This window comes from uncultured Oscillibacter sp. (assembly GCF_950073225.1).
Lineage (GTDB): Bacteria > Bacillota > Clostridia > Oscillospirales > Oscillospiraceae > Oscillibacter.
Genome location: NZ_CATMPS010000007.1, coordinates 1 through 114,216, shown reverse-complemented (window position 1 = coordinate 114,216; position 114,216 = coordinate 1). Strand labels below are relative to the sequence as shown.

At 61.2% G+C, this 114,216-nt stretch carries 95 protein-coding genes and 3 pseudogenes (1 of these 98 only partly in view); 32 read left to right on the top strand and 66 right to left on the bottom strand.

Going from position 1 to position 114,216, the window contains the following annotated elements; all coding sequences use genetic code 11:
- From Q1M04_RS06035 to Q1M04_RS06025, 3 genes are all read right to left on the bottom strand, one after another.
- Positions 1 to 909 carry the 5' portion of a recombinase family protein gene (locus tag Q1M04_RS06035; protein ID WP_300347309.1) on the bottom strand. 792 nt of this gene lie to the left of the window's left edge, so the window shows 909 of its 1,701 coding nt (coding positions 1–909); its start codon is at positions 907 to 909; the stop codon falls past the left edge of the window.
- Positions 910 to 936: 27 nt separating this feature from the next.
- Complete coding sequence (locus Q1M04_RS06030; RefSeq protein ID WP_300347311.1) at positions 937 to 1,509, bottom strand: hypothetical protein; 573 nt, start codon at positions 1,507 to 1,509, stop codon at positions 937 to 939.
- Positions 1,510 to 1,666: 157 nt separating this feature from the next.
- On the bottom strand, positions 1,667 to 3,043 hold the full coding sequence (locus Q1M04_RS06025; protein WP_300347313.1) for a recombinase family protein: 1,377 nt from the start codon (positions 3,041 to 3,043) through the stop codon (positions 1,667 to 1,669).
- Here Q1M04_RS06025 and Q1M04_RS06020 point away from each other — a divergent pair.
- Positions 3,006 to 3,464, top strand: a complete 459-nt coding sequence (locus Q1M04_RS06020) for a hypothetical protein (RefSeq protein ID WP_300347316.1) — start codon at positions 3,006 to 3,008, stop codon at positions 3,462 to 3,464. The genes Q1M04_RS06025 and Q1M04_RS06020 overlap by 38 nt on opposite strands.
- On the opposite strand, the gene Q1M04_RS06015 is transcribed toward Q1M04_RS06020, so the two are convergent.
- Entirely contained in the window at positions 3,433 to 3,564 is a 132-nt protein-coding gene (locus Q1M04_RS06015) for a hypothetical protein (protein ID WP_300347320.1), read from the bottom strand. The genes Q1M04_RS06020 and Q1M04_RS06015 overlap by 32 nt on opposite strands.
- Positions 3,565 to 3,689: 125 nt before the next feature.
- Here Q1M04_RS06015 and licT point away from each other — a divergent pair, with 125 nt between their 5' ends.
- Both licT and Q1M04_RS06005 read left to right on the top strand, forming a co-directional pair.
- Positions 3,690 to 4,637: a BglG family transcription antiterminator LicT gene (licT, locus tag Q1M04_RS06010; RefSeq protein WP_366140804.1), complete on the top strand. Its 948-nt coding sequence runs from the start codon at positions 3,690 to 3,692 to the stop codon at positions 4,635 to 4,637.
- Positions 4,619 to 4,957: pseudogene (locus Q1M04_RS06005) on the top strand (family 1 glycosylhydrolase); the annotation flags it as partial. The gene licT and the pseudogene Q1M04_RS06005, both read left to right, overlap by 19 nt.
- A gap of 279 nt (positions 4,958 to 5,236) precedes the next feature.
- Here Q1M04_RS06005 and Q1M04_RS06000 read toward each other — a convergent pair.
- The 5 genes from Q1M04_RS06000 to Q1M04_RS05980 form a co-directional block, all read right to left on the bottom strand.
- The gene (locus tag Q1M04_RS06000) at positions 5,237 to 7,819 is read right to left on the bottom strand and encodes a SpaA isopeptide-forming pilin-related protein (protein ID WP_300446843.1); all 2,583 of its coding nucleotides are present in this window, start codon (positions 7,817 to 7,819) and stop codon (positions 5,237 to 5,239) included.
- 85 nt (positions 7,820 to 7,904) lie between these two features.
- A complete protein-coding gene (locus Q1M04_RS05995; RefSeq protein WP_300345817.1) occupies positions 7,905 to 8,666 on the bottom strand; it encodes a CAP domain-containing protein in 762 nt (253 codons plus the stop codon).
- A gap of 94 nt (positions 8,667 to 8,760) precedes the next feature.
- Positions 8,761 to 9,633: a class D sortase gene (locus tag Q1M04_RS05990; RefSeq protein WP_297997541.1), complete on the bottom strand. Its 873-nt coding sequence runs from the start codon at positions 9,631 to 9,633 to the stop codon at positions 8,761 to 8,763.
- Complete coding sequence (locus Q1M04_RS05985) at positions 9,633 to 10,538, bottom strand: hypothetical protein (protein WP_297997543.1); 906 nt, start codon at positions 10,536 to 10,538, stop codon at positions 9,633 to 9,635. Before Q1M04_RS05985 ends, Q1M04_RS05990 begins: the two co-directional genes overlap by 1 nt.
- Positions 10,539 to 10,566: 28 nt before the next feature.
- Positions 10,567 to 10,932 (bottom strand): hypothetical protein, encoded by a 366-nt coding sequence (locus Q1M04_RS05980; RefSeq protein WP_297997659.1) that lies wholly within the window; start codon positions 10,930 to 10,932, stop codon positions 10,567 to 10,569.
- Positions 10,933 to 11,816: 884 nt separating this feature from the next.
- On the opposite strand from Q1M04_RS05980, the gene Q1M04_RS05970 reads away from it, so the two are divergent.
- Complete coding sequence (locus Q1M04_RS05970) at positions 11,817 to 12,077, top strand: helix-turn-helix domain-containing protein (RefSeq protein WP_297997545.1); 261 nt, start codon at positions 11,817 to 11,819, stop codon at positions 12,075 to 12,077.
- Positions 12,078 to 12,115: 38 nt separating this feature from the next.
- Here the strand turns inward: Q1M04_RS05970 and Q1M04_RS05965 are convergent.
- The 3 genes and pseudogenes from Q1M04_RS05965 to Q1M04_RS05955 form a co-directional block, all read right to left on the bottom strand.
- Positions 12,116 to 12,478, bottom strand: a pseudogene (locus Q1M04_RS05965) (DUF6017 domain-containing protein); the annotation flags it as partial.
- 49 nt (positions 12,479 to 12,527) lie between these two features.
- Positions 12,528 to 12,863, bottom strand: coding sequence for a putative quinol monooxygenase (locus Q1M04_RS05960; RefSeq protein ID WP_297997548.1), 336 nt, complete (start codon positions 12,861 to 12,863; stop codon positions 12,528 to 12,530).
- Complete coding sequence (locus Q1M04_RS05955; protein ID WP_297997550.1) at positions 12,860 to 13,459, bottom strand: flavodoxin family protein; 600 nt, start codon at positions 13,457 to 13,459, stop codon at positions 12,860 to 12,862. Before Q1M04_RS05955 ends, Q1M04_RS05960 begins: the two co-directional genes overlap by 4 nt.
- Before the next feature lie 150 nt (positions 13,460 to 13,609).
- Here Q1M04_RS05955 and Q1M04_RS05950 point away from each other — a divergent pair, with 150 nt between their 5' ends.
- Positions 13,610 to 16,732 (top strand): TIR domain-containing protein, encoded by a 3,123-nt coding sequence (locus Q1M04_RS05950; protein ID WP_297997552.1) that lies wholly within the window; start codon positions 13,610 to 13,612, stop codon positions 16,730 to 16,732.
- 240 nt (positions 16,733 to 16,972) lie between these two features.
- On the opposite strand, the gene Q1M04_RS05945 is transcribed toward Q1M04_RS05950, so the two are convergent.
- From Q1M04_RS05945 to Q1M04_RS05810, 28 genes are all read right to left on the bottom strand, one after another.
- Positions 16,973 to 17,725 carry a CAP domain-containing protein gene (locus tag Q1M04_RS05945; protein WP_300446837.1) on the bottom strand — a complete coding sequence of 251 codons (753 nt, stop codon included), beginning with the start codon at positions 17,723 to 17,725 and terminating at the stop codon, positions 16,973 to 16,975.
- 60 nt (positions 17,726 to 17,785) lie between these two features.
- Positions 17,786 to 18,844, bottom strand: a complete 1,059-nt coding sequence (locus Q1M04_RS05940; RefSeq protein ID WP_293281737.1) for a type IV pilus twitching motility protein PilT — start codon at positions 18,842 to 18,844, stop codon at positions 17,786 to 17,788.
- A gap of 12 nt (positions 18,845 to 18,856) precedes the next feature.
- Positions 18,857 to 19,291, bottom strand: coding sequence for a hypothetical protein (locus Q1M04_RS05935; protein WP_295756428.1), 435 nt, complete (start codon positions 19,289 to 19,291; stop codon positions 18,857 to 18,859).
- Positions 19,284 to 19,715, bottom strand: coding sequence for a hypothetical protein (locus tag Q1M04_RS05930; RefSeq protein WP_293281732.1), 432 nt, complete (start codon positions 19,713 to 19,715; stop codon positions 19,284 to 19,286). The genes Q1M04_RS05935 and Q1M04_RS05930 overlap by 8 nt, the downstream gene beginning before the upstream one ends.
- Positions 19,712 to 20,191 carry a DUF4860 domain-containing protein gene (locus Q1M04_RS05925; RefSeq protein WP_297997558.1) on the bottom strand — a complete coding sequence of 160 codons (480 nt, stop codon included), beginning with the start codon at positions 20,189 to 20,191 and terminating at the stop codon, positions 19,712 to 19,714. Before Q1M04_RS05925 ends, Q1M04_RS05930 begins: the two co-directional genes overlap by 4 nt.
- Positions 20,188 to 20,511: a hypothetical protein gene (locus tag Q1M04_RS05920; RefSeq protein ID WP_297997560.1), complete on the bottom strand. Its 324-nt coding sequence runs from the start codon at positions 20,509 to 20,511 to the stop codon at positions 20,188 to 20,190. The genes Q1M04_RS05925 and Q1M04_RS05920 overlap by 4 nt, the downstream gene beginning before the upstream one ends.
- Before the next feature lie 4 nt (positions 20,512 to 20,515).
- A complete protein-coding gene (locus Q1M04_RS05915; protein WP_297997562.1) occupies positions 20,516 to 21,544 on the bottom strand; it encodes a type II secretion system F family protein in 1,029 nt (342 codons plus the stop codon).
- A gap of 10 nt (positions 21,545 to 21,554) precedes the next feature.
- Complete coding sequence (locus tag Q1M04_RS05910; protein WP_293281725.1) at positions 21,555 to 22,634, bottom strand: transglutaminase family protein; 1,080 nt, start codon at positions 22,632 to 22,634, stop codon at positions 21,555 to 21,557.
- An 18-nt stretch (positions 22,635 to 22,652) separates the two neighbouring features.
- Positions 22,653 to 23,270, bottom strand: coding sequence for a sortase (locus tag Q1M04_RS05905; protein WP_297997564.1), 618 nt, complete (start codon positions 23,268 to 23,270; stop codon positions 22,653 to 22,655).
- Entirely contained in the window at positions 23,260 to 24,384 is a 1,125-nt protein-coding gene (locus tag Q1M04_RS05900) for a Cna B-type domain-containing protein (protein ID WP_297997566.1), read from the bottom strand. The genes Q1M04_RS05905 and Q1M04_RS05900 overlap by 11 nt, the downstream gene beginning before the upstream one ends.
- A gap of 16 nt (positions 24,385 to 24,400) precedes the next feature.
- Positions 24,401 to 25,255, bottom strand: a complete 855-nt coding sequence (locus Q1M04_RS05895) for a class C sortase (protein WP_293279230.1) — start codon at positions 25,253 to 25,255, stop codon at positions 24,401 to 24,403.
- A 56-nt stretch (positions 25,256 to 25,311) separates the two neighbouring features.
- Entirely contained in the window at positions 25,312 to 26,982 is a 1,671-nt protein-coding gene (locus tag Q1M04_RS05890; RefSeq protein ID WP_297997569.1) for an LPXTG cell wall anchor domain-containing protein, read from the bottom strand.
- A gap of 71 nt (positions 26,983 to 27,053) precedes the next feature.
- Positions 27,054 to 31,433, bottom strand: coding sequence for a fibro-slime domain-containing protein (locus tag Q1M04_RS05885; RefSeq protein ID WP_297997570.1), 4,380 nt, complete (start codon positions 31,431 to 31,433; stop codon positions 27,054 to 27,056).
- Between the two features lie 62 nt (positions 31,434 to 31,495).
- Positions 31,496 to 32,080, bottom strand: a complete 585-nt coding sequence (gene lepB, locus Q1M04_RS05880; protein ID WP_293279227.1) for a signal peptidase I — start codon at positions 32,078 to 32,080, stop codon at positions 31,496 to 31,498.
- 15 nt (positions 32,081 to 32,095) lie between these two features.
- Positions 32,096 to 32,680 (bottom strand): hypothetical protein, encoded by a 585-nt coding sequence (locus Q1M04_RS05875; RefSeq protein ID WP_297997572.1) that lies wholly within the window; start codon positions 32,678 to 32,680, stop codon positions 32,096 to 32,098.
- A gap of 784 nt (positions 32,681 to 33,464) precedes the next feature.
- Positions 33,465 to 34,184 carry a Crp/Fnr family transcriptional regulator gene (locus Q1M04_RS05870; RefSeq protein ID WP_297294407.1) on the bottom strand — a complete coding sequence of 240 codons (720 nt, stop codon included), beginning with the start codon at positions 34,182 to 34,184 and terminating at the stop codon, positions 33,465 to 33,467.
- A gap of 87 nt (positions 34,185 to 34,271) precedes the next feature.
- The gene (locus tag Q1M04_RS05865; RefSeq protein ID WP_295756405.1) at positions 34,272 to 35,600 is read right to left on the bottom strand and encodes an amidohydrolase family protein; all 1,329 of its coding nucleotides are present in this window, start codon (positions 35,598 to 35,600) and stop codon (positions 34,272 to 34,274) included.
- Between the two features lie 11 nt (positions 35,601 to 35,611).
- Positions 35,612 to 36,367 carry a sulfite exporter TauE/SafE family protein gene (locus tag Q1M04_RS05860; protein ID WP_204790033.1) on the bottom strand — a complete coding sequence of 252 codons (756 nt, stop codon included), beginning with the start codon at positions 36,365 to 36,367 and terminating at the stop codon, positions 35,612 to 35,614.
- On the bottom strand, positions 36,357 to 36,803 hold the full coding sequence (locus tag Q1M04_RS05855) for a hypothetical protein (RefSeq protein WP_204790034.1): 447 nt from the start codon (positions 36,801 to 36,803) through the stop codon (positions 36,357 to 36,359). The genes Q1M04_RS05860 and Q1M04_RS05855 overlap by 11 nt, the downstream gene beginning before the upstream one ends.
- Positions 36,804 to 36,816: 13 nt before the next feature.
- Positions 36,817 to 37,668, bottom strand: coding sequence for a DUF3100 domain-containing protein (locus tag Q1M04_RS05850; RefSeq protein ID WP_204790035.1), 852 nt, complete (start codon positions 37,666 to 37,668; stop codon positions 36,817 to 36,819).
- Positions 37,669 to 37,814: 146 nt separating this feature from the next.
- Positions 37,815 to 39,806 carry a M15 family metallopeptidase gene (locus Q1M04_RS05845; RefSeq protein ID WP_297997577.1) on the bottom strand — a complete coding sequence of 664 codons (1,992 nt, stop codon included), beginning with the start codon at positions 39,804 to 39,806 and terminating at the stop codon, positions 37,815 to 37,817.
- A 93-nt stretch (positions 39,807 to 39,899) separates the two neighbouring features.
- Positions 39,900 to 41,360 carry an aminoacyl-histidine dipeptidase gene (locus tag Q1M04_RS05840; protein ID WP_297997579.1) on the bottom strand — a complete coding sequence of 487 codons (1,461 nt, stop codon included), beginning with the start codon at positions 41,358 to 41,360 and terminating at the stop codon, positions 39,900 to 39,902.
- 83 nt (positions 41,361 to 41,443) lie between these two features.
- Positions 41,444 to 41,950: a DUF6672 family protein gene (locus tag Q1M04_RS05835; RefSeq protein ID WP_297997581.1), complete on the bottom strand. Its 507-nt coding sequence runs from the start codon at positions 41,948 to 41,950 to the stop codon at positions 41,444 to 41,446.
- Positions 41,950 to 43,077: an ABC transporter permease gene (locus Q1M04_RS05830; RefSeq protein ID WP_295756394.1), complete on the bottom strand. Its 1,128-nt coding sequence runs from the start codon at positions 43,075 to 43,077 to the stop codon at positions 41,950 to 41,952. Before Q1M04_RS05830 ends, Q1M04_RS05835 begins: the two co-directional genes overlap by 1 nt.
- The gene (locus Q1M04_RS05825; protein WP_363323648.1) at positions 43,074 to 44,219 is read right to left on the bottom strand and encodes an ABC transporter permease subunit; all 1,146 of its coding nucleotides are present in this window, start codon (positions 44,217 to 44,219) and stop codon (positions 43,074 to 43,076) included. The genes Q1M04_RS05830 and Q1M04_RS05825 overlap by 4 nt, the downstream gene beginning before the upstream one ends.
- 14 nt (positions 44,220 to 44,233) lie before the next feature.
- Positions 44,234 to 45,823, bottom strand: a complete 1,590-nt coding sequence (locus Q1M04_RS05820; protein ID WP_295756391.1) for a sugar ABC transporter ATP-binding protein — start codon at positions 45,821 to 45,823, stop codon at positions 44,234 to 44,236.
- Positions 45,824 to 45,957: 134 nt separating this feature from the next.
- Positions 45,958 to 47,250 carry a DUF3798 domain-containing protein gene (locus Q1M04_RS05815; protein WP_295756388.1) on the bottom strand — a complete coding sequence of 431 codons (1,293 nt, stop codon included), beginning with the start codon at positions 47,248 to 47,250 and terminating at the stop codon, positions 45,958 to 45,960.
- 263 nt (positions 47,251 to 47,513) lie between these two features.
- The gene (locus Q1M04_RS05810) at positions 47,514 to 49,478 is read right to left on the bottom strand and encodes a methyl-accepting chemotaxis protein (protein ID WP_297997583.1); all 1,965 of its coding nucleotides are present in this window, start codon (positions 49,476 to 49,478) and stop codon (positions 47,514 to 47,516) included.
- 364 nt (positions 49,479 to 49,842) lie between these two features.
- On the opposite strand from Q1M04_RS05810, the gene Q1M04_RS05805 reads away from it, so the two are divergent.
- Positions 49,843 to 51,084, top strand: coding sequence for a CapA family protein (locus tag Q1M04_RS05805; protein ID WP_297997585.1), 1,242 nt, complete (start codon positions 49,843 to 49,845; stop codon positions 51,082 to 51,084).
- Positions 51,085 to 51,131: 47 nt separating this feature from the next.
- Here the strand turns inward: Q1M04_RS05805 and Q1M04_RS05800 are convergent, their stop codons facing one another.
- Complete coding sequence (locus Q1M04_RS05800; protein WP_297294414.1) at positions 51,132 to 52,250, bottom strand: ROK family transcriptional regulator; 1,119 nt, start codon at positions 52,248 to 52,250, stop codon at positions 51,132 to 51,134.
- A gap of 219 nt (positions 52,251 to 52,469) precedes the next feature.
- Here Q1M04_RS05800 and Q1M04_RS05795 point away from each other — a divergent pair, with 219 nt between their 5' ends.
- Both Q1M04_RS05795 and glpK read left to right on the top strand, forming a co-directional pair.
- Entirely contained in the window at positions 52,470 to 53,396 is a 927-nt protein-coding gene (locus Q1M04_RS05795; protein WP_297997587.1) for an alpha/beta fold hydrolase, read from the top strand.
- Between the two features lie 20 nt (positions 53,397 to 53,416).
- Complete coding sequence (gene glpK / locus Q1M04_RS05790; protein ID WP_297997589.1) at positions 53,417 to 54,916, top strand: glycerol kinase GlpK; 1,500 nt, start codon at positions 53,417 to 53,419, stop codon at positions 54,914 to 54,916.
- A 59-nt stretch (positions 54,917 to 54,975) separates the two neighbouring features.
- Here the strand turns inward: glpK and Q1M04_RS05785 are convergent, their stop codons facing one another.
- Together Q1M04_RS05785 and Q1M04_RS05780 are read right to left on the bottom strand one after the other, a co-directional pair.
- Positions 54,976 to 57,201 carry an RND family transporter gene (locus Q1M04_RS05785; RefSeq protein ID WP_297300868.1) on the bottom strand — a complete coding sequence of 742 codons (2,226 nt, stop codon included), beginning with the start codon at positions 57,199 to 57,201 and terminating at the stop codon, positions 54,976 to 54,978.
- A gap of 16 nt (positions 57,202 to 57,217) precedes the next feature.
- Positions 57,218 to 60,283: a hypothetical protein gene (locus tag Q1M04_RS05780; protein WP_297997592.1), complete on the bottom strand. Its 3,066-nt coding sequence runs from the start codon at positions 60,281 to 60,283 to the stop codon at positions 57,218 to 57,220.
- A gap of 142 nt (positions 60,284 to 60,425) precedes the next feature.
- Between Q1M04_RS05780 and Q1M04_RS05775 the strand changes: the two genes are divergently transcribed.
- Positions 60,426 to 61,028 carry a TetR/AcrR family transcriptional regulator gene (locus Q1M04_RS05775; protein WP_297997594.1) on the top strand — a complete coding sequence of 201 codons (603 nt, stop codon included), beginning with the start codon at positions 60,426 to 60,428 and terminating at the stop codon, positions 61,026 to 61,028.
- The gene (locus tag Q1M04_RS05770; protein ID WP_297997596.1) at positions 61,025 to 61,591 is read left to right on the top strand and encodes a TetR/AcrR family transcriptional regulator; all 567 of its coding nucleotides are present in this window, start codon (positions 61,025 to 61,027) and stop codon (positions 61,589 to 61,591) included. Before Q1M04_RS05775 ends, Q1M04_RS05770 begins: the two co-directional genes overlap by 4 nt.
- A gap of 44 nt (positions 61,592 to 61,635) precedes the next feature.
- On the opposite strand, the gene Q1M04_RS05765 is transcribed toward Q1M04_RS05770, so the two are convergent.
- From Q1M04_RS05765 to pyrH, 9 genes are read right to left on the bottom strand one after another with little or no spacing between them, the layout of a single operon-like run.
- Positions 61,636 to 61,818: a hypothetical protein gene (locus Q1M04_RS05765; protein WP_295756364.1), complete on the bottom strand. Its 183-nt coding sequence runs from the start codon at positions 61,816 to 61,818 to the stop codon at positions 61,636 to 61,638.
- A gap of 29 nt (positions 61,819 to 61,847) precedes the next feature.
- On the bottom strand, positions 61,848 to 65,837 hold the full coding sequence (locus Q1M04_RS05760; RefSeq protein WP_297997599.1) for a PolC-type DNA polymerase III: 3,990 nt from the start codon (positions 65,835 to 65,837) through the stop codon (positions 61,848 to 61,850).
- Positions 65,838 to 65,870: 33 nt separating this feature from the next.
- A complete protein-coding gene (ispG, locus tag Q1M04_RS05755) occupies positions 65,871 to 66,908 on the bottom strand; it encodes a flavodoxin-dependent (E)-4-hydroxy-3-methylbut-2-enyl-diphosphate synthase (protein WP_297997601.1) in 1,038 nt (345 codons plus the stop codon).
- A 1-nt stretch (position 66,909) separates the two neighbouring features.
- Positions 66,910 to 67,983: an RIP metalloprotease gene (locus Q1M04_RS05750; protein ID WP_297997603.1), complete on the bottom strand. Its 1,074-nt coding sequence runs from the start codon at positions 67,981 to 67,983 to the stop codon at positions 66,910 to 66,912.
- Between the two features lie 14 nt (positions 67,984 to 67,997).
- Positions 67,998 to 69,149, bottom strand: a complete 1,152-nt coding sequence (locus tag Q1M04_RS05745) for a 1-deoxy-D-xylulose-5-phosphate reductoisomerase (RefSeq protein WP_293279949.1) — start codon at positions 69,147 to 69,149, stop codon at positions 67,998 to 68,000.
- An 18-nt stretch (positions 69,150 to 69,167) separates the two neighbouring features.
- Positions 69,168 to 69,965, bottom strand: a complete 798-nt coding sequence (locus Q1M04_RS05740; RefSeq protein ID WP_297997605.1) for a phosphatidate cytidylyltransferase — start codon at positions 69,963 to 69,965, stop codon at positions 69,168 to 69,170.
- Between the two features lie 19 nt (positions 69,966 to 69,984).
- Positions 69,985 to 70,776: a polyprenyl diphosphate synthase gene (gene uppS / locus Q1M04_RS05735; protein ID WP_297997607.1), complete on the bottom strand. Its 792-nt coding sequence runs from the start codon at positions 70,774 to 70,776 to the stop codon at positions 69,985 to 69,987.
- A complete protein-coding gene (gene frr, locus Q1M04_RS05730; RefSeq protein WP_297294426.1) occupies positions 70,776 to 71,333 on the bottom strand; it encodes a ribosome recycling factor in 558 nt (185 codons plus the stop codon). Before frr ends, uppS begins: the two co-directional genes overlap by 1 nt.
- Positions 71,334 to 71,380: 47 nt before the next feature.
- Positions 71,381 to 72,097 (bottom strand): UMP kinase, encoded by a 717-nt coding sequence (pyrH, locus tag Q1M04_RS05725; RefSeq protein ID WP_293279953.1) that lies wholly within the window; start codon positions 72,095 to 72,097, stop codon positions 71,381 to 71,383.
- Between the two features lie 322 nt (positions 72,098 to 72,419).
- Between pyrH and Q1M04_RS05720 the strand changes: the two genes are divergently transcribed.
- The 5 genes from Q1M04_RS05720 to Q1M04_RS05700 all read left to right on the top strand — a co-directional run bounded on the left by Q1M04_RS05720 (position 72,420) and on the right by Q1M04_RS05700 (position 78,714).
- Positions 72,420 to 73,394: a dipeptidase gene (locus tag Q1M04_RS05720; protein WP_297997609.1), complete on the top strand. Its 975-nt coding sequence runs from the start codon at positions 72,420 to 72,422 to the stop codon at positions 73,392 to 73,394.
- A gap of 63 nt (positions 73,395 to 73,457) precedes the next feature.
- Positions 73,458 to 74,747 (top strand): galactokinase family protein, encoded by a 1,290-nt coding sequence (locus Q1M04_RS05715; RefSeq protein ID WP_293279955.1) that lies wholly within the window; start codon positions 73,458 to 73,460, stop codon positions 74,745 to 74,747.
- 44 nt (positions 74,748 to 74,791) lie between these two features.
- A complete protein-coding gene (gene galT, locus Q1M04_RS05710; RefSeq protein WP_297997612.1) occupies positions 74,792 to 76,288 on the top strand; it encodes a UDP-glucose--hexose-1-phosphate uridylyltransferase in 1,497 nt (498 codons plus the stop codon).
- Positions 76,289 to 76,439: 151 nt separating this feature from the next.
- Complete coding sequence (gene ilvD / locus Q1M04_RS05705) at positions 76,440 to 78,107, top strand: dihydroxy-acid dehydratase (protein WP_297997614.1); 1,668 nt, start codon at positions 76,440 to 76,442, stop codon at positions 78,105 to 78,107.
- A 76-nt stretch (positions 78,108 to 78,183) separates the two neighbouring features.
- A complete protein-coding gene (locus Q1M04_RS05700; RefSeq protein ID WP_297997617.1) occupies positions 78,184 to 78,714 on the top strand; it encodes a phosphatase PAP2 family protein in 531 nt (176 codons plus the stop codon).
- 163 nt (positions 78,715 to 78,877) lie between these two features.
- Here Q1M04_RS05700 and Q1M04_RS05695 read toward each other — a convergent pair whose 3' ends face one another.
- From Q1M04_RS05695 to Q1M04_RS05685, 3 genes are all read right to left on the bottom strand, one after another.
- Positions 78,878 to 79,096 (bottom strand): hypothetical protein, encoded by a 219-nt coding sequence (locus Q1M04_RS05695; RefSeq protein WP_293279470.1) that lies wholly within the window; start codon positions 79,094 to 79,096, stop codon positions 78,878 to 78,880.
- 133 nt (positions 79,097 to 79,229) lie between these two features.
- A complete protein-coding gene (locus Q1M04_RS05690; protein ID WP_297997621.1) occupies positions 79,230 to 80,312 on the bottom strand; it encodes an S-layer homology domain-containing protein in 1,083 nt (360 codons plus the stop codon).
- Between the two features lie 20 nt (positions 80,313 to 80,332).
- Entirely contained in the window at positions 80,333 to 80,971 is a 639-nt protein-coding gene (locus Q1M04_RS05685) for a redox-sensing transcriptional repressor Rex (RefSeq protein ID WP_363323652.1), read from the bottom strand.
- A 230-nt stretch (positions 80,972 to 81,201) separates the two neighbouring features.
- Here Q1M04_RS05685 and Q1M04_RS05680 point away from each other — a divergent pair, with 230 nt between their 5' ends.
- Genes Q1M04_RS05680 through Q1M04_RS05670 form a run of 3 tightly spaced genes read left to right on the top strand, consistent with a single transcriptional unit; the run spans position 81,202 to position 85,225 of the window.
- Positions 81,202 to 82,824, top strand: coding sequence for a response regulator (locus tag Q1M04_RS05680; protein ID WP_293279475.1), 1,623 nt, complete (start codon positions 81,202 to 81,204; stop codon positions 82,822 to 82,824).
- On the top strand, positions 82,821 to 84,233 hold the full coding sequence (locus Q1M04_RS05675) for a sensor histidine kinase (protein ID WP_297997624.1): 1,413 nt from the start codon (positions 82,821 to 82,823) through the stop codon (positions 84,231 to 84,233). Before Q1M04_RS05680 ends, Q1M04_RS05675 begins: the two co-directional genes overlap by 4 nt.
- Positions 84,230 to 85,225 (top strand): ABC transporter substrate-binding protein, encoded by a 996-nt coding sequence (locus tag Q1M04_RS05670; protein ID WP_295756324.1) that lies wholly within the window; start codon positions 84,230 to 84,232, stop codon positions 85,223 to 85,225. Before Q1M04_RS05675 ends, Q1M04_RS05670 begins: the two co-directional genes overlap by 4 nt.
- A 50-nt stretch (positions 85,226 to 85,275) precedes the next feature.
- Here the strand turns inward: Q1M04_RS05670 and Q1M04_RS05665 are convergent, their stop codons facing one another.
- Entirely contained in the window at positions 85,276 to 86,343 is a 1,068-nt protein-coding gene (locus tag Q1M04_RS05665) for a GntR family transcriptional regulator (RefSeq protein WP_297997627.1), read from the bottom strand.
- Between the two features lie 503 nt (positions 86,344 to 86,846).
- On the opposite strand from Q1M04_RS05665, the gene Q1M04_RS05660 reads away from it, so the two are divergent.
- The 7 genes from Q1M04_RS05660 to araD all read left to right on the top strand — a co-directional run bounded on the left by Q1M04_RS05660 (position 86,847) and on the right by araD (position 95,515).
- Entirely contained in the window at positions 86,847 to 87,890 is a 1,044-nt protein-coding gene (locus Q1M04_RS05660; protein WP_204790393.1) for a substrate-binding domain-containing protein, read from the top strand.
- Positions 87,891 to 87,994: 104 nt separating this feature from the next.
- Positions 87,995 to 89,509 carry a sugar ABC transporter ATP-binding protein gene (locus Q1M04_RS05655; protein WP_293279484.1) on the top strand — a complete coding sequence of 505 codons (1,515 nt, stop codon included), beginning with the start codon at positions 87,995 to 87,997 and terminating at the stop codon, positions 89,507 to 89,509.
- Positions 89,506 to 90,615 carry an ABC transporter permease gene (locus Q1M04_RS05650; RefSeq protein ID WP_297997631.1) on the top strand — a complete coding sequence of 370 codons (1,110 nt, stop codon included), beginning with the start codon at positions 89,506 to 89,508 and terminating at the stop codon, positions 90,613 to 90,615. The genes Q1M04_RS05655 and Q1M04_RS05650 overlap by 4 nt, the downstream gene beginning before the upstream one ends.
- A 1-nt stretch (position 90,616) precedes the next feature.
- Positions 90,617 to 91,669: an ABC transporter permease gene (locus Q1M04_RS05645; RefSeq protein WP_293279488.1), complete on the top strand. Its 1,053-nt coding sequence runs from the start codon at positions 90,617 to 90,619 to the stop codon at positions 91,667 to 91,669.
- 12 nt (positions 91,670 to 91,681) lie between these two features.
- Positions 91,682 to 93,208 carry a xylulokinase gene (locus Q1M04_RS05640; protein WP_293279489.1) on the top strand — a complete coding sequence of 509 codons (1,527 nt, stop codon included), beginning with the start codon at positions 91,682 to 91,684 and terminating at the stop codon, positions 93,206 to 93,208.
- A gap of 12 nt (positions 93,209 to 93,220) precedes the next feature.
- Positions 93,221 to 94,684, top strand: coding sequence for an L-arabinose isomerase (araA, locus tag Q1M04_RS05635; protein WP_293279491.1), 1,464 nt, complete (start codon positions 93,221 to 93,223; stop codon positions 94,682 to 94,684).
- A 132-nt stretch (positions 94,685 to 94,816) separates the two neighbouring features.
- Positions 94,817 to 95,515 carry an L-ribulose-5-phosphate 4-epimerase gene (gene araD, locus Q1M04_RS05630; protein WP_293279492.1) on the top strand — a complete coding sequence of 233 codons (699 nt, stop codon included), beginning with the start codon at positions 94,817 to 94,819 and terminating at the stop codon, positions 95,513 to 95,515.
- Positions 95,516 to 95,955: 440 nt separating this feature from the next.
- Here araD and Q1M04_RS05625 read toward each other — a convergent pair whose 3' ends face one another.
- The 7 genes from Q1M04_RS05625 to Q1M04_RS05595 form a co-directional block, all read right to left on the bottom strand.
- A complete protein-coding gene (locus Q1M04_RS05625) occupies positions 95,956 to 96,222 on the bottom strand; it encodes an RNA polymerase sigma factor (RefSeq protein ID WP_297997635.1) in 267 nt (88 codons plus the stop codon).
- 141 nt (positions 96,223 to 96,363) lie between these two features.
- A complete protein-coding gene (locus Q1M04_RS05620) occupies positions 96,364 to 97,902 on the bottom strand; it encodes a bifunctional UDP-sugar hydrolase/5'-nucleotidase (protein ID WP_297997637.1) in 1,539 nt (512 codons plus the stop codon).
- A 4-nt stretch (positions 97,903 to 97,906) separates the two neighbouring features.
- Positions 97,907 to 98,716, bottom strand: a complete 810-nt coding sequence (gene phnE / locus Q1M04_RS05615; RefSeq protein ID WP_297997639.1) for a phosphonate ABC transporter, permease protein PhnE — start codon at positions 98,714 to 98,716, stop codon at positions 97,907 to 97,909.
- 14 nt (positions 98,717 to 98,730) lie between these two features.
- Entirely contained in the window at positions 98,731 to 99,552 is an 822-nt protein-coding gene (gene phnE, locus Q1M04_RS05610; protein WP_297997641.1) for a phosphonate ABC transporter, permease protein PhnE, read from the bottom strand.
- Entirely contained in the window at positions 99,549 to 100,307 is a 759-nt protein-coding gene (gene phnC / locus Q1M04_RS05605) for a phosphonate ABC transporter ATP-binding protein (protein WP_297997643.1), read from the bottom strand. Before phnC ends, phnE (Q1M04_RS05610) begins: the two co-directional genes overlap by 4 nt.
- Positions 100,308 to 100,411: 104 nt before the next feature.
- A complete protein-coding gene (locus Q1M04_RS05600; protein ID WP_297997645.1) occupies positions 100,412 to 101,485 on the bottom strand; it encodes a phosphate/phosphite/phosphonate ABC transporter substrate-binding protein in 1,074 nt (357 codons plus the stop codon).
- Between the two features lie 182 nt (positions 101,486 to 101,667).
- Positions 101,668 to 102,420 carry a MurR/RpiR family transcriptional regulator gene (locus Q1M04_RS05595; protein ID WP_297997647.1) on the bottom strand — a complete coding sequence of 251 codons (753 nt, stop codon included), beginning with the start codon at positions 102,418 to 102,420 and terminating at the stop codon, positions 101,668 to 101,670.
- 789 nt (positions 102,421 to 103,209) lie between these two features.
- Here Q1M04_RS05595 and Q1M04_RS05590 point away from each other — a divergent pair.
- The 7 genes from Q1M04_RS05590 (at position 103,210) to Q1M04_RS05560 (ending at position 110,833) form a co-directional block, all read left to right on the top strand.
- Positions 103,210 to 104,172 (top strand): tripartite tricarboxylate transporter substrate-binding protein, encoded by a 963-nt coding sequence (locus tag Q1M04_RS05590; protein ID WP_297997649.1) that lies wholly within the window; start codon positions 103,210 to 103,212, stop codon positions 104,170 to 104,172.
- Between the two features lie 89 nt (positions 104,173 to 104,261).
- Positions 104,262 to 104,777, top strand: coding sequence for a tripartite tricarboxylate transporter TctB family protein (locus tag Q1M04_RS05585; RefSeq protein WP_297997651.1), 516 nt, complete (start codon positions 104,262 to 104,264; stop codon positions 104,775 to 104,777).
- A gap of 12 nt (positions 104,778 to 104,789) precedes the next feature.
- Positions 104,790 to 106,286: a tripartite tricarboxylate transporter permease gene (locus tag Q1M04_RS05580; RefSeq protein WP_297997653.1), complete on the top strand. Its 1,497-nt coding sequence runs from the start codon at positions 104,790 to 104,792 to the stop codon at positions 106,284 to 106,286.
- A 2-nt stretch (positions 106,287 to 106,288) separates the two neighbouring features.
- Entirely contained in the window at positions 106,289 to 107,641 is a 1,353-nt protein-coding gene (locus Q1M04_RS05575; protein WP_297997655.1) for a sulfatase-like hydrolase/transferase, read from the top strand.
- A gap of 30 nt (positions 107,642 to 107,671) precedes the next feature.
- Positions 107,672 to 108,778 carry a GntR family transcriptional regulator gene (locus Q1M04_RS05570; RefSeq protein ID WP_204791407.1) on the top strand — a complete coding sequence of 369 codons (1,107 nt, stop codon included), beginning with the start codon at positions 107,672 to 107,674 and terminating at the stop codon, positions 108,776 to 108,778.
- A gap of 36 nt (positions 108,779 to 108,814) precedes the next feature.
- Positions 108,815 to 109,939, top strand: coding sequence for an anaerobic sulfatase maturase (locus tag Q1M04_RS05565; RefSeq protein WP_300345790.1), 1,125 nt, complete (start codon positions 108,815 to 108,817; stop codon positions 109,937 to 109,939).
- Positions 109,940 to 110,047: 108 nt separating this feature from the next.
- Positions 110,048 to 110,833: a sulfite exporter TauE/SafE family protein gene (locus Q1M04_RS05560; protein ID WP_300345788.1), complete on the top strand. Its 786-nt coding sequence runs from the start codon at positions 110,048 to 110,050 to the stop codon at positions 110,831 to 110,833.
- Between the two features lie 426 nt (positions 110,834 to 111,259).
- Here the strand turns inward: Q1M04_RS05560 and Q1M04_RS05555 are convergent, their stop codons facing one another.
- From Q1M04_RS05555 to Q1M04_RS05545, 3 genes and pseudogenes are all read right to left on the bottom strand, one after another.
- A complete protein-coding gene (locus tag Q1M04_RS05555) occupies positions 111,260 to 112,333 on the bottom strand; it encodes a glycosyltransferase family 2 protein (protein ID WP_300446796.1) in 1,074 nt (357 codons plus the stop codon).
- Positions 112,334 to 112,424: 91 nt separating this feature from the next.
- Complete coding sequence (locus Q1M04_RS05550) at positions 112,425 to 113,606, bottom strand: BclA C-terminal domain-containing protein (protein WP_300345784.1); 1,182 nt, start codon at positions 113,604 to 113,606, stop codon at positions 112,425 to 112,427.
- A gap of 13 nt (positions 113,607 to 113,619) precedes the next feature.
- Positions 113,620 to 114,216 (bottom strand): annotated as a pseudogene (locus Q1M04_RS05545) (collagen-like protein); the annotation flags it as partial.

Below are 114,216 nucleotides of genomic sequence, written 5' to 3'. Positions count from 1 at the left end.
CTGATAAAACATATCCCTGGAGATAATCGCCGGATGATTATTTTCCACATAAACCATGGGAAACTCGCCGGTGTTTCGCACAATCTTTTTGCTGATGCAGTCGGTGGTGTAGGTCTTTTGCAGCAGAGCGTCTCCGATGTAGCGCTCGTTGATGAGGATATTGCGGATCGTCTGCCAGGACCACTGCTTCACCCCGGTGGCGGTGGGAACGTGCTCCTGCTCCAGCTCCCTCTGAATCCCGAAGATGCTGGCCCCGTCCAGGTACCGGCGGTAAATGCGACGCACCACCTCCGCCTCCTCCGGGTCAATCTCCGGCTCACCGTCCGCCCCGCGGCGGTACCCCAGCAGACGTGTATACTGGAAGGGCACGTTGCCCGCCTCCCGGCTTTTGAGGATACCCCAGATCACATTGTTTCGAATGGACTCGCTCTCCGCCTGGGCGAAGCCGCTGAACAAGGTGATCATAAACTCACCGGCCTCCGTGAGCGTATTGATGTTCTCCTTTTCGAAGTGGACCCCAATGCCCCGGCCTCTTAGCATACGGACGGTGGCCAGACAGTCCACCGTATTTCGAGCGAAGCGGGAGAGGGACTTGGTCAGGATCAGGTCAATGCGTCCCCGTTTGCAGGCGGCGATCATGCGGTTGAACTCCGCCCGCTTTTTCATGCTGGTGCCCGTGATGCCCCTGTCGGCGAAAATTCCGGCAAATTCCCAATCGGGATTCTCACCGATTTTCTGGGTGTAATACTCCTTCTGAGAGGTGTAGCTGGTGAGCTGCTCCTCGCTGTCGGTGGAGACCCGGCAGTAGGCGGCCACCCGCAGCTTCCTCCCAGAGGGGCCCCCGGTGGGTGTTTTCTCCTTGGTTGCGGGGATGAGACGTATTCGTTTTTCTCGTACAGCATGTTCCATAATTTGTCCTTTCCCGGTAGGTTTACGCTATCCCTTGAAGGTCACCGTCACCGCGTTGTCCGCGGAGATGGTGATATATTGAATGGCTCTTTCGCCATGGATATCAATTAAATTGGCCTCCTGTGAGAAGCAGTCGTACCGGGCGGAAACGCCTTGGAGAATCAATTTCACGATTTCTTCCGGCTGGTCCGGTCGCTCCAGCCCCCGGTTGATGGTGTTGGTCAGACGGACCGCGTCGGCGGACGGCTCATAGACCACAGCGGACTGTTCCGAAGGCGTATACGCTGCTGTCTGCCGCTCCACTTCTGCCAGAAAATCAGAATCTTTGATTTCCGTCCTGATTCCACAGCCCTCGCATTGAAGGTACAGTGTATCATTTCGCTTCTGCCCGCTGTGCCGCCTCTTTAAAGGACTGCCGCACTCGGCGCAGCGCAGTTTCTCCCGATATCGAAGGGCTGGGCGGTCTGATCTGCGAACGGTCTTTTTCCGTTTTTGAATGATTTCCTGCGCCGTTTGGAAGATCCCGGCGTCAATGATGACGGGGTAGCCGTCGGCGCCCGTATAGCGGGGATTTTTCAGAATGAAGCCCACCCGGTGCATGGTCCACTGAGGGCGTTCCTGGCTGTAGAGAATGCCGTCATCGTTCAGAATGTCCGCTCCAGGTAGATGGAAAATATTCGTTTTACCACCTCGGCCTCCTGGGGCTGAAGGACCAGTTTTCCGTCCTGAATCTGGTAGCCGTACAAAATTTTACGAATCATGCTTCATCCTCCTGAACCCGCTCCGCCAGTTCCATGCCGCCCCGAAGGTGGAAGCGGATACGGGAGCGGGACTCCGCCGTGACCTTCTCCACCAACTCAGCGAACAAGGCTTCATCAAAGCTGTTCAGCCGTTCCGGCCCACTGCGAATCTTACTGACTGTCTGACGGAAGGTGTCCAGCGCTTCCTCCGGGTCATCCTCCTTCAGCAGGCGGCGGCGTTCCTTCCGAAGCTCCGCCAGACGGCCATCGAGTTCCCGCAGCTTGGCGGCCCCGGCGGAGGCGTCCAGAACGCCCTTGCTCTGGAGAGCGCTGACCTTATAGCTCTGGTCGGACGCCTCGGCGATAGCCTTGTTCACCGCCAGCATAGCGGGATTGTTCCGCTGGCGGGCCTCGTTCAGGGCATCCAGCTGGCTCAGGGCGGGCTTGAGGATGACGCCGTCGTGGAGCCGGAGCTTGTTGTACATCCGTGCGAAGGCGGCGTGGATGTCTTCCTCCGGGATAGGCCCCACGGAGCAGGATTCCGCATTTCTCAGGTGATTCCTGCAGCTCCATATGGCGGTGCCCTTCCGGGTAGTTCTCCGGTAGAGGGCCTCCCCGCAAGCTACGCAGTACATTTTCCGGGACAGCGGGTAGACGCCGTCGGGACGGTCCCGGCGATGCTTTTTTCTCTGCCGGAGAGCTTGGACCTTCTCAAAGGTCTCCCGGCTGATGAGATCGTTCACGATCCAGCCCACGCTGTGGCCGCTGAGGTAGGCGTCGAATACCCAGCGCACCAGTTCCGCCTCCGACCGGATGATCTCCATGCTTCCGCTGCCCTTGAGGCGGTAGCCGTAGGGCGGCTTGGTGGTGATGAACTGGCCCAGCTCCATTCTTCTCCGGAAGCCCTGGCGTCCGTTTTCGGAGATGGACACGGACTCCTGCTGGGCCAGAGCGCCAAAAACGCTCACCAGGAATTCCGTGGTGAGCGTTTCCGTGTCGATATTCTCTTTTTCGAATTGGACGGCAACGCCAAGGGACATCAGCTCCCGCAGAGAGGCGAGGCAGTCTTTCGTGTTCCGGGAGAAGCGAGAGAGGGACTTCACCAGGACCTTGTCGATCTTACCCTTCCGGCAGTCGGAGAGCATCCGGTTAAAGTCCTCCCGCTTGTCCGTTTTCGTGCCGCTGACCGCTTCGTCGGCGTAGACATCCACCAACTCCCAGCCCTCATGGCCATTGATGAGGTCGGTGTAATTGCGGATTTGGGAGGCGTAAGAGAGCGCCTGCTCGGCGTGGTCCGTGCTGACCCGGCAGTAAGCGGCAACCCGCAGAACGGAGGATTCCTTCTCCCTGGGTGGGATGATTTTTACATTCGCTGAAGCGGAGAGCTTCTCCACCTACAGTGTACAGTGTGTTCAGGAGGCGCTGGAGGAGTTTGGCTGCAAGATCAGGAAAATCGAATGTAAAGCTGAGGAAACCCGCCTTTTTCGATTTTTGCAAGATACCCAGTCCTCACAGATGGGTAAGCTGGGTGTGTTTCAGTCCGAGCAGAAAAAGCGTCAATTTCTGAACCGCCTCCAGAGTGAGTTGGTCAAACGCGGTATTGTAGATGTTCTGCGCAATGGCATTAAAGTGTACCCGGTTGATCTCATCATGTTCTATCTCACACCGACCGAAAACAACGAAAAAGCAAGGGAAATGTTCCAGAAAAATATTTTCAGCGTGACGCGCCAGCTCTGTTATTCTCAGGACGCAGGCAAGCTGGCCCTTGACTTGTGCTTATTCATCAATGGATTTCGTGGGTGTCGAACCCGCTGATCTTGCCGCTGTCCAGCACCAGGATTCGATCCGCGTCCTGTACGCTGGAAATGCGCTGGGCAATGATGATCTTATATGATATAAAAAACTTTGATTTCACAAATGGGCAGACTGCGGTTATAATGGCAATCAATCCAAGAATCTTTGCCAGTTCCGCAGAGCGGTTTGCTTTTACAACGAAATAGATTGGCTTGTTACTATTCAATTAGGCAATACCAAACATCAATGCCGGCGCGCTTATGGCGGGTCTTGGCTGGTGTTTGGTATTTTTACTTTTCATTTTCTGTGGGATTGGGAAAGAAGGGGGATGCGATGGTCGTTGATAAGATTTTGAACAACAATATCGTCAGTTCTTTCGATGAAAACGGCCGGGAAATCCTTCTGGCAGGCCGGGGAATTGGGTGGCAGGCAAAACCAGGGCAGGCCGTAGACCGTTCCAAGATCGAAAAGACATTCCGCATGGATTCCCCGGACTCCACGAGCCGCCTGAAACAGCTGCTGCTGGAGGTGGACCTGGAAGCGGTCCGCGCAGCCACAAAAATTATCGAATACGCCCGGGAAACCCTGAAGAAAAAGCTCAATAAGAATCTTTATATCACTTTGACAGACCATATCAGCTTTGCTGCCGAGCGGATGAAGAGCGGGCTCACATTTCACAATATGCTTTCCCTGGAAACCAGAAAGCTCTATCCGCAGGAGTATGCCATTGGCATTCACAGCCTGCAAATCATTCAGGAGCTCATGGGAGTTTCCCTGCCCGAAGCCGAGGCCACCTCCATTGCCCTGCATATCATCAACGCTGAATATGACTGCGATATGGAGAAAACCCAGGGAACCCTCAAAATCGTGCAGAACTCTCTCAATATTGTGCGTTATAGATTGTGCGTCAGCTTCGACGAAGAATCGCTGGACTACCAGAGATTTCTGACCCACCTGCTCTTTTTTGCCCAGCGGGTCATGGAAAACAAGATGCTGCCGGACGAAGAGGATTTTCTCTATCAAAACATCAAACGGCAGCAGCCCCAGGCATTTGACTGTACGCTCCGCATCCGGGATTTCATCAAAAAAGACTTCGCGGATTGCTTCTTTATGTTTCTCCCCGTTTTTATGGGAATTACCATCGCGAAAAAGATGGGCGGCAATCCCATGCTGTTTACCGGGTTCCTATCATGATTGTGGAGAACGGTCTGGGCGCCAAGGATACGCGGGCCGAGGACGGCGGGTTCCACGACAGCTGCCGCATTGACTACCTACGCCAACACATTGAGCAGATGAAGCTGGCTGTGGAGGAGGACGGCGTGGACCTCATCGGCTATACCCCCTGGGGCTGCATTGATTTGGTCAGCGCCTCTACCGGAGAAATGGCCAAGCGGTATGGCTTTATCTACGTCAACAAATTTGACGACGGCACCGGCGATCTGAGCCGGGAGCGAAAGGATTCCTTCTATTGGTACAAGAAAGTGATCGCCACCAACGGCGAAGATCTGAGCTGACAGCAAAGCGGGGCGGACTCCAAGACGGGTCCGCCCCGTTTCAAGCCCACAGAAAAGAAATGGAGATCCTTAACTCTGAATCCGTCTAAATATGCGACGCTGGGATTTTATTTCAGCGCCGTTCTATTTATAAATGCAATTTATAAGTTATAAAATATATTTCACAATAAATTAGCACTCTTTCGTTGACAGTGCTAACGCACCGGCCTATAATATAAGCGTAAACCAATTCCGGCAAGAGGCCGAAATAATGAAAGGAGTAATTTTTATGCTGACCCCTTAGAGACGCTTGCCCTGTTCGTGCAACTTGATCTCGCCCCTGGCGTCCGTGAAGATGTAGCCAAAATCAATGGCAGCCGGAGCCTCGGCGGCTTCGCCGTTGCTGGTGTAAGTCACATGGAACTTGGCCCCCTCAATGGGAGCGTCTGCCACGCTGTCCTCCTTGAAGATGGTCAGCTCGGGGGCCTTGCGGTTCTTGAACGTCAGCTTCTTCACATCTCCGGCGTTCAGGGAAACCGTTTGCACCCGGTCAGCGTCCTTATCCGGGAGGAAGTAGGGTGCGGGGACGGAAATCTCCGTGACCCGGTAGGTGCCGGGTTCCACCCGCTTCATCACCATACCGTCCGGGCCGGTCTTCCAATCGTCCTGGAAATCACCGTTGATGGCCTCCACCCGGAACACGGTGTCGGGAACCGGCTCCTGGCTGTCCGCGTCGATCTTATAAAGGGTCAGCTCCGGCTTCTTCAGGTTTTCAAAAATGACTTCCTTCTCGTCGCCGCCGTTAAGGGAGATCGTCTTGGTCCGCTCCTCGCCAATCACATAGGGCTCGGGAACGGACTGCTCGGTGATGCGGTAGCTACCGGGGGCGACCCGCAGCTCCACGGAGCCGTTGGCCTCGGTGGTCAGGTTCTGACGGTAGTCGCCGTCAATGGCCTCCAGGAGAAAGACAGTGCCGGGGATGGGCTGGTTGGTCCCCTTCTCAATTTTTGTGATCTTCAAAAGGGGTTGCTTCTGGTTATCGAAAATGAGCTGCTTGCTGTTTCCGGCCTCCAGCCAAATGGTTTGGGTGGGTTCATCGCTGACAACATAGGGGTCCGGGACGGAAATCTCTGTTACCTCGTAGGAATCCACGGGGATGCCCGTCAGAGTTGCGGTGCCGTCCGGCCCGGTGGTCACGTCATGGTGAAACCCGTAATGGATGCCCTTGATCTCAAAGTGGGTGTCGGGGATCACGTCTCCCGTCTTGGCGTCCCGCTTCAAGATGGTGAGGTTCGGCAGCTTCTTGTCGGAGGCTGTGACAGTGACGGTGCCGCCCCCATTGACGGCGGCCTGATCCACATGGGCAATGACCGGCTCCGTCAGCTTGGCATAAGGCGAGGGCGCAGACACTTCCACAAAAGCGTACATTCCCTCGGTCACATCCGTCACTGTGATGGAGCCGTCCGCCTTGGTAGCTTCAGTCCCAATGATCTGCCCGTCCTTCAGGATATTAAAAACAGCGCCAGGGAGAGGATTGTTGGAATCATCCAGCTTGATGAGCTGAATTTTTACCTTGCTGTCGTTTTCAAAAACCAGGGAAACGTCGGATTTTCCATCCCAATGGAAGCTCTGCTTCACCTTGTTCTGATCCGGACTCTTGGTGTATCCCTCCGGGGGAGTCATTTCCTCCGCGACATAACTGCCAATGGGCATGGAATCCCAGGGCACGTCTGTGAGCCAGCCGCCCTCAGCCGTGGTATAGGCCCCCACAAAGCTGTTGTCCACGCCGGTGATTTTGATCACCGCCCCGGCGAGGCCCTTGGAGGGATTGTCCGCGTCTACTTTCCGGATGCTGCCCTCGCTGGTGATGGTGGTGCTGTCCCGGAAGGTGACGGTCACGGTATTGTTCCCATTGCTGGGCAGGGTGACATACTGCGGGGCGGCGCTGTCGATTTCATAGCCCTCCGGGGCGGAGGTCTCTGTCACGGCATAAGTTCCGGCGCTGAGGCCGCTGATCCGGTAGGTGCCGTTCTGGCCCGTGACCACGTCCTTGGAATAGGAGCCGTTGGTGGATTCAATGTGGAACCCGGCTCCCGGCAGGCCCTTGCTGGGATTGGTGGCGTCCACCTTCTTAACAATGAGGACGTATTCCTCCTGCTCGATGTGTTCCACCGTCAGGTCGCCCAGGATGATCTTCTGCACAGATCCGGCAGGGTGGGCGGAGCTGCCGGCGCCGGTGAAGGTGTATTCATACACGGCGCATTTGCCCCAGACCCCCTGGCTGCCCAGGTCCAGGATGAACTGCGTCCGGTCCCGGAAGGAGCTTTCCCCCTGCTTCTGGTCGATGCTGGTGTAGTGGGTGCCCTCCAGGGTGTTGTACACGGCCATGAGCTCCTCGGCGCAGGCCACGACGGGGTCGCTCATGCTGCCCTGCTGATACCGCCAGATGCATGCCTGGACCCAGGCGTTCATATACCAGCGGTAGCCGCCGCTCCACACATCCGCCACGCCCAGGGCCTCCGCCTCGTCGGTGAAGACGCCGGTGGAGTGAGCGTAGTAGTAGGCCATCATGATTTCCACGGTGGGGTCGGAGATCGACCGCTTGTTCCCCCAGGTCTGGCCCTGGAGGGAGGAGCCCATGCCTCCGCCTTTCGTGCCGCAGAAGCCGGTGGTGTCCTTATTTCCGTTTTTAAAGGTCATTTCATGAAGAGTACAGCGCCCCAGGACCGCGGACTCATAGGCCACGCCGGAGTGACCGAACTCCTTCAGCGTGATGGTATCCCCGGCGGCGAAGGCCGTGGTGGGGAACAGGCTCAGGACGCAGACCAGCGCCAGCAGCAGGGCCGTCAGGCGCGTTCGCAGGGAATGATGTTTTTCGTTCATAAAGGGTTCCTTTCCATTTTGAATTTGGCAACAAAAAAGGCCCCTTGGCGTGATGCCAAGGGGCCTCCGTGTGGTGTGTGATTCCTTATTCGTAGGGGTTATGTCCGGTGGGATCGCCTACGACCATGTAGCAGTAGGCTTTTCCGTTTTTGAAGGTGACGCCGGTGCCGACATGGGACGCCTCCTCCAGCAGCATGGTTTTATAGTGCCCAGGAGACTCGATCCAATAATCGATGGCCTGCCGGGCAATGTCCGGGCAGCCGTAGGCGGTAAACACGGTCAGGTTGTACAGCCCAGCATAAGGCCAGCCGTAGCGGATGAGTGCCATGTGGTCATAGGGCCGGTGCTCCGTGACACCTTGACCGGAGACATCCTGAGCGGCATTCATGAGGGATTCGTCCATGGGAAGCTCCTCGAGGCCGTTCTCCCGGCGCACCTCGTTGATGAGCCGGACCATCTCCAGACGGATGTCCATGTTGACAGACAGGTCCAGGGCTTCGCTGGGGGCCGGGGACGGCTCCGCCGCTTCTACGGTCAGCGTCAGACTGCCGGTGCTTCCGGCCTTATCGGTGACGGTGATCTCAGCCGTTCCCTCCGCCCTGGCCACCGCTACCCAATAGGTCAGGACCCGTTCGAGGGTGATAGCCTCCGGGTTGCTGGATTCGGCGGTGTACTCCGGTCCGACAGGTCCGATGATGAGGCAGCTCCTTTCGCCTGCCTCCAGGGTATTGCCCTTGTAGCTGCCTACCCGGATCTCCGGGTCCGCTGCCAGAGCCGGGCCCGCCAGCAGCGCCGCGGACAGTATGCCAGCCGCCAACATCCCAAACACTTTACTGTTCCTTTTCATAGCTTTTCCTCCATTTCCGTGATTTTGTCAGGGCTTTCGCAACCGCAACACTACCACAGATTTGGGGGATTGTCGAATGGAATCGCTGAACAGCTTAATCCGTCAGCTCAACCGCTCTCACACACCAACGGAGGTCCCGCTCATCCCGGACGCAGGTGTACAGCGTCAGGCAATTGTCGGAGGTATTCTCCAGGCTGCTCAGGTCCGTTTCCGTCACCTTGGCAACGGAGGTCACCTCATAGGTCCGGGTCCCCTCCTTGGTGGTCAGGGTGATTTCGTCCCCGGCCTCCAGGGTATGGATTTTGCCGAAATAGCTGTTGGTCCCCCGGTTGTGGGCGGCCAATCCGACGTTGCCGTTCCAGATGGAGGTCTCCTCAAAGTGGCCCACACCCTTCTTCAGCGCGGCGCTGTCGGTGCCCTGCACGATCTTGACATTCAGGCCGATGGCGGGGATTTTCAGCGTTCCAAGGGAGCCGTTGCTGTAGTAGCTGTCCTCGGTGACGCTGGTAAAGCCGACAGAGGCCGTGTCATTGGGCCGGGTGGTGACAGTGAAGTGTTCCGGGGGAGTGGAAGAGCCGGAGGAACTACTGTCCAGGATGGACGTGCTGGGCAGGAACCCGCCCATGCCGCTGGACACACCATTTTCCGAAACAGAGTAATTTGCGCCGCCCACCTGATTCACCAGCCCGCCGGATAGCGCACCGGGAACAAGGTTAGGCGTCAGGTGTTCGCCGCTGCCGGGGAGGTAGCTGGTGGGGGTACCGAAGCCGGGGGCCACCAGGGCCACGTTTTTGCTCCGGTCCACGTTGGGGTTTTCCTCCTCGTAGATCGTATCATTGCTGGTAGGCCGGGCGAACAGGAAATCGTCCGCCCCGTCATAGCTGTACTCGAGGGCGCTGGCCTGGACGGCGCACAGGGCGCAAATCATGCAGGCCAGCAGGAACATTCTGAGTTTTTTCAATCGCATTATCTCCTTCCTCTGATCTTTTTGAATACAAATACACCGCCCAGGACCAGCGCCAGGACCAAGCCGCCGATCATGAGCGGACGCCCGATGCCGGAGATGTCGACGGGCTTGCCGTCCTGGACGCCGGAGTCCTTCGGGGCATCGCTGCTGCCGAACACGGCGGTATAGGTAACCACATTACAGCCGGTTTTGGAAACCTCTCCGGAGTAGTCCGCCGTCACCGTGTACCCGGTGGCGTACTTACTGGAGGTGCTGCCGATGTACCGGGCCGTGGCGGTGTAGCGGGTGACCACGCCCTCGCCGGACTCCTGAGTGGAATTGCTCCACTGCACGTCCGCCAGGGTCAAGCTCCGTCCGCCGTCCGAGATGGTCTTGGGCACCAGGGACAGGTCCGCGTCCGACAAATTCGGATAGGTACGAGTCGCAGACACTGTGCCGGTCTTGGTGGCGTAGCCGTCCGTGGTCACCTTGACCGTGGTGTGGTCCAGGTGCAGCTTCCCGGTGTAGCCGTCCTCCGTGACGGTTTCGATCTCGGCGTCCAGAGTCTGGAGGATTTTCTCCATGTTATTGGTGTCGCTGGGCATGGTCACGGTCTGGACATGGGGCTTGGTGTCCACGCCCACCTCGTCCTTCCGGGTCATGTCCAGCAGGTAGTACAGCCGCCCGTTTCGCTCGAAGTCCTCCGTGGGAATGAGGCCGGGGTCATCGTCCAGGGACAGCTGGTACACCTTCTGGATGCGCAGCTCATCGAAGTCGCCAGCCGTGTACTCCTCCACGGAAATGGGATAGTAGGCGCTGTCTCTGACCGGCTTGGTGGCGTCAGCCGCCTCGGCAGCCTGGACGGGAACGGACAGAAGCGTGGAAAGCAGGAATGCAGCCAGGAGCAAAGGAATCGTTCTTTTCATGTTGTTCTCCTATCTCAAAATAGTGGGACTATCTCTCGTCCCCGCTCCGAGCCGGAGCCTTCCGCTGGGGCGGAGCGATGGTTTTCTCAATGGAACCGCCAATCTGACGGCTCATGCCTTGAATCTCTTTCAGGAAGGCTATCCGGTCCTCAATCTCCCAGCCCTGGCATCGCTTCGCCATGCCCGTCAGGTCCGGCAGCTCCCGCTGGACGCCGAAGCGGCGGCAAAGGATGTACGAAACGCTCTGGGCGCTCAGTTCACAGCCCTCCCGGCTGTAGGCGGGATTGCGGCCCCGGTCATGGAACCGGGCCTGGGCAATCTCGGCGGCGATGGCCGCGAACGCCTGGCCGTCCGGGCAGGCAGTGTCAATAGACGAGTATGCCATCAAGTACATGGTTGGCCACAAGATTTCGGACATTACTGAAAAAGTCTATACTCAGCGAGAATTTGAGTGGCTGAAACAGGAAATCGAAAAAATAAAATAGGGTGTACATTGGGCGTAAATCTGTAACAACGCCTCCATGCGTATCGGATTGACTTTGAGCGTGAACCGGAGTATAGTGTCCAGGAAAGGAGAAAATACTCTGAAGGTCTTGGGGGGATACTTAGGAGAAACACTATTCAATCGGAAAGGAGGGTGTTTTATGGCCAGGTTGTCTAATGAGGAAATCAGACGCATGTTCCTTGATGAAGCCGATGCATATACCGATGCGCATCCTGCTGAAGCATGGCTTAAAGGCCGGGATTCTCGCTCCCGAGCCTGAGATGGTCGAAGTGGTCTGATAACAACACAAAGCCGCCCCTGACTGCTACCAACGGTCAAGGGCGGTTTCCTTTCCGACTAAATACTATTTCTCCTCGGGTTCAGTCTCCCAAAGGTTTCCTGCTTCGTCAGGAACAAACCTGCGACTGCCCTCCGGGTTTATCGCATGAGCGACATCTGTGGTATGCCGGCATTCCCGGCCTCTCTTGTAGCAGCCGGTTTTCGAGCAAGTTTCCACGTTACCGTCGCATAAATATAAGACTTCTTGCATAGCAAATCCCCTTCTCAGAAGCGTAGGAATGACTATATAGGAATAACGTAGGAATAAAATAATGAGTTGTCTACATTTCCACGCTTTTATCCACTTCTTACTACTGCTCAAACCGTTGGAATAACAGCATTTAGCAGTAGACGTGCCTTAAAGATGTTTCTATTAATTGCTCAATAATAAGAGCGGATAACACAGAACTAAAATTTTATAATAGAGGCATCCTAATCACAGGGGGATGCCTTAGATGAGCAAGAAGGAAGTGGAATTCAGCAATCGGGACAGGTTCATCGAACTTGGCCTGATGATCGCCAGCCTGCGAAAAATGCAGGGGATGTCCCAGGAGAAACTGGCGGAGAAGGCAAAGATCAGCCGTTCCCATCTGAGTTCCATCGAGGCCCCCAACATCGTGCGGCCCTTTTCCCTGGAAGTGCTATGCAACATTGCGGATGCCCTGGGAGTCCGAGCGGGGGATCTGCTGAACGCCACCCTGCCCCCAACGAAATGAGAACAGCGCCTTGCCAGTGGCAGGGCGTTGTTTTGTCTCTATGCCGCTTCTCCGCCATAGAGGTCATGGTTGACCTGGGCGGCATAGTGGTTCTCAATCGTGGCCGGTGCGTTGTAGAGCACCGTCAACAAATACTGCTTCATGTTCCGTACCTGGGTGGTGTTTTCCCGGAGGCAGTCAAACACGAACCGGATGTGTTCAGAGTCCAGCTTCAGCAGGCGGGACTTCACCACCGCCTGGGGGAAGTCATTCCCTGCCACCCGGATATTTTTCTTTTTGGAGCAGACCGCCTCCACTATCAGCTCCACCATCTCGTCCAACTGGCCCGTGTCATAGGGGCGCTCCCGCACAAAGCCCTCATAGTCGATGTTCTCCCGAATCAGCCCCCTATAGGCGTCCATCTAGCCCTGACTCACTCCGCTGCTCCTGCTCCGCTTCCTTCCCTTCGCTTCAGGCGTGCCTGATGAATTTTTCATCACGGGTGGGAATCCCGCTTTCATCAAGAACATATCTTTCCACGCTCATGTGCAGGTCATATTTTTCCCGCAGTAGTGCGATGGTTCCCATCATCGGAGACGCATGATGCCGGTCTATGGACGCCTGGTCTCTCCATCTGTCAATGAGCAGAACGGTTTCAGATTCGCTGAAAGGAAAGAAATATTCATACCGCTCATTTCCATCCTCTCCGCGAATCAACGCCGCCGTTCCGCCTCTCTCCATTTCCTCGGCAAACTTGCGGGCACTGCCGTCCTTCCCCGTGTAGGTCAGAAGTACCAGGATGCTCATACGGCAGGTTCCTCCCTCTGATAGATGTTCTTTCCAAATTGATATGCTTTTTCCAAGTAATCTGTCTTGTCGATTTGAGGTTTTCCGTTCGTATCTCCGCAGCCGCCTGCCAGCAGCATCCCCTTGTCGTGGAAGCCGATGTAGTTGACGAGGGCAAACTGATAATAGGACACCGCCTGCTCAAAGGTCCAGAAGAAGTCATCCGCCGCCGTCATCAGCAGGGCGCAGTCCTTTACCGGATACTTTTCATACCGGCCCAGGGGTGGGTTGGGGTCCTCCTCCGCGATACAGTAGAACCGCTCAATAAACGCCTTGATCCGGGAGGACACTGTCCAAAAATACAGCGGCGAGGCGAGGACCAGTAGGTCCGCTTCCTTGATCTTGGGGACAAGATCATTGAAGCTGTCTTTCTGTACACAGGGCTTGCCGTAGCGGCAGGCGTTACAGCCCAAACATCCCTTTACCTCATGCCGCAGCAGGGAGATCACCTCCACGCTGTGTCCGGCCTCCTCAACGCCCCGTTTGAAGCTGTCCGCCAGCTGCGCGGTGTTGCCTTTGGGCCGTCCGCCGTCCTGCACGATCAGAATCTTTTTCATATTGCCCTCCAAATCCGCGTTTAAAATCATTATATATTGACAGACAGACGGTTGCAAGAGATTTCGGCAAGTTGTATATTGAAAATGGACAGTCGGACAAACCCAATGGATACCACCCCCCAGTCGTGTCCGAGCGAGGAAGTGTGGCTTATGCGAAATCAGGCTTTTGAGTACTATGCGTTCATCAGCTATAACCACAAAGATGCCAAACAGGCTAAGCAGCTCCAGCGGCAGCTGGAACACTACCACCTGCCCTCCGCGCTACGCAGGGAGCGACCGGACCTGCCCAAGCGGATCACCCCTGTTTTTCTGGACTCCTCCGACTTGGTGGCTAGGAGCAGCCTGTTCGACTCGCTACAGGACAAATTGGATGCCTCCGCCTATCTCATCGTACTGTGCTCCCCCAACAGCGCCACGTCCTCCTGGGTTAACGACGAGGTGAAGTACTTCATCAGCAGCGGTCGGAAGGACCAAATCATCCCCCTCATTATCAGCGGGGAGCCCCACGCCGGCAACCCCGCCCAGGAGTGCTATCCCCCAGCCCTGGCTAGCCTGCCCAACCGGAAGGCGCTGTTAGGCATCAGCGTCCGGGCTTACGGCAGGCGCGGGGCATTCCTGCGGGTGATTGCCACCCTTCTGGACCTGAAGCTGGACCAGGTCATCGCTCGGGACGCGGCGGTGCGGCGCAGGCGTTTCACCTTGTATGTCTTTGTCCTGCTGCTGGTAGCAGCGGCAGCCCTTTCCCTCATCTGGTACAATGTCCCCCACACGGCTCACTACATGGATTACACCTACAGATGGGAGAAGCCGGTGGGGCTTCAAGCGGTGTCCTCCTACCAGCGGCGTCAGATGGACTACACCTACCGTTTCACCACCCTGCGGGGAGACGTGGTGCAGGTGGAGCGGGTCAATTCGGCAGGCGCTTTGACTACCAGTTTGCTGCCGGCCTGGGAGGACCCACCCTCCATGCGGTTTTACTACGGCATGAGCGATGGCTTTGACGGCCGCTCCGTCACACAGGTAGCCTGTTATGACGCCTGCGGCCAGCAGCTGTATGCAAAGCATTATTCCGCTGACCTGAGTGCGGTGGACTTCGTCCAGTTTGGCAACAGCAGCGCATCTTTTTCCTTGGGCACCGACCTGCTGGCTTCCCAGGCCGAAGTGGGCGCGGACGACGTCAGCGAGAATCGGAGCGATGTGATCCGTTACATCCAGACTTACGCCGATGACGGCTATCTGATCCGGCGGATGTTCAAGCGGGACAACCGGGGCAGCTCCGGCGGCACGCCCACCCGGGATGAAAACGGAGTGTGGGGCACCGCTTTTCTCCGGGACGGCCTTGGCCGCGTTATTGGGATACGCTCCCTGGACCAGAATGAGGCCTTCATGGCGGACAGCGCGGGCATCGCGGGCTTTGACTACACCTACGGGAAGCTTTGCCGGATTACCAGCAGGGTCTGCGTGGACCTGTCGGGCAGGCCCATGGCGGGCAGGGACAATGTCACACGCTTGGAAATCAGCTATGACGACCTGGGCCGCATGGTGGAAACAGCCTATTTTGATGCAAACGGTGAACGGGTTATCAACAGCTCCATCGGCGTGTCCGCGATCCGTTACGGCCGCGACAGCCGGGGATTCCAGATATCCCAGGCGTTCTATGACCACATGCTGGAGCCGTGCTGCGACCCATCGGGGATCTGCCTCATCGTAGGCGATGTAGACGACAATGGCAGGCCCATCCGGCAAGACCTGTATAGGCCCGATGGCGAGCTGCAGTGCTGTGCCAGCGGGTTTTCAAGCATGACCTATGAATATAACTCCAGCGGACAGAGTATCCGTGTGCGCTACTTTGGGTTGGACGGCAGTCCGACGCCGGAGCTTTCCCTGAATGTATATGGGATGGATTACATTTACACGGACGGCCTTCTCACCCGCATAAATTATGTTGACGGGCAGGGCCGGCCTATGCGGAATAAGCATGGAGCTGCCGCCCTGAGCCGGGACTATAACAGTGAGCGGCAACTGTCCCGGGAACTGTGCCTTGATGAGAACGGCAGGCCAGTGCGCTGTACCGACGGCTACGCAGAAACCCGCTTCAGCTACACGGACGGCAACTGCACAAGGGCGGATTACTACGACGAGGCGGGCGCCCTTTGCCGGAACGGCAACGGCGTGGCCAGCTATGTCAGAACCTTCCAGTCCGGCCAATTGACCTCCCAGTCCTGCTTTGGACCGGAAGGAGAGCCGGTGTTCCACAGCGATGGATGGCACAGCCTCATCAGGAGCTTCGATGAGGAGGGGCTGTTCCAGCAGGAAAGCTACTACGGCACACAGGGAGAGCGGGTGATTGCCAGCGTCGGCTATTCCGCCGTCTCCCTGCGCTATGACAGTGCCGGGCACGTGACCAGCGTGACTTACTTCGATACGGAGGATCGGGAAATCACCCCCGCAGGCAAAAGCGACATCTATTATGGAGCGGTCCAGATTCAACTTGAGTATGACCAGCGGGGAAACGTGATCCGCAGGGTGTTCCTGCCGCAGTCAGGCATCCCGGACCCGGGGAAAATTTATGAGGCCCGCTATGACTATGATGACTATGGGAACACGGTGGCAGAGCATTGGCGGGACAGCCAGGGTATGCCCGCCCTGAACAGCGCCGGGTACGCGGATGCCCAGTTCAGCTATGACCGCTTCCGCCGGGCGGTGGAAAAGCGTTGGTTTGACACGCAGGGCATGCCGGTCAATTGGGTGGGCCTCGTATATGACAGGCAGGGATGGAATACCCAGATCACCGTCTATGGGGCGGACGGCTCCATTCAGCTGGTGGAGAACAATATGTATGATGAGTTTGGCAGCTGGGTCCAGCGGTTCTACACCGACGGGAAGGGGCAGCCTTGCATGACGGAGTTCGGATTTGCCACAGCCCGCGCCGTCCGTGACGCGCTGGGCAACGTAACGGACCTTTGGCTATATGACGAAACCGGGAATCCCTGTGATAGTATTTATCACCAAGTATACACATACAGCGTCACCGGGAAAACTGTGACAGAAGAATCCTATGACGGGAATGGGCAGTTTATCCAGCGCGAGGGGCACACATACGACAGCTATGACCGGCTGGTTGAGACGCGGTATTATGATGAGGACGGCTCCTGTACCGGCTGGCGTGTTTACACCTATAGCCCTTGGGGGGACCGGATCGAGAGCTTCTATTACGATACGGATGAGGTCCAGGCGGGTTTTGTGTACGAAGGCTTCAGCACCAAATCCTGATAGAGCGCCGCTGGGGAAGAATGATCAGGCCAAGCCGGAGGAATCCGCAATGCAGCGGACCTCTGATTTGGCCTGATTCTTTTTGTTACATGACAGGTATAGCCGTGTAAGGGTATGGTGGAATCCACACAATAAAATCAGATCCCCCGCGCGGAACCAGCGCCCTCGTCCCCAAACGGGCAAACGGAAGACAGAATCAAACCGCCGCGGAGCCTTTGCTCCGCGGCGGTTACTTTCTGCCTATCGCTGTATGAGGGGCTCGTCCACCCAGGTTATCTCATAACCGTCCCTGAGGAACCACTGGACGCAGTACCAACAGGGCTCACCGTTCACAGGACTGACCCCCTTGGCCACGCCGACGCCGATACTGGACCGGGTCTTGTCCAGCATCCCGCTCCGGTGGTTCTGCGAGGACTCCCACTCTTCCACCGCAATCTGCCCCAGGTCCCTCTCCGGGTCCTCCACCCTGCCGGAAGCGATGCAGTGGATATTCTCGGTGGTATACGGGCAGTCCGTCACCGTCGTACGCCGGGTGCCGTCCGGGCGGATATGGGAGTAGATGGAAGTCGCCGCCATCTCGTCCGCCCGCACCTGGGCCGCCGCCATCAGCAAGGGGTCCGTCTCCAGGGCGGGAAGGCCGTTGCCCTTTCGAAGGGCGTTGGTGCGGTCGATGATATCCTGCCGGATCATATCCGTCTCCCCGGCGGGAGAGGCCGCACCGGGAACCGGCACGTCATCCAGGATCGTGGGCGGATTGCCGGTGTAGGGGGCTGTACTGTCAATCTGCACCCCGTTTTGCCAATAGACGTTCACGTCCAGCGCCTTGCCGATATCCCGAAGCTTGACATAGTTGTTCCCCGCAATTCTATAGGCCGCCATCGGCACTTGGCGGCCGTCCACATAGATCGCGTGCTTAGAGGGTTCCGCCGCAACACCGGCGGCAACCGCCGTAATCCCTCCAAAAAGCAGGGCTCCGGTCAAAAGGCCCAGCAAAAACGGCGTCAACTTCCTGTTTATTCCCGCTCCCCCCCCTTCTCATGCTTTGCCTGTGGTTCAGCCTAAACGGCGGCGCAGCTGCTCGGGATTATCCGCATAGCTGAGCGCCGTCTCCGGTGTGATGGCCCCTGCCTTGCAAAGGGCCAATATTGACTGGTCCATGGTAACCATTCCCTCGCCGCCCCCCGCGGCGATCGCATTGTCGATTTGATGGGTCTTGCTGTCCCGAATCAAGCTTCGAATGGCACTGTTCATGTGCATAATCTCAAAGGCGGGCACCAGCTCGCCGCGGGTCCCCGGCAGCAGCTGCTGCGAGACTACGGTATGCAGCACCATGCTCAGCTGCACCCGAATCTGATCCTGCTGTCCGCTGGGGAAGGTGTCGACAATGCGGTCTATGGTATTTACCGTGCCCTTGGTGTGCAGGGTGGCGATGAGGAGGTGCCCGGTCTCCGCCGCCGTCATGGCAGTGTGGATGGTCGCCTGGTCCCGCATCTCACCCAGGAGGATAACGTCCGGCGCCTGCCGCAGGCAGGCCCGCAGGGCCGAGGGATAGTCCTCCGTGTCGATGGAAATCTCCCGCTGGCTCACGATGCTTTTGCGGTCCCGGTGAAGGTATTCGATGGGGTCCTCCAGCGTGATGATGTGGCACTCCCGGGTACGGTTGATCCGGTCAATGACACAGGCCTGGGTGGTAGATTTTCCGCTGCCCGCCGTGCCGGTGACCAGCACCATGCCGTGGTCCACGGCGGCCAGGTTCATCACCTGCTCAGGAATGCCCAGACTCTTCCAGTTCGGAATCTCAAACGACACCACCCGCACCACTGCCGCCATGGACCCTCTCTGCCGGTACGCGTTGACCCGGAAGCGGGCCAGCTCGGCCACGGAGAAGGAAAAGTCGTCGTCCCCCTGCTGGAGATAGCGGTCTATGGACCGTCCCGCCAATTGGTAAATCTCCCGAATCAGGTTCTCCGTATCCCGCGGGTAAGCCCGGTCCTCGCTGATGGGCTGGAGACGCTTTTCCAGCTTCTCACAGATCGGCCCGCCCGCCACCAGAAAGAGGTCCGACGCCTTGTCGGTCACCACCCGCTGCAAGTATTCCAACAGCTTTGACATAGAAAGCCTCCTTTAAAACAGTACGCCGTCCCACAGGTCCAGGGAATCGTCGCTCTCCCACTCGGCCGCGGGACACGCCTGCCAGCGCAAGATAGTATAGCCGCCGTCCTCCTCCACGATGACCTCCACCTCCAGGTTCTGCGTGCCGGAGATGGGGCAGGTGTAGGAAAAAAGCGTTCCCTTGTGGTCGGGGCCGTGCGTGGCCCGCACCGTGCGTCCCTCCGGCAGGGGTGCGCCGCTCCGCAGGCAGGCCAAAATTTCCTGGGCGGCGTGATCGGCCTTATAATACCCCGCCACCGTCTGAACGGAAGCGTCCGACAGCCGCGCGTCCGCCTGAACCGTCGCCAGGGACAGCAGGGCAAACACCGTCAGGCACAGCACGGCAAAGACCGTTAAAAGGGAGCTGCCGCCCACAGCGGGCGGAAGCGCGCGTTTCTCGTTACCCATTGCCGCGCACCTCCCCCTGCCACGCAATCTGAATGGAGAAAATAGGCTTGCCCCGGGCGTCCACCATCTGCACGGCGGCCTCACGCAAAGCGGGATTTTCCGACAAAATGCCCTGGGCCTCCAGCCGGTAGGCGTCTCCGCCCAGGTTCCAGTCCTCGTCGTAATCCACCCACAAAAGGCCCTGCTCATATTGTCCGCCCAGCAGCTCCGCCGCGCCGGCAAAGGCGTCGCAGGCGTCTCCGCCATAGGACTGAATGGCTTCTGCGGCGGACTGGACCAGCATGGCCGCCCGATCCCGCGCCTCGCTCTGCCGGGAGATGTTGTCCGATCTTACAAAGGCCTGAAGGCACAGCGCCGCCGCCAGGGCAAACACCAGCAGCATCACCATCTGTTCCATCAGGGCCAGGGGCGCGCGGCTCTTCATGAGACCGACCCCCTTCCGCTTCTAAGAAGCAGAAACAGACGGTCGGGCTGACCGGAGTCTCCGGCAACGTCCACCGTCAGCAGTCCCCGCCGCAGCGACAGGGATAGGGATTCCGCTTCCATGATCCGCTCCCCGTCCTCCGGGGAAAGCTCCGCGTCCTCTCCCGCGTAGAGCTCCATCAGATAACCGTCATGCCAATAGACCCTGGTGGTAAAGCCGTCCTCCGTAAAGGCCAGCGCGGCGGCGCCTCCAAAAGGCTCCACCGTCACACCGCCCAGGCAGTCCGCCTGGCGCACCCGGGTTGCGATGTACTGGGCGCAGGTCCTGCGGCTGTAGGAGGCCTGATCCCGGACCGTCAGGCGGCGGTAGGCCCGCGCCCCCGTCAGCAGCACCGACAGCACGCACACCGTAAAAACGCCAAACAGCAGCAGCGCCAAAAGCCCGTCCAGATGATGTTGTATTCCCCGTCTTTTCATGGCGTGTTCTCCAGAACCGTGATATCCGGCATCAGATTCTCCGCAAAGGCGGAGTAATGCACGGTGTAGCGCTCCTCGTCAATCTGCAGGCCATAGTGCTCCTCCAGATAGGACAGCGTGGGAGGATAAACGCCCTCGGCGGCGTAGCAGGCCACGCAACCCCGGCGCAGCGACTCCTCCAGCTGCCGCCGGTCCTCCTCCGTCCGCCCGCCGTCAAGGTTGTTGACGGCCATGGCAAAGAACAGCAAAGCCGCCGCCGCAATGACCGGCAGCAGCAAACCCCTCAGCAGGGAGGGCAGAAGGGAATGTTTTCTCCTCATACGCTCACCCAATCGCCGACATGATGTGCATCAGGGGCAGCATAACCGACAGCAAAATCAGCCCCACCAGCACGGAACAAAGCAGCACCAGCGCAGGTTCCACCCGGCTCACCGCGGCGTCCAGGGCGGCCTCGCCCTCCTCGCTCAGGTCCCGGGCGATCTTCTCCATGGAGGCGTCCCCCGCGCCGCCGCGCTGGCCCAGCTCCAAAAGGCGGCTCTGGCTTGCGGGCAGCAAACCGCTGGCCTTCAGCGCGGCGCTGAGCACCTCGCCGTTGTCCAACCGCTTCCGGCAGTCCTCGCACCGCCGCCTCGCGCCGCCCTCCACCAATCCGGCGGACAGGCCCAGCGCCTCTTCCAGGGGGAGTCCGCTGGCCATGCCCATGGCCATGGCCTGGGCCAGGCGGGCGTTGTTCAGCTTCCGGCTGACGCCCCGGTCCCCATGGCCGCGCTGCCAGAAGGAGACTAGGCTCCGCCGCAGCGGCCCTACCGCCGTAAAGAGGAACCCTATCAGCACCAGCGCCGCCAGCACGGCCCAAAAAACAGGCAGCGCGCCCTCCAGCCACCGGCCCACGGTCAAAAGGCCCGCGGCCACGCCGGTAAGCCGGGTGCCCAGGGAGGCGTACACATCGTCAAAAATCGGCAGGACCTTCACCAGGAGCACGCCGATTACCACCAGCATCAGCGCCAGCATCACCGCCGGGTACAGCAGCGCGCTGCGCACCCGCCGGTCCATCCGCACCCGGTCCTCATAGTACCGGGAAAGGGCCGCCAGCGCCTCCTCGGTCCTTCCAGTCCGCTCGCCCACCTCTACCAAGCCGCAGGCATAGGTGGGAAACGCCGCGCTGCTGCGCATAGCGGACGCCAACGCGGCCCCGCCGTCCACCTCGTCCGCCATGGCGGACAGCAGCTTCTTGTGGGGCGAATCCTCCCCCAGCAGGTACAGCGCGTCCCCCGTCCCCACACCGGCATGGAGAAGCAGAGACAGCTCCAGGCTCACTTCGGCGATTTCTCCGTAACTCAACGTTCGTTTCATGTGATGCTCCTCAATAGAGATATTTGACGGTGTAGTTTTTTCCGTCGCCGATGTACTGCATGATGGACGCGCTGCTCTTTCCGGAGGAGGCGAAGGTGGGGTCCATCCGCTGCCAGGTGCTGCCGTCAAAGTAGATAATATTGTCTACCCAGCCGGTTTTCTCCGTCCAGACGCTGACCCAGGCGTGGTACTGTTTACCGGCGTAGCCCACGACCAGCTTGCAGGGGACCCCCTGGGAGCGCAGCATCCCCGTCATCAGGGCCGCGTAGTCAAAGCAAATGCCCGTCTTGGTGGAAAGCACCGTGTCCAGCACCGGCAGATAGCCGCTCTTTACCGTCGCGGCCTTCTTCTCGTCATAGGTCAGATTCCCAACCACAAAGTCATAGACCTTGGCCACTTTGTCCAATCCGTCGCTGCTGCCCGCGGTCAGCTCCGCCGCCTTTCCCACAGTGTTGGGGGCGGCGCCGTAATCCACGTATTGGTTGGGCCGCAGGAACGGGGCGAACTCATCCGTCAGCGCCACCTGGAACGTGACGGACGCCAGCTTCGCGTACTTTTTCCCCTCGGTGTTCTGAAGGGCCATCACCTTATAGCTCCCGTTGCCGTCCGACAGGGGGAAGGTGGACCAGCCGCCGGTGGGAAGGTCGTAGGTATAGGTGGTATTGGGTCCCACCACCTGCACGCGCAGCCGCTTGCTGTTGGCCCCGGCGTGGCGGACCATGACGTAGCCGTCCGAAATGTTGGAGTAGTCGATTTCCGCCCCGCCGCCGCTCTCCACGGCAGTGCCGCCCGCCACGGGCAGCAGCATGGGCGAAGCCGCCAGGGGCACCGCCTCTTCGTCCTCCAGCGTCACCGTTTCCTCTTCCAAAGGCGTTTGGTCCTGGGAATCCTCCTGGGGAATGGTTTCGGCGCTTTCACCCGCCCTCTCCTTTGCAAGCCCGAAGGCCTCCTCATCCGTGGCGGTTCTGGCATACAGGGTCTCGCCGCTGAAATCTCCAAAGGCGGCTTCGTCTGTCGCCGTTTCGGCGCAGCCCGGCAGCAGCAGGCACAACAGTGCCAGCAGCACGGGAATTTGTTTGCCGTTACGCATCATGCGTGGCCTCCTTTCTCAGCCGGCCATATCCTCTATCCGGTCGCAGCGCACCGTGACGCGCTGCCGTCCGCCTAGGGTACAGGTAAAAAGCGTTAGATCCCACTCACCGGAGAGCATTTCCTCCGTCTGCTCGGGCCAGAGCAGCTCCAGCTCCGTCACAGAAAAATCAAAGACGTTCCCGTCCACATCCGTAAAGCGAACCAGCTCGCCGCCCTCCAGATTTTTCAGGCGGCCGAAATGCCGGTCGTAATTGTGGGCGGCGAGTATCATATCGTCCAAATAAACCGACCCGGCGTAGCGGCAGGGGGCAATCTTCAGCTGGGGATAGCTCCACTCGCTCATAACCGGCAGGCTCAGCTCCAGGGACGGAATATCCAAATAGCCGATATAGTCATAGCCGTCGATCTCCACCGTCGGCATCTCAAACCGGGGGTCCACCAGATAATCGGGCAGGATATATTCCGGCAGCTCCTCCCGGCCCTCTTCGGTCTGGAATTTCAGCGCCTGGAAGGTCGCGTCGGCGGCGTCGCCGGCGCGGCCCTCGTCCCACACGTTATACCCGGTCAGCAGCAGGGCCGCCAGCACCAGCAGAAATCCCGCCGCCATGCAGAACGCGCCCTTCTTATTCTCCATCCGTCTCCCCCCTTCTGTGCCGGCCCCAGCCAAAGAAGAACAGGCCCATGCCGGTCAGCGCCAGCAGGGGTACGGGCCACCAGAGCTGCCCGGTCTGGGGCAGCCTCGCCAGAGGAACGTCCTCGTCGTCTATCTCAATCTCGTCGGAATCGTAGTCCGGGTCCAGGTAGGGCGTTTGATCCAGGGGCACCTCCGTGTCCTCCAGGGGAATGTCCGGCGAAGGCGGCGTGGTGGTAGTCGTTGTGCCGGGAGGGTCGTCGTCCCGGTCCGTCTGGGGCGGGAGCGGGTTGGAGTTGACAATCCGGTAGGTCCCGCCGGTCTGGGAAATGCTGACCTGGTAGGACCCGGGCCGTTCCAGAACCTCCCAGCGGTAGCCCGGCTCCAGATCCGTCCACTCATAGCGCCAGTTGTTGCGGGAAGACAGCTCCACCGTATCCACTACCTGGCCGTTACGCAGCAGATCCACGATCACCGGCTCTTTGCGGGTACCGGCGGACCAGATCTTGATGACCCGCCGCGAGACGGCCTCGTGGGGAATCTCGTCCTTCTTGGCCCCGTTCACAACCAGGTCGTAGACCCATTCCTCCCCCCCGCCGCTCTGGTCCGTCCAGTAGGGCAGGCACACGAAGTAGGAGGAGGGCTGATAGTCCCGGATCTCGCCATTGGCTTTCGTAACAGAGTAGGGGTCCCCGGAAACCAGATAGAGCCCCACGGGGAGATCGTCAAACACGGCCACGCCGTTTCGGTTCGTCGTGACGGTCCTCATGGGGGAGTAATACCGCTCTAAATAAGGGCGAAGCGTGGTGGCCAGGTCCGCCCACTGGCTGGCCTTGGTGATGTTGTTGAAATCCATGACCTGGGGAAAATACGGGTCATTGGAGAACATGGGCAGCAGCGTGTAGCGCACGCCGGCGCTGACGCTGGCGACGCGGTAAAGGTGAAACGTGACGCCGGGGTCCTTAAAGTCCAGTGTCAGACTACAGGGCTCCCCGGAAATCACGGGAATATTCCTGTTTATGACGGCTCCGGCGGGCCGTGTGAGGCAGACGGCGCACAGGAGCAGGCCCAGCGCAGCCGCCGCGGCCCGTTTAAATCCTTGTCTCAGCTTCATCATGGTACGCCTGCCTTTCCTACGATTGCTTCTTGACGCGCTTGCCGGAAGATTTCTTCTTTCCCCCGCCGGGGGCCGCGATGGCCCAAATGAACAGGGCCAGCAGCATGGGAGCCGCCGCCACCGGAGCCACCAGAATGGGGTCGATGCGCACGGCGTCCGCCGTGATGCGGGCGGAGGAGGCCGCCTCCGGGGTCTCGATCCGCTTTCCGCGGACCAGGAGGCGATGGGTATTGATGCCGTAAGGGGTACAGGTGACGAGGGTGCAGTGATCCTGCCCCTCCTGAACCACCAGATCCCCCATCTCGTCCGGGAGGACGATGTGAATCTGGTCCACCTCATAGGTGAGGGTCTCGTTGAGGATGCGGAGCATGAAGATGTCGCCCTCGGCCAGCTGGTCGAGGTTCGTAAAGAGCTTCGCGCTGGGCAGCCCCCGGTGTCCCGAAAGGACACAGTGGGTGGAGGGCCCGCCCACCGGCAGCGAACTGCCCTGCAAGTGGCCCACGGCCACCTGGAGCACGCCGTCGCTGGTGCCGTGGTAAATAGGCAGGCTCACCTCGATACCGGGAATCTCGATGTAGCCCATGATCCCGTTGTTTCCCACATTCAGTTCGCCGTTATAGTCCGCCTCGTCCTCCTCCAGGACCCGGAAGGGGTTCGCCCGCTCCAGCAGCCGGGCATTGTACTCCCTGGCGCTGCGCCAGATATGCTCGTAGTCCACGGCGTTCAGCCCGGAAACGCTCTCGGCGTAACCGGCGATTGCCCGGGACTGGTGGAAGGAATTCCAATAGTCGCTGGCGGTGGGGTAAAGCAAAAGGGCAACCCCGGCCAGAAGGACCAGGAGGAGAAGCGCGGTGGACAGATGTTTTTTCATGTTCGTTCACTCCCTCCGCCGCGCCGCGGTCTTCCCGCGGCGCGGCGGAAAGGGGCTTACTCTTCTTCGACGCTCATGCGCCGCTTGGTAATCAGCAGAATCACCGCGCCCGCGGCCAGGACGCCGCCCACAATGTAGAAAATGGTGGTGCCGATGCCGCCGGTCTCGGGCATTACCAGGCCGGTGTTATTTTCAATTGTGGCCGTCATATTCGCGGTGCCGCTCTCCAGGTTTACCGTGATCCCCAGGGTCTCGCCGCCCTTTTCAGGCTGGGGGGTAATCTTAAGTCCGGACAGCACTTTGTCAATGCCGTTTTCGGTATCATAAGTGGGCTCGACCTTGAAATAGAAGGGACCCACCGGATTGTACTTCGTGCCGGAGGCGGTTACGGGGGCCTCGATCTCCGTCAGCACATACTCGCCCTCGGCCAGGGAGGGGAAGGTGAACTGGGTCATCGCCTGGTCGGCGCCGCCAATGATATCGCTTCCGTCTTCATTTTTACCAACAATATACTGGAGATTTCCGTTGGCGTCAAGGATAGGAGCGCCCTGGGCGTCCTTATAAACGGGAGTACCCAGCTGGACCGTGGTGCCGTCGGGCATGGTCAGCTCGAACACGGCGCCGGGCAGAGGCGCTTTGTCCGCCGTACTGCCGTCTACCTTGTCGGCCACCAAATTGAAGGTGTAGACCGTAACGTCGTTTCCGGGAGTCTCGCCGCCGGGGTATTCCAGCTTGACGCCGTTCTTGTTGCCGGCGGAGCCAAGGGCGGCGCCTTCTTTCAGGGAGGACTCGTATTCAACGAAGATCAGGTCTCCATCCTTCACACCCTGGTCCTTGAACGCGGCCACGTTGAAGGAAACATGGAACGCGCAGTTTTCCTCGCACTTCTCATTCCTAAGTCCGGAAGTAAACTCAAACGCGGTAACATCGAGCTTGGTCCCGTCGGCTTTCTGAATGTAGACCTTGACTTGAGACTTTTCAGGGACCGTCATCTGGTCGGCGTCCATCATATCGTGGAAAATCACATTGTAATCGGACTCGGGGTCAAAGCCCTTGATGGGGGCGCTCAGCTGGAAGTTGAAGGGCTTTCCAATCTCGTAGTCCGCTCCGAGGACCCATTCGCCGTCCGCGTTCTGGACGCGCTTGGTTACGCTCGTGGTTTCCTTGGAGGACTTATCCTTGATGGAAATGGTGCCCTCGTCTTTCAGGACATTGTACAGAGAGTACGCGGGACTTCCACCACCGGCGGGAGGCGTGTCAATAATCATGTAATAGCCGGGGCCCACCGGAGTGTTCAGGGAGATCGCGGGGGCGGAGTTCTGCACGCCCTGGGCGTTCAGGGCGGCGGCGACCACCCGGCCGGAAATCGCCTCACTCACACGCCTCGCGGCGTCCAGAGCCGCTGCCAGCTCATCGTCCGTGGGATTCGTCAGGTTCTGGAACAGAGCTCCGATCTTTTGCTCGTCCGCGTTCTCACTGGAGGCCAGCTTCGCCATCTCGGAAATAAAGGGCCCCTTGTTGAAGTGGTCGGCGTTCCATTTGAAGTTCTTCAGAGAACCGCCGTCAAGCTCGGCGTCAAAAATCTTATACAGGGTATAGGTGTGCGTGCTGTCCGGGGGATTCACAAACTTCACCCCGTCTCCGGGGGCCGCCAGCGCCGGCACGGCCAGGGCCAGCGCCAGAACCAGGACGAGCAGCAGGCTGCTCAGCTTCTTCATGTGTTTCATCTTATGATCTCCTTCCTTATGCTTGGGATTCTCTCTTTGAATTTTGCGTGGGGAGAAGGGGCATTCCGCCCTTATGCCTTGTCTGCCCCCCTCCCTTCTGCGGTTTTCTTTCTATACCACAGCCAAAGCGCCGCCGTCGCCAGCAGTCCTCCGGCCAAAGTATACGGGATGGTCCCGGACCCTCCGGTCTCGGGCAGCTCATACGCAAACATGTTTGTAAAGGTAACCGTCGTTTTGTCCATACCCATGGACTCGTCGTGGCCGTTGGTTCCACTCGCCGCCGGGTTTTCGACGGACCCCTTGGTCACCTGCACAGTGGTGGTGCATCCCTCCGGCGGCTCGCCTTCCGGGAAAATCTCGTTCACGTCATAGCCCGCGTAGGGCGAGAGGTCCGCAATCCGCAGATACCACCCGTCCCGCAGCGTGAAGACCAGCTTCTCGCCGCCGGATATCGAGAAAGAGCGCGTTTTGGTCTGGTCGCCGTCGTTTTCCTCGTCGTACACCAGCACGCCGTCCGCCTCTTTCATAAGCACCGGGCGGCCTTGTCCGTCGTACACCGTCGCCTGATAGATTTCCATGGTATTGATCAGCGTCAGATCGAAGGTGTAGAAGGTCTCCCGCAGCTCGTCGGTCACCAGATTTCCGTCCACTGCCTTTTGAATGGTGAGGGGCGTGTTCTCCTGGTTCGGAGCCTTAATGACCGGCACCGCCATGGCGTTGGGCAGGGTATACTGCATCCAGCAGGTGGAGCCGGAGGCGCCCCGCTCGGTGAAAAAGACGCTGAGGGTGTAGGTATTCGCCTCGTGGTCCTCCCGTCCTCCGGGGATGTAGTCCCAGAGGTCCACATACTCGCCCACGGATCTGTGGACGCCGCCAATGTCGCACACCAGCTCGTTGCCCAGGAAGACCCACATGTCGTCGTCGCCGTAGAAATAGTACTCCAGGGGCCCCACGTACTCCTCGGACAGTTCGAACTGCACGGAGTAGTTCATGCCGAAGAAGGCGTTGTGGTCCTGGCCGTTGTCGCTTACGGGCAGGCGGTGCCATGTGTTGTCATCGTATTTTATATTTGTTACAGGCTTGTTATCTGCCCCCAGCGTGGCCTTCGGAGCACCAAACGCCGGGTCTTCGCCCTTCAGTCCGTCCAGCGGCCAGAAGCCCACGGCGCCGTCGCGTATGCCGTTGGTCCAGATGCTCGTGTAGTTCCCCGGATGTCCGAAATTCTGCAGATTACCCAGGACAACGCGGTCGCCCTCCTTCACGGCGCTCAGCGTGTGGGTGTCGCCCTCCTGCAAGAACTCCAGAGAGTACTGGTCGTAGCAGGTCTTACCCGTGGCCGGCGAACCGCCGAAGAGGTTCGGTCCCGCCACTCCGTTGCTGTACACCACGCTGCCGCCGGCAAAGCTCTGCACCAATCCAAAGGTGCATCCCTCATATCCACGGTCCCCGTTGATCCTGTTCAGCGTGTGCCCGTGCCAGGTCTCATCTTCCAGGCCGGAACCTGTGTTGGCGTTGCCGAAGCCGAATTTCGCGTCCGTTGTGCCTTCCGGGTAGTTGCCGGGGTTGTTGATGCCCTGCCGCTTGGTATTTACCGTAACCGGATTGCTTCCGCTCTGGACTCCGTCGGTGATGTCGTAGTCGTAGAAGACGGATTTGTCGTTTACCATCGTATCCTGGCGCTGGGTATACACCAGCCGGAAGCGGGTTTCGGATGTAATGGGGATAACCGTCTCGCTGGCCGCCTTGGGGTTGTTCGTGAAGCGCAGCCCATCCAGGTTCTCGCTGTAGACGTCCCAGTACTGCGCCGCTTCCTCGTCGGTCTGGACCGCCTCGGCCGCTTCAAATTCCACGCCGTCCTTCAGCACCCAGAGCTCGCTGATGTCATAATGGGTGTTTTCCATCATGCCGAACATTTTCGCGATGGTCAGCTCATCCTTGTTGGGGTTGAACTGGAATTTTTTGTCCTTATAGACCCGCGTGATCTTCGGCTGGGCAAACAGGACGGTTCCGTCCGCGTTCAGCTGCAGATTCATGGTGTTCGGCGTCGTGCCGTTTTGCGGCAGCCTTGCCGTTCCGCCGTTGTTTTCCGCGCTGGTGTCGATGAAGGACAGCGAGGCGGCACCGCCGCTCTTGGCGGGCTCCTTAATCCACGCGTAGTACTCCACCGTGAACACCGGGTACACGTTCATCAGCAGGGACAATCCCGTCGGATCGCCGCCCCGGGTGGTGAAGGTCATCCTGGGCTGAGCCTCGGGCTCCGCCGCGCTTCCCAGATCGTTCACCGTCACGCTCCCCAGCTCGTTTACCGCTCCGCCGGTCTCCTCGCTGTAGGCCACCAGGGTCAGGCTCGGCGCCGCCGCCTCGGCTTCGTCGCCGTCCACAGCGCCCTCGCCGTCCGCGCTGATGCCCAGAGGCTGGTTTTCGCTGAAAGCCTCCAGCTGTTCCAGCATCTGCGCAGACAGGGTCACCTCCACCTCCACCGTACAGGCGGAGAGGTCCAGAGGCCGCCCGTCAATCGTGGCGGTCAGGGTCAGGACCCGGAGCAAAAGCACCTCGTCCTCACTCAGCTCTTCGGCCCGGGCGGCCAGGCTCTCATAGGCCTCGCCGTCCTCCTGGAACTCCACGGAGAACACCACGTCCGCCGGGTCCAGCTCCGCCCGCCCGTCTATGCCGTCCAAAGCGGGAGTATCCGGATACGTCCAGTCCCCGGAGAAATCCCCATCGGATTCCACGGAAGGCCTATCTTCCGGAAGTTCCATGTCAGGCTCCGCGGGAGGCGGATACTCCCCGCCCTCCGGCTCGGAAGGAGGCGGCGCCAAGCCGCTGTCCTCAATGCCATAGTTCTCGCCGGAATCCTCCATGTCCGGCAGAGCGTAGAAGGTGCGGATGCTCGCAGCCTCAGCCAGCCCTTGATCCGGCTCCGCCGGCGGAAGAACCTCTTCACTATTTAAATCCGGTTCCTCCAAAGCGCCCGAATCTTCCGGAATATCAGGCAAGCCGGAGGGACGGTGCTCGGGTTCTCCGGGGAGAACGCCGTCCGCTCCCTCCCCGTCATCCTCCGCCAGGGAAGCGTAGCCGTTGATGTGGAAGGTCAGGAGGAACTCCTCGTTTTCATACGCATAGTCCTCCGCCAGCCACAGTCCCGCGGGCTCTTCCGGCTCCGGGTCCTGCGGCAGGGGCTCCTGCATGCAGGCCAGCGTATGGACGTGCTCCTCCATGGTGCAGCAAAGCGTCCCATCCTCGAAGTAGCACTCGGATTTGTGGAGATGCGCCGGCTTGCCGCACAGGCACCCGTCGTCCTCCTTGGGAACCAGCTCCACATAGCAGCCCTCGGTGTGCTCATGCTCCTCCATCCCGCAGGTCAGGGCGCGGATTTCCTCCATCTCTCCCTCGGGAACATGGACGCAGTCCGCGTCATGGTCATGGACTATGGCCTCGGGCCGGGCGCACAGCAGGCCGCCCTCCTCGCCATAGCAGCTCTCATCGTGGGCGTGGGGCGTCAGCTCCTGCCGGCGGCAGGCCAGAAGCTCGGTAATCTGGTAGCACTCGTCCGTGTGGACGTGTCCGGTTTCCCGCTCCTCCTCCTGGCACACCAGCCGCTGGACCCACTCGTAGCACTCCTCGCCGTGCACATGGCCCTGGGCCACGGCGAGGCCGCAGGCCAGCGTCCGCTCCTCCTCCGTGGTATAGCAGCCTTCGTCGTGGCGGTGGCCCTCCGTCTCCTCCCGGGTACAGGAGAGTTCCATCTCCGTCTTCTCGGCATAGCAGGAGCCGTCATGACGGTGCCCGGCGTCCAGCACGCCGCCCTCTTCATCCAGAATCTCCTCCGACTCGGAGAGGCCGCAGACGAGCTCCTGCCATGTCCTGGCGGTGTAGCAGCCGCCGTCATGGACATGGGGCTCCTCCTCGGAAAGGGCGCAGGAAAGCACCTGGCGGCTCTCCGTCTGGTAGCAGGCGTCCGAGTGGGTATGGGATTCCGCCTCCTCCGCCTGGCCGCAGATCAGCCCGCCCCGGTCATAGGCCCAGCAGGAAGCGCCGTGGACATGTCCCACTTCCTGGAGCTCCCGGCAAATCAGCTCCCGCTGCTCCTGATAGCAACTTTTATCGTGGAGGTGGATCTCCTCCTCCGGCAGAGCGCAGACCAGCTCGCCGTATTCGTCGCAGCAGAAGGAATTGTGCTGGTGGATGACCACGCCGCCGTAGCTCATCGCGTCACAGACCAGCTCCGGCTGGGGCCCGGAGAGCTCAACCGTCCAGCACTCGTCGCTGTGGACATGAGCCTCCAGGCCGCAGATAACCTGGTTGGACATTGTAACCGCCGGCATCATCAGCGCATAGACCGTGCAGAATACCACGATCGCAGCCAAAACGGTCAGCGCCTGCCGGCCCCGCCGTCTTCGCTGGTGGACATCAATGCAACGTGCCACCTGAGAGGACAAGTTGCCGCCCATATGTCATGCACTCCTTTCTTTCAAGATACGCTGAACAAACCACATGCTCCGTGGTTAATCGTTTAAATGAGGCCCGCAGCTTGATGGGGCCACACGCGAAACAGCAGCCGCCCTACGATCTGGTCGTAGGCGACGCATCCGAGAACGGTGTTCCGGGAATCCAGCGACACGCTGCGGTGGTCGCCCATCACAAAGATTTTGGACTCCGGCACTTGATACGGCAGCGCGATATCGCAGTCGCCCAGGGCTTTCTCCACCAGGTAGGGCTCATATAATTCCTCTTCGTTGACGTACACCGTTCCGCTCTCGTCGATATCCACCCAGTCTCCCGGGCCCGCGATGACCCGCTTGACCAGAATTTTATTGTCGTGGTAAAAGGCGATGATATCTCCCGTTTCAAAACCGGAGCCTTTCCAGGAAACCACAATCTCGCCGTCCGTCAGAGTGGGAGCCATCGAGTTCCCGCCGATCTGGAGGACCGGCATCCACAAAGTCGCCACCAGTACGGCGGCGGCGGCCACGGTAATCAGCGCGTAAATGGTGCTGCGGAGAACCCGGCGAAACCGCCAGCGGTACTTCTCCCGGTTCAGCTCCACTTCCAGCTGGGCAATGGAGGGAATCTCCAGCTTTTGCTCTTTTTTCTTCATGGCACGCGTTCCTTATCAGTCATGCTGCCAGCCCACAAACAGCGTCCACTTTCCCTTCTCCTGCTTGCTCTTCAGCCCGAAAGGCCGCCGGGCGCGGTTCGGGGGCGCCGCCGGAGCGGGGGGCTTTGACGGCTCCTCCGCCGTCCGCGCCGCTTCCTCCGCGGGCGGTGGAACGGGCTGACTCGGAGCCGCCTGGGCTGGGGCCGGAGCCGCCTCCCATACCGGCGGCGGCGGGGGAAGCTCCACGCCCTCCGGCAGGGGATACAGGGTTTGAATGCTCTGCAAATAGTAATCCGCGGCGCGCTGTGCCGCGTCAAACACGCCGTTCAGGCGGAGGGCGGCCTCCGCAATGGACCCGACGTTTTCCAAATCGGTCTCACGCTTTTCCCGCTCCGCGTGGAGGGTGTCCTCCAGCTCGTGGATTTGGGCGTCCTTGCTGTCCAGCCGGTCCCGAAGGCGCTCATACCCCTCCTCCGTCTGGCGGAGCTGTTCCTCCAGCTCCCCCACCTGCTTGCGCAGCCGCTCGGACTCCTTGGCCTGTTCCAGCAGCAGCTGCAGCAGCTCCCGCCGTCCCAGCTTTTGAAGTTCTCTATCCGTCATGGCGTCGGTTCTCCTTTATCGGTCAGTTCGGCAAGCCGCGCGGCCACAAGGCTTCAGCGCGCCAAAGAGCTTCAAAAAACGAATATCCGCCCCGATGTTTTGGATTCCGGTACAGTTCAAAACTGCGGCCGATGTCCAATAAACACCTTGGGCGGAAAACTGCGACGGTAGAAGGTTCACGCTGAGACAGCCACGCGCACAAATACACAGGCTCCTTCCACGCGGAGCCGGTTTGCGCTGCTGCCGACGGCCGTGACAATTTTTGCCCAATGCCCGCTTTTCAAGGGAGAATGGTGTTTTTGAACAAAAATATTGGGAGAATGCTGCTGGTTTCGCCAAACAGGCCGAACCGCCGTTTCACCGCGTTCCCCGCCTGCTATTCTTAGGATATGATCCGCTGCCCCAATGGTACCGCGGCAGACGAAAACCCAATTTTCACACACGCTCCTGCATTTCCTCAACCTCTCTGAGAAAAAATTCCGGCAACGTCGTTTTACCGTTTCGAAAGTACTTTAACAAAGGCCTTTTGGTGGTTTCTGATTAAGAAACCACCAAGCCCTGTACAGGGCTTGCCTTTGCCGTACTTCCGCTTCTACAGCATATAGTGTTGTTGCGTGTTTTATTATACCAAGTCTTCTAAAAATTGCAACTGTTTTTTTGACTTTTTTCCGGGTTAAAATGTACAAATTTCGACAAGTTTTTTCTTTTCCAAAGTTTTCCAGGAATTTATTAGAATTTTCTGGAAGATAACGCCAGGCATCCGGGCGGGCCGGCCGAAGCTTTTTCAGGTGCTCGCCCCATTCTTACTCTGGGACATGTAAACCCTCAGCTCCTTCTGGGCCCGGTGGTACTCCTCGGCGCTGAAGGCCGCCTTGCCCCGCCGGATGGAGAGCACCCCGTCCTTCACAAACTGGGTCAGGGTGCGGTTGATGGTCTTCTCCGTCAGGCCCACCTCTTCGCTGATCTGCCGCCGGGTCTTATTCAGAACCACCTGCCCGGCCGTGCGCACGCCCTGCTCCTCCGCCTGACGGACCAGGTATTTCAGCAGCACGTACTTGGCGGAGTGGAACAGCCGCTCTCCCCTGCTGTAGCTGGAGCAGTACAGCTTGGCGGCTACGTGGCGGCTGACGGCCCGGAGCAGGCCGATGTCCTGCCGGAGCCACGCGTCGAAGGTCTCCAGCGGCAGGAAAGCCGCCAGGCAGTCCGTCACCGTCTCAATGGACACGGAGGTGGTAGCCGCCCCGGCCAGCAGCGTCACCTCCCCGATGAAGGACACCGCCTCGTTCACCTCGATCATGAAGACATTGCCGTTTTCAAATTCGTTCACCACCCGGAAGGTCCCTTGGAGCAGGATGCCGATACGCTCCAGGGGGCTGTCCTTCTGGTGGATGAGGGCGTGGGCGGGATAGGTCTTGAGCTGAAACTGCCCGTCCAGCTCCTCCGGGATCTGCCGGGTGTACTCCTCCAGGCCCGGGGCCAGCTCCAGCAGTTCACAGTAACGCATATGGGCACCTCCGTTCCGCCGCCAAATAAAAAAGCGCCTCTTGCAGCTATGATAACACAGCCGCAAGAGGCGCACAAGGGCATTTCTTTACTTCCAGCTCTGGAGCCAGGGCTGTTTTTCAAAGAGGGCCTCCGCCTCCCGGCGGACCCGCTCCCGGTCGATGGTCAGCAGCTCCCGGTCCCGCATCAGCAGCTTCCCGTTGACGATGGAGTGCCGCACGTCGGCCCCGCTGGCGCTCTCCACCAGGGTATGCACCAGGTTTTGGGTGGGCCAGAGGTGGGGCGCGCCGGTGTCCACGGCGATGAGGTCCGCGGGCGCGCCTTGTTCGATGACGCCCAGGCCCGGCTCCATCAGCGCCGCCGCGCCGCCTTGGGCGGCCATTTTCAGCAGGGTCTCGGCGGGCATGATGCAGGAATCCGCCGTCCCAACGCCCCGGGTGGCGTTCATCACGCCCCGGAATAGGCGCATCTCCCGGAAGAGGTCCAGCCCGCCGTGGGCGGAGCCGTCGGTGCCCAGGCCCACGGGCACCCCGGCGGCCAGGAGCTGGGGCGTGGGCGGCACGCCCTTTCCGCAGTTGGAGAAGGGACAGTGGACTGCCCGGACCTGCCGCCGGGCCAAGACGGCGATTTCCTCCTGACTGAGGAAAATGCAGTGGGGGGCGGTCATGGGGGCCGGCAAAAGGCCCTCCCTTTCCAGCCAGACAAAGGGGCGCTCGCCATAGCGCTCAAGGAAGTCCGTCACCTCGCTGGCGTACTCGTTCATGTGGGTCTCCACCGGCACGCCGTCCTCCGCCGCCGCCTGGAACACCGCCCGGAGCAGCTCTTCGCTGACGGCGGTGGGCGTGGTGACGGAGTAGATGGGCTTCAGGAGGCCGGTGAGGGCGCTTTTCATGGCCCGCAGACGGTCCACCGCCGCCGGGACGGAAGGGGCCCGAAGGCTCTCGGGGCAGAAGGGATTGTCGTTGGTCATGACGCTGAGGCGGCCCCGGAGCCCCGCCGCCTGATAGACGCCGGCGTAAACCTCCGGGTACTTTCCCCCCGCGTCCACAAAGCCGGTGGTGCCGCAGGAGATCATCTCTATCGCCGCCAGCTGGGCGCTGAGGCGGGAGCTCTCCTCGTCCAGGCGGCTCTCAAAGGGGACGTTGACCCGCTTCCAAATGACGGGCTTCTCGTCCAGCAGCCGCCCCCGGAGGAGCTGCTGGCTGGTGTGGAGATGGCCGTCTACCAAGCCGGGCATCCAGAGCAGGCGGGAGCCGGAGAGAACCGTCTCCGCCTGGTAGGCACACTTGTCCTGGTCCACAATGTCCAGGATTTTACCGTCCTTGACGGCGATGGCCTTTCCGGAAACCACGGCCATGTCCGATGAGAGATAGCGGGCGCCGGTAAGGAGCAGGTCACAGCGGAAATCATTCGGCATGGGGAACCCTCCTATTTCAACAGCATGAATAAGGAAAAGCAGATGGAGAACGCCGCCACCCCCCGTTTCAGCAGGGACTGGGGCACATGGGCGGCGGTGACGCTGCCCGTGAAGACCCCGGCGGCGTGGCCCAAGACCGACGCCAGCAGAATGGGGATCAGGGCGGCCAGGGACGCACAGCGGCTTCCGTACACGGCCACGGCGGGCAGGGCGATAAACACGGAGTCCAGCAGGGCCGCGCCCACCGCCGTCTTGGCGGGAACCCCCATGGCCACCAGCAGGGGCATCACCAGCACCGGCCCTCCCGCCCCGGAGAGGGCGCAGAGCAGGGCCGTGGCAAAGCCCAGGACCAGCAGCGGCAGGGGCTTGGGAAACGCGCTTCCCTTTTCGGGCCCCTTCTGAGGCCGGAGCTCCCGGACGGCGATGGCCAGGCCCGAGAGAAACACCACCACGTAGAGGACCACCTTGACGGTCTCCGCCGCCAGCAGCCCGCCCAGGGCCGCGCCCAGCAGTCCCCCCGCCAGGCTTCCGGCGGAGAGGATCAGGGCGGGCCGCAGGGGCAGCTCTCCCCGGCGGTAGTAGTTCCAGGAGCCGATGGCCCCGGAGACGGCAAAGCACAAAAAGCTCAGCAGCAGGCTCTCCGTCACCGGCAGGCCGCAGACGCTGGTGAAGAGAATGGGCAGCAGGAAGCCCGCCACGCCGCACCAGCCGATGAAGAGCCCCACGGCGCCGCTCCCCAGGGCCGCCAGTATCAGATCAAATGGCATGGGTCAGCCCCAGCACCACCTGGGCCACCACCAGGGAGCCGAAGAAGGTGCCCGTCATGACCAGGACGGTGATGATAATGAGCTTCCAGCCCTGCTTGAAGAACATCTTCAGCTGGTTGCTGATGGACATGCCGGCAAAGGCCCCCACCATGGTCAGCGGCGCGGTGAAGTTGATCTTCCCGGCGGACTCAATGACAAACTGGGACACGGGGGACAGCGGGCAGGCGCACAGCAGCCCCAAGATGGAGCAGTAGGCCACCGTGGGAAGCTTCAGGGGAATCACATGGGCAAGGCCCGCGGCGCACAGGGCGATGAGCAACAGCACCAGCACGCCGGGCAGGGACTCGGTGAAGGCCACGTCAAAGCCGATGAAATTGGCGGTCATCATGCCCAGGCCGGAAATGGCCAGGACGAAAATCCAATCCTTAATGGTCATAACGCTCTCCTCCTCAATTCTTCCCGGCCAGTTCCCGGCCGGTTTTCGTCAGGCGGCCCAGGGTGGGCTCCAGCTTGCGGTACAGGACGTTGCACAGGGGCACGCCGATGAAGATCGCCATGTAGATGCCGTCGATGCCGGAAATGGTCTCGCTGGCGGAGGCCATGGCGGCAATCTGGTCGGCGTAGGCGGGCATGACCTCGGAGAGGGCCGCCACGGCGGAGCTCATCAGGATGCCCGCGCCCACGCCGGAGGCCATGCCCAGGGCGTAGGGGTGGAAGAGGCCCGTGGCCGCGGCCATGGAGGCCATGAAGCCGAAGTAGATGGTGCCCACCATGCCGCCGACGATGTATACGGAGAGGCTGCCCTGGGCCTCCGGGGAGTCCGCGCCGAACATGTCCTGCATCAGCGCCAGGTTGGTCTCCCGGTTGATGGAGTGGGTGGCCCCGATGGCCTCCCGCTTAAGGCCCAGCATCAGGGCCAGGGGCATGGCCAGGAAGATGGTGCAGAGGTTGCCGAACTCCTGGAGCAGCAGGGCGGGCCCGGCGGAGATCACGATGGAGATGTTGGCCCCGGCGTTGATGCCAAGCTTGGCCACAAAAGGAAGAATCGCCACGCCCACCAGGCCGGAGGCGGCCTTGACCTTCTTGTCGTCCAGGATTTTCAGCACGTTGGGGCCGGTGAGGATGCCCAGGAACAGGGCGTAGAAAATGGGAAAAATGATGAAGGTACCCTTCCAGACGGGAATCTTGATCTGTCCGATGGAGTCCGCGATGAGGATGAAGACGAAGGCCAGCAGATACAAAACCCATTCCGTCCTGATCCGCTCCCTCAGGGAGGCGTATGCGCGTTCGACTTTTTTCATGGGGCCCACTCCTTTATCGTTGATGACATTACTATAACCCATCCAGGGTTTGTCGGAAAAGGACATATGGGCACTTTTCCAAAAAACAAAGCGGATCGGACAAATTTTTTTGTCCGGTCCGCCTGTTCATTCCATGGGAAGCGCCGTCAGCCCGCCGCGTAGCCCGACCCGTCGAACGTATAGACCCGGCCGTCTATCGTAAGGGCGGTGTTCCGGGCTATGCTCCCGTCGGCGTTTCGATAGCGCCAGCCGCCGTCGTCCTGGGTCCAGCCCTCGGGGCTGACACCTTTTTCCAGGCTGCTGTTCAGGCCGATGGCCTTCCGGGTAGCGTCGTCCTGGAAGTGCCACCACTCCGAGCTGAGGCCGTTCATGCCCACAGCTTTCATGTATCCCTCCAGCAGCTTGGCGTTCAGGTTGTTCAGATAGGTCTCGGAGTACCAGCTCAAATCGTGCATCCCGCTCTGCATCTCCAATTCCCCCTCCGGCTTCTCCAGCGTCAGGTCCAGGGCAATGCCCCGGTTGTGGGACGAGATGGTCCGGGCCAGGAAGCTGCTCAGGTTAAAACGGCCGTTGTCCGTCATAAGCCTGGAGAGCGTCGTCCCCACCTGTGCGCCGGACTCCGTCAGGGCGGGGTCCTTCAGCTGCTTTTCCGTGGTGTCGTAGGAAAAGCGGGTGGCCCGCTGGGGGCGGAAGGCCTCGTAGATTTTCAGCCGGAGGCCGTCGGCCTCCGCCGCCTGGGCGGCGGTGAGCAGCTTTTTCGCGCAGGGGTACAGGTAGGGGACCAGGAAGGTCCCGTCCGCCATCTGCACGTTCTCATAGCCCGGAAGCACCTGGTGGGTCACCTCCCGGATGGGTGAGCCATGGACGGCGAAGAGGGAGTCGTAGCTGTTGGTGATGTCGTAAGTACAGTGGTCCCCCACGTATTCGGGGAGATCGATCATGCAAAAGCGGCTGTCCACCCAGCCGTATTCCTCCCCATAGCGGACCCGGAACCAATCCCCTTCCTCCGCCAGGACGCACAGGGCCGTCCCCCCGGGGACGGAGGCCAGGCGCGTCCCTTTTCCGGGGTCCTCATAGAGCGTGAGGCTCTGGATGGGCCAGATGGTGCCGTACAGCGGAGAGACGGAGGCCCAGAAAGAAACCTCCTCCGCCTGGAGTTCCGTTCCGTCCCCGTCCAGGGCGGCGACGCGGAAGCGGTTATAGGACCCGGAACCCAGCCGCCCCAGGTCATAGCGCACGCGCTCCTCCGGCGCGAGGCGGGCGGCGGTCTCCCACTTCTCCCCCGCCCATCGCTGAACCTCAAAGTGGTGGCATTGCGTCCCGTTCCACTCCAGGACGCACAGCCGGGGGGCAGTCTCCTGCCAGGCAAGGGACAGCTGCCCGCCGCTGGGCAGGTCCTGCCCGCCGGTAATCCCTGGCAGGGGGGAAACCGGAGACGAGGCGGGGCCGCAGAGGATGAAGCCCCGCTTTTTCCAGCCTGCCCGTACTGTGAGCCGGGAAAGGTCCCCTTCTAAAGAAATGGCCCTCTCCCTGGTAGAGGCCAGCAGAACGCCGCCAGCCGCTCCCTGGGCGGAATTCACATTGCTTTGAAAAACCTGGAAGACCTCCCCCTCCCCAGTCCAGCGGAGAGAGGTCACGCCGTCCTCCAGCGTACCGGAGACCTCCGGGGCCTCCGGCGCCTCCGGCGGGAGCAGCTTCGCCCGGAAGACCTTCCAGCTCTTAACCTCCTTGGGTTTTCCAAGGAGGCTCTTTCCGTCGGCCACGGCCCGAACCTGAACCTCCAGCTCCTCCCCCTCCGGGAGGCCGGAAAGGCTCAGGGCCGATTGGGTGCAATAGCGCGTCTCGCTGGTTTCGCCGCAGGTGACTTCCACCCGATACATGCCCGAGGGGGCGGTGGCCTTGGGCCAATAGAGCTCTGCCGAGCCATCGCCGTCGACGCAGACCAGCAGGTCCCCCTCCTCAAAGCCGGGCCCTTCGCCGCCCCGGAGGAGGAGGAACGCCGCCGCCAGCGCCAGCAGGATAACGGCCCCCGCCGTCCACACCCTGACCAGCCGCTGGATCTGCCCTCTAGTCCGCCGGGTATGGGTCCGCCGCCCCGCATACCGCCGTCCATATCGATTCCGTCTCGTGATCCACACCCCGCTCCGTATAAGTTCGTCCTAAAAAGATGATACACCCAATTGCAGGAAAGTCAAGGGCCATTCTGGGGAATGGCCCTTGACGGTCTCTCCTTATTTCCCGGCGGCGCTCTCCCGTCTCAGCAGCTCCCGCGTCACCTCATACACCCGCTGGGTAGAAGCCACGTTCAGCCGCTCCTTGACGGAATGGACATCGTGGAGCTCCGGGCCGAAGGACACCGCGTCCAGCCCCGGCAGCTTCTCCACGAACAAGCCGCATTCCAGGCCGCCGTGGGTGGCCTCAATGGTCCCCTGCTTGCCGCAGACGGACTTGTAGGCCCCCAGCACCTCCTCCCGCAGGGCGGAATTCCGGTCGTACTGCCAGCCGGGGTAGCTGCCCCGCAGGGTGAAGCTTCCCCCGCCAAGCTCCAGGATGGCCTTCAGCCGCTGGACCATCATGTCCTTCTGGGTGGCGATGCAGGAGCGGACGGAGATGCCGAAATAGAGCCCGTCCTCCTTCATCTCCATCACACCCATGTTCAGGGAGGTCTGCACCAGGCCGGGGAAATCCACGTTCATGGCCTGGACCCCCTGGGGCACCGCCAGCAGGGTGCGGAGCATGTTTGCCGTCGCCTCCGGGGTCAGCGCGCCCTCCAGGGCGGTTTTTTCACAGGTCAGCGTGACGCCGCCGTCACAGCCGGCATACTCGTTTTTCAGCGCAGCGTCAAACTCCCGGATGAACGCCTCAAACTCTCCCGCCCGGTCCGCCGGGACAGCGGCTTTCGCCTGGTTCCGGGAGCAGATCACGTTGTCGAACCTTCCGCCCCGCACATCCGCCAGGCGCAGGCCGGGAACGCGCTCCATGGCGCTGTACAGCACCCGGCCCATCACTTGGTTGGCGGAGGCCCGGCCCTTGTGGATCTCCCCGCCGGAGTGGCCTCCCAGGAGGCCCTCCAGGGAAATCTTATAGCCCGCCTCCCCGTTCAGCGGCGCTCTTTTGCCGGGCAGGAAGCAGTCCACCCGCACGCCTCCGGCGCAGGAGACGGTGAAGACCCCCTCCTCCTCCGAGTCCAGGTTCACCAGCTTCCGCCCCTTCAAATCGGAGCAGTCCAGGGCGAAGGCCCCCTCCAGGCCCACCTCCTCGTCCACGGTGAACACCGCTTCCAGGGGAGGATGGGGCAAACTGCCGTCCGCCAAAATGGCCAGGATCATGGCCACGGCGATGCCGTTGTCCCCGCCCAGGGAGGTTTTCTCCGCCCAGACCCATTCCCCGTCGGTGCGGAGGTCCAGGCCCTCCTTTGCCATGTCCTTGGCGCAGTCCTCGGTCTTCACGCAGACCATGTCGATGTGCCCCTGGAGGATGACGGGGGGCGCGTCCTCGCAGCCGGGGCTGGCGTCCTTCCAGATGACCACGTTGTTCACCTCGTCCTGCCGCCAGCGAAGGCCCAGTTCCTTGGCAAAGTCCACGCACAGGTCGCTGATCTGCTTGGTGTTGCCGCTGCCGTGGGGGACGGCGCACAGCTTTTCAAAGTACCCGAATACCGCTTTCGGCTCCAGGCCGGATAATACTGCCATAGAGATTCCTCCTTCAATCCATCAAATAAAGGACCGCCCCGCCTTTGGCGGGGCGGTCCTATTGTTTCCCGATGCTGTGGAAATCAGACGTCGCCCAGGCCGTCCTCCAGGCCCAGCTCGCCTTCCAGGCCCAAGCCGAAGTCGTCACCCTCGCCGGGGACTTCCTCCGCAGGCTCCTCCGCCACAGCGGGAACAAACTCGGAGAACCAGGCCTCCTCGGGCAGTTCCGCCAGCAGGGCGGGGAGATTGATGACGATGCCGTCCACGCTGTAGGGCAGCTTCAGGTCAATCTCATGAATCTCGGGCTCTCCGCCCTTCTCCCGGGTGACCTCCAGAATCATTTTGAAATTCTGCCCGATCCAGATGGACATGCCCCGGTCACGCTTGGCCAGCTTGGCCACCTGTTCGTCCTTGACGGTGACCACCACTTTCTCAAAAGCCTTGTAGGTCTGGCCCTGATAGTCCTCCAGGGTCTTGTTGTCGAAGTAGACGGTATGTCCCCGTCCAATGACCATCATAGCGGCGGCGACGGCCACCAGCACCAGCACCAGCAGGAAGGCAAAGAGGACCCTTCTCGTTTTCACCTTCATCACGCGTCCTCCTTTTTCACCTGGGCCGCGGCCAGCTCCTGGCCCGCCTTGCTCTTCGCCATCCGCTTTTTGGCCTCATACATAATCAGAGCCAAGGTGATTACGCCGTAAGACAGGAACACGCGGAAGTACTCGCCCACCATGGAGTCCCCGGTGATGAACGCGCCCGCGCCGGGAGCCACGATGAACATCATGTGGAACAGGATCACGCCCAGGAAAGCGTTGCCGATACCGGCCTTTTCCACCGACGCACCGCCTACCAGCAAGGCCGCGATGCAGAACATGCCGATCTGGGCGTGTCCGGTGTAGGTGGGCAGGTTGCCGATGTTCTGGAGATAGATAACCATGCCGAAACCGGCGCAGACGGTGGACATGACCACGGAGATGATGCGGGTCCGGTCCACGTTGATGCCCGCGGCCTTAGCCACCTCCATATCCTGGCCCACGGCCCGCATGTCCTGGCCCAGCTTCGTGCGGCGGAACCAGACGATGAACAAGCACAAAAGGCCCACCAGAAGGAAGGTGAACACGGGAATCTTCACGCCCGCCACGCGGATGGCCAGCAGATCGTCCAGGCACTGGCGCATGTTCAGCAGGCTCACGGTATTGCGGATGCCATAGCCCCGGGGCAGCATGATGCTGGCGTGGATGATGGGGATAACCGCCCCCATGACATACAGCACGATGAGCTGATACCAGCCGTTGATAAAGAAGTTAATGATATAGCTGGTGATCATCTCCCGGCCCTTGGCCATGTTTTGCAAGGTGCCGCAGATGAAGCCCAGCAGAGCGGAGAAGGGAATGGACAGGATCATGGCCAGCACCACGCCGGGAATGCCCCAGATCTGCCAGTCCGCCACCAGAATGACGGCGATCTCCGCGCCCATGGCGCCCAGCGTCATGGCGAAGTTCAGGCCCATGCCCGCCATAATGGGGAACAGCAAGCAGAGAACCAGGAACAGGTTCCGGCCCATACGGGTGACGATCTCATTGAGCAGGTAGCTGGGAGAGAAGCCCGCCATGGGGATAAAAATGGCGCAGATGATGATGAACATGATGGGCACGGCGTTGTTCCGCACCAGCTCCAAAAGCCTCTTCCCGGCGGGGATGTTCTTTTTCCCGTTCATTTCACACCCTCCGTCTTTCTGGTCAGAGCGTACAGGATCATGCCCTGAGAGACGATAATCCGAATGACCTCGCTCATGTCCATGTGGATCGCGGAGTTCATGACCGTGGGGGTCATGGTCACGATTCCCTGGAACAAAATTGTACCGATAATTACATTGGGGATACTGGCTTTATTGACCGAGGCGCCGCCGATCAGGATGGCCGCCACCGTGGGCATGGTCAGGTTGTTGGGGGCATTATAAAGCTGGATAAAGCCGAAGCCCTGCTGATACATCAGGATGCCCATGGCCCCCAGCCAGGTGGACATGATAACAGAGAGCATCCGGGTCCGGTCCACGTTGATGCCCGCAGCCCGGGCAAAAGCGGGGTTGGAACCCACCGCCGTCATGGCGGTGCCGGTCTTGGTGTGCAGGAACGCCCACATCAAAAAGGCCAGCAGTGCGAAGACCAGCAAAGAGCCCGTGGGGATTTCAATGTTCCCGATTTTGATATGCAGAATCTTGGCCAGCACCTGATTATAGAAGCCGTCCAGGGAAATGGTGGGCCGCAGGCCGTTGCCCGAGAGGCCGTAGACCATAGTGGGACTGGAATAGGGCAGCAGCAGCCACATCATGCAGAAAAAGGACATGACGGAGAAGCCCACATAGGTGGCAATCATCATCTCGCCGCCCTTGATGCGGTTCAAAAGCAGGCCGTAGCCCCCACCCAGGATCACCGCGAAAGGCGTGGCAATCAGCACCGCCATCAAAAAGCTCATGGGGCCGGTAAAGCCCAGCTGGATGGACAGCGTGCCGCCCAGAAGGCCGCAGATAATCGCAAGGGGCAGTCCGAAGTTCAATCCGCAGCCCGCATGGATCATGGGCACCATGGCCAGGACCAGCACCGCGTTCCAGCTGAAGCGGTTGATGATGTTGGTGATTTGGGTAGGCAGGTCAACCCCGACGAAGGGGGTCAGGATGAAGAGGACCAGCAAGAACCCGGAGATGATGATCCGAGGCAGGCCGAAAGAGGAGACCATTGCCGTCATGGTGCCCATTTGCGCCTTTTCCAGCTCTGTAGGCCAACGCGCCGGCGGAATGGTTTTCATCTCGTCGTTGAATTTGGATGGACTGTTATAATTATAATCTTTTTTCTCACTCATTTTGACCCACCTCCCTATATGACCTTGCTGACCATCAGCAGGCCGAATTCCTCGGAGGACGCCGCCGCAGGCAGGATGCCCGCCACCTGTCCGCCGGAGACGATGGCGATGCGGTCACAGGTCTGCCGCAACTCCTCCAGCTCGGAGGAGATCATGACGACCGTGACGCCGTTCTCCCGGTTGAACTTCTTCAGCGCCTCCAGCACCAGGGACTTGGCGCCCACGTCGATGCCCCGGGTGGGCTCCGACACGAAGAGGAACTTGGGCTCCAGGGCAAAGGCCTTGGCCAGGCACACCTTCTGCTGGTTGCCGCCGGAGAGCTCCCGGGCCTTCTGCTTGGAGCTGGTACACTTGATTTGCAGCTCGTCGATATATTTCTGGGTCACCTTGTGGATGCCCTTCTCGTCCCGCCACTTGATAAAGCCGCCCAGCAGCTTTTTCAGGAATTTCTCCTGGATCTGCATAGCGGGGAACGCCACGTTCCATTCCAGGCTCTCGTCCAGCAGGAGGCCCACCTCCCGCCGGTCCTCCGACACGAAGGCCAGGGAGGAATCCAGGCACTTCCGGGGATCGTTCAAGGGGATCTCCCCGCCGTTGAACGTCACCTTGCCGCCGGCCTCGTAAAGGCCCATGACGCCGTTGGGGATGCCCAGCTTGCCCTGGCCCGCCAGGCCGCCGATGCCCAGAATCTCGCCCTCCTTGATATCAAGGGAGACATCGCGCACCGTCTCGCCGGGCATGTCCACCCAGAGGTTTTGGATGGACATGATGGTCCGGGCCCCGTCATTGCTCCGGGCCTCGCCCGCGGCGGCGCTCTGCACGTCCCGGCCCACCATCCACTTGGTGATGTCCTCTACGCTGGTCTCTTTTGCCGGAACATCCCGGACCACGAAACCGTCCCGCATGACCACCACCTTGTCGCACACCGCCAGAATCTCATGGAGGCGGTGGGTGATGAAGATGACGGAAATGCCCCGGGCGGCCATGCCCCGGATGGATTCCAGCAGGGCCTCGGCCTCCTTTTCCGTCAGCACGGCGGTGGGCTCGTCCAAAATCAGCAGCTTCAGCTGGTCCTTGCTCAGCTCCCGGGCGATTTCCGTAAACTGCTTGTGTCCCACGGGCATGTCGCTGATGACCATATTCGCATCGATGGCGACGCCCATTTTTTCGATGGCGGCGGAGGAACGCCGGTCCATCTCCTTATAATCCAGCGTGTTCAGACGGTCTCCGAACACCTCTGAAACAATATTCTTTTTGCAGGGCTCCCGATTCAGGAGGATATTTTCTGTGGCGGAGAAGCCGGGAATCAGGGAAAACTCCTGATGTACCATGCCGATACCCGCCTCCAGCGCGTCGAAAGGCGTGTTGAATTCCACTTTTTGGCCGTCAATCAGGATGTCGCCGCCGTAGCCGCCGGTCTCCCGGATGACGTCCATGCCGAAGAGTATTTTCATCAAGGTGCTTTTGCCCGCGCCGTTCTCGCCGCACAGGCCCAAAACCTCGCCCTCACCCAGGGTAAAATTGATATCGGTGAGGACCTGATTGCCAAAGAAGTCCTTTTTGATGTTCTGCATTTGCAGCAAGGGGTTCACGTTGTTTGTCATACATCCACCCTATCTCATTTGTTCCGCGCGCCGGTCCCCGGCGCCGGGCGGGGACTCATGCCGCCCCGGTCAAAGCCAGCGCGGGGAGGAGGACAGGTCCTCCTCCCCGTGCGGCAGACAATTTTTGAATCGAATCAGCTGACGGTGAAGTACTTCTCGGGAATCTCCACGTCGGCGTTGCCCATGAAGCGGCCGGGGTCGCCCATGATATAGGTGTCCTGATAGATGAGGAACACATTGTCGCTCTTGACTCCGGTGGTGGCGTTGGTGTAGCCCGCGCCATTCCACTGGGCCTTGGGAGAGTACACGTTCAGGGCCGCGGCCACGGCGTCCATGTCCGTGATTTCGCTGACTCCGTTGATGACGTTTTTGGCGTGCTCCGCAAGACCGGCGGACAGGGTGTAGCCATAGGAGTAGGCCCAGGTACCGAAGTGATCGGCGGCGCCCTTCTCCACCAGAGCGGACTCGACCTTAGCCAGAATCTTCTCAAAGTCGCCGGCCTCCTCGGTGAGGTCCAGGCCCAGAGCGCCGGGATAGCCCATCAGAGGAGAGGGCAGGTCGGCCTCAATGAAGTAGCCGCCGTATTCCACCAGCTGCTTGAGCAGGGGCTCGGTGTGGGCGTCGTTGGTGCAGAAGTAGGCGGCGTTCTCACCGTACTTCTGGACCCAGGCGGGGACGTTCTCCAGGATATAAGCCTGAGCGCCGGGGATACCCACGTCGGAAGTCGGGTCGGGAGCGGTCTCCAGGACGAACTTCATGCCGAACTCCTTGCAGGCCTCCTCCATGACGGCCACGCGGCGGCTCATGGTCTCATAAGCCATGTGGCGGGGGAAGGAGATGTGGACGAAGGTGTCCGCGCCCAGCTCGTGGGCGGTGCGGATGATCAGATAGCCGCGGGACACGAAGTCGTTGTTGCACACCAGGTCGGCGGCGGAGCCGATCTCGGGCAGGTCCTCGTGGGCCTCGCCGGCGATGCAGATGATGTCGGGGCGGCGCTCCTTGATCTGGCGGAAAGCCTCGGTGGTGCCGGGGACAGACTGGTTGACGACAATGGCCTTCATCAGGGGATCGTCGGACATATTCACGATGGTCTGGATCGTGGTCTCCAGCTCCTCGGTAAAGTTGTCGGGATAGATGGCCAGGGTGACCTTGTCCTCGCCGTACTTGGCCTGGAAGGCCTCGGCGCCGCGGCGGTCATCCTCGGACTGGGAGACGGAGCCGGTGACAATGCCGATGTGGTAGTCGCCGATACCGTCCTCCAGGGTAGCGGCGGCGTCGCCCGCCTCGCCGGAGTCCCCGTCCTGCTGGGTCTGGCCGGCGTCAGAGGAGCCGCCCTGATCCTGCGCGGGGGTCTTGTCGTTGCCGCCGCAGCCCGCGAGAGCCAAAAGCATCACGAGCGCCAGCAGCATGCTGAAAAACTTCTTCATTGCAAACCTCCAAAAATTTTTGTGTCTTCCAGGCGCATACAACTCCCCTCATGGTTTGTCTGCAAACCATGAAAAAAAGGCGTACGCCTTTTGAACGCTATCTATTGTAGCAAAAATCCTGATTTTGTCAACGGTCTTTTCAGGATTTGCCGTATTTTCGTGGATGTAGCCACAAAAAGGGCCCCGCGGCGTATCCGCGGGGCCCTTTTTTACAGTAAATTGCCAGTGACGGCGCCCGCCGCAAGCATCGAACGCGGCCCGCCTCAGTCCTTGGCTAAGGTAAACTGGTCCACCAGCTGCTTCAGGCTGGCCGCCTCGGCGGACAGCTCCTCGCTGGCGGCGGCGCTCTCCTGGGCCGTGGCGCTGTTGGTCTGGACCACGGAGGAAATCTGATCGATGCCCTCGGTGACCTGGTTGATGGCGGAGGTCTGGTTTTCCACAGCCTCCACCACGATGTCCATCTGCGCGGTTACGTGGCCGGCGGACTCGCTGGTCCGCTCCAAAGACTCGGTGACATTTCCCACCGCCCGGCTTCCTTCGGTGACGGCGGCGATGGAGCTTTCAATCAGCTCCTTGGTGGCCTTGGCGGCCTGGTCGGACTTGGTGGCCAGGTTGCGCACCTCGTCGGCCACCACGGCGAAGCCCTTGCCGGCGCTGCCCGCCCGGGCGGCCTCCACGGCGGCGTTCAGGGCCAGGATGTTGGTCTGGAAGGCAATGTTTTCAATGGTGGCAATGATCTTGGAAATTTCCTCGGAAGAGCCGGAAATCTTCTCCATGGCGGCGTTGAGCCCCTTGACGTGCTCCACGCTGATTCCAAGCTGCCCTCCGGCCTGACCCACGAAGCGCCCCGCCTCCTCGGCGGCGGCGGCGGTCCGCTTGGCGCTGTCGGAAATCTCCGTGATGGTAGCCGCCAGCTCTTCGATGGAACTGGCCTGGGTCATGGAGCCCTGGCTCAGGCTCTGCGCGCCCATGGACACCTGGTTGCTGGCGGAGGACACCTGCCCGGCGGAGGCGTTGATCTGCCGCATGGTGCCGCTGAGCTCCACCTTCAATGTCCGCATGGACTGGAGAATATTCTGGAAGTCCCCCACATAGGCCTCCCGGTGGGCGGAGCGGATGTCCAGATTCTGATTGGCCATCTCCGTAAGGAGGTAGCTGATGTCGTTGATGATGGTATTCAGCCCCGTCACCATCTCCGCCGTGGAACGGGTCAGCTCCGCCGTCTCGTCCTTTCCCTGGGTCTGGGGAACGGGGGCCTTCAAGTCGCCCTCCACCAGCAGCTTCATCCGCTGGGCACAGGCCCGCATGGGATCGCTGATGTTGCTGGACAGCTTCAGCGCCACCACGATGGAAGCCAGAATGGAGGCCACGATTACCAGCACATCAATAAGCATACCGAAATATGTATCTGCCAGATAGTCCTTCTTCATCGCGGTGACCGCCACACTCCAGCCGTTGGTTCCATCCACCGGGGCGTAAGCCGCGAAACGGGGGCCGTCGGTGTCGTGGAAGCTGCCGAATCCCACCTTCCCCTGCCGCATCTCCGCGTGGATGGCGGCAAGCTGCTTCAAAGAGGAGTCGCTCTGGGCCTCCCGCTCGATGTTTTGGGTGGTGATGGTCTCCAAGGTGATGTCGGCAATGGTGTCTCCGTCTTTGTTGATCATATAGGCCCGGCTGTTTTCGCTGACCTTGATGGAGGACACGATGTCGTTCAAAAAGGTTTCCGGGGGAACAAAGTAGACCGCCCCCGCAACGAGCCCCCGGTTGGAGTAAAGAGGCGCGGCAACCATAATGGTCAGCTCCCCCGTGATCTTGCTGACCAGGGGCTGTGAAACGTAAACGTTTCCGCTCAGGGCCTGCTGCACGTACTCCCGGTCGGAATAGTCCTTCCCGTCGAAAATGCTGATGCCGTCCAAGCCGATGACATTGCCCCGCTGGAAGCCGTGGAGGCTGGCCCGCTCATCGATGATGCTCCGCTTTTCCTCCAGCGGCGTTTCGGAATCGGCCAGCTGGGTGATGCGGCCCGTGTCCATGGCCACATTCTTATAGGCAATCAGCTCTTCCTCAATGCGTTCCGCCGCCAGTACGGCGGTCTGCGTCATCATCTGGTCCACTGTGGCGATGGTGCTCCGGTAGTTCAGGCCAATGCTGGCGCCTCCCACCACAAACAGCGCGGCCAGGACCGTCGCCATCAGGCATACCGTGATCTTCTTTCGGATACTGTTCATCTCTCTCCACCCCTAGCTTTCATAGTCGGCCCCCCTAGGGGCCCATGGGTTTCCGTTTTTATTATAGGGGCCGGAACGCCCTTTTGTCAATGGCTTCCCGTTATTTCTTATTTCAAAGCTTTCCCAAAAAATTCTTTCTCCCAACGCCAAGACGGCACGGCGAGATTCAAAGGAGGTATGCGTTATACCTTTTATTGTGGCCTGGCCCAAGTCTCCAACTGGGTGAGGCTTAAGTTTGCCGCCATGAACCTCAAAAAGCCGGCAAACTGGAAGGCAAAGCGGCAACGCTTCGCGCTTCATTGACAAAGCCCGCCGGAACGGCTTATAATCAGGTCGAAAAACAACCAAACAAGGAGGTCCTTCCATGAAACGGCAGATCCCTGTCCTCCTGCTCTGTCTGGCGCTGCTCCTGAGCGCCTGCGGCGGAGCCCTCCCCGCCGGAACGGAGGCGTCCGTTCCGCCTCCCCGGGAGGAGCCGGAGCCCCCTCCCACCCCGGAGGGGCCCGCCGTCCCGGAGGGGCCCGCCGTCCCGGAGGAACCCCCGCCGCCGGAGCCCACTACGGCTACTTTGGCGGTCTGCGGGGACGCCATGAGCCATATGCCCATCACCAACGACGCCTGGAACGGGGAACGGTACGATTATGCCCGGATCATGGCCGCCGCCAGGCCCTATGTGGAGACGGCCGATTACGCTGTGGTGAACCTGGAAACCACCCTTTCCGGCGGCCCGCCCTACTCCGGCTATCCCGCCTTCAACTCCCCCGACGACCTGGCCCGCGACCTCAAGGCCTTAGGCTTCGACCTGTGCCTCACCGCCAACAACCACAGCCTGGACCGGGGCTTCTCCGGCCTGAGCCGGACGCTGGACGTTTTGGACGGGGCCGGCCTGGCCCATGTAGGCACCAGCCGGACCCAGGAGGAATTTGACCACAACGCCGCCGTGGCCGACGTGGGGGGCATCTCGGTGGCCTTTCTGGGCTATGCCTACGGCACCAACGGCATCCCCATACCGAAAAAGCACCCCTACGCCATCAATGTCTTCAACACCGACTACCTGACCTCCCTCTCCAAGCCGGACTGGGACCGCCTGGCCGGGGACCTGGAGGACGCCAAGGCCTTGAAAACGGATCTGGTGGCGGTGATGATCCACTGGGGCCTGGAGTACAAGCTGACGCAGAACCAATACCAGGAGGAACTGGCGGACTTTCTCTTTGAAAACGGCGCGGACATTATCCTGGGCGGCCATTCCCATGTGCCCCAGCCTATGGAGATCCGGACCCTGCCCGACGGGCGGCAGGGCTTTGTCTGCTACTCCCTGGGAAACTTCATTTCCTCCCAGACCAAGCCCAACACAGACACGACGGCGGTGCTGACCCTGACCCTCACCCGGGACAACGAAACCGGGGAGGCCCAGGTTGCGGATTGCGGCTATATCCCCCTCTACATGCTCCACCGGGCGGAGGGGGCCTCCCCCCGCTATGAGCTGGTGGACATCCACGCCGCTCTGAAAACCGGGGAACCCGGGACCGTCCTGAGGCAGAAACTGGACAAGGCCCTGGAGACCTGTCACGCCGTCCTTGGGGAGGAACGGGACGCCGGAAAATAAGCAAGAGCGCCGTCCCGGCCGGGACGGCGCTCTTGCTTGATGTACTTTCAAAGCCCCTCGAGGAACGCCTCCACCTGCGTCAGCGCCGCGCCCACGGCGGCGGCCTCTTGGGGGCGGCGGCTCCATTTCAGATAGGACGCGTCCTGCTCGAAGGGATTCCGCTCCGCCAGCAGCGCCCGCAGCAGCTCCCCGAACTCCTCCAGGCAGGCCCCCACCCGGCCCCCCGCTATGACGCCGCAGTCGAAGGCCACATGGAGGTTGTTCACCGCCGCCGCCAGGTGCTCCAGATACTCCCGCCAGATCTCCCGCTTCCCGGCGTCCCCGGAGCGGAGCTCCTCGAAAAAGGCGGAGAGGCTGCCCCCGGCGTGATCCGAAAGGACCTTGGCGGAGCAGTAGGCGTCCAGGCAGCCCGCCTTGCCGCACCAGCACCGGCGGCCGCCGGGAACCAGGGTCATGTGCCCGAACTCCCCCGCCCGGAGGTGGTCCCCCAGGCAAAGGCTCCCGTCCCGGAGGATGGCCCCGCCCACGGTGTCGTCCAGGGAGAGATAGACCATATCCCCATCCACGCCCCGGAACTCCGCCAGGCCCGCGGCATGAGCGGCGCCCAGGCAGCGGCAGGGCCAGGGTATCTGCTGGGTAAAGCGGCTAAGCGGCACATTCCGCAGCTCCAGAGCGTGGGACTCCCGCAGCACGCCCCGCTCCCCGTCCACAATGCCGGGAAGGGCTATGCCCACTCCCAGAATCCGATCCGCCGCCCCGTTGGCCTCCACAAAGCGCTGGAGCAGGCCGCCCAGGTACTTGAAATAGATCTCCTCCATGGAGAAGCGGAGGGCCCCCGTGGCCTGCTTCAGAAGGTTCCCCCCCAGGTCCGTCAGCACCACGCCGACGTGGTCCGCCGTCAGGTCCACGCCCACCGCCACCCGGGCGTCCCGCACGGGAGCGTAGGCCTTGGCCTTCCGGCCGCCGGTGGAGGCGTACACGCCGTCCTCCCGAACCAGCCCCAGCTCCGTCAGCTCTTTCACGTTCTGCAAAATCGTAGGCCAGCTCAAGGCCAGCTTCTGGGTCAGCTCCATTTGGGAAACCCGGTCGCTTTTCAGGATGCAGCGCAGGGTGTTCACCCGGTTGCGCCGCTTGACGTCCATGTTGTTGGCAGGCGATATGGTCATGGCTCCTCATCCCCCGTCTCTTGTTTTATAAAGACTTTATGAATAGCATAACGGATTTTTTGTCAAATGGCAAGCCCCTTTCCGGAAAAAATTGCCCGGACCGGCTTTGCCGCCGCTTTTGGTTGACAGCGGCGGCGAGGCACGGTATACTTTCTATAATTCCTTAATTTTCCGGTCAATTTACAGGGGCGCTCTCGCCCCGGAACAGGAGGAGCAGCGATGTTACACGAGATCAGCTTCCAGTCCTTCAACCAGCGGGACCAGGTCCAGGGGTGGATCTATGTCCCCGCAGCCCAGCCTGTGGGCATCATTCAGCTGGTCCACGGCTTCGGGGAGCACTCCCGGCGCTATCTTCATATGATCTCCAAATTCCTGGACGCCGGCTTCATCGTGGCGGCGGACGACCATGTGGGCCACGGCAGGACCGCCGTGGTCAACAGCTCCTGGGGCGACTGGGGGGACAAGGGCCCCCACACCATGATGGAGGACGAGCACACCCTGACCACTCTGGTCAAGGAGAAATACCCCGGCCTCCCCTGCTTCCTCTTCGGCCACAGCATGGGCTCCTTCATCGCCCGGGACTACATCACGGCCTATGGCTCCGAGCTCTCCGCCGTCACCCTCTGCGGCACCAGCGGCGTCTTCCCCGGGCTGGAACAGGGCATGGCCATGCTCCAGGCCGCCGTGGACGCCGGGCAGGGGGACGCCTCCGACCCCAGCGCCGCCGGGGCCCTGCTTGGCTGGATGTGCGAGCGGTGCACGGAGGAAATCAAATTCGGCAACGAGTGGATCTGCTCCGACCCCTATGTCCAGGCGGACCACGCCATGGACCCCCTGGACGCCTTCTCCCGGCCCACCAGCAACCGCTCCTTCCTTTACTTCTGCCAGATGATCGATTTCATCACCGGCCCCGCCTGGGCGGAGAAGGTGCCCAAGGACCTGCACGTCTACAACATCGCCGGCGGCGAGGACCCGGTGGGCCAGTACGGCGAGGGCGTGAAGCAGGTTTCCGCCTGGCTGGAAGCCTCCGGCCACAAGGTGACCACCAAAATTTACGACGGCTACCGCCATGAGATTCACAACTACGCCGATCTCAAGGACCAGGTGGAGCAGGGCGTCATCGACTTCTTCAAGGGGACCCTGTGACCGGCGCGGGAGGAGCGGACGTGAACGAGAAAAACTATGTGATTGCCATGGACCAGGGCACCACCAGCTCCCGGTGCATCCTCTTTGACCGCCGGGGGGAAATCCGGGCCGTGGTGCAAAAAGAGTTCCCCCAGATTTATCCCCAGCCCGGCTGGGTGGAGCACGACCCCATGGACATCTGGTCCACCCAGATGGGCGTCGCCATGGAGGCCATGCAGAAGGCCGACACCCGGCCGGATGAAATCGCCGCCATCGGCATCACCAACCAGCGGGAAACCACCCTGGTCTGGGACGCCGCCACCGGGAAGCCCGTCTGCAACGCCATTGTCTGGCAGTGCCGCCGGACGGCGGACCGCATTGAGCGTCTCCGGCGGGACGGGCTGGAGGAGGCCGTCCGTCAGAAAACCGGCCTGATTCCCGACGCCTACTTTTCCGCCAGCAAGCTGGAGTGGATTTTGGACAACGTCCCCGGCGCCCGGCAGCGGGCGGAGCGGGGAGAGCTACGGTTCGGCACCGTGGACACCTGGCTTATCTGGAACCTGACCGGGGGCCGGGTCCACGCCACGGACTACACCAACGCCTCCCGGACCATGCTCTTTGACATCCACAAGCTCCAATGGGACCAGGAGCTGCTGGACTACTTCCGCATCCCCGCCTCCCTGCTGCCCCGGGCCCTGCCCAGCAGCTACCTGTTCGGCGAGACGGACAAGTTCGGCGGGTCCATCCCCATCGCCGCCGCCGCGGGTGACCAGCAGGCCGCCCTCTTCGGCCAGTGCGGCTTTGAACCGGGGGACGTGAAGAGCACCTACGGCACCGGCGGCTTCCTGCTGATGAACACCGGGGCGGAGGCGGTGGCCTCCAGGCGGGGCCTCCTCACCACCATCGCCGCCGGAACGGGAACGCAGATCCACTACGCCCTGGAGGGCAGCGTTTTCATCGCCGGGGCCGCCATCCAGTGGCTCCGGGACGAGATGAAGCTGGTGGACAGCGCCGCCCAGACAGAGGAGATCTGCTCCCGCCTGGAGGACGCGGGAGGCATTTATGTGGTCCCGGCCTTTGTTGGCCTGGGAGCCCCCTACTGGGAGTCCTACGCCCGGGGCACCGTAACGGGCCTCACCCGGGGCGTCACCCGGGAGCATTTCATCCGGGCGGTGACGGAATCCCTGGCCTACCAGACCAACGATTTGCTCTGCGCCATGAAGGAGGAGTCCGGCCTGGCCCTGGGCTCTCTTAAGGTGGACGGCGGGGCCAGCGCCAACAGCTTCCTCATGCAGTTCCAGGCAGACCTGTCGGACACCCAAATCCAGCGGCCCCGGTGCATCGAAACCACCGCCCTGGGGGCGGCGTACCTGGCGGGACTGGCCTCCGGCTTCTGGAGGGATCTGGACGAGATTCGGGGCAACTGGGCCTGTGAGCGGACCTTCTCCCCCGCCGTCTCCCAGCAGCGGCGGCAGGAGCTGCTGAAGGGCTGGAAGCGGGCCGTGCGCTGCGCCATGGCCTGGGCAAAGGATGAAGACTGACCAATCATGCGAAAAGGCCCCCGGAGGACATCCCTCCGGGGGCCTTACTGGATCTTCCGTTATTCCCCTTGGGCGGAAACCGGCTCCATCTCTATGGAAACCACCTCTGCCGGCGTCTCCCCGGCAGAGGCCGCCGGAATGGCCGCCTCCGCCAGGGCGGGCGGGGTCTCCGCCGTGGGAAGCGCCTCCCTCTCCGAGCCGGGCAGGGCCGGAGCGGGGTCCGGCGTTTTCCAATGCCAGCTGGTCTTGTTAAAAACCGGCTCGCAGACGCAGAGAATGGCAGGCATGAGGAAGATGCTCACCAGCGCCGAGATCAGCGCGCCCCGGGCCAGCATGACGCAGATGGCCCCGATGAGGTCGATGGAGGACACGAAGGACACCCCCAGGGTGGCGCAGAAGAGCACCAGGGCGCTGGTGACGATGGACGCGTCGGAGGATGCGGCGGCAACGCGGATGGCCTCCTCCCGTCCAAGGCCCTTCTTCAGCTCCTCCTGGAACCGGGAGGTCATCAAAATGGCGTAATCCACCGTGGCCCCCAGCTGGACACAGCTGATGATGGTGGGGGCGATGAAGGGAATTTCCGTGCCCAGGAAGTAGCAGCAGCCCTGGTTGATGAAGATGGCCAGCTCGATGGTGGCCACCAGCACCAGGGGGACGGAGGCGGACTTGAACACAAAGGCGATGATGAGGAAGATGGCCGCGATGGAAATATAATTCGTCACCTGGAAGTCCACCGCCGAGGTGTCGATCAAATCCCGGTACATGGCCCCCTCCCCGGTGATCATGGCGGAGGGGTCGTAGCTGTGGAGGATTGCATTCATAGCGTCCAGCTGGGCCGCCACCGCGTCTGTGGCCGGGGCATAGCTGGAATTGATCATCATCAGCTGCCAGCCCTCCTGGCGGAGCATGTTCTTGAGGTCCTCCGGGATGAAGAAGTCCGGAATGCCCACGCCCAGCATCTTGTGGAAGGACACCACGGAGGTGATGCCGGGGACCTCCTCCATCCGGCGCTCCAGCTCCCCCATGTCGGCGGCGCTGAGGTCGTCCCGGAGGACCACGAAATGGCTGGTCGCCATATCGAAATCGTCCTTCAGCTTCTCGTTGCTGACGATGGACGGAAGGTCCCGGGGCAGGGATTCGTCCAGCTTGTAGTAGATGTCCGCGTGGCGCTGGGCGTAGACCGCCGGGAAAAACAGCAGCACTGTCAGCACCACCAGGGGGACCTTGTACCGGAGGATGAAGGCGTTGACCTTATCGAAGGAGGGAATCAGGGTCTTGTGCTTGTGCTTTCCGATCTGCTTGTCGAATATCAGCACCAGGGACGGCAGGACCAGGATCACCGTCGCCACCCCCAGGACCACGCCCTTGGCCATGACGATGCCGATGTCCCTTCCCAGGGTCAGCCGCATAAAGCACAGGGCCAGGAAGCCCGCGATGGTGGTCATGCTGCTGCCGGAGAGGGAGCGGAAGGCGGCGATGATGGCCTGGGCCATGGCGTCCCGCTTGTCGTCATAGCGCTCCCGCTCCTCCTCATAGCGGTGGTAGAGGAAGATGGAGTAGTCCATGGTCACGCCCAATTGCAGCACGGCGGCGATGGCTTTGGTGATGTAGGAAATCTGGCCTAAGAAGATGTTGCTTCCGAAGTTGTAGACCACGGCCATGCCGATGCTGGCCAGGTACACAAAGGGCAGGACAGTGGACTCCAGCGTCACGCTCATGGCCGCCAGGGCCAGCAGCACCGCCAGTCCCACGAAGATGGGCAGCTCCCCGTCCATCACGTCCCGGGTGTCCTTGATGACCACGGAGAAGCCCGCCAGGAAGCAGCGCTCGTTGCAGACGCTCCGCACCTGCCGGATGGCCTCCATGGTCTCGTCGGAGGCCCCGGGATGGTCGTACTGAATCAGCATCATGGTGGCCTGGCCGGAGAAGAACATCTCCCGGAGGTCCGCCGGAATCATCTCCACGGGAACCTGGATGCCCACCAGATTGCTGAGCCACACGGCGCTGGACACGCCGGGGACGTCCTGGATGTCCTGAATCAGCTTGTTGGTATAGCCCGCGGGCATCCCCTCCACGATAAGCATGCTGGTAGCCGCCATCTGGAAGGGCTCCTCCAGAAGCTGCTCCCCCTGGGAGGAGGGCAGATCCTGGGGCAGATAGGACAGGATGTCGTAGTTGATGCGGGTGGCGGCGTAGCCGATGAGAGAGGGAATCAGCATCAGCACGGCAATCAGGGCCACCAGCTTGGGCTTTCGGGTCAGCTTATGGGCGATTTTTTCAATCATGGCGGCTCTCCTCCCGTCATTGGAAGACGCCGGTGACGGCGTTCCAGAAGTCCCGGAACATCTGGGTCACCCGGCCCCAGAAGGTGGTTTTTTCCTTCACGGCGGCGGAAGCCTCGTCCTCCTCCGGCTTCTCCTCCTTGATTTCCTGGGTGCGGATAAGAACCTGAATGCTGGTGGGGGCGGGATTCCGCTCGTCCGTCAGGGAGACCGGCTCCGCCGTGGCGTCCATCAGCAGGATGTTGTTCACGTCCCCGGTGTATTCGTTCCAGGTATCCTCGATAATTTGGGTGACGGTGTTTTTGGCCTCCTTCACCTGTTTCGTGGTGGCCAGGGCCTTGGCGGTCTGCCGCAGAGCGGCGGAGAGGCCCCGGAGGGACTGCTTCGTCCCCGCGTCCAGGTCCTTCCCCGTGGAGCGGGCCAGGTTCTCCGCGTCGGTGAGCAGGGCCTCCGTGTCCCGGATGGTGGTAACGGCGGAGGCGCTGAGGGTCCCCGTGTTGGCCAGGGCCTCCTGAAGGGTGGGCTCATAGCCGTTCAGCACGGTCCGCAGGGCGTCCACGTCCTCCAGAATTTCCCGCAGGGTCCCGGCGGATTGTCCCAGGGCGGCCATCAGGTCCTCCGCGTCGTCCAGATCCCGCAGCAAAATGTCCAGCTCCCCGCAGAGGTTCGCCAGGTCCCCCGCCACGGCGGCGGTGGGGCGCTTGATTTGGTTGAGGGAGGCGTTGAGCTGGCTTTGAATCGCGTCAATCCGGGCGGTAGCGCTGTCCAGGCCGTTGGTGATGAGATCCACTACCGCGCCGCCTACCGTGTTGTTCTCCGGGGGCTTGCTGGGATCGGAGGGGTCGCCGCCGTCCCCGCCGGAACCGCCGTCCCCGCTGGAACCGCCGTCCCCGCTGGAACCGCTGTCCCCGCTGGAACCGCTGTCTCCGCTGGAACCGCCGTCCCCGCTGGAACCGCTGTCCCCGCTGGAGCCGCTGTCTCCGCTGGAACCGCTGTCTCCGCTGGAACCGCTGTCTCCGCTGGAGCCGCTGTCCCCGCTGGAGCCGCCGTCCCCGCTGGAACCGCCGTCCCCGCTGGAACCGCTGTCTCCGCTGGAACCGCTGTCCCCGCTGGAGCCGCTGTCGTCGCTGGAATCACTGTCGTCCTCGTCCAGATTTTCATAAACCACCAGCCGGGCCGACATCTGTCCCTTGTGAAAAGCCTCCGGCTCCTGTGTCTCCGCCGGAGCCTCCTCCGCCGGAGTCGTGGGTTCTCGCGGCTCTTCCGGGTCTGTCGTCTCTTCCGGCACAGCGGGTTCCTCCGGCGTCTCGGGCGCGGACGCTTCCGGGGGCGGCAGCTCCGGGAGCTGAGGCTGTTCCGGGATTTGGCCATCCGCCGGGGACTCAGGTGTTTCTGGAGATTCGGGCTGTACCGGTGCCGAAGGCGTCTCCGGCGCTTGCGGCTGCTCCGGGGCCGGAGCGGCCGGGACCGTAATTTGAATCTCAGAGGCAGGGCGGTTTCTCAAAGAAGCCTTTCCCGAAGTGGAGCCTCCGGCGCTGTAGATCAGCCAAAGGTCGTTCATCTGCTTGGCGGTATTGGGGTCCTGGGTTACCTGGCCGCAGAAATCCCCGAAGCCCATGCCCGTCTGGTCCTTGGCCTGGCGGAGCCCTTCCAATTGCTTCGCCGCCTCCAGGGCCGCCTGTTGGTCCGGCGGCACCGGAAGGCCCGCCTTATCCGCCTCCAGCAGCTGCTTCATGCCCGCCGCCTTGGCCTTGGCCTCGGCGCTGCCCGCGCCCTGGGCCTCCAGCATTTTCTGGAGGAAAGTCTCCGTATCCTCCGCCGCGTATGCGCCGTGGACATTTTTCACCTTCTCCACCAGCCCCCGGCTGTTGGTGGCGACGCTGCCGCCGCCCACATGTACGCCGCCCAGGGCGCTCTCTAAGCGAAGGAGGCTTCCCTCCATGTCCGCCGCCAGGCTGATGACGCTCCGCAGGTCATAGGTTCCCTGCTCCAGGCCGTACAAAGCCGTCTCCAGCTCCGTCAGCTGAGCCTGGAGGGTAACGGCGGCGTCGGTCATCTCGTTGAGGACGGCCTTGGAGTCCGTCACCGTCTGGCTGAGAATCTGGACGCGCTGCTCCACCGGGGCCAGGATGTCCGCCAGGTTGCCCAGATCCGCCCGGAGGCGGTCCGTACCTTCATAGAGCGCGCCCTTGCCGCCGGAGAAGGTGCCCCGGGCCGCGTTCAGCTGGTCCAGACCCTTGGCGGAGGCGTAGAGGCCGTTCTGGATGTCCGCCAGGGCGTCCAGCAGCTCGTCGAGACTGCCGGAAAGAGCCCGGTAGTCCTCTTCCAGATCGTCCTTCCGCTCACTGAGCTTGGCGATTTCCTCCAGCTGGGCCAGGGTGGCGGGCATCATCAGCACCGTCAGGCCGCCGAAGGAAAAGTCGTTGCTGCCCACCCGGATGGTGAAGTGCTGCTCCTCTCCGGGAAGGCAGAGGAAGAGGACGGTCCGCAGGTTGCCCACCAGCTGGACCTGGGCCCCGGGGGCCTCCAGAGAGAGGATGTCGTCCTGGTTGAACAGGGCCGTGGCCGCCAGGGTGTAATTGTACCGGGCGTAGTCGCCGGCATTCTCGTTGGGCACGATGTCCAGGAAAATCTCCACCACGCCCTGCTTTCCCGCCAGGTCCTCCGCCTTGGCGGGGACGCCGTTCAAGGTATAGCGCAGGGAAATGCGCCAGGGCAGGTCCTCAAAAGGCTTCTTCGTCTTGCCCTCGAAGTAGAAGTGGTCCGGCGCACCGTCCGTGAAGCGGAAGGAGGTGCTTCCCCCCTCCCCGCTCACCGGCTCCGTGCTGTCGGTGAGGTTCACCACCTCGTCGTATACGCCGTAGTCCGTCAGGCGGTCTTTTCCGTTCATGGCACAGCTTTTTACCACGCTGCCCTCCAGCAGGTTGCCGTAGTAGTCCAGCGTGGCGTAATACGCCTCGTCATACGTGGGGGCCACGCCGTCGCCGATGGCCTCCGCCGCTACGGCGGGCACGCTCAGCGTCACCGTCAGCACCGCCGCCAGCGTCAGGGCGGAAAGGCGTTTCCTCATGGTTTTCCAGGTCATAATGATCCCTCCGAATAATCAACTTTTGTTAAATATAAGATTTGTGTTGACTTATTGACTTGAGTTGATTATAGTAAAAGCAGGAAATCTGGTCAATAGACAAAAGCGGGCAAGTGTCTAGCTTGCCGGAAGGAGGACCCTTATGCTGAAAAACCCCGAAGACCGCCGGGCCCGGCGGTCCCGCAAATTATTAAAGGAGAGCCTTCTGGAGCTGATGAAGCGGAAGAGCTTCTCCGACATCTCCGTCCGGGACGTCACCGACGCGGCGGACATGAACCGGGCCACCTTTTATCTCCACTACTCCGGCACCGCAGAGCTGCTGCAAAGCGTGGAGGAGGACCTGCTGTCGGAGCTCCAGGCCCTGGTGGATTCCCACATGCAGGAGACCTTTGCCGTGGGCAGCGTGGCCCCGGTATTCGAGCCGGTGCTGGACTTCGCCGTGGAGCACCGGGAGATCTGCGCGGTTTTGTTTGCCAGCAGCGAGGCCAGCGGCTTTTTCCAGTCCATCCAGCGGCTGGTCCACGAGAACGGCGCGCCCCTGGTCCGGACTTGGTTCCAGCCGGAGGACCCCCGGCTGACGGACTACCTCTTGAACTTCCTGGCCTGGGGCTTCATCGGCCTTTTGGCCGAATGGTTTGAGAAGGACATGGCCCTGCCCAAGGCGGAGCTCCTGGCCGCCGCCCAGCGCATGGCGGACAGCGCCGCCGCCGGGCTGTTCCCCCGGGAGGAAAGGAGGACCTCATGACCGCTTTTTCCGCCAGAGAGGCGATAAAGGCCGCCGCCCTCCGCCTGCTGGAGGAGCGCCCCCTCCGGGAGATCACCGTCAAGGACATTGTCCAGGAGTGCGGCGTCAACCGGAACACCTTTTATTATCACTTCCGGGACATCCCCGCTCTGCTGGAAGATCTCATCACGGACCAGGCGGACCGCATCATCGCCGCCCAGGGCCCGGCCCTGTCCCTGGCGGACTGCCTGGAGACCGCCGCCCGCTTCGCCCTGGACCACCGGCAGGCGGTGCTGCACATCAACCAGTCGGCCCATCGGGACCTGTTTGAGCTGTGTCTGATGGACGTGTGCCGCCGGGTGGTGGAGGACTACGCTGCCGCGGCCGCCGGCGGCGTCCCCATCCCGGCGGAGGACCGGGCGGTCATCATTCGCTTCTACCAGTGCGAGTGCTTCGGTCAGATCATGGCCTGGCTCAACGACGGGATGCGCTATGACCTGGGAAAGCAGTTCCGCCGCCTCTGCCAGTTGGGCGAAGGCATGACGGAACGGATGCTGAAGCGGGCCATGGAGGCGGATACATAATAAAAGAGAGAGGACGTGCCGTCCTCTCTCTTTTTTATAAGTCTTTACTTTTTCCCTTTTTTCTCAGGCAGGAACACCATCACGGCCCCAATAACGCCAAGCGCCGCAAACACATGCTGCCAGCTGATACTCAAATCGAAAAAGTATCTCCACCCATCCCCTAGAGCGCCGAGCATCAGCGTGATGCTGAGCAGAATCAGGGCGATTCCTCTCCATTGGTTTTTCACTTGTTCCTCCTATTCCGGTCTTGGCGGAATCAAAACAAGGTAATCTGGCTGGTCTCCGCCATCCCCGCGAAGGCTCCCAGGGCCTTCAACTGCTCAATATGGGTCTTCGAAAGCTTATTGCAGCACAGGGCGAACTCCTCAATGGAGATGAAGTCCTTCCCCTTCCGCTTCTCCACCGTGTCCAGGGCCGCCGCCTCTCCCAAGCCGTGAACCGTGGTGAAGGGCGGCAGGAGCCCGCCGTCCGTAATCACGAACTTCGTGGCGTCGGAGCGGTAGATGTCGATGGTATCAAAGTGGAAGCCCCGGAGGTAGAATTCGTAGCAGACCTCCAGCGTGGTCAGCAGGTTCTGCTCCACCGCCGTGGCGTCCTTGTTGTTCTCAATTTCCCGGATTTTCTTCTTCACCGCCTCTTTTCCGGCGCAGCAAAACTCCGCGTCAAAGGCTTTCGCCCGGACAGAGAAAAAGGTGGCGTAGAAGGCCAGGGGCTCATGGACCTTGTACCAGGCGATGCGGAAGGCCATCATGACGTAGGCCACGGCGTGGGCCTTGGGGAAGAGATAGCCGATTTTCGCCAGGGAATCAATGTACCACTCCGGTACGTCGTGCTCCCGCATGGCCTCCTCCCAGCCGGGCTCAAAGCCCCCCTTTTTCACCTTCCCCTTTCGGACGGACTCCATGATCTTAAAGCTCATCTTGGGGTCCAGCCCCTTGGAAATCAGGTAGAGCATAATGTCGTCCCGGCAGCCCACCGTCTCCAGAACCGTTGCCGTCTTGCTGACGATCAGCTCCCGGGCGTTGCCCAGCCACACGTCGGTGCCGTGGGAGAAGCCGGAGAGGCGCACCAGAGTGTTGAAGTCCTTGGGCTGGGTGTCTATAAGCATCTGCCGGGTGAAGCGGGTGTTGAACTCCGGGATGGCCACCGCCCCGGTGGGGCCCAGGATTTCGTCGTTCTCATAGCCCAGGACCTTGCTGGAAATAAAGATAGACATGGTGTCCGGGTCGTCCAGGGGGATTTTTTGCGGGTCCACCCCGGTGAGATCCTGCATCATGCGGACCATGGTGGGGTCATCGTGTCCCAGCATGTCCAGCTTTAAGAGGTTCGCCTCCATGGAGTGGTATTCAAAATGGGTGGTGATGGTGTCGGAATCGTCGGCGTCCGCCGGGTGCTGGACCGGGCAGAAATCCTCCATGCTCTTGTCCGCCGGGACCACCACCAGCCCCCCCGGATGCTGCCCGGTGGTCCGCCGGACCCCCACGCAGCCCAGGGTCAGCCGGTTTTCCTCCGCCCGGCCCACGGTCATCTGGTTTTCCTCCAGATACTTTTTCACAAAGCCGTAGGCGGTTTTCTCCGCCAGCGTCCCGATGGTCCCCGCCCGGAACACCTGGGTTTCGCCGAACATCTCAATGGCGTGGCGGTGGGCCCGGGCCTGATACTCGCCGGAGAAGTTCAGGTCGATATCCGGCACCTTGCCGCCGCCAAAGCCCAGGAAGGTTTCGAAGGGAATGTCGAAGCCGTCCTTTTCATACTTGGTCCCGCATTTCGGGCACGCCTTGTCCGGCATGTCCGCGCCGCAGCCATAGGACCCGTCCTGGATGAATTCGCTGTTTTTGCACTTCGGGCAGCGGTAGTGGGGCGGCAGGGAGTTGACCTCCGTGATGCCGGACATATAGGCCGCCAAAGACGAGCCCACGGAGCCCCGGGAGCCCACCAGATAGCCGTTTTCCAGGGAACGCTGGACTAATTTCTGTGCGGACATGTAGACCACGTCGTATTTTCCCAAAATGCCGCCCAGCTCCACGTTCAGCCGCTCCACAATGAGCTGGGGCGGGTCCTCGCCGTAGAGGCGGTGGACCTTCTCCCAGACCAGGCGGTTCAAATCCTCCTCGGAGTTTTCCAGCTTCGGCGGAAACAGCTCCTTGGGCAGCAGCTCGAATTGCTCGATCTGGTCCGCCACCAGGCGGGTATTGGCCACCACCACCTCATAGGCCTTTTTCTCCCCCAGGTAGGAGAACTCTTTTAGCATCTCATCGGTGGTTTTGAAGTAAATGGGCAGGGCCTCGTTGGCATCGGGGAACTTTTTCGAGGCCAGGAGGATGTGCCGGAACACCTCGTCCTCCGGCTCCCGGAAATGCACGTCGCCGGTGGCGCAGACGGGCTTCCCTAACTCCTCCCCCAGGCGTACAATAACCCGGTTGAATTCCCGCAGGTCCTCCTCGTCCCGGGCGTCGCCGTTGCGGAGCATAAAGGCGTTGTTGCACAGGGGCTGGATTTCCAGGTAGTCGTAGAAGGAGGCGATGCGCTTCAGCTCCTCCCAGTCCTTGTGGTCCTTCACCGCCTGGAACAGCTCTCCCGCCTCGCAGGCCGCGCCCACGATCACGCCCTCCCGGTGCTCCTTCAGCAGGCTCTTGGGAATGGTGGGCACCCGCTTGAAGTATTTCAGGTTGGAGGCGGAAATCATCTGGTAGAGGTTTTTCAGCCCCGTCTTGTTCCGGGCCAGGAGGATGATATGCTTTGGAAAGCGGTTGGACTTGTTCCCCAGGGGCCGCAGCTTCTCCATCTCGCCGTTGACGGCCTGGAGGGTGTGAATCCCCTTTTCATGGAGCATTTTCCAAAAGGGAATCAGCATATAGCCCACCGTGGCCGCGTCGTCGCTGGCCCGGTGGTGGTTGAAGGCGGGCAGGTCCAGATGCTCCGCCACGATGTCCAGCTTGTACTTCCCCAGGCCCGGCAGCAGGTTCTGGGCCAGAATCAGGGAGTCGATATAGGTGGGATGGAAATCCAGGCCCGCCTCGGCGCAGCCCTTGCGGATGAAGCCGATGTCAAACTCCGCGTTGTGGGCCGCCAGGGGCCGCCCGTTTACAAATTTCAGGAAATCCGCCAGAGCCTGGGCGGGCTTGGGTGCGTCCTTGAGCATCTCGTCGGTGATGCCCGTAAGGCCGATGATCTCCGGCGTCAGCCGCCTTCCCGGGTTCACGAAGGTCTGGAACCGCTCGGCGATCTCGCCGTCCTGCAGCACCACCGCACCGATCTCCGTAATGGCCTCCCGGTCCACCCGGAGGCCTGTAGTCTCGATGTCGAAGCAGACGATTTCCCCGTCCAGGGGAATGTCCTGGGGGCCGTGGACGGCGATGCGGTCGTCCACGTTGTTGATGAAATAGCCCTCCACGCCATAGAGGACCTTGATTTTATTTCCGGCGGCGTGCCACGCCTCCGGGAAGGACTGGGCCACGCCGTGGTCCGTGATGGCAATGGCGGGGTGGCCCCAGCGGATGGCCTCCTGGATGACCTCCTTGGTGTCGGTGAGGGCGTCCATGTTGCTCATCCGGGTGTGGAGGTGGAGCTCCACCCGCTTCACCGGGGCGGCGTCCATCCGTTCCTCGTGGTCCGTCACGTTGATGTGCTGGGGGTTCAATTGGATGTCCTTGCCGTCCCAGGTGGGCTCCATCTTTCCCTGGACCACCAGCCACATGCCGGGCTTCACCGCCCCCTCCAGGGCCTGGGCCTCCCTGGCCCCCAGGTTCTTCTGGACGGTAACGGAGCCGGTGCCGTCGGTCATGTCAAAGCTCAGCCGCCACATGCCCGGCCTCCGGGTCTCCCGGCACTCGAAGGAGAAGACCTTTCCGGAGACCGTGGCCGTGCCCATCTTCACGTTCAGCGCCGACATGGGGCCGGGCCGGGCCTTGATGGGATTGCCCATGAGAATTTTGCCCGTCTTCTTGGGAGCCGCCTTGGCTCCGCCGCCGCTCTGGGAAACCGGGCTGGGCGCCGGAGGCGGCGGAGCCGCGCAGGTGACGTGCAGCGCCACTTTTTGAAAGCCGTAGACCGCCCGCAGCGTCTCCTCCAGGCTTTGCACGCCCCCCTGGTCCAGGGGGCTTTTCACCGTCATATCCAGATCTATGGACCGCTCCCCCTGGTCGATGCGGCCATGGGTCAGCTCCGCCCCGGTCAGCCGGAGACGGAGCTCAGGAGACGCCGACAGCTCGGCGAAAAATTCAAAAAATGGAATGTTTCTCGACATGGCGTCCTCTCTTGTGCATTTCAATCTCAGGCCTTAGAGCCTCCCGATCTCCTCCATCAGCGCGTCCACCAGCCGCTCCTGGGGAACCTTGTACAAAATTTCCCCCTTGCGGAACAGCAGCCCCTCGCCCTTGCCCCCGGCGATGCCGATGTCGGCGGCGGAGGCCTCCCCGGGGCCGTTGACGGCGCAGCCCATCACCGCCACGGTGATGTTCTTTTCGCAGTCCGCCAGCCGCCGCTCCACCTCCTCGGCAATGGGGATCAGATCAATCCGGGTCCGGCCGCAGGTGGGGCAGGCAATCAGGTTCACGCCGGTTTTGCGCAGCCCCGCCGCCTTCAAAATCTTCTTGGCGGCGTAAATCTCCTCCACCGGGTCGGCGGTCAGGGTCACCCGAATGGTGTCCCCCACCCCCAGGCAGAGGAGGCCGCCGATGCCCATGGCGGACTTCACCATCCCCATGGAGGGGGTGCCCGCCTCGGTAACCCCCAGGTGGAGGGGATAGTTCGTCTGTTCACTGAGGGCTAAGTACGCCGCCATGGTCAGCGGCACGTCGGAGCACTTGACGGAAAAGCAGATGTCGTCAAAATCGAAGCGGTTCAGCAGCCGGGCCTGTCCCAGGGCGCTTTCCACCAGGGCCCCGGCGGTGACGCCGCCGTGCCTGGCCCGGAGCTCCTTCTCCAAAGAGCCGCCGTTGACCCCCACCCGAATGGGGATGCCCCGGAGGCGGCAGGCGTCCGCCACGGCCTTGACCTTCTCTTCCCCGCCGATGTTGCCGGGGTTGATGCGGATGGCGTCGATTCCCCGCTCCGCGCAGGCGAGGGCAAGTTTGTAGTTGAAGTGAATATCGGCAATCAGGGGAATGGAAATCCGCTCCTTGATTTTGTCCACGGCCTCCGCCGCCGCCTGGTCGGGAACGGCCACCCGGATGATCTCACACCCGGCGGCCTCCAGGGCCTTGATCTGGGCCACGGTAGCCGCCACATCATCGGTTTTCGTGTTGCACATAGATTGGATGGACACCGGCGCGCCGCCGCCCACCGGAACCTTCCCCACCATCAGGCGTTTCGTCATATCAGGAACCTCCCCGCATAAAGAGCTGCCCAACGTCCTTCAAGGTCACCAGCAGCATCACGCCCATCAGCAAAATAAAACACGCCGCGTTCATCGCCGCCTGATACTTCTCCGGCACCTTCCGCTTGAACAGTCCCAGGGACAGCGCGTCGACCGCCAGGAAGAAGATGCGTCCCCCGTCCAGGGCCGGAATGGGCAGCAAATTCATCACCGCCAGATTGATGGCGATGAGGGCCCCGAAGAAGGCGATGTTCTCAACGGCGTCTATAGCCGTCTTGGAGGCGTTTCCCACCTCCGTCATGGTGGAGACGATGCCCACCGGGCCGCTGACCTCCGAGAGGCCCACGCTGCCCCGGAACAGCTGAATCAGGCTGAACCATACCTGCTGGACAAAGTCCAGGGTCTGGTAACCGATAAATTTCACTGTGTTGAAGAAGGTCGCCGGAACCCGGGCGGCCCCCACCATCAGGCCGAACCGCCCCTCCTGACCGTCGTAGGTCCCCCGGTACAGGGGCAGGTCCTTCAAGACCACCTTCTCCCCGTCCCGGATGACTTCCATGTCGACGCCCTTCCCGTCGTTGAACTGGAGGAACAGCGACGCGTCTCCCCGGAGGTAGGTCCGCCAGCCGTCGATTTTATAGAAGATATCACCCTCCATCAGGCCGTCCTCCCCTTCCAGGGGGAAGCCCTCGGAGAACCCGGCCACCTGGTCCACGTAAAAGCCGGAAGCCGTGGCGAAGATGCAGGCAATCACGGCGATCCCCGCCAGCAGGTTCATAAAGGACCCGGCGGCCAGAATCACAAGCTTTTTCCAAAAGCCCTGACGGGTGAAGCTCCGCTCGTCCCCGGTGTCCCCGTCCTCCCCCTCCAGGGCGCAGAAGCCGCCGATGGGAAGAAGCCGGAGGGAATACCGGGTCTCTCCCGTCTCCCGGTGCCACAGCAGCGGGCCCATGCCGATGGAAAACTCATTGACCCGCACGCCGCAGAGCCGGGCCGCCAGAAAGTGGCCCAGCTCATGAATGGCGACCAGAAAGCCGAAGATAAAAATACCTGCCAGAACATAGACAAAGCTCATAAAGATACTGCCCCTTACCTTGAAACGTTTTTCAAAACCTCACGCCGGGCCGCGGCGTCCGCCTCCAGAATATCCGGGAGGCTGGGCTTGTGCACCACGGGCAGCTCCGTCATGGCCCGGGCGGTGAGATCAAAGATGTCCCGGAAGCCGATCCGGTCCTCCAGGAACAGCCGCACCGCCTCCTCGTTGGCGGCGTTCAGCACGGCGCAGGCGGTGCCTCCCTTGGCCGCCGCCACCTCCGCAAGCCGGAGGCACGGGAAGGTCCCCCGGTCCGGCTCCTCGAAGGTCAGCGGCGGGCAGCTCAAAAGGTTCAGCGGCTCCGCCGCCGACTCCGCCCGCTGGGGATAGGTCATGGCATAGCGGATGGGCAGGCGCATATCCGGCGTCCCCAGCTGAGCAAGCAAAGCCCCGTCCCGGAACTCCACCAGGGAGTGGACGATGCTCTGGCGGTGGATGGCTACCTTCACCCGCGTCAGGGGGAGGCGGTAGAGGCGCATGGCCTCGATAACCTCCAGCCCCTTGTTCATCAGCGTGGCGCAGTCCACGGTGATTTTGGGGCCCATCTTCCAGTTGGGGTGAACCAGCGCGTCCGCCCGGGTTTTCTTCGCCACTTCCTCCTTGCCCATCCCGTAGAAGGGCCCGCCGGAGCAGGTCAGAATCACCTGCCGGATCTCCCCCCGGTCCAGGCAGCCCTGGACGCACTGGAAAATGGCGGAGTGCTCCGAGTCCACGGGGACGATCTCCGCCCCCCGCCTCTCCGCCGCCTCCATCACCAGCTCCCCGGCGCAGACCAGCGTCTCTTTGTTGGCCAGGGCGATGCGCTTGCCCTCCCGGATGGCGGCGAGGGTGGGCTTGAGGCCCACCATGCCCACCACGGCGGTGACCACCGTGTCCACTCCCGGCAGCGTCGCCGCCGTGGAGAGGGCGGAGACGCCGCCGTGGACGCGGGTCTTCGTGTCCGCCAGGCGGACTTTTAAGTCCCTTGCCGCCGCCTCGTCGGTCATGATCACCTGCCGGGGCCGGAACTTCCGGGCCTGTTCCTCCGCCAGCGCCACATTGTTGTGGGCGGTGATGGCGGCCACCGTCAGCCCCAGCTGCTCCGCCACCTCCAGGGTCTGCCGCCCGATGGAGCCGGTGGAGCCTAAGATTGATATCGTCTTTGTCATCTCTACATCTCTATTCTATTACAGAAAGCTGAAAATAATCTCTAACACCGGGGCCACGAACAGCACGCTGTCAAACCGGTCCAGCACGCCGCCGTGGGCCAGGAACAAATGCCCGTAGTCCTTGATCCCAAATTCCCGCTTGATGAGGGAGAAGCTCAAATCCCCGACCTGGGCGACAACACCGCAGAACAGGGCCAGCGCCGCCATGGGCCCGTATCCAATGAGGGAACCGCCGAAGAAGCGGTCCATGACCCAAACAAACAGCAGGCCGCAAGCCATATTTCCCGCCAGGCCCCCGATGGACCCTTCAATGGTTTTCTTGGGGCTGACCTTAGGGGCCAGCTTGTGCTTCCCCAGGGTAAGCCCGGCGAAGAAGGCGAAGGTGTCACAGGCGAAGCTCAAGATGAAGGGCAGGAGGAGATAGGCCCGGTGAATGCCGGAGGCCTCCAGACGGAGGAAGGACGCGAAGGACCAGCCGATGGCAATGCTTCCGAAAAGCCCCGCCATGATCTGGTTGAATTTGACTTTTCCGCCCTTGAAAATGGCGTAGCCGAAAAACACCAGGGCTTCCAGCAAAAACAGCATGGGCGCATGGGCGGGGCGATCATAATACCACTCCACCGTAAAGACTGCGGTGATGACGCTCAAGGCCACCATCCCGCTTTCTTTCACGCCGCTGACACAACGCTGGAGTTCCATGGCCCCGATACCCGCCAGAAGATGCAGTGCGACCAGCATCGCAAATGGAGGTGCGGCCAGGACCACATAGAGAAGCGCCGGGATACCCACCACGGCCACCAGAATCCTCGATTTCATGGGGCTTCCTCCCTTCTCCCTACTTCACGCCGCCGAACCGCCGGTCCCGGGCGTGATAGGCCGCGATGGCCCGGTCGATCTCCTTCTCGTCGAAGTCCGGCCAGAGGGTGTCCGTGTAGTAAAACTCCGCATAGGCGCACTGCCACAGCAAAAAGTTGCTCAGCCGCTGCTCCCCGCTGGGGCGGATGATCAGCTCCGGGTCCGGGATGCCCCGGGAGTCCAGATAGCCGGAAAAGACCGCCTCTTCCAGCTCCTCCGGTTTCTTTACCCCGGCGACGCAGTCGGCGGCGAAGCGCCGCGCCGCCCGGAGAATCTCGTCCCGCCCGCCGTAATTGAGGCAGACGTTGGCCTGGAAATCGTCCTTGGAAAGGTGCTCCGTAATCTCGTCCGTCTCCCGGGCCAGGGTCCGCAGCTCCGGGGCGATGGGAGTCATGTCCCCGAAGAAGTGGAGCCGGATGTGGTCCCGCTCCATGGTGTCCACTGCCTCCAGAAGGTACTTCTTCAAAAGCGCCATGATGGCGGAAACCTCCGTCTCGGAGCGCTTCCAGTTCTCCGTGGAGAAGGCGTAGACCGTCAGGTACTTCACGCCGATATCCTTGCAGTAGGTGGCGATTTTCCGGAAAGTCTCCGCTCCCGCCTTGTGCCCCGCCGTCCGGGGAAGGCCCCGTCTCGTGGCCCAGCGGCCGTTGCCGTCCATGATGATCGCAATGTGGCGGGGCGGGGCCGGCAGATTCCCGCCGGTTTCCCCCCGCGCCGCTCCATTAGCGCGGGGCGGCGCCAGCCGCCCCGTTTCGTTCTTGTTTTCCGCCATCAGACCGCCATCAGTTCCTTTTCCTTCTTCGCCAGCAGCTCGTCCAGCTTCTTGCAGCTCTCGTCGGTGAGCTTCTGGAAGTCCTTTTCCACCTGCTTCAGCTCGTCCTCGGTGATCTCGGACTTTTTCTCCTGCTTTTTAAAGTTGTCCATGGCGTCCCGGCGGATGTTCCGCACCGCCACCTTGCCGCTCTCGGCGTATTTGCGGATCTGCTTTACCAGCTCTTTCCGGCGCTCCTCGGTAAGCTGAGGGAAGGCCAGGCGCAGGGCCTTGCCGTCGTTCTGGGGGTTGATCCCCAGGTCGGAGTTCTGAATGGCTTTTTCAATCAGTTTCAGGGCGGAGCCGTCCCAGGGGGAGATCAGCAGGGTCCGGGGGTCCGGGGAGGAGATGGCGGCAATCTGCTGAATGGGGGTGGGGCTGCCGTAGTAGTCCACCAGAATCCGGTCCAGCACGGAGGCGTTGGCCCGGCCCGCCCGGACAGAGGCGAAGTCCGCCGCCACGGAGTCGATGCTCTTTTTCATCTTGTCCTCGTATACCTTGTATTCGTCCTTTAACATAATGGAGACGCTCCTTTCAATTGTTCAAATCCGGCGTATGCTTCCGGTCATTCTTTTACAATCGTGCCCACCTTCTCGCCGCAGACGGCCCGGAGGATGTTCTCCGGGTCTTTCAAGGCGAAGAGCAGCACGGGAATGTGGTTGTCCATGGAGAGGGACGTGGCCGTGGTGTCCATCACCATCAGGTGCTGGGCCAGCACGTCGTCGTAGCTGATGGTGTCGTATTTCACCGCGCCGGGGTCCTTCACCGGGTCGGCGGAGTACACGCCGTCCACGTTTTTCGCCAGCAGGATGACCTCCGCGCCGATTTCGGCGGCCCGGAGGACGGCGGCGGTGTCCGTGGAAAAGAAGGGGTTGCCGGTGCCGCAGCCGAAGATCACCACCCTCCCCTTTTCCAAATGCCGGATGGCCCGGGAGCGGATGTAGGGCTCGGCGATGGGCCGCATCTCGATGGCCGTCTGCACCCGGACGGGAATGCCCTTTTGCTCGCAGACGTCGGCCACGGCCAGGCAGTTCATCACAGTGGCCAGCATGCCCATGTGATCCGCCCGGGTCCGCTCCATGCGGCCTCCGCCGTCCTTGGCGCCCCGCCAGAAGTTGCCGCCGCCCACCACCAGGCCCACCTGAACGCCCAGGTTCAGGCATTCCTTCACCACGTCGCAGACCCGGCCAATCATCTGGAAGTCCAATCCGGCGTGCTTGTCTCCGGCCAGGGCCTCGCCGCTGATTTTCAGCAGCACCCGCCGGTATACAGGTTTTGTCATCGTGTGACCTCCCTTTTCCGAATATGCCGTTCTTCTGGGTTTTACAGCGGTTACTATTTTAACGTATTTTTCCGGTTTTGCATAGGGGGTAGACGAGATTTTTCGAAAAAAAGCCGAAAAGCCCCTTGCACCTCCGCCCTCGTTTGGAATACAATATTACTTCCGAACGGAAAGGCCGGAAGTAATATGTGCCATGTTTTGCGGTTGCCGCTGTTTACAGTGGCGAGCAAAACGGCTTGAATCAAATTTATTATTTCCGAGCTTTAAGCTCGGAAATAATAAAGCGCCCCGGCCCTTTTGCCGGGGCGAAAGGAGCGTTGCTATGATTTTTGACGGACATTCCGATCTTCTCTACGACGTGACCCGCCGCCGCCTGGCGGGGGAATCCCGTGTATTGGAACGGCGCCACCTGGACCGCCTCTGCCGGGGCGGCATCGAGGGCCTGGTCCTGGCCCTCTGGTACGGCCGGGGGCAGGGCCAAACCTTCTGGGAGGGTGTCCCCGGGGCGGAGCGCGCCGCCCACCGGCTGGAGGTGATGCTCTCCTGCGCCCAGGCGGAATTCGCCGAGTGCCCCTGGCTGGCGGTGGTCCGCACCGCGGCGGAGGCGGAGGCCGCCCGGGCGGAGGGAAAGCTGTACGCCTTCCTGGCCATTGAGGGCATGGAGGGCCTGGAGGGCCCGGAGGAGCTGGACCGGCTGGCCTCCCTGGGCCTCCGGCTGGGGATGCTCACCTGGAACGAGGAAAACCGCTTCGCCGCCGGGGCCGCCCAGGACCCCGCCAAGGGGCTGACGGACCTGGGCCGCCGGGCCCTCCGGCGGATGGAGGACCTGGGGATTCTTATAGACGTCTCCCATCTGAACGAGGGCGGATTCCGGGAGGTCCTGCGGCTGGCCCGCGGCCCGGTCATCGCCTCCCACTCCAACTGCCGCGCGCTTTGCGACGTGCCCCGGAACCTTACCGACGAACAGCTCCGGGCCATCCGGGACAGCGGCGGCGTGGTGGGCGTGAACGCCTATAACAACTTCGTTCACCAGGACCCGGAACGGCAAACGGCGGAAACGCTGGCCCTCCACGCCGCCCGCATGGCGGAGGTCATGGGCGTGGAGCATGTGGCCTGCGGCTTCGATTTCTGCGAGTTCATGGGCTCCCCCGGCAACGAGGCGGCCCGGGGACTGGAGGACTGCGGGCACGCCGGGGCCTTCCTGGACTGCCTGGAGCGCCTGGGCATGTCCCCGAAGGAGCGGGAGCTGGTAGCCCGGGGAAATTTTCTGCGGATTTTGGGCAAAGCGGGAAAGTAGGCATTGAATTTCTCCGCCGGATTTACTATACTGGACACTGAAAAAGAAAGGAGGCCGATCCTGATGTATTCCTGCAATCAACTGCTTCAAGCCCTGGAAGCGGGCCAGTGCGACGCCCCCCTCGCCGCCGTCTACACCGCCGGGGGGCTGACCCAGGCCCGGGCCCGGGCCCTGCACGTCACCCAGGCCCTGGCGGACGCCTTCGCCCCCAAGGGCGCCGCCGCCCTCTTCAGCGGCCCCGGCCGCACGGAGCTGGGGGGCAACCACACGGACCACCAGCGGGGCCACGTCCTCTGCGCCAGCGTGGACATGGACATGATGGCCTGCGCCGCCCCCAACGGGCAAAACGTCATCCGGGTCCAGTCCGAGGGCTACCCCACCCTGGAGGTGGACCTCAGCGACCTCAGCCCCCGGCCCGAGGAGGCCAACTCCTCCGCCGCCCTGGTCCGGGGCGTGGCGGCGGGCATCGCCCAGCGGGGCTATGCGGTGGGCGGCTTTGACGCCTGCGCCGTGTCCAACGTCCTCTCCGGCTCCGGCCTCTCCTCCTCCGCCGCCTATGAAATCCTCATCGGCAACATCATCAACCACTTTTTCTGCGAAGGGAAGCTGGACGCCATCGAGCTGGCGAAAATCGGCCAGTACGCCGAAAACGTCCACTTCGGCAAGCTCAGCGGCTTGATGGACCAAATGGGCTCCTCCGTGGGCGGCGCGGTGGCCATCGACTTCGGCGATCCCGCCGACCCGGTGGTCCGGCCCATCTCCTACGACTTCGCCGCCTCCGGCCACGCTCTTTGCATCGTGGACACCGGCTCCGACCACAGCGCCAAGCACCTGACGGAGGACTATTCCAACATTACCCGGGAAATGCGCTCCGTGGCGGTCCATTTCAGCAAGCAGCTCCTCCGGGAGGTTCCAGAGGCGGACTTCCGGGCGGCCATCCCCGCCCTGCGGCGGGAGTGCGGCGACCGGGCCGTCCTCCGGGCCCTTCACTTCTACGATGACGACCGCCGGGCCGTCCAGGAGGCGGACGCCCTGGAGCAGGGGAATTTCGCGGCCTTTCTGGCCCTGGTAAACGCCTCCGGCGTGTCCTCCTCCCTGCACCTTCAAAACACCTGGTCCACGGCGGACCCCCGGCAGCAGGCCATCCCCCTGGCCCTGGCCTTCGGCCGGGAGCTGCTGGAGGGAACCGGGTCCATCCGGGTCCACGGCGGCGGCTTCGCCGGGACGATTCAGGCCTTTGTCCCCCTGGAAAAGCTGGACGCCTTCCGTTCCGGCATGGAGGCCCTGCTGGGCCCCGGCATGTGCCATGTGCTCCGGGTCCGGCCCCAGGGCGGCTGCGTGGTGGTGGCCTGACGGTTTACAAAAGGCTTTTGTAAAGGCAGAAAGGAAGCAAAATCATGGTAAACGAAGCGATTGCCAAGCTGGCGGACTACGCGGAACACGCCGGCCTTATCGCCGCATATGAGCGCACCTGGGCCATCAACACCATCCTGGATGTGTTAAAGCTGGACAGCTATACGGAACCGGAGCATACCTGGGACCCAGCCGGCATAGAACTGGCCCCCGTGCTGGAGGAGCTGCTGGACGACGCCCACGCGCGGGGCGTGCTGGCGGAAAACTCCGTGGTCTACCGGGATCTCTTCGACACGGAAATCATGGGACGCCTCACCCCCCGCCCCGCCCAGGTGATCGAGATGTTCCAGACCCTGTGCGCCCGGGACCCCAAGGCCGCCACGGACTGGTATTACACATTCAGCCAGGACACCAACTACATCCGCCGGGACCGCATCGCCAGGGACATGCAGTGGAAGGCCCCCACGGAGTACGGGGACCTGGACATCACCATCAACCTCTCCAAGCCGGAGAAGGACCCCAAGGCCATCGCCGCCGCCCGGGACCTCCCCGCCTCCAACTACCCCCGCTGCCAGCTCTGCGCGGAAAACGAGGGCTACGCGGGCCGGGTGAACCACCCCGCAAGGCAGAACCACCGGGTGGTCCCCATCACCATCAACGGCTCTCCCTGGTTTTTGCAGTACTCCCCTTATGTCTATTACAACGAGCACTGCATCTGCTTCAATCAGATTCATACCCCCATGAAGATCGACCGGGCCTGTTTCGGCAAGCTCCTGGATTTCGTCCGCCAGTTCCCCCACTACTTTGTGGGCTCCAACGCGGATCTTCCCATCGTGGGCGGCTCCATTCTGGCCCACGACCACTTCCAGGGCGGACGGTACACCTTCGCCATGGAGACGGCCCCTGTGGAGACTTCCTTTACCTTCCCCGGCTTTGAGGACGTGGAGGCGGGCATCGTAAAGTGGCCCATGTCCGTCATTCGAATTTCCTCCGAAGACCCGGACAGGCTTATCGCCCTGGCGGACAAGATCCTGGGCAAGTGGCGGGCCTACACCGACGAGGCGGCGGTCATCCTCGCCGAGACGGACGGCGTGCCCCACAACACCATCACGCCCATCGCCCGGCGGCGGGGAGAAAAGTTCGAGCTGGACCTGGTGCTGCGGAACAACCTGACCACCGAGCAGTACCCCCTGGGCCTCTATCACCCCCACGACGAGCTTCACCACATCAAAAAAGAGAACATCGGCCTCATTGAGGTCATGGGCCTGGCGGTGCTCCCCGCCCGGCTGAAGGAGGAGCTGGCGGCGGTGGCAGACGGCCTCGTCCATGGCCGGGACCTCCGTGCGGATGAGAGAACCGCCAAACACGCCGGCTGGGCGGAGGCCTTCGCTCCCAACTATACGATTACGGCGGAGAACGCCCCGGAAATCGTCCAGAAGGAAACCGGCCTGGTTTTCGCCCAGGTGCTGGAGCACGCCGGGGTCTACAAGCGGACAGCGGAGGGCAAAGAGGCCTTCCTCCGCTTCCTAAACACGATTTAACGATCCGCGCCTTCTTTTTAAACGCTCCACCGGCTTTGCCGGTGGAGCGTTCTCCCGTCTTGACAGGGGCGGGATTCTATATTATGATAAAAATCCGGTACTGAAACCGATTTTCCCGGGCCCTGCCCGGACACATAGGAGGCAAATTCATATGAAAGAACGCAGCCGCAACGTCACCCAGGGCATCGAACGGGCCCCCAACCGCTCACTGTTCTACGCCCTGGGTTACACCAAGGAGGAGCTGGAGCGCCCGCTCATCGGCGTGGTCTGCTCCTATAACGAGATTGTTCCCGGCCACATGAACCTGGACAAAATCGCCGAGGCCGTGAAGGCCGGCGTCCGGGCCGCCGGGGGCACCCCCGTGGAGTTTCCCGCCATCGCCGTGTGCGACGGCATCGCCATGGGCCATGTGGGCATGAAGTATTCCCTCATCACCCGGGATCTCATCGCCGACTCCACCGAGGCCATGGCCATCGCCCACCAGTTTGACGGGCTGGTCATGATCCCCAACTGCGACAAGAATGTCCCCGGCCTTCTCATGGCCGCCGCCCGGCTGAACATTCCCGCCGTTTTTGTCTCCGGCGGCCCCATGCTGGCGGGACGGCTGAACGACGGGCGGCGCACCTGCCTGAGCCACATGTTTGAGGCTGTGGGCAGCTACTACGCCGGGAAGCTGGACCAGGAGGGCGTGGAGGACTATGAGAACAACGCCTGCCCCACCTGCGGCTCCTGCTCCGGCATGTACACCGCCAACTCCATGAACTGCCTGACGGAGGCCATCGGCATGGCCCTCCGGGGCAACGGCACCATCCCCGCCGTCTGGTCCGCCCGGCTGCGGCTGGCCAAGCACACGGGCATGAAGATCATGGAGCTGGTGGAAAAGAACATCCTCCCCCGGGATATCATGACCGAAGCGGCCTTCCACAACGCCGAAACCGTGGACATGGCCCTGGGCTGCTCCACCAACACCATGCTCCACCTCCCCGCCATTGCCCATGAGTGCGGCATTGCGCTGGACCTGGACATGTCCAATGAGATTTCCAGCCGGACCCCCAACCTCTGCCACCTGGCCCCCGCCGGGGATACCTACATGGAGGACCTGGAGGGCGCGGGCGGCGTCTACGCCGTCATGAAGGAGCTGACGAAAAAGAACCTTCTGGATACCTCTTTGATCACCTGCACCGGAAAGACCATCGCCGAGAACCTGGAGGGGGTGGAAAACCGGAACCCGGAGCTCATCCGCCCCATTGAAAGCCCCTACTCCCAGGACGGCGGCATCGCCGTGCTGAAGGGCAACCTGGCCCCGGAGGGCTGCGTGGTGAAGCGCTCCGCCGTGGCCTCCGAAATGATGATCCACAAGGGCCCCGCCCGGGTCTTTGACTGCGAGGAGGACGCCATCGCCGCCATCTACGCCGGGAAAATCGTAGCCGGGGACGTGGTGGTCATCCGCTACGAGGGCCCTAAGGGCGGTCCCGGCATGCGGGAGATGCTGAATCCCACCTCCGCCATCGCGGGCATGGGCCTGGACAAGGACGTGGCCCTCATCACCGACGGCCGCTTCTCCGGCGCGACCCGGGGGGCCTCCATCGGCCACGTCTGCCCCGAGGCGGCCCAGGGCGGCCCCATCGCCTTTGTGGAGGACGGGGACACCATCGCCATCGACATCACCAAATGCTCCATCTCCCTGGAGGTGGACGAGGCCGTTCTGGCGGCCCGGAAGGCCAAGTGGGTCTGCCCGGAGCCCAAAATCAAAACCGGCTACGCCGCCCGGTACGCCAAGCTGGTGACCAGCGCCGCCCGGGGCGCGGTCCTGGAATAATCATTCTTCTCAGCAAGCCAAACGGGGGCCGCGGCATGACGCCGCGGCCCCGCCCGCATTGCATAAGGAGGACTCTATGGAACTGGAATTGACAATCCTGGCCTGGATACAGCTTCATCTCCGCTGCGGCTTCCTGGATTGGCTGATGCCCTTTGTCAGCGGCCTGTCCAACCATGGGGAAATCTGGATTCTCCTCGCCGCCGTGCTGCTCCTCATGCGGCGGCAGCGGGCATACGGCCTCTCCGCCGCCTGTGCCCTGACCCTGGATCTGATTGCGTGCAACATCCTTTTAAAGCCCCTGATCGGCCGGGTCCGGCCCTTTGCCTTCCGCCCGGACTTCCCGTTGCTGGTCCCCCCGCCGGGGGACGCCTCCTTCCCCTCCGGCCACACGGCGGCGGCGTTCGCCGTGGTCTTTGCCTTGCGGTTTTCCGGCAGCCCGTTGTGGCGTCCGGCCCTGGCCCTGGCCGCCGTGACGGCCTTCTCCCGGCTGTATCTTTACGTCCACTGGCCCACCGACGTCCTGGGCGGCGTCCTGCTGGGCGCCGCCGTGGGCTGGGCCGGGGCTAAGCTGACGAAAGCGCTTCTCAAAAAGCCCAAGGAGCCCTGAAAAGAGCCCCGGACCCTGTTGGGCCCGGGGCTTTAGTTATGTCATTGGTAAAAAAGTACCGTCACGGCAGCCACCCGGTTGCCGTCGCTCCAGCCTAGTCTATCACCAGGCTATCAGAGCGCGCGAACGCTCTTTTGCCTACTTTTCTCTCGAGAAAAGCAGGTCAGCAGCAGGGAGCGGGGTTGCAGTTGTTGTTGCAGCCGCAGTTGCAGCCACCGCAGTTGCATCCGCCACAGTTGCATCCGCCGCAGCTGCACCCGCAGCCGCATCCACATCCGCCGGTGCTTCCGCCCCAGCTGTTGTTTCCGCAGCAGCACCAGACGATGATCAGCAGGATGATGATCCAGCAGCAGTTTCCGCCGCCAAAGCCGTTATTGCACATAATGAAACCTCCTGAGAGATGTAGACCGAATCGGAGCGGTCCCAGTTCATCATATGCCCCCCGCCCTTGGAGGTGACTAACGCCGCCCCCGGGAAGACCCTCCCGAGGGCGGCGCACACATATTACTACATTACTACAAGCGCCAGTTCAGCACCGGCGGCGCGGCGTCCCGCTCAAACTGAGTAAAGACCCCCTTGTCCATCAGCCGCTGGGCCAGCGTCAGGCCCGTACCGGCTATCGGAACCTCCAGCGCGTAATAGGAGACGTACACCAGCTCCGCCCGCAGGAAGGGGTCCCGCTGGAGCATGGCCGCCTCCCCCTCCGTCAGAAGGCCCGCGCTCTGAGCCCGGGCCAGCGCGTCGGAGAGATCCGTGTTGGCGGCGGAGCTGTAGCCCAGGGCCCGAAGGACGAACTCCGTATACTGCCGGGCGTTCACCGGGCCGGAGGGGCGGAACTCCGTAGCGCTGTAGCCGTTGGTATAGCCTTTTTCAAAGGCATAGCCCACGTATTTCGCCCCGTTGGTCCCGGGCTGCACATCGTTAAAGGGACAAGTCCCGTTCCAGGTCAGGGCCTCGCTCTCCTCCCCCAGCACCCGGATGAACATGATCAGCGCTTGAAGTCGGGTGGGGGCCGCTTCCAGGTCAAAGCCCTGACCGTAGCCGGTGTAGCTGCCCTGGAAGAGGTGCATGGCCTTCAGGGCGGCGGCCATGGCGTTGTAATCCGTAGAGGTGGAGTCGTAGAAGGTGCAAGACCCCTGCCAGTCCACCACGGCAGTCTTGCTGGTAATGGTAAAATCAGCGGCGGTGTCCTCCGCCACCAGGTAGCGGTGCCGGAGCACCAGGCTTCCCCCGCTGGGGATCACCGTCCCGTCCGTCACATCCACCACCGCTCCGGAAGAATAGCCGACCTTCCCGCTTCCCGCCAGAAGCAGCACGCCGTCGCCGGTAACAGCCTGTAAAACATCCTCCTGTTTCACGCGGCGCTCCGTCCAAGCGGCGGCCGCCCCAATGGGCGCGGAGGAAATCCCCCCGTCCCCCCCGGAAAGCGCCCCGCCGTTCTCCAGCCGGGCGTCCACGGCGGCGTCCACCTTATTGGTAAAAGCTCCATTCAGATACGACAAGGAGGCCAGCGGGTCCCCGGCGTCCCCGGCAGCGGCGGCCCAAACGGCGGCAGCCAGCAGGCACAGCGGGACCAGGACGAGCAGTTTTTTCCGCATGAGGGTTCCTTTCTCCTTTGTCAACGGTTGGCAATGCGGTAGCTCAGGGTCAGCAGGCTGTCGGCAAAGTGGATGTTCTCAATCTTCACGTCGGGCTGGCCGCAGATAATTTCCACGTTGGTAAAATTCCAGAAGCCCCGGACTCCCAGCGCAACAAGCCGGTCCGCCGTTTCCTGGGCGATGGACTGGGGAATCGTCAGCACCACCACGTCCACACTGTGGGAACGGATGAAATCGTCCACCTCGTCCATGGAATAGATCGGAACGCCGTTGACCCGGGTGCCGGTGACAGCGGGCGAAACGTCGAAAGCGGCGTCCACCGTAAAGCCGGTCTGGGCAAAGGGGAAATTCTGCAAAAGCGCGTGGCCCAGATTACCCACGCCGATCATCACCAGATGATGATTGTTGTCCACACCCAGAATCCGGCCGATTTCCGTGTGAAGCTCCTCCACATTGTAGCCGTAACCCTGCTGTCCGAACTCCCCGAAGCAGCTCAGGTCCTGGCGAATCTGGGAGGCGGTGATGTTCATCTCCTGCCCCAGAGAATGGGAGGAGATGCGCACCACGCCTTTGGCGCAGAGTTCGGTCAATTGCCGGTAGTAACGGGGCAGCCGCCGGATAACGGCGTCGGAGACATTTTCTTTCTTCAAAGCCCTCACTCCCAATCAGAATTTGTCATAACAGTTATAGTTTAGCTCATAATCGGTAACTTGTCAATTTTTTTAACAATCTTTTTCCTAAAAAATTTCCCCGGAGCAGAGAACCCACCGCGGCCTTTGCGGCGGCGCCAATTCCCCTTAAAAATCTTTTGTAGAATTCCACGGCAGAATATGGTATCCTAAATAAAACAGCCGGAGCGCACCGAGCGGCGATGCGGAGGGGGATCATCATGCTGCGCGTATTTTTAGCAGAGGACGAGAGCATCATCCGGGAGACTCTGCGGGACACCGTGCCCTGGGCCCAATATGGCTATACCTTCGCCGGGGAGGCCGGGGACGGGGAGATGGCCCTGCCCCTTATCCGCCAGCTGAAACCGGACGTGCTCATCACGGACATCCGCATGCCCTTTATGGATGGCCTGGCCCTCAGCGAGCTGGTCCGGCGAGAATTTCCGGAGATGAAAATCATCATCATCTCCGGTTACGACGACTTTGAGTATGCCCGGCAGGCCATCAGCATCGGTGTGGACCAGTACCTTTTAAAGCCCATCACGAAAAAAGCCCTGCTGGACGTGCTGGAGGAGCTTAAGAAGAAGATCGAGGGGGAACGGGCCAACCGGAGCTATCTGGCCCAGTTCCACCAGGAGGCGGAGGAGTACGAGCAGTACACCCGCCGGGTCTTCTTCGAGCGGGTGGTGGCCGGGCAGCTCTCCGTCCAGGAAATCTATGAGTCTGCGGCCAAGCTGGACATCGACCTCCGGGCCCAGTGCTATACCATCGCCTTTTTCTCCGTTCTGCCGGAGTCCTCCGGCTCGGCGGAAGTCTACTCCGAACCGGGAGCCCGCCTGCGGGACGCCCTGCTGGAGCATTTTCTGAAATACCCGGAATACATCCTCCTGCGCTGGAACCTGACCACCTATGCCGTGCTCCTTAAGGGCGAGACCGCCCGAATGGAGGAGCTGGCCCGGCGCTGCGTGGAGACGGTGCGGAGCCAATACGCCGCCTATGCGCCGGAGCAGAACTGGTATGTGGCCATCGGCCGCCCCACCCAGCGGCTCAGCACCCTGCCCGCCTGCTTTGAGGAGGTCTCCCGCCTCTGGGCCTACCGGCACATCCTGCCCCAGCAGCATGTGCTGACGGCGGACTCCGTCAGCTTTCTCACCGGCACTGGCGGCGGGAACAGCCAGCTGGACCGGCTGGACGCCGGCAAGGTGGACCCGGCCATTCTTTTGGGCGTGATGCAGAGCGCCAGCGCCCAGGAAATTCCCAGTTTCACGGACGAATACATCCACAGCGTGGAAGAGGCCCTGGGGTCCAAGCCGTTTTGCCAGTACCTTATGCTTTCCGTCCGTTTTACGGCGGACCGCTTCGCCGCCTCTTTGGGCGTGGGACGGCAGGAGGCTTTCGCGCCCCTGACCTGCCTGGACCTGGTGGGGAGGAACGTGACGGCGGCGGACTTGAAAAGCTATTTCTCCGCCATTTTGCTGCGGATGGTGGAGCTGCGGGACCAGGCGTCCAGCAGCCAGTGCCGCCAGCTTCTCAAGCAGGCGATGGCCTACATTGACAACCACTTTACCGAGGAATCCCTCTCCTTGAACCAGGTAGCCCGGGAGGTGAACATCTCCGCCAACTACCTCTCGGCGGTGTTCAGCCAGGAGATCGGGGCCACCTTCACCGAATATGTCACCGGGAAACGGATGGACCGGGCCAAGGAGCTGCTCCGCACCACGGACAAGCGCTCCGGCGAGGTGGCGGCGGCGGTGGGATATAAGGACCCCCATTATTTCAGCTTCCTGTTCAAAAAGACCCAGGGCTGCACGCCCCGGGATTACCGGGGAGGAAAGCGCTCATGAGCCGCCCGGATTCCATCCAGAGCCGGATGCGCCGCATGGCGGTGGTGTCCTGCAGCTTCATGGCGGCGGTCCTGGCGGTGACACTGGCGCTGGCGCTGGTTTACAACAGCCAGTACAAAAACCTCCTCTACAATGTGACCACCGCCTCGGAGTTCAACCAGGATTTCAAGGAAAACATCGATCTCAAGATGTATTATTACGTCATCGAAAGCCGGTATTCCGAGGGCCTGCCCATCCAGGAGGTCCAAGACGCCCAGGCCCTGGCGAAGGACCTGCTGGACAGCACCAGCCAGAAGGACAGCCTCCAGGCCGTCACCAGCGTGCTGGACCTGTGCGAAAATCTGGAGGAGAAGATCTACCAGATTGAGCAAACCCAAAGCTATGACAGCCGGCAGATGCAGCTGGAAAACAACGTCTACGTCCTCACCGCCCTGATTCAGGAATATATGTACAACTACCTCTACTATGAGTCGGTGCAGCTGAACCTGCTCCAGCAGCAGATTTCCCGGCAGATGGCGGCGGAAATTCTGCTGGTGCTGCTCCTGTCCGCCGTATTGATCGCGCTGCTGGTCCGCTACAGCGTCCACTTGAGCCGATCCGTGGCCCAGCCGGTGGTGGACCTGAGCCGCCGGGCGGAGGACGTTATCGGAGGCGACCTGACGGTCCGGGAGCCGGTTCGCTCGGAAACCTATGAGATTCGGACCCTCAGCGAGGGCATGGAGCAGATGATCGCCCGGCTCAACGCCCAAATCCAGGAGACTACTCAGAAACAAGCAAGCCTCCGCAAGGCGGAGCTGGCGCTGCTCCAGGCCCAAATCAATCCCCATTTTCTATACAACACCATGGATACCATCATCTGGCTCATTGAGGCGAACCGGCCCCAGGCGGCGGTGGAGATGGTTTCCGACCTCTCCAACTTCTTCCGCCACTCCCTCAGCCGGGGGGAGGATATCATCACCCTGGGGGAGGAGGAGGAGCATGTCCGCAGCTATCTTCAAATCCAGCAGGCCCGCTACAAGGACATCCTGGACTACACCATCCGGATGGACCCCGCCCTGCGGGAGACGCGCCTGCCCAAGCTGACCCTCCAGCCCCTGGTGGAAAACGCCCTGTACCATGGCATCAAGCGCAAGCGGGGCAGGGGCTGCATCCGCATTGCCAGCCAGGCGGAGGGAGCGGCCGTGCTCCTCCAGATTACGGACGACGGCGCTGGGATGACCGCGGCGCGGCTGGAGGAGCTGAACCGGGCGATTGAGAAGGGGGAACGGGTGGGCTTCGGCCTGGTGACCGTCCACGAGCGGCTGCGGCTGCTGTTCGGCCCGCCCTATGGGCTGACGCTTTCCAGCCGGGAGGGCGCGGGAACCACCGTGACGGTGCGGATTCCCCGCCGGGGAAAGGAGGAAGCATGAAACGCACGTTCCTGACGGCGCTGCTGGCTTTGAGCCTTTTATTCGGCTCCGCCTGCGGAGCCGGGATGAATCCCCAGGGCGATTCGTCCAATGAGGACCTGACGGTCATCGGCATGTGCCAGGTAGGGGCGGAGTCCGACTGGCGGGTGGCGAATTCCGAGTCGATGAAGGCGGTGTTCACCGAGGAGCGCGGCTACCGCCTCCTGTTCGAGGATGCCCGGCAGAAACAGGAAAACCAGATTACCGCCATCCGAAAATTTATTCAGCAGCAGGTGGACTATATCGTCCTGATGCCCATCAGCGAAAGCGGCTGGGACTCCGTGCTCCAAGAGGCGAAGGAGGCGGAGATCCCCGTCATTTTAGTGGACCGCATGGCGGACGTGGGAGACGAGAGCCTCTATGCCGCCCACATTGGCTCCGACTTTTTAAAGGAGGGGAGGCTGGCCGCCGCCTGGATGGAAGACGCCTTTCGGGAGGCGGAGGGCCCTGTCCGCATCATCCACATTCAAGGAACCTTGGGCTCTACCGCCCAGCTTGGCCGCACGGCGGCGCTGGAAGAGGCCGTGGAGGCTCACGAGAATTGGGAATTGCTGACCCAGCTGGACGGGGATTTCACCCAGGCCAAAACTTATGAGGTCATGACGGAATACCTCTCCTCCCTGCCGGGGAGCGGGGATATCGACGTGGTCTACTGCGAGAACGACAACATTGCCTTTGGAGCCCTTCAGGCCCTGGAGGAACGGGGATATGCCTGCGGCCGGGAGGGTGTGAGCGTCATCACCTTCGACGCCACCCGGGGGGCGCTGGCGGAGTGCCTGAACGGAAGGATCGCCCTGGCGGTGGAGTGCAATCCCCTCCTGGGGCCGCTGGTGGAGACGGTGATCCAGGACATGGAGGCGGGCCGGACGCCGGATAAGCATTCTTATGTGGAGGAACAAACCTTCACCGCGGAGAACCTGACCAAGGCGCTGATTGAAAGCCGGGAATACTGAGAAAGGGCCGGGAACGGATGCCAGCATCCGTTCCCGGCCCTTTTGTCCGATTATCCGCTGCTTCGCGCCACCAGCTCCCATTCCAGGGATTTCGACCGGGCCGCCTCGCCCAGCAGAAGGCCGATCATCTGCTCCGCCGCCACCCGGCCCATGCGGCTGCGGTGGCTGAGGGAGGTGATAGGCACGGGGCCCAGCTGGCTGAGGTAACTGTTGTCGAAGCTGACCACCGCCACATCCTCCGGCACCCGGCGGCCCGCCTCCAGCAGGGCTTGGATCAGGTGATAGGCGATTTCATCGTTGTAGCAGATTACCGCTGTGGCATCCTCCAGCCGCTTCTGGAGAAAATCGGTCAGTAAGCGTCCGTCCCGCTTCTCCAAAAGATGGCGGCGGTCTTCGGTATCGTACCAGGCGAAGCGCCCGTCCTGAATGGACAGCCCCGCGTCCCGGAGGGCGGAGACGACTCCATGGTAGCGCTGGGGGCCCTGTACGTCGTCGCTCTTGAAAATCCCGGCGATTTCCCGGTGGCCCCGTCCCGCCAGGTAGCGGGCCAGCTGATAGCCGCCGCCGTAATTGTCGTCCGACACACAGGGAACCCGTTCCAGTCCGGCGTAAGCGCCGTGGAGGAAGACGATGGGCGTGCCTGTCTGGAGAAGGCGCTGGTAGAGGTCGGCGTTCGGGGTGGGCAGGGCGGTTTTGGAGCCCTCCACCAGAAGGCCGCTCACCGGCTCTTCCAGCAGGCGGAGGAGGATTTCCCGCTCCGCGCTGACCCGGTTTTCCGTGGCGTAGACGGCGGTGGAGTAGCCCTGTCTGGAGAAGACGTCTGAGGCGTCGTGGAGAATGGCGGGGAATATGTAATCGTCCAGGAAGGAGGTCACCACGGCGATCTGCCGGGGCGCCGCCCCGGGAAGGAGGCCGGTGGCATAGGAGCCGCTGCCCTGCCGCCGTTGGATCAGCCCCTCCTCCTCCAGGAGGGACAGGGCGTGGCGGACGGTCTGGCGGCTTAGATGGTACTGGCGGCTCAGATCCTGCTCTGTGGGCAGCTTATATCCGGGCCGCCCGCTGTTCCGGGCCAACTCCTCCCGGAGCTTGTCTGCCAGAAGCTGGTATTTTGCCGCCATGCCTGCGCCTCCTCCCGTCATGGATCGCTTTCATTATACCAAGAGTCAATGGTAATCTGCCCAAAATAAAGGTTGATACTTTTTGGAACTTTGTCGCTTTGTTCAAAAGAAAACACAAATTTTTTTGCCGCGTCTGTCGGGCTCCGGTTTGGCGGGCAAAATTTTTTACCTTTTACCAAAAGAAAATCAACTGTTTTTTGAAAGTTGGGCAATCTGCCGGAGGGAAAAATTTGCCCTGCTCTTTTGAAAATCAGAAGAAAACAAACGAATCTATAAGACAAATCATAAAATTTTCAACTTAAAGAGAAATTGTTTCTCCGAAAAGATCAAAATTTGTATTACTATCTGTCATAATGTATAAAATTTGTCCTATTTACTCATACAAAAGTGGGTATAATGACCAAAAACGTATTGACTTTGCGAGAGGAATCGTTTTTAATGCAGTTACAGAAACCGGACGGCCGTCCGGCGCGAACCCAAAATTTGAAAGCGAGGAATTGGTTATGAAGAAAGTCTTTTGTCTCCTGCTGACCCTGTGCATGGTTTTGGCTCTGGCCGCCTGCGGCGGCGGCAATGGCGGCGGGGATTCCGCTCCCGCCGACAGCGGCAGCTCTGCCCCGGCGGATACCGGCTCCGACGCCCAGGAGCCCGCCGACGCCTCCGGCGAGCTGATCACCGTCGGCGTCATCAACAACGACCCCAATGAATCCGGATACCGGACCGCCAACGACGCGGCCATGCGGGCGACCTTCACCGAAGAAAACGGCTACAAGGCCACCTTCTACAACAACAACGACGCGGCCCAGCAAATCGCTACCGCCCAGCAGATGGTCCAGGACGAGGTGGACTTCCTGCTCCTCTCCCCCGCCTCCACCACCGGCTGGGACACCGTCCTTCAGGACGCCCAGGCCGCCGGCACCCAGGTCATCCTCTTCGACCGTATGCTGGAAGCTGACGAGAGCATGTACGTAGCCGCCGTCGTCTCCGACATGCCCGCCGAGGGCAAGACCGCCGTGGACTGGCTGGCCGCCCAGGGCCTGGACGAGTACAACATCATCCACATCCAGGGCCACATGGGTTCCGACGCCCAGCTGGGCCGCACCGGCGCTCTGGACGAGAAGGTCGCCGCCGAGGGGAACTGGAACTATGTGACCCAGCAGACCGCCGACTGGGACGAGGCCACCGCCCGCACCATCACCCAGTCCGTGATTGACTCCGGCAAACCCTTCAATGTGATCTATGCGGAAAACAACGGCATGGCCCGGGGCGCCGTGGCCGCTCTGGACGCCGCGGGCATCACCCACGGCAAGGACGGAGATGTCATCGTCATGGGCTTCGACAGCGACAAGTGGGCCTTTGAGGCGGTGCTGGAGGGCAGCTGGAACTACATGGGCCTGTGCAACCCCCTCCAGGCGGACACGGTCGACGGCATCATCAAGGACCTGGCCGCCGGCAATGCCCCCGCTCAGAAGATCATCTACACCCCCGAGCAGGGCTTCGACTGCGATACCCTCACCCAGGCCGATGTGGACACCTACGGCACCTGATTTCAAATAGTCCGAATCGTAACATCACGTGACCCGGCACGCGGCGCGGCATGGCAGCCGCGCCGCGTGCCGCTTGTCGATTTGAAGAATGGAGGCGAATCCCTATGCAGGAAGGCGCGGTATTGGAAATGCGGGGCATCTGCAAGTACTTCCCCGGCGTGCGCGCCCTTCAGGATGTGGATTTCACCCTGCGGAAGGGGGAAATCCACGCGCTGATGGGAGAAAACGGCGCGGGAAAATCTACGCTCATCAAGGTGCTGACCGGCGTGTACCCCAAGGATGGCGGGGAGGTCCACATTGAGGGCGTGGACGGGCCCGCAGTCATCCGCTCCCCCCAGGACGCCCAGAACGCGGGCATCAGCACGGTGTATCAGGAGATCACCCTGTGTCCCAACCTGAGCGTAGCGGAGAACATGTATATCGGCCGCACAAAAGGGGCGGTCACCAACTGGAGGAAGATGAACAGCGGCGCGGGAAAGATCCTGGAGTCCCTGGGCATTCCCGCCAGCCCCACCCAGCAGCTGGGGACCTGCTCCATCGCCGTGCAGCAGATGGTGGCCATTGCCCGGGCGGTGGATATGGAGTGCAAGGTGCTGATTCTGGACGAACCCACCTCCTCCCTGGACGAACAGGAGGTGCAGAAGCTCTTCGGCCTCATGCGGGATCTGCGGGCGAAAGGCGTGGGCATCATTTTCGTCACCCACTTCCTGGAGCAGGTCTACGAGGTCTGCGACCGGATCACCGTCCTCCGGGACGGCCAGCTTGTGGGCGAGTACGTCATTGAGGCCCTGCCCCGCGTCCAGCTGGTCAGCAAAATGCTGGGCAAGGAGCTGGACGACATGGCCGACATCAAGGGCGAGTCCGGCGGCGAGGCGATCAGCCGGGAAGGCGCTCCCGTGCTGGAGGCGCAGGGCCTTTGCAGCAGCGCGGGCATCAAGCCCTTTGATTTCTCCATCCGCCGGGGGGAGGTCAACGGCTTCACCGGACTGCTGGGCTCCGGCCGCAGCGAGTGCGTCCGGGCCATTTTCGGCGCGGACCACGTCACCGGCGGCACGGTGAAAATGGACGGCAAAGAGGTCAAAATCAAAAAGCCGCTGGACGCCATGAAGCTTGGCATCGGCTACTTGCCCGAGGACCGCAAGGGCGACGGCATTGTGGGCGACCTCTCCGTCCGGGAGAACATCATCCTGGCCTATCAGGTGATGAAGGGCTTCTTCCGGCCCATTTCCCGGGCCCAGGCGGAGGCCTTCGCCGACAATTACATCAAGCTCCTGGAGATCAAGACCGCCTCGGCGGACACCCCCATCAAGTCCCTTTCCGGCGGCAACCAGCAAAAGTGCATCCTGGCCCGGTGGCTTCTCACGGACCCCAAATACCTGATTCTGGACGAACCCACCCGGGGCATCGACATCGGCACAAAAATCGAGATTCAAAAGCTGGTCCTGCGGCTGGCGGAGAAGGGTACCAGCGCCACCTTCATCTCCTCGGAGATCGACGAGATGCTGCGCACCTGCTCCCGCCTCATCGTCATGCGGGACCGGAAGGCGGTGGGCGAGCTGTCGGGAGAGGACCTCACCCAGACAAAGATTATGGCGACCATTGCGGGAGGTGACGAATGATGACGCCGGTAAAGAACCCCGAGACCAAATTGAAGCAGCCCGGTGAGAGCCTTTTCAAGCGGCTTGTCCGGCAGCAGCTCTTTATCCCCTTTGCGGCGCTGGCCCTGCTGGTGTTGTTTAATCTGATTGCCGACCCGTCCTTCTTCGCCGTCTCCATCAAGGAGAACAGCCTGGGCAACCCGGTGCTCAGCGGGAACATCATCTCCGTGCTGGACAACGCCTCGGAGCTGGTGATTCTGGCCATCGGCATGACCCTGGTGACCGCCTCCTCCGGCGGACAGGATATCTCCGTGGGCGCGACGATGGCCATTGCGGGAAGCGTCATTTTGCGGATGGTCTGCGGCGGGCAGGTTACCGCCGATACCCTCCAGATGCCGCTGCTTTTGGCCGTCCTCATCGGCATCGTGGTAACCGCCCTGTTCGGCGCGTTCAACGGCGCCCTGGTGGCCTACTTCAAGATTCAGCCCATGGTGGCTACCTTGATTATGTTCACGGCCGGCCGCTCCATTGCCGCCTGGATCAATAATAACCAGCTGCCCATTATGAACGACATCTCCTTCAAATACGCGGGGACCTTCCTGCCCGGCATCCCTGTCCCCACGCCTATTTTTATCACCGCGTTTGTGATTCTGGTGTTCTGGCTGGTGCTGAAATTCACCACTCTGGGGCTCTACACCCAGTCTGTGGGCATCAACGCCAATTCCTCCCGCCTCAACGGCCTGGACCCCAAGCTCATTAAGCTGCTCACCTATGTGATTCTGGGCGTATGCGTGGCGGTGGCGGGCTTCATCCGGGTCAGCCGCAGCGGCTCCATCAATTACTCCCGCATCGCGGAAAACATCGAGATGGACGCCATCCTGGCGGTGGCCCTGGGCGGCAACGCCCTCTCCGGCGGCAAGTTCAACATCTACGGCTCCATCCTGGGCGCTTATGTCATCCAGTTCCTCACCACCACGCTCTACAAGTATGAGGTGCCCTCCACAGCCCTGCCCGCTTACAAGGCGGTGGTGGTCATCCTGCTGGTGGTACTCAGCGCCCCGGTGGTGCGGGAGAAGCTCTCCAGCATGAAAAAAGCGCCTGTCAAGGCTGCGAAGGAGGTGTCCTGACATGCCGAAAGGAATTGCCGTTGACAAGCAGGGACGGATCAAGGCCCGGGCGTCTATGAGCGATACCAATCTGCTGCTCACCATCACGGTCCTGGTCTTCTTCGCCCTGTATCTGTCCGCCGTTGTGTTTCTGGGCGGCGGCTTCACCAAGCCCCAGAACTTCCTAAACATCCTGAACAACAACGCCTCCTTGATCGTTTTGTCCTGCGGCATGAGCATCGTCATGATCACAGGGGGAATCGACATCAGCGTGGGCGCGGTCACAAGCCTGGTGTGCATGGCCGGCGCGGTGAATCTGGAGCAGCAGGGCGGCAGCGTCCTCACGGTCCTTCTCATCGGCCTTGGCATCGGCCTGGCCTTCGGGCTGGTCCAGGGGTATCTTGTTGCCTATCTGGAGATTCAGCCTTTCATCGTGTCTCTGGCGGGCATGTTCTTCGCCAAGGGCATGACCACCATCGTCAGCAAGGAGCCCATCCGGGTGACCAACGAGGGCTTCCTGGCGGTAAAGGACACCCGTATCACCGTTCCCGGCCTAGGTGCCCCCAATAAGCTGGGCCAGTACATCCCGGCCTATGTGGAGGTGGGCGTGGTCATTGCCCTGCTGGCGGTGGTGCTTCTCTTCTGCCTCCTGCGCTGGACGAAGCTGGGCCGCAGCTTTTACGCCGTGGGCGGCAACAACCAGAGCGCCAACATGCTGGGCATCAACGTGCGCCGGACCAAATTCCTGGCCCATATCCTGTGCAGCCTTCTGGCGGGGCTGGGCGGTATCCTCTACTTCCTCCATGTGGGAAGCGGCGACGTGGCCAACGGCGCGGGAGACGAAATGAACGCCATCGCCTCCTCCATCATCGGTGGGACCCTGCTCACCGGCGGCGTGGGCAACGTGGCGGGCACCTTCTTCGGCGTCCTGAGCCTGAACACCATCAAGCGCATCGTCTCCTCCCTGGGCTTTGACGAGGCGTGGTGGTCCAACATCACCGTGGCGGCTATGCTCTGTTTGTTCCTGGTGATTCAAAGCATCGTGCTTTTGCGGAAGAATACCGCCAAGCAGTAAGGAGGGAACGAGATGAAAACCTGTTTGGGCATTGAGCTGGGCTCCACCCGCATCAAGGCCATGACTATCGACGAGGGCTTTCAGCCCGTCTCCTCCGGGGACTACACCTGGGCCTCCCGCTATAAAAACGGCGTTTGGACCTACCCCCTGGAGGAGGTCTGGACAGGGCTGAAAACAGCCCTTTCCCAGGTGGAGGGCCGGGAGGACATCGCCGCCATGGGCGTGTCCGCCATGATGCACGGCTATCTGGCTTTCGACAAGGACTGGAAGCTTCTGACCCCCTTCCGCACCTGGCAGAACACCATTACCGGCCCGGCGGCGGCGGAGCTGACGGAGCTGTTCGGCTTTAACATCCCCCAGCGCTGGAGCATCGCCCACCTCTATCAGGCGGTGCTGAACGGAGAAGCCCACGTTCCCCAAATCGCCCACATTACTACCCTGGCGGGCTATGTCCACTACATGCTCACAGGCGTGAACGCCGTGGGCGTGGGGGAGGCCAGCGGCATGTTTCCCATCGACAGCGCCGCCCTGGGGTATGACGCCGGGATGCTGGCGAAATTCAGCGCCCTGCCGAAGGTGGAGGCCCTGCCCTGGAAGCTGGAGGATCTCCTCCCGAAGGTGCTGACGGCGGGAGAGTCCGCCGGGATGCTCACGGAATCCGGCGCGGCCCTGCTGGATGGTCTGCTGGTCCCGGGAATCCCCTTCGCCCCGGCGGAGGGAGACGCGGGCACCGGCATGACCGCCACCAATGCCGTGGCCCCCCGGACGGGCAACGTCTCCGCCGGAACTTCCATTTTCTCGATGGTCGTTCTGGAGAAGCCCCTTGAGAAGGTCTATGAGGAGATTGACCTGGTGACCACCCCCGCCGGCGCCCCGGTGGCCATGGTCCACTGCAACAACTGCACCAACGACACCAACGCCTGGGTAAACGTCCTGGGGGAGGCGGCTCGTTTGTTCGGCGCGAATCCCGACTCCGGCGAGCTGTACACCAAGCTCTATGAAAAGAGCCTGGAAGGGGAAGCGGACTGCGGCGGCGTGCTGGTGTGCAACTACCTGGCCGGGGAGGGCGTCACCCATATGGACGCGGGCCGTCCCCTGGCAGTCCGGACGCCGGAGGCAAATTTCACCCTGGCGAACTTCTTTAAGGCCCAGCTCTACGCCACCATGTCCACCTTGAAGATCGGCATGGATATTCTGGCGGAAGAGGGGGTGGCCATTGACTCCCTGACGGGCCACGGCGGCCTGTTCAAAACGCCGGTGGTGGGACAAAGCTACCTGGCCGCCGCCTGCGGCGCCCCCGTTGCCTGCATGGAGACGGCGGGAGAGGGAGGCCCCTACGGCATGGCCCTGCTGGCGGCTTATATGCTGCGAAAAGCGGAGGGCGAGCGCCTGGAGGATTTCCTGGGCAAACGGGTCTTCGCCGGCTCCGCCGGGACCACCGTTCAGCCCAGCGCCGCCTTGGCGGAGGGCTTCAACACATACATCCGGCGGTACAAGGCTCTGCTCGAGGTGGAGCGGGCCGCTGTGGAACATCTGTAAGGAGGAAAATCCATGAAACAGTATCAGTTCTGGTTTGTTGTCGGCAGTCAGTTCCTCTACGGCCCCGAGGTGCTGGACACCGTGGCCGCCCGGGCCGCCGAGATGGCGGAAAAGCTGAGCGCCGTCCTGCCCTATCCCCTGGTCTATAAGGTTACCGCCAAGACCAATCAGGAAATTGCCCAGGTCTGCAAAGAGGCCAATTACGAGGATTCCTGCGCCGGAGTGATTACCTGGTGCCATACCTTCAGCCCCAGCAAGATGTGGATCAACGGCCTGGCGGACCTCCGGAAGCCCTGGTGCCACTTTGCCACCCAGTACAACCGGGAGATCCCCAACGAGGAGATCGACATGGACTTCATGAACCTGAACCAGGCCGCCCATGGCGACCGGGAACACGGTTTCATCGGGGCCCGTCTGAGAAAGCCGCGGAAGGTCATCGCCGGGTTCTGGCAGGATGAGGAGGTTCAGGCCCGCATCGGGAGTTGGATGAAGGCCGCCGTGGGCGTGGCCGTTTCCAAGTCCATGAAGGTCATGCGCTTTGGAGACAATATGCGGGAAGTGGCCGTCACCGAAGGCGACAAGGTGGAGGTCCAGGCCAAGCTGGGCTGGCAGGTGAATACCTGGGCTGTTGGCGACCTGGTCAAGGTGATGGACGGGGTCACCGAGGCCGAGGTCGACGCCCTGATGGAAACTTATAAGGCCAGCTACGATTTCGCGACCGATGATCTGGAAACCGTCCGCTATCAGGCCCGGGAAGAGATCGCCATGAAAAAGATGCTGGACGCCGAGGGCTGTCTGGCCTTCTCCAACACCTTCCAGGACCTCTGGGGCATGAAGCAGCTTCCCGGCCTTGCCTCCCAGCACCTGATGGCCCTGGGCTACGGCTACGGCGGCGAGGGCGACTGGAAGGTCTCCGCTATGACCGCTATCCTGAAAGCCATGGGCGAGGGCGGCAACGGAGCCTCCGCCTTCATGGAGGACTACACCTACCATCTGGTGAAGGGTCAGGAGTACAGCCTGGGCGCCCACATGCTGGAGGTCTGCCCCTCCGTGGCGGCGGACCGGCCCCGGATTGAGGTTCATCCCCTGGGCATCGGCGGCCGGGAGGACCCGGCCCGGCTGGTCTTCGAGGGCAGGCCCGGCGACGCCATTGTGGTCAGCCTCATCGACATGGGGGGCCGCCTGCGGCTGATCTGCCAGGATATCCACTGCGTCAAGCCCATCCTGCCCATGCCCAATCTGCCTGTTGCCCGTGTCATGTGGCAGGCGGAGCCCAGCCTCACCACCGGCGTGGAGTGCTGGATCACCGCCGGAGGAGCCCACCATACGGTCCTCAGCTATGACGTAACGGCGGAGCAGATGAAGGACTGGGCCAACATGCTGGATATCGAGTTTGTCCACATCACCAAGGACACCACGGTGGAGAGCCTGGAGCACGACCTGTTCCTCTCCGATCTGGCCTGGAAATTGAGATAATCCATATGTTCAAATAACGCGCACCGCAGGGGCCGCCGCCCTCGGCGGCCCGTCCCCGTCAACCCTGGCAATTATGGAGAAAGGGGCCGCCGAGGGCGGCGGCCCCTGCGGGTATATTATGAGGTAAGAAATATGCTTGAAGAACTGAAAAAACAGGTCTGCGACGCGAATTTGCTGCTGCCGAAATACGGCATGGTCACCTTCACCTGGGGCAATGTCTCCGGTATCGACCGGGAACAGGGCCTGATGGTTATCAAGCCCTCCGGCGTGGAGTACGACGGCATGAAGCCCGAGGACATGGTGGTGGTGAGCCTGGAGACCGGAGAGCGGGTGGAGGGCCGGTACAAGCCCTCCAGCGACACGGATACGCACCTGGCGCTGTACAAGGCTTTCCCGGCTCTGGGGGGCATCGTTCACACCCACAGCCGTTGGGCCACCTCCTTCGCCCAAGCGGGGAAAGGCGTCCCGGCCCAGGGAACCACCCAGGGGGATTACTTCTACGGCGAAATCCCCTGCACCCGGAAGATGACTCCGGAGGAGATTGCGGGAAGCTATGAGCTGGAGACGGGCAATGTCATCATCGAGACCTTCCGGGAGCGGAAGATCGACCCTGCCCAGGTCCCGGCGGTGCTGGTCCACAGCCACGGTCCCTTCGCCTGGGGGACGGACCCCTTTAACGCCGTACACAACGCTGTGGTGCTGGAGGAATGCGCCTTTATGGACTTCCACGCCATGTTATTGACGCCGGGCCTGGGGGCCATGCAGCAGGAGCTGCTGGATAAGCACTATCTCCGCAAGCACGGCCCCGGGGCCTACTACGGCCAAGGCTGACGGATAGGCGCGCATGGGGGAAAGCCTTTCGGATCGTGACGGCCGCGCAGCGGGCGGCATTACCTTCCGATTCTGAGGCGCGGCTGAGCTTTGAGGGAACAGAGAATACATAGTTTATAAAAAGCGGCAGGTCATCTAAATTGGGACCTGCCGCTTTTTAGCATTTTACAGGTTTCCGTGAACAGAAACAAATTCTGTCCCATCTAGCGCGAACGATCCAGAAAAACCCTGACCGGACAGAATACACAGACTGTGTGAACTCTCTGCTTGGAAGCGGCGAATATGTTCTTACCGATGCAGGCCGTACGGCGTGGGAGCAGCTACAAAGCGCCGTAGGTTTCTAGCGGCACTCATCAAGAAACACTGGATAAATAAACGTCGTTTCTTCTTCGTCCTCTTGTTCGTCTCAAGCGCATTCCAGGAAGAACTACTCGTCCACTTTATTCAAGCATTTCTCTGCGGGACCCTTCCCGTCTGCGCCGCCGCAGGGCGTCTCCAAGCAGATTCCGCAGCGTGGCGGACAAATAGGCGGTGGGAGAAGAATTCTGTTTCCGGATCGCGGGAGCCTTGACCATAAAGAGCAGGAAGACATCTTGCGTAATTTCCTCCGCCTCTTCAACGGTAAGCCCCGCCCGCACAGCGATGGATACCATTTTGGGCGAACACTGTAAATACAGATTGTCAAACCACTCTTTCTGCGACTCCACGCGGCATTCTCCTCTCTGTGGCAATCTTGATCAGGAACAGAAGATTCATCGTTAATTTCTGTCCTCTGCGCAAAGCGGCCCCGGCTTGTGAAGGTCGGGGCCGCTTTCATGATGGCGCAGGCTGCAAAGAACCGCAAGGCTTCACAGGGCCCCAGTTCCGTGAGACGTATACACGGTAAACCAGCGGCGGGTCTTTAAAGACACCTTCGGCGTGTTCTTGAAAAAATCCAAGATCAAATCGGACATCTCAATATTGATTTCCCGCACGACCCGGCACTGCGTATACTCCGGATATCCGCCCGCGCCGCTGGCCCTGTAACTGTTGAGGCAGATGGTAAACTCATCTTCATCCTTTACCATCTCGCCCTGGTACGTCAATTCCACAACGCGCTGTCCCTCTGGTCTGGAAATATCAAAGGCGTAGTTCACCCCGGAGAAATAGTCGTAGTTATAGTGCTCCACCTTCGGTTTCAGGAAGGCGTCCGCCACGCAGAGCCTCCCCTCCTCGTCAACGGCGAAGTATTCGGCGCTCCGCTCCATGGCCCGCCGCAGGACCGAGCCGGTCACACGCAGGACCGTCAGCGTATTGGTGTAGGGGTACGCCGTCAGCACGTCCCTCCGGCGCACGGTCTGGGGGAACCCCGCAATCTCATTGGCCAGACTTGTCGCCGCCAGCTGCGCACCGGAGCAGGACATCTGGACCTCATTGAAGAAGTCCGCAATGTCGTTTCCCTCCGCCGCCATAATCAGAGGCGGTGCCGGAAGCAGAGGGCGGTCCAGGCGGCCCACCACCGTATCAAGCCAGGTCTGCGCCCCCTGCTCCAGATTGCCGAATCTGTCCAGAAGAATGGGATCGCAGTCCCCGCCCGCCGGAATCGCCTGGCTGTTGCAGATGACATGCCCATCCGCCACGAGAGCTTTGAGGGAGATAAACGCCCTGCCGGAATCCGGGGCCTGAACGGCAAAGGTCCCAAAGAGGGACTGTCCCGGAATACACATATGCTGGTGGCCAGTCAGCAGAATGTCAAAATCCAGCTCCTGGCACAGCCGGTAGGCGATGTTCTCGCTGCTGGCGGAAAGCACCCGGCCTGTGGCGAGGTCCCGCTCAAAGCCGCCATGATAGACGCAGACGGTCAGGTCCGCCTGTCCCCTCAGCGCCTCCAAGGCCGCCCTGGCCGCCGGAATGGGATCGGTGATCGTCAGCCCGGTCAGATGCTCCGGCCGCTCCCAGACGTTCACATGGTCCGTCACAATGCCGACGACGCCCACCCGGAGGCCGTTCTCCAGCACGTGGACCCGGCTGGGAAAACGGACCGTCCCGTCACTCCGCAGAGCGTTCTGGCAGACGCAGCGGGCCTCCAGAGCGTCCAGATACGAGTCCAGATAGGCCATCCCGTAGTTGAAATCATGGTTGCCCAGGGTCACATAGTCATACCCGCAGCAGTTCATGATCTGGGCAAAGCTGCCGGCGTCCTCCTGGGAGTCGTGGCAGAAGGCCCCCAGAGGAGAGCCCTGTAAAACATCGCCTCCGTCTATGATAAGGGTATTGCCGTCTTTTTGAAAGCGGTTGGCGCATTTGAAGAGGCCGAGCTCCCGTTCCTCCGCGCCGCGGTAATCCGTCGGGTAGATGAACGCGTGAAGGTCGGAGGTGAAGTAAATTTGCAGCGTCTTTTCTTCCATGCCCTCACCCCCGCGTCAGCTTCATGCGGATCTTAGCGGAGATCCACTCAATCATCAGCACCAGCACGATCAGCCCCAGGAGAATAGACCCCACCTCGTTCCAGCGGTAGGAGCTCATGGCGAAAATCAGCGGCGCGCCAATACCTCCGGCACCCACCAGGCCCAAAACCGTGGCGTCCCGCAAATTCATATCGAAGCGGTAAATCAGGGTGGACATGAAGTCAGGAAACAGCTGGGGCAGGATGCCGTAGCGAATTTTTTGGAACGTCGTGCAGCCCGCCGCGTCCAGGGACTCCAAAATCCGCTTGTCCAAGTCCTCGATGCTCTCAATGAACATCTTGGAAACCATGCCGATGGAGCACAGGGACATGGTCAGAAGACCCGCGAAGGGCCCCGGCCCTGTGACACGGATGAACATCAGGCCATAAATAAAGGCGGGAATGGTTCGGATCGCCGCGATGGCGAAGCGCCCCAGCAGGGCGATGGGCTTTGGCATCAGGTTCGTGGCGGACAGGAAAGACAGAGGCACCGAAATCACCGCCCCGACTATGGTGCCGAGAAACGCGATGCACAGCGTCTCCAGCAGGAGATACGCCACGCCGGAGGCCGTGAAGTTGAACAGCAGTTTCGTGTCCGGGTGCAGAATGCCGGAGAGGATGTTCCCCGCCACGCTCAGGCCGTTTCCGGCGGTATCGCTGATCACGACCGTGGAGCTGGACCACGCCAGCAGACACGCCGCCGCGAAAGCCAGCAGCAATTTCATGATCCAGGTTTTCGGAGCCCGTTCATAGGCCGCCGCAATTGTTTTTTCCATACCGGCGCCTCCCTTCAAGTCAGGCGCTTGCGGACAGCGTGGCTGAAGCCCTCAATGGCTACCACCGTCACAAACAGGACGATCAGGATCATGCCGACGCTGCTGTACTCCCGCCAGCCGATTTTCTCATTCATGATGAGGCCCAGTCCTCCAGCCCCCACATAACCCAGAATGGAGGCGTAGCGCACATTGCCCTCCAGGCAGAACAGCGACACAGAGAGATAGGTGGGCAGCACCTGGGGAAACACCGCCGTGACGAACGCCTGGGTCCGGGTCGCACCCAGGGCCTCCATGGCCTCGAAGGGACCCATGTCCACGGTCTCAATCAGCTCGAACAGCTGCTTGCCCACATAGGCGAAGGTGAAAACCGCAATCGCGCAGGTGCCCGCCATGGTGCCCAGGCCAAAAATGTAGGTGGCAATCAATGCGCAGACCAGGGTGGGCAGCGTCCGGACCAGGCTGAGGAACAGTCGCACCAGAAACACCACCGCCCGATTGGTCACAATGTTGCTGGCCGCCAGAACCGCGAAAGGGATGGCCAGAACCGAGCCCACAAAGGAGCCTAGGAGGGACATCTTGATCGTATCCAGCAGCGGCGTCCAGATTTTCGGGAGATAGCCCGTATTGGGGGGGAACATGTCGAAGAGAATATCAAAGAACCGGCTGCCGCCGCTGAGCAGGGTCTCAAAGTTAAACCCCGTAACCCGGACGGATACCACGGTGCAGAATAGAATCACCAGCAGGATCAGCGGCAGGCGGGTAAACTTCTCCTCCACCACCTTGCCGTTGGGCAGCTTATACCGATGGGGCTTAAAGAGACAGTCATACAGCTTCATGCCGTCTCCTCCTGCGGGCCGGACTCTCCATAGATGCTGCTTAGCACCGTTTGATCCACCGCCTTGGCCGGTCCGTCGTAGACAATCTGACCCGCCCGAATGCCGATGATGCGGTCCGCGTATTCGATGGCCAGCTCCACATGGTGAATGTTCAGCAGGATGGAGATGCCCATGTCCTTGTTGATGCGCACAAAATCCTGCATGACCTGTTTGGCCGTGACAGGGTCCAGGGCCGCCACAGGTTCATCCGCCAGAATAATTTTGGGATTTTGGGCAAGGGTCCGGGCCAAGGCCACCCGCTGCTGCTGTCCGCCGGAGAGCTGGTCCGCCCGGATGTAGGCTTTGTCCAGAATCCCAACCTTGTCCAGGGACTCCAGGGCCGTGAGCTTATCCTGTTTGCGGAAGGCCCCCAGCAGAACCCGCCAGAAGGGCATTTCAGGCACACAAGCGGAAAGCACGTTGCGGATCACCGTCGTGCGGGTAACCAGGTTGAAGGACTGGAACACCATGCCGATCCCCCGGCGAAAGCGTCGCAGTTCTTTGCCTTTCAGCGTGCTTACATTGACTCCCTCAACGGTCAGCGTGCCCTCCGTAATATCATGCATCCGATTGACGGCCCGCAGCAGCGTGGATTTTCCGGCGCCGGAGCGGCCGATGATGGCTACAAACTCGCCGTCCTGAATGGTGAGGGTCACATCCTTCAGTCCGACGGTCCCGTTGGGATAGACCTTGGAAGCATGGTCAAATACAATCATTTTGGCTGCCTCATTTCTTTTCATAAACACGGAGGAGAGAATATCCTCCGCGGCGCGGAAGACCCGCGGGCAACTGGATATTCTCTCCTGCCAAAGGTCAGGAATCAGTTCGCGGCCGTCAGCTCTTGAATCAGCTTCTGTGCCGCCCGCTCGTTGTCATAGTCGGAGGATTGGGCCTTCTGGTAGCCGTTGTGGCTGTAGATGGCGATGACCTCTTTCCCCTCGGGCGTATTTCCAATGTTGATAAAAGCGTTCTGGAGCGCCGCGACCATGTCCGCGTCCATTTTGGGGGAGGTCTTGCTCACCGACACAGTATCATTGTAAATGGGGGCCGTGACGCCAATCAGGCCGGTCTCCTCCCAGATGGAGCCCTCCCGTCCAAACTCAGTGTTCCAGCGCTCCGCGTAATCGCGGCGGGCGTCGGCGTAGGTCACCAGCACGTCCACCTGTCCGGAGGCCAGGCGGGCAAAGGCGCTGGCATAGGAGTCCGACTGGACGGCGCTGGCAAGGTCCGTAATGCCCTTGCTGTAGCGGTCCTGGAGCCACAGGGCGGGATAGATGTAGCCCGCGGGAGAGGAGGAGCCCATGACGCTCCAGTTGGCGGCGTTCAGCTCGTCCCAAGTCAGCTCCTCGCCCGCGTTGACCTTCGCTACCAAGGCTTGTCCCTTTTCAGAGGGCCCGGCGATGAGCAGCGCGCGATAGGAGACCGCCTGCTTGTCGGACGCCTCGGTGGGCGTTCCGTCGTTCCAGTCCTTGGGATCGTCAAAGTCCTTGCTCAAGCCGTCGCGGGTAGCGGTCAGAATGACATCGCAGCCGTCGTCGTACAGCACGTAGGTTCCGCCGGGAATCAGGCCCACGTCTGCGGTACCGGCCACCAGGGCCTCGCCCACCGCCTCATAGGTAGTTCCAACCGTAATCTCCACCTCGCCGATGTCATAGCCCTCTTTCAGCATCGCGTCCTTCAGCATCTGCTTCAAGGGCTCCGTGGCAGTGACGATCTCACTGGGTTCACGGGAGGGGACAAAGTAGACGCTCAGCTTGTCCACCTGCTTGGGGCCGCCGGCTTCCGCCGGGGGCGTGTCGGTATTCTGCTGGCCACCGCCGCCGTTGCTGCCGCAGCTTGCCAGCAGGCCGAGGCACAGGATCATGGTCAGCGCCAATGCAAGAGCTCTTTTCATGGTGTAACCTCCTAATAAGTTATAATGATTTGCTAAGGGCATACGCCCGTTAACACGGAAAAAAGGGCTGTTCCAAGCCCAAAGAAAAGCCGTGCGCTATACTTGGTAAATAAAGTATAGCACACAGCTTGTGGAAATTTTTTCCCGTTTTCGTTTTATTTTTCCTGATTTCGCCAAGGAGATCATTCAAGCGGTCTTTGACTTTTAAAGTAGTATCCCACTAGCTCCTCAAATGCCAGGATTACCCGGCCAAAGAAGGGATTCGGCATCCCCCCTACCAGCGTCTGTTTCGAACCCTCGACAATAAAGACCAGATCGGACAGCGAGGCCAGGGTGGACTCCTCTCTTTTTGTAAAGCAGATGATTTTGAATCCCCGGTCCTTCGCTGCGCGCACGTCGTTCAATATGGGCACCGCTTCCCCGCTCTGGGAAATCGCAATCAGCAAAGACGGCTCAATATTGGTGGCGGCGCCTTTGTGTTCCTCATGGAAGATCATGAAGTCGTAAAAATGAACCCGGTTGAACACCATAAAGCCGCAGACGGCCAGCCGCTGCGCAATGTAGTCCGCGACCAGCTCGGAAAACCCGCTCCCATCGGCAAAGAGCTTCTGGTTCTGGAACTGCCGGAGAAGCTCACAAAACTGAAGGCCCTTCTCTTCGTCGTAGTTATCAATCAGCTCCTGAAGCGCCGCTCCGCTGGAGCGGTCATTTGCGTTGGCGGTCTGCTGCAGGTGATAATACAGTTCACTGTAGCCATCAAAGCCCAAGCGCTTGCACATTTTGATAATATAAGTCGGCGAGACATAGTTTTCATTGGCGATCTGCTGGACGCCGATTCTCCGCTCGTCATTTTCAATGTGCCGGATAATGCTGGTGATGATCTTGGTTTCTTCCTCGGTCAGCAGGTTTGTCAGGAGATAATAGTTTTTGTTCATAGGAGCGCACCTCCATGTTCGCTGCCTCCGGCTGCGTGAGCTGACACTTTATTATCTCACGATTCGCCTGGAAATGCAATCTTCTATCTTTGTTCTCCTTTTTCAGACCGGTGTTGCTGAAAGCAGCTTCGCTAAAATATCCGTCAAAATATTCGAAGTGTGCAGCCATCCACCAGCGGACGACTGCCCTATAAACTTAAATTTCTATTCTTCGATATCCATAATGAGTTTCTTACATTGTCTGCATACATAGGCATTCGGAAATTTAGGAGAAGATGCGAATGATACAAAATATATCGTCTCAAATGGCGAAATCTTGATTACCGAAAACGCGGAAAGCACCTCCAATACGATTGAGGCTGATGGTGTGGCGGCACATATCACCCTTTCAAATGTCAAACAGAACAGCGGTTTTCCCGATTCTGCTGCTTGCGGTTCAGACTGTTTTTCATGATGAATGACCTCCTATATGATATGTTGGGAGCTTTACTGTCCCCACAGTACCACAAAGGGGGAAACGGCGGAATGCAGCAATGTTTCAAAATCTGTTTACCGCAGTTTTCCTCCGGCGCACGTCACAAAACCAGGGCAGCAAATTTATATGAAATATCCAAAATAGCAATTGGCAGGCAGACAGGTTTCTACATCCAAGCTAACAACCAGACAACTTTGTTTCTTTTCTTTTAAAAGCTGTTGAATCAAGCGTGACTTTATGCTACATTTTCAATATACAGATGTTGGAAAATGACCTGGACCTCATCTGATGCAAAACAGAAAAGGAGCGAGATTATGAAAAGAAGAATTCTCAGCATTGCACTGCTTGCCGCCATGTGCGCAGCCCTGCTGGCGGGCTGCGGCCAAAAGTCCGCAACCTGGAAAGTGACCTGCCCCTGGGCTCCCTCCGGCGTGGCCGCCATGGTGAGCCAGCAGGCGGCGACCAAGTCCACCAGCTACTCCGACACCATCACCCTGGTGGCCGAGGCCATCAAGGGAGACGCCGCCACTGTAAACACCTGGGTAGCCGACACCAAGGCCAACGATACCGAGCTGGTCTTCGTGGGCGAGGGCCTGCTGTCCATCACCTCCATCCTGGACCCGGCCAAGATGCAGTTCGGCTATGAGGACTTTGTGTTTGTGGAGAACCTGTATTCCTCCATCTTCGTCCTCTCCGCCGACGCCAAGCTGAACATCGGCAGCGTGGCCGACCTGGAAGCCTATGTCCAGCAGGGAACGGAAATCAGCGTGGCCGTCAACGGCGCCACCAGCTCCGAGGCGTTCCTGGCCGCGGCTTTGTTCGGTTCCATGGGCGCGGGTGATAAGCTGAAGCTGACCCCCTATCAGTCTGCCGCCGAGGCCGCTCAGGCCGTGGCCCGGGGCGAGACTCAGTTCGCCGTCTCCCACCAGTCCCAGATTCTGGAGACCTATCAGCAGAAGGGCGTGACCGTTGTGTGCGCCTTTGACGAGGGCAATATCGAAAACGGTCCCTTCGCCGGCGTTGAAGGCGTGGGTCAGCATGGCTATCCCTACTTCCGCAACCGCTGCTTCGTCATGGCCCGGGCCGGCACCGACGAGAAGAAAGTCGCCGAGCTGAAAGAGCTCTACGGCAAGATTCTGGCGGATGCAGAGGTCGTGGAGTGGCTCCAGGACACCATGCTGCTGGAAGTGGATACCATGTCCGTTGCGGACGTGGAAGCCCATGTGGAAAACGTGAAGAGCATCGTCAACGAATATAAGGACATCGTCGCGGGCTGATCGCAGCGCTCCATACGGGGGAATGGGATAGGGCAGAGGTCCCGCCCATTCCCCCTTTTTATTCTCTGAATTTTGAAAGGAGGACCCCTATGAAGCAATGGGTAGAGCAGTTTAACGGCCGTATGGACGCCTGGGGCCGGAAGCTGCACGAAAAAGAAATCCGCATCCCCATTGACCTGGTTACCGGCCTGGCGTTCGCGCTCTTTGCCGTGGCAATCCTGCTGGTCATGCCGGACCAGGTGGCGGTTTCCGAGAAGGACGTGGTCAACGGCCGGGCGTTTCCCACCCTGCTGATGACGGTCATGCTTTTGTGCTGCGCCATGCTGATTGGCAAGGAGCTCTATAAGCTGGCCACAAAGCAGCCCTTGAATTGGAAGGTCATCAACATTCAGGTGGAGGCCAAGGCGCTGGTAATCCTGGGCATTCTGCTGGGCACCTATTTTCTCAGCAAGTGGACCGGCCTGTTTGTGGTGGGCGCGGTATTTTGCTGCCTGGGTTTTTTGCTGTATTTCCGGTGCCGGAAGAAATCCTACTATGTCATTACCCTGGTCATTGCGGTAGCCATCTGGGCGGCCTTTCGCTTTGCCTTGGGCGTGGACTTTTAAGGAGGGGGATTCATGTTACAGTACATTGCCCCGGCCACCGGCCTTTTGTTTACGCTGGAAAACATCCTGTGGATTAACATCGGCGTGTTTATCGGCTCGGTTTTCGCGGCTATCCCCGGGCTGAGCGTCATCCTGTGCGTGATTTTGTTCCTGCCCGTCACCTACTCCATGACCGCCATTCCCGGCATGATGTTCCTGCTTGGCATCTACTGCGCCGGGGGCTATGGCGGCAGCGTGTCCGCCATTCTCATCAACACCCCCGGCACCCCTCACGCGGCGGCCACCATGCTGGACGGGCACCCCCTGTCGGAGCAGGGCCGGACCAAGGCCGCGCTGAAAATCGCCTTGTACGCCTCCACCTTCGGCGGGATCTTCTCCGCCCTGATGCTGCTGTTTCTGGGGCCCCAGGTGGCCCGGGTGGCCGCTCAGCTGGGCACCGCGGAGTACTTCATGGTCTGCGTTTTTGGCCTGACCATCATCGCCGGCGTATCGGGCAAGAGCATGATCAAGGGCTTAATTTCCGCCTGCCTGGGACTGCTTATCTCCTGCGTGGGCTCCGACCCCATGACCAGCTATGACCGCTTTACCTTCGGCATTTCCCGGCTGTACCTGGGTTTGGACCTGGCAGTCTGCCTCATTGGCCTTTTCGCCCTGGTGGAGATCATGTCCAAGGCGGAGAAACGGCTGGACCGCCTGAATCTGGATACCACCCAAATCAAGGACGACGGCGTCATTACCAAGGAGGAATACAAGCGCATGGCCCGTCCGGTGCTGCTGTCCTCCATCATCGGCGTAATGGTGGGCATCATCCCCGGCACCGGGGCCTCGGAGGCCTCCTGGTTCAGCTATAACACCGCCAAAAACATGTCCAAACACCCGGAGGAGTTTGGGCACGGCTCCGTAGAGGGCATAGCCGCCGCCGAATCGGCCAACAACGCCGTCACCGGCGCGACCCTGATTCCCCTGCTCACCTTGGGCATTCCCGGAGACGGCACGGTGGCCATCATGCTTTCCGCCCTGATGATCAACGGTCTGAATCCCGGCCTCAGCCTCTTCACCACCCAGGGAAACATCATGTACGCCATTATGCTGGGCCTGATTCTGGTGAATATCTTTATGCTTCTCCAGGGCAAGTTCCTCACCACCCTCTTTGCCAAGGTGGTGTCCATCCCCCAGGAAATCCTTACCCCCATCATCGTCATCTTCTGCTTTGCCGGGGCCTATTCCGTGAATGAGAATTTCTTCGACGTGGGCGTGGCCCTGATTTTCGCTATGCTGGCCTGGATTCTGCGGAAGCTGGAGCTTCCCCCGGTGCCCATTCTCCTGGGGCTGGTGCTGGGCAGCATGACGGAGACGAACTTCCGCCGGGCCCTGCTGATCTCCAACGGGAGCCCCAAAATCTTTTTCAGCAGCGTGTACTGCATCATCTTCCTGGTCCTGATTCTGCTGGCGGTGGGCGCCATCGTCCGGGGGAAGATGAAGGAACGCAGCACGCAGAAGGAGGACTGACCATGCCCAACAACATCATTTTTTACTTCACCGACCAGCAGCGCTGGGACACCTGCGGCTGCTTCGGCCAGCCCCTGGACATCACGCCCAATCTGGACGCCCTGGCCCGGGAGGGCGTGAAGTTTGACAACGCCTTCTCCCCCCAGCCGGTGTGCGGCCCCTGCCGGGCCCTGTTCCAGACCGGAAAGTATCCCACGGAGACCGGCTGCTTCCGAAACAACATCATGCTGCCCGCCGGCGTCAAGACCCTGGGCCAGTACATTGAGGAAGCGGGCTATGAAACCGCCTATATCGGCAAGTGGCACCTGGCCAGCGACGGGGAGCTGGAAAAGCCCCCCACCATCGACCACACCGTCACCGCCATTCCCCGGGAGCTGCGGGGGGGCTATACCGGCTTCTGGCGCACCGCCGACGTGCTGGAGTTCACCTCCCACGGCTACGACGGCTTCGTCTTTGACGAAAACAACCGGCGGGTCGACTTCAAGGGCTACCGGGCGGACTGCATCAACGACATGGCCCTGGAATTTTTGGACGGCTACACGGGAGAAAAGCCCTTCTTCATGACCGTCTCCCAAATTGAGCCCCACCACCAGAACGACCGCAAGCACTATGAGGGGCCGGAGGGCTCCAAGGAGCGGTTTCGGGACTTCATTCTGCCCGAGGACCTGAAGGCCCTGGGCGGCAACGCCGCCGAGGAGTATCCGGATTACCTGGGCCAGTGCGCCAGCCTGGACGAAAACCTGGGGCGGCTGGTGGCGAAGCTGAAGGAAAAGGGACTGTATGAGAATACGGTGATTCTCTTCGCCTCGGACCATGGCTCCCACTTCCTCACCCGGAACCGGGACGATCATCTCAACGGCTACGACGACTATAAGCGGTCCTGCCACGACGCCTGCCTCCATGTGCCCCTGGTCATTGCCGGCGGGCCCTACCGGGGCGGCCGGGCGGTGGAGGAGCTGGTCAGCACCGCCAGCCTGCCCAAGACCATTCTGGCCCTGGCGGGCGTGGACGTGGGAGACGCCATGATCGGGGAAAACCTTCTTGACGTTGTGGAGAAAAAGGCGGATAATAGGCCCAATGAGATTTTCGCGCAGATTTCCGAGAGCCGGGTGGGCCGGTGCATCCGCACGGCGCGCTATACCTACTCCGTCTATGCCCCCGGCGTAAACGGCGGCGCGGCGGCGGCCTCGGACCGCTATGCGGACGATTTCCTCTACGACATGGAACAGGACCCCCACCAGCTGAACAATGTGGTGGCCGATCCCGCCTACGCCCAAGTAAAGGCGGAGCTGCGGGAGCGTCTGCTGGACTGGATCTGGCAGGCGGAAGGGGCACGTCCCGTCATTACGGACTGAGGAGAGCTGCGCGATTCCCGGGAGGGCGCCATGAAGGAACTGGACCGAAAGTCGGAAATGGTCTACCGCTGGGTACGGGCCTACATTGAGGAAAACAAGTTTTCCAGCAATACGAAGATTCCATCGGAAACGGTTCTGACCCGAAAACTCTCCGTCAGCCGGGAAACCGTGCGCCGGGCCCTGAGCCGGCTGACGGAGGAGGGGCTTCTCCTTCGGGTAAAGGGAAGCGGAACCTATATCAACAAAGAGGTGGCCCTGTCCTGGGAATTGGGGGGCAGCGAGGGAAGGACCAAAATCGGGCTGATCCTCCAGGGCCAGGACGGGAACGCCAACTCCAGTCTGATGGACGGCATCCGAAGCATCCTGCCCCCGGACCAGGTGGATTTGCGCACCTTCCTCACCGACAACAAGTTTGCCAACGAGCGCCGCTGCCTCCAGGCCGTGGTAAACCAGGGCTTTCAGGGGTTCATTGTGGACGGCGTGAAGGCCAGCCTGCTGAACCCCAACCTGGACTACTATCAGAAAATTTACCAAAAGCGGATTCCCGTCATTTTCTATAACAACTATTATAAGAACCTGAAATGTCCCCGGGTGGTGGTCAACGACCTGCGCTGCGCCGAGGAGCTGATCAGCCTGCTGATTCGCCAGGGGCACCGGCACATCGCCGGGATCTTCCTCTCCGACAATTATCAGAGCATCGAGAAGTTTCAGGGGATGACGGCCACCCTCCAGAAAAACGGGGTGGAGTATCAGGACGATTACGTCAAATGGTTTGCCTCCAGCGAGGCGTATGACGCCCATTCCATCAGGCGGTTTCTAAAGCGCCTGCCCCGTTATACGGCGGTGGTCTGCTGCAACTACATGATCTTCCAGCTGACCCGGCAGGTGCTGGAGCAGCAGGGGAAGCGGGTGCCGGAGGACTGCTCCCTGGTGTGCTTCGACTACTCCAGCGGCGACTGGGAGGCGGAGGGGGTGACCTGCTCCATCCACCAGGGTTACCGTATTGGACAGGAGGTGGCCTCCCGGCTGATGCGCATGATCCGAAACCGGGATTGCGACGATAAGGGTTACACCTATGTCTTGCCGCCGGAGATTTACCTGGGAAGGACGGTAGGACCCGCAAGAGAGGCAAGGTAAGCGGCGCGCCGCTTTGGAAGGAAAGGAGGGCGCCCCATGCCGCCCCTGAGCATTTTACTAAAGCCCGCTTCCAGCGGATGCAATCTGCGCTGCGCGTATTGCTTTTATGCCGACGAGGCAAAGGCCCGCACGATTCCCAATTATGGCCGGATGCCGGAGGCGGTGAGCCATGCTCTGATCGAAAAGGCGGTGGAGGCGGCCGAGGGATCGGTCACATTCCTGTTCCAGGGAGGGGAACCCACCCTGGCGGGATTGGATTTTTTCCGGGATTTCGCCGCCCATGTAAAAAAAACCGCCCCTCCCAGCCTGACGGTCTACTATGCCATCCAAACGAATGGAACGCTGCTGGATGAGGAGTGGTGCCGCTTTTTCAAAGAGAACCGCTTTCTGGCGGGCCTGTCCCTGGACGGCAGCCGGGAGTGCCACAACCGTTTCCGTTTGGACGGAGCGGGAAAGGGAACCTATGACCGGGTACGCCAGGCGGCCCGCCGGCTGGAACAGGCCGGTGTGGAGTACAATGTCCTGACCGTAGTGACCGGCTATCTGGCCCGGCATATCCAGAGCGTTTTTTCCAGCCTGTGCAGGGAGGGTTTCCGGTTCCAGCAATACATTCCCTGCCTGGACCCGCTGAAAGAGGAACGGGGCGGCCAGGAATACTCCCTTTCTCCGGCCCAGTATGCGGAGTTTTTGAAAAAGCTGTTTGACCTGTGGTACCGGGAGCTGGAGCAGGGCCGCTACTGGTCCATACGCTATTTTGACAACCTGCTCTGGATGCTGGAGGGGCACGCTCCGGAGCAGTGTTCCATGCGTGGGTGCTGCGGCTTGCAGTATCTGGTGGAGGCGGACGGCAGCGTCTACCCCTGTGATTTTTACGGGCTGGACGCATACCGCCTCGGGAATATCCGGGAGGACGTCTGGGAGGACTTGGACCGTGCCAGGGAAGCGCTGGGTTTTGTCGAAGCCTCCCGGCACGTACCGGAGAAATGCGGTCATTGCCGGTGGTATCCCCTGTGCCGGAACGGATGCCGGCGGGACCGGGTTCTTGAGGGCGAGCAATTGGGATGCAACTATTATTGTGAGGCCTATGCCGGCTTTTTCGCCTATGCCCTTCCCCGTCTGGGCCGGGCGCGGCTCCTGCTGCGCCGTATCCAGGCTCCGTGAAGCGCCGGAAAGGCTGTATCTGACCAGTGAGAGTGAGAAGGAGACAGGGCATTTTCCCCGTGCGCTCCGCAAGGACCTGGAGCATACATTAAGCTGTGAGGAACCAACATGCTGATCTTTTTTCTTGTGGCCCTGACGGCCAGCGTCGCGGGGGCAATCTGCGGCATCGGCGGCGGCGTGATCATCAAGCCGGTGCTGGATCTGCTCCATTTGGAGACGGTAACCGCCATCAGCTTTCTGTCGGGCTGTACGGTGCTGTCCATGAGCTGCTATTCGGTGGGAAAATCCCTCCTGGCGAAAGAGCACAGCGTTTCCTTGAAAGTGGGGACGCCGCTGGCCCTTGGCGCGGCGGCGGGAGGACTGGCGGGAAATCAGCTGTTTGCCGCCGTGCGGGAGCTGTCCGGCTCGCCGGACACGGTGGGGGCGGTTCAGGCCGCCTGTCTGGCCGTGGTGACTGCGGGGACGCTGCTGTATACGGTCAACAAGTCCCGCATTTCCACCCGCCGCGTCCAAAACTTCGCCGCCTGCGTGGTCATCGGACTGGCGTTGGGGGCAATGTCCAGCTTTTTGGGCATCGGCGGCGGGCCTATCAATCTGGTGGTGCTGTACTACTTTTTCAGCATGGACACCAAGACCGCCGCCGCCAACAGCCTGTATATCATCCTGTTCAGCCAGATATGCAATCTGCTCACCACGCTTTGCACCGGCGCGGTCCCGCCGTTCCGCTGGCCCGTACTGGCACTGATGGCGGCGGGCGGCATCGGCGGCGGAATCATCGGCCGGAAGCTGAACCGCCAAATGGCGAATCAGTCGGTGGAGCGGCTGTTCATCGGCCTGATGGGGGTTATTATCTGTATCAGCCTGTTCAATACATGGAGGTATGCGGGCTGGTAGATGCGGGCCCGTTTCCCGGTGCTGCGTTATTCTGATACAAAAGGACATCTAGGGCAGCACCCAAAAATCATGAGAAACGTTCATCGGTCCAGGAACCGCAGGGCCGCGTTGCCGTCCTTGACGGGCGTCAGCCCGCCTGCGTCCTCTGCCTTGCCCTGCGCTCGCTTCCTTTTTCTCATTATTGCTGGGAACTGCTCTAGCTCTTTGAACCCCTCGTCTCAACCTAGTTTGCAGAAAGTCTTCGAGGCATATTGCGCTCCATGGTCGCTGTAAGACATCAGAAGACTTAAGAGCATTCCTGCTTTGGAACATTTGCTTGAAAGTTCCCTTGCGGCAGCGCCCCATGCCCGGTGTTTCATAAATCGTAATCCGGTCAACCAGTTCGTGAATCGGTTGAAGAAAGCCTTTTGGATTTGGTAAGTGTATTCACTCTGACAGAGCCTGAAAGACGCTGCGGTTGTGGAGAACCGCTGGGGAATCCGGTTTAAAGGCGGCGGCCAATTCATTAAAGGTTTCCGCCCGTTTCTGGTCGCCAAGGCGGCTGTAGCAGAGACACAGCTGAATACAGGGGAGGTATCCGTAACAATCCGGGGAGACGAAACCGCCCTTGCGGTCATCCCGGGTACAGGTCAGGGCCAGAGCGTACCAGTAGGCGGCCTGGCGGTATCGCTCCACCCGGAGGAACCAGTGTCCGATTTCACAGCAGGCCTCCGCCCGAGGGCGGTCGTAGACAAAGGTGTGCAGCAGCGCGGCCAGTTCTGCCTGATCATGGCCCAACTCCTTGTGACAGTAGGCGCAGTGGCAGCAGGCATCAATGTTGTTCTCTACCCAGCCCCGGCCTTCCTCCAGGAAGCGCTCAAAGACGGCCAGCGCCTCATCCCAGCGGTGGTGGTAATAGAGCTCCCGGCCATAGTAAAACTGCTGGCGGGGCTCCAGTTCCACGCCTGCGTCCAGCTGGGCCTGATAGATATGCAGGTTTCGGTCCGGGTCGGAGGGATGGGTCTTGCGGTGTGTGACGGCAAAATCTGCATATTTTGTCTGCCCCACCGGCGTGATCGCTTCGTGAACGGCTCCCACCCAACTCATCCCCTCCCGGTTCTTGATGAGCCGCTCCCGGTAGTAGGAGAAGGTCACCCGGCCGCTCTCGTCAAAGCCGGTGTGGTAGGGAGCCATAACCACCGCGACAGAGGGGTCCAGCGACTCCTTCAAAGCCAAAAAGGCCTTCCGGTCCTCATCCAAAAGTATATCGTCGGCGTCCAGCCACATACAGTAGTCCATGGACGCGTGGGAAAAGGATTCGTTTCGGGCGGCGGAGAAGTCGTCCCGCCAGGAGAAGTCAAAAATTTTATCTGTAAACCGGGCGGCGATCTTCCGGGTGCGGTCAGTAGAACCGGTATCCACAATGATGATCTCGTCCACCAGCCCAGCGGCGCTCTCCAGACAGCGTTCCAGCACGTCCTCCTCATTTTTTACAATCATACACAAGCTGACGCTTACCATAGCGCGGCCTCCTTTCAATACGCAACATGTGCTCCCGCCGGCTTCTGCCGGCGGGAGCATATGGTTTTGGCTTCATGTCTAATGCCTGCGTTTATTCGTCGTCGAAATCCAATCCAACTTCCACTTCCGTATCGTGTTCCGGGGCTCTCACCAAGCCCGGCCCATCCAGCCGGATGATGGTCAGGGAGGCCCCTGCGCCGCCGCCCACCAGAATGGCAGTGCCCACAATGCTGGTGAACATTTGCAGGGAAATGGTGGAGTTTGCGGGCAGGGTAACTTTGATCTGGTTCTCGAAATTGGAGGTGGAGATGACCGGATTGATGGTGGAGGGGGTGCTGTTGGCCCCATTGATTACCAGCCGGGTCCCCATCAGCAGTCCTACAGTGGTATTCACGTGGTAGGAAATCTGGTAGGTGCCCGGTGTGGCCACGGTAAACACCGTGTTCCCAGCGTTGACGGTGATGTCCGGAGACAGGAGCTGGGCGTTGGGCAGGGCAATGGGAGCGCCCCCCAGCGCCACCAGAATGCTGCTGCCCTGGGTGTTGGCGGCAAAGCCGGCGGTAACCGTCGGATTGGGGCCGGTGGCTCCTGTGGCTCCGGCAGCGCCTGTGGAACCGGCGGCTCCAGCCGCCCCCACCGCACCGGCAATGCCGGTCGGGCCGGTCGGGCCGGCTGCACCAGCGGGACCAGCGGCCCCGGCAGCGCCATCTGCCCCGGCGGCCCCGGTGGGTCCAGTTGCCCCTGTTGCCCCAGCGGCTCCCGTGGGACCAACTGCTCCGGCGGCTCCGGCAGTGCCCTCTGCCCCAACGGGACCAGCGGGACCTTGACCTCCGGTGGGGCCGGCGGCCCCGGTGGCTCCTGTGGCCCCTGTTGCGCCGACAGGTCCGTCCGTTCCGGTGGGACCGGTGGCTCCGGCGGCTCCGGCAACACCTTCTGCGGGACCGGTGGCCCCTGTCGCGCCGGTAGGACCGGTGGGACCGGGCAGGATGGGGGCGCTCATGGCCGTGGCCAGCTTGCCGGTCAGAAGCATCTGCTGTTCCATCACGTTGGACAGGGTCTCTTGGACGCTTTGGTTGACCTGCATCACCTCATCCAGCGCCGCCGCCGTTTCCAGACCTGGCAGGGTCCCCAGAACATATTGCAGCTTCTCCCCCTCGGCGTTGAGGATGTGGCTCAGGCTGAGTTCCTCGGCAGCGATGGAGGAAATGATCTCGTTGAGGCTGCCCTCACGGGTCAGAGGCGGATCAATGATAGGAAAGGTTGGCAGTGACATAAGACATCCCTCCTCAGCTCAGACGGGTGATGGACAGAGTTGCACCAGCGGAGCCGGGCAGCAGGGTAGCTGCCGAGGCGATGCCGAACATTTGCAGGGAGATGGTGTCTCCGGCGTTTAGGTTCAGCAGGATCTCATTGGAAAAGTGGCTCAGGGACACTATCGGGGCCACAGTAGAGGCCGTGTTGGGGGTACCGTTGATGAGCAGGCGGGTGCCACTGGCCAAGGACGCAGTGGTGTTGACATTGTAGGACAGCTGATAGCGCCCGGCGCTGCTCACCGTGAACACCGTGTTTCCAGCGTTGACCGTGATATCCGGGGAGAGCAGTTGGCTGTCCGGCAGGGGAACCAGCGTGCCGCCCACCACAACGGCAAGCACTGTGCCGCTGGTGTTGGCCGCGAAGGCGGAAGTGGCGGTGACGTTGGGCCCAGTGGCTCCGGTGGGACCAGTCGCACCAGTGGCCCCGGTAGGACCAGTCGCGCCCGTAGCACCAGTGGCGCCCGCTGCACCCACGACACCCGCAGGGCCGGTGGCCCCCGTGGCGCCCGTCGCGCCTGTGGCTCCGGTGGCCCCCGTGGCTCCGGTGGCCCCGGTCGCGCCCGTAGCGCC

What these genes read in the sequence shown, in the direction of transcription:
- Q1M04_RS05620 (WP_297997637.1), bottom strand. Translation starts at nt 97,902, where the DNA reads ATGGAAGAAAAGACGCTGCAAATTTACTTCACCTCCGACCTTCACGCG.
- Q1M04_RS05875 (WP_297997572.1), bottom strand. Translation starts at nt 32,680, where the DNA reads ATGACGGATAGAGAACTTCAAAAGCTGGGACGGCGGGAGCTGCTGCAG.
- Q1M04_RS06020 (WP_300347316.1), top strand. Translation starts at nt 3,006, where the DNA reads ATGATTTTTACATTCGCTGAAGCGGAGAGCTTCTCCACCTACAGTGTA.
- Q1M04_RS05570 (WP_204791407.1), top strand. Translation starts at nt 107,672, where the DNA reads ATGAAGGAACTGGACCGAAAGTCGGAAATGGTCTACCGCTGGGTACGG.
- Q1M04_RS05850 (WP_204790035.1), bottom strand. Translation starts at nt 37,668, where the DNA reads ATGAAAAAAGTCGAACGCGCATACGCCTCCCTGAGGGAGCGGATCAGG.
- Q1M04_RS05890 (WP_297997569.1), bottom strand. Translation starts at nt 26,982, where the DNA reads ATGAAACACATGAAGAAGCTGAGCAGCCTGCTGCTCGTCCTGGTTCTG.
- uppS (WP_297997607.1), bottom strand. Translation starts at nt 70,776, where the DNA reads ATGGCGGAAAACAAGAACGAAACGGGGCGGCTGGCGCCGCCCCGCGCT.
- Q1M04_RS06030 (WP_300347311.1), bottom strand. Translation starts at nt 1,509, where the DNA reads ATGCACCGGGTGGGCTTCATTCTGAAAAATCCCCGCTATACGGGCGCC.
- Q1M04_RS05840 (WP_297997579.1), bottom strand. Translation starts at nt 41,360, where the DNA reads ATGGCAGTATTATCCGGCCTGGAGCCGAAAGCGGTATTCGGGTACTTT.
- Q1M04_RS05655 (WP_293279484.1), top strand. Translation starts at nt 87,995, where the DNA reads ATGCAGGAAGGCGCGGTATTGGAAATGCGGGGCATCTGCAAGTACTTC.
- Q1M04_RS05985 (WP_297997543.1), bottom strand. Translation starts at nt 10,538, where the DNA reads ATGAAAAGAACGATTCCTTTGCTCCTGGCTGCATTCCTGCTTTCCACG.
- Q1M04_RS05815 (WP_295756388.1), bottom strand. Translation starts at nt 47,250, where the DNA reads ATGAAGAAGTTTTTCAGCATGCTGCTGGCGCTCGTGATGCTTTTGGCT.
- Q1M04_RS05900 (WP_297997566.1), bottom strand. Translation starts at nt 24,384, where the DNA reads ATGATGAAGCTGAGACAAGGATTTAAACGGGCCGCGGCGGCTGCGCTG.
- Q1M04_RS05740 (WP_297997605.1), bottom strand. Translation starts at nt 69,965, where the DNA reads ATGAAATCGAGGATTCTGGTGGCCGTGGTGGGTATCCCGGCGCTTCTC.
- Q1M04_RS05970 (WP_297997545.1), top strand. Translation starts at nt 11,817, where the DNA reads ATGAGCAAGAAGGAAGTGGAATTCAGCAATCGGGACAGGTTCATCGAA.
- Q1M04_RS05665 (WP_297997627.1), bottom strand. Translation starts at nt 86,343, where the DNA reads ATGGCGGCAAAATACCAGCTTCTGGCAGACAAGCTCCGGGAGGAGTTG.
- Q1M04_RS05770 (WP_297997596.1), top strand. Translation starts at nt 61,025, where the DNA reads ATGACCGCTTTTTCCGCCAGAGAGGCGATAAAGGCCGCCGCCCTCCGC.
- Q1M04_RS05700 (WP_297997617.1), top strand. Translation starts at nt 78,184, where the DNA reads ATGGAACTGGAATTGACAATCCTGGCCTGGATACAGCTTCATCTCCGC.
- Q1M04_RS05575 (WP_297997655.1), top strand. Translation starts at nt 106,289, where the DNA reads ATGCCCAACAACATCATTTTTTACTTCACCGACCAGCAGCGCTGGGAC.
- Q1M04_RS05950 (WP_297997552.1), top strand. Translation starts at nt 13,610, where the DNA reads ATGCGAAATCAGGCTTTTGAGTACTATGCGTTCATCAGCTATAACCAC.
- Q1M04_RS05565 (WP_300345790.1), top strand. Translation starts at nt 108,815, where the DNA reads ATGCCGCCCCTGAGCATTTTACTAAAGCCCGCTTCCAGCGGATGCAAT.
- araD (WP_293279492.1), top strand. Translation starts at nt 94,817, where the DNA reads ATGCTTGAAGAACTGAAAAAACAGGTCTGCGACGCGAATTTGCTGCTG.
- phnE (WP_297997641.1), bottom strand. Translation starts at nt 99,552, where the DNA reads ATGAAGCTGTATGACTGTCTCTTTAAGCCCCATCGGTATAAGCTGCCC.
- Q1M04_RS05675 (WP_297997624.1), top strand. Translation starts at nt 82,821, where the DNA reads ATGAGCCGCCCGGATTCCATCCAGAGCCGGATGCGCCGCATGGCGGTG.
- phnC (WP_297997643.1), bottom strand. Translation starts at nt 100,307, where the DNA reads ATGATTGTATTTGACCATGCTTCCAAGGTCTATCCCAACGGGACCGTC.
- Q1M04_RS05680 (WP_293279475.1), top strand. Translation starts at nt 81,202, where the DNA reads ATGCTGCGCGTATTTTTAGCAGAGGACGAGAGCATCATCCGGGAGACT.
- Q1M04_RS05650 (WP_297997631.1), top strand. Translation starts at nt 89,506, where the DNA reads ATGATGACGCCGGTAAAGAACCCCGAGACCAAATTGAAGCAGCCCGGT.
- Q1M04_RS05930 (WP_293281732.1), bottom strand. Translation starts at nt 19,715, where the DNA reads ATGAAGAGCCGCGCGCCCCTGGCCCTGATGGAACAGATGGTGATGCTG.
- Q1M04_RS05550 (WP_300345784.1), bottom strand. Translation starts at nt 113,606, where the DNA reads ATGTCACTGCCAACCTTTCCTATCATTGATCCGCCTCTGACCCGTGAG.
- Q1M04_RS05830 (WP_295756394.1), bottom strand. Translation starts at nt 43,077, where the DNA reads ATGAACGGGAAAAAGAACATCCCCGCCGGGAAGAGGCTTTTGGAGCTG.
- Q1M04_RS05640 (WP_293279489.1), top strand. Translation starts at nt 91,682, where the DNA reads ATGAAAACCTGTTTGGGCATTGAGCTGGGCTCCACCCGCATCAAGGCC.
- Q1M04_RS05855 (WP_204790034.1), bottom strand. Translation starts at nt 36,803, where the DNA reads ATGACCATTAAGGATTGGATTTTCGTCCTGGCCATTTCCGGCCTGGGC.
- Q1M04_RS05695 (WP_293279470.1), bottom strand. Translation starts at nt 79,096, where the DNA reads ATGTGCAATAACGGCTTTGGCGGCGGAAACTGCTGCTGGATCATCATC.
- Q1M04_RS05555 (WP_300446796.1), bottom strand. Translation starts at nt 112,333, where the DNA reads ATGGTAAGCGTCAGCTTGTGTATGATTGTAAAAAATGAGGAGGACGTG.
- frr (WP_297294426.1), bottom strand. Translation starts at nt 71,333, where the DNA reads ATGTTAAAGGACGAATACAAGGTATACGAGGACAAGATGAAAAAGAGC.
- Q1M04_RS05905 (WP_297997564.1), bottom strand. Translation starts at nt 23,270, where the DNA reads ATGGAGAATAAGAAGGGCGCGTTCTGCATGGCGGCGGGATTTCTGCTG.
- pyrH (WP_293279953.1), bottom strand. Translation starts at nt 72,097, where the DNA reads ATGACAAAACCTGTATACCGGCGGGTGCTGCTGAAAATCAGCGGCGAG.
- Q1M04_RS05590 (WP_297997649.1), top strand. Translation starts at nt 103,210, where the DNA reads ATGAAAAGAAGAATTCTCAGCATTGCACTGCTTGCCGCCATGTGCGCA.
- Q1M04_RS05825 (WP_363323648.1), bottom strand. Translation starts at nt 44,219, where the DNA reads ATGAGTGAGAAAAAAGATTATAATTATAACAGTCCATCCAAATTCAAC.
- Q1M04_RS05835 (WP_297997581.1), bottom strand. Translation starts at nt 41,950, where the DNA reads ATGAAGGTGAAAACGAGAAGGGTCCTCTTTGCCTTCCTGCTGGTGCTG.
- ispG (WP_297997601.1), bottom strand. Translation starts at nt 66,908, where the DNA reads ATGACGAAACGCCTGATGGTGGGGAAGGTTCCGGTGGGCGGCGGCGCG.
- Q1M04_RS06000 (WP_300446843.1), bottom strand. Translation starts at nt 7,819, where the DNA reads ATGAACGAAAAACATCATTCCCTGCGAACGCGCCTGACGGCCCTGCTG.
- Q1M04_RS05820 (WP_295756391.1), bottom strand. Translation starts at nt 45,823, where the DNA reads ATGACAAACAACGTGAACCCCTTGCTGCAAATGCAGAACATCAAAAAG.
- Q1M04_RS05580 (WP_297997653.1), top strand. Translation starts at nt 104,790, where the DNA reads ATGTTACAGTACATTGCCCCGGCCACCGGCCTTTTGTTTACGCTGGAA.
- Q1M04_RS05865 (WP_295756405.1), bottom strand. Translation starts at nt 35,600, where the DNA reads ATGCCGAATGATTTCCGCTGTGACCTGCTCCTTACCGGCGCCCGCTAT.
- Q1M04_RS05995 (WP_300345817.1), bottom strand. Translation starts at nt 8,666, where the DNA reads ATGAAAAGGAACAGTAAAGTGTTTGGGATGTTGGCGGCTGGCATACTG.
- Q1M04_RS05925 (WP_297997558.1), bottom strand. Translation starts at nt 20,191, where the DNA reads ATGAAAAGACGGGGAATACAACATCATCTGGACGGGCTTTTGGCGCTG.
- galT (WP_297997612.1), top strand. Translation starts at nt 74,792, where the DNA reads ATGGTAAACGAAGCGATTGCCAAGCTGGCGGACTACGCGGAACACGCC.
- Q1M04_RS05780 (WP_297997592.1), bottom strand. Translation starts at nt 60,283, where the DNA reads ATGACCTGGAAAACCATGAGGAAACGCCTTTCCGCCCTGACGCTGGCG.
- Q1M04_RS05690 (WP_297997621.1), bottom strand. Translation starts at nt 80,312, where the DNA reads ATGCGGAAAAAACTGCTCGTCCTGGTCCCGCTGTGCCTGCTGGCTGCC.
- Q1M04_RS05785 (WP_297300868.1), bottom strand. Translation starts at nt 57,201, where the DNA reads ATGATTGAAAAAATCGCCCATAAGCTGACCCGAAAGCCCAAGCTGGTG.
- licT (WP_366140804.1), top strand. Translation starts at nt 3,690, where the DNA reads ATGCCGGCGCGCTTATGGCGGGTCTTGGCTGGTGTTTGGTATTTTTAC.
- Q1M04_RS05920 (WP_297997560.1), bottom strand. Translation starts at nt 20,511, where the DNA reads ATGAGGAGAAAACATTCCCTTCTGCCCTCCCTGCTGAGGGGTTTGCTG.
- Q1M04_RS05645 (WP_293279488.1), top strand. Translation starts at nt 90,617, where the DNA reads ATGCCGAAAGGAATTGCCGTTGACAAGCAGGGACGGATCAAGGCCCGG.
- Q1M04_RS05795 (WP_297997587.1), top strand. Translation starts at nt 52,470, where the DNA reads ATGTTACACGAGATCAGCTTCCAGTCCTTCAACCAGCGGGACCAGGTC.
- Q1M04_RS05805 (WP_297997585.1), top strand. Translation starts at nt 49,843, where the DNA reads ATGAAACGGCAGATCCCTGTCCTCCTGCTCTGTCTGGCGCTGCTCCTG.
- Q1M04_RS05800 (WP_297294414.1), bottom strand. Translation starts at nt 52,250, where the DNA reads ATGACCATATCGCCTGCCAACAACATGGACGTCAAGCGGCGCAACCGG.
- Q1M04_RS05775 (WP_297997594.1), top strand. Translation starts at nt 60,426, where the DNA reads ATGCTGAAAAACCCCGAAGACCGCCGGGCCCGGCGGTCCCGCAAATTA.
- Q1M04_RS05915 (WP_297997562.1), bottom strand. Translation starts at nt 21,544, where the DNA reads ATGAAACGAACGTTGAGTTACGGAGAAATCGCCGAAGTGAGCCTGGAG.
- Q1M04_RS05895 (WP_293279230.1), bottom strand. Translation starts at nt 25,255, where the DNA reads ATGAAAAAACATCTGTCCACCGCGCTTCTCCTCCTGGTCCTTCTGGCC.
- Q1M04_RS05750 (WP_297997603.1), bottom strand. Translation starts at nt 67,983, where the DNA reads ATGAGCTTTGTCTATGTTCTGGCAGGTATTTTTATCTTCGGCTTTCTG.
- Q1M04_RS05585 (WP_297997651.1), top strand. Translation starts at nt 104,262, where the DNA reads ATGAAGCAATGGGTAGAGCAGTTTAACGGCCGTATGGACGCCTGGGGC.
- Q1M04_RS05560 (WP_300345788.1), top strand. Translation starts at nt 110,048, where the DNA reads ATGCTGATCTTTTTTCTTGTGGCCCTGACGGCCAGCGTCGCGGGGGCA.
- Q1M04_RS05960 (WP_297997548.1), bottom strand. Translation starts at nt 12,863, where the DNA reads ATGAGCATCCTGGTACTTCTGACCTACACGGGGAAGGACGGCAGTGCC.
- Q1M04_RS05810 (WP_297997583.1), bottom strand. Translation starts at nt 49,478, where the DNA reads ATGAACAGTATCCGAAAGAAGATCACGGTATGCCTGATGGCGACGGTC.
- Q1M04_RS05670 (WP_295756324.1), top strand. Translation starts at nt 84,230, where the DNA reads ATGAAACGCACGTTCCTGACGGCGCTGCTGGCTTTGAGCCTTTTATTC.
- Q1M04_RS05595 (WP_297997647.1), bottom strand. Translation starts at nt 102,420, where the DNA reads ATGAACAAAAACTATTATCTCCTGACAAACCTGCTGACCGAGGAAGAA.
- Q1M04_RS05715 (WP_293279955.1), top strand. Translation starts at nt 73,458, where the DNA reads ATGTATTCCTGCAATCAACTGCTTCAAGCCCTGGAAGCGGGCCAGTGC.
- Q1M04_RS05935 (WP_295756428.1), bottom strand. Translation starts at nt 19,291, where the DNA reads ATGGGTAACGAGAAACGCGCGCTTCCGCCCGCTGTGGGCGGCAGCTCC.
- lepB (WP_293279227.1), bottom strand. Translation starts at nt 32,080, where the DNA reads ATGAAGAAAAAAGAGCAAAAGCTGGAGATTCCCTCCATTGCCCAGCTG.
- Q1M04_RS05760 (WP_297997599.1), bottom strand. Translation starts at nt 65,837, where the DNA reads ATGTCGAGAAACATTCCATTTTTTGAATTTTTCGCCGAGCTGTCGGCG.
- Q1M04_RS05600 (WP_297997645.1), bottom strand. Translation starts at nt 101,485, where the DNA reads ATGAAAAGAGCTCTTGCATTGGCGCTGACCATGATCCTGTGCCTCGGC.
- Q1M04_RS05990 (WP_297997541.1), bottom strand. Translation starts at nt 9,633, where the DNA reads ATGCGATTGAAAAAACTCAGAATGTTCCTGCTGGCCTGCATGATTTGC.
- Q1M04_RS05870 (WP_297294407.1), bottom strand. Translation starts at nt 34,184, where the DNA reads ATGCGTTACTGTGAACTGCTGGAGCTGGCCCCGGGCCTGGAGGAGTAC.
- Q1M04_RS05720 (WP_297997609.1), top strand. Translation starts at nt 72,420, where the DNA reads ATGATTTTTGACGGACATTCCGATCTTCTCTACGACGTGACCCGCCGC.
- phnE (WP_297997639.1), bottom strand. Translation starts at nt 98,716, where the DNA reads ATGGAAAAAACAATTGCGGCGGCCTATGAACGGGCTCCGAAAACCTGG.
- Q1M04_RS05955 (WP_297997550.1), bottom strand. Translation starts at nt 13,459, where the DNA reads ATGAAAAAGATTCTGATCGTGCAGGACGGCGGACGGCCCAAAGGCAAC.
- Q1M04_RS05940 (WP_293281737.1), bottom strand. Translation starts at nt 18,844, where the DNA reads ATGTCAAAGCTGTTGGAATACTTGCAGCGGGTGGTGACCGACAAGGCG.
- Q1M04_RS05980 (WP_297997659.1), bottom strand. Translation starts at nt 10,932, where the DNA reads ATGTACTTGATGGCATACTCGTCTATTGACACTGCCTGCCCGGACGGC.
- araA (WP_293279491.1), top strand. Translation starts at nt 93,221, where the DNA reads ATGAAACAGTATCAGTTCTGGTTTGTTGTCGGCAGTCAGTTCCTCTAC.
- ilvD (WP_297997614.1), top strand. Translation starts at nt 76,440, where the DNA reads ATGAAAGAACGCAGCCGCAACGTCACCCAGGGCATCGAACGGGCCCCC.
- Q1M04_RS05860 (WP_204790033.1), bottom strand. Translation starts at nt 36,367, where the DNA reads ATGCCATTTGATCTGATACTGGCGGCCCTGGGGAGCGGCGCCGTGGGG.
- Q1M04_RS05885 (WP_297997570.1), bottom strand. Translation starts at nt 31,433, where the DNA reads ATGGGCGGCAACTTGTCCTCTCAGGTGGCACGTTGCATTGATGTCCAC.
- Q1M04_RS05910 (WP_293281725.1), bottom strand. Translation starts at nt 22,634, where the DNA reads ATGCGTAACGGCAAACAAATTCCCGTGCTGCTGGCACTGTTGTGCCTG.
- Q1M04_RS05745 (WP_293279949.1), bottom strand. Translation starts at nt 69,149, where the DNA reads ATGACAAAGACGATATCAATCTTAGGCTCCACCGGCTCCATCGGGCGG.
- Q1M04_RS05660 (WP_204790393.1), top strand. Translation starts at nt 86,847, where the DNA reads ATGAAGAAAGTCTTTTGTCTCCTGCTGACCCTGTGCATGGTTTTGGCT.